Source organism: Fibrobacter sp. UWB2, from assembly GCF_002210425.1.
GTDB lineage: Bacteria > Fibrobacterota > Fibrobacteria > Fibrobacterales > Fibrobacteraceae > Fibrobacter > Fibrobacter elongatus.
This window is the reverse complement of record NZ_MWQK01000002.1, coordinates 1-115,343: the sequence shown is the minus strand read 5'-3', so window position 1 is coordinate 115,343 and position 115,343 is coordinate 1. Positions and strand designations below refer to the sequence as shown.

Annotated in this window: 96 protein-coding genes, 2 tRNA genes, 1 other RNA gene and 2 pseudogenes (1 of these 101 running past the window's edge); 37 read left to right on the top strand and 64 right to left on the bottom strand. The window is 49.5% G+C overall.

The genetic code is table 11. The features are described 5' to 3' along the window. A protein-coding gene (gene ychF, locus B7982_RS03865) for a redox-regulated ATPase YchF (protein WP_088659629.1) crosses the window boundary here: on the top strand, positions 1-861 show its 3' portion. 237 nt of this gene lie to the left of the window's left edge; only the last 861 of its 1,098 coding nucleotides appear in the window; the start codon falls outside the window, past its left edge; its stop codon occupies positions 859-861. A gap of 119 nt (positions 862-980) precedes the next feature. Here ychF and B7982_RS03860 read toward each other — a convergent pair whose 3' ends face one another. The 3 genes from B7982_RS03860 to uvrA form a co-directional block, all read right to left on the bottom strand. Next, complete coding sequence (locus tag B7982_RS03860) at positions 981-1,571, bottom strand: hypothetical protein (protein WP_088659628.1); 591 nt, start codon at positions 1,569-1,571, stop codon at positions 981-983. After that, positions 1,564-4,005: an SUMF1/EgtB/PvdO family nonheme iron enzyme gene (locus B7982_RS03855; protein ID WP_088659627.1), complete on the bottom strand. Its 2,442-nt coding sequence runs from the start codon at positions 4,003-4,005 to the stop codon at positions 1,564-1,566. The genes B7982_RS03860 and B7982_RS03855 overlap by 8 nt, the downstream gene beginning before the upstream one ends. 69 nt (positions 4,006-4,074) lie before the next feature. After that, on the bottom strand, positions 4,075-9,366 hold the full coding sequence (uvrA, locus tag B7982_RS03850) for an excinuclease ABC subunit UvrA (RefSeq protein WP_088659626.1): 5,292 nt from the start codon (positions 9,364-9,366) through the stop codon (positions 4,075-4,077). 170 nt (positions 9,367-9,536) lie between these two features. Between uvrA and B7982_RS03845 the strand changes: the two genes are divergently transcribed. From B7982_RS03845 to B7982_RS03760, 18 genes and pseudogenes are all read left to right on the top strand, one after another. Further along, a tRNA-Asp gene (locus B7982_RS03845) sits at positions 9,537-9,612 on the top strand. A gap of 151 nt (positions 9,613-9,763) precedes the next feature. Continuing rightward, positions 9,764-11,488 carry a SpoIIE family protein phosphatase gene (locus B7982_RS03840; RefSeq protein WP_158212956.1) on the top strand — a complete coding sequence of 575 codons (1,725 nt, stop codon included), beginning with the start codon at positions 9,764-9,766 and terminating at the stop codon, positions 11,486-11,488. 89 nt (positions 11,489-11,577) lie between these two features. Continuing rightward, positions 11,578-12,780 carry a hypothetical protein gene (locus tag B7982_RS03835; protein WP_088659624.1) on the top strand — a complete coding sequence of 401 codons (1,203 nt, stop codon included), beginning with the start codon at positions 11,578-11,580 and terminating at the stop codon, positions 12,778-12,780. 14 nt (positions 12,781-12,794) lie between these two features. Next, positions 12,795-13,982: a hypothetical protein gene (locus tag B7982_RS03830; protein WP_088659623.1), complete on the top strand. Its 1,188-nt coding sequence runs from the start codon at positions 12,795-12,797 to the stop codon at positions 13,980-13,982. A gap of 119 nt (positions 13,983-14,101) precedes the next feature. Continuing rightward, positions 14,102-14,695, top strand: coding sequence for a TetR/AcrR family transcriptional regulator (locus B7982_RS03825; RefSeq protein WP_088659622.1), 594 nt, complete (start codon positions 14,102-14,104; stop codon positions 14,693-14,695). Beyond that, positions 14,682-15,203 carry a GNAT family N-acetyltransferase gene (locus B7982_RS03820; RefSeq protein WP_088659621.1) on the top strand — a complete coding sequence of 174 codons (522 nt, stop codon included), beginning with the start codon at positions 14,682-14,684 and terminating at the stop codon, positions 15,201-15,203. Before B7982_RS03825 ends, B7982_RS03820 begins: the two co-directional genes overlap by 14 nt. Positions 15,204-15,234: 31 nt before the next feature. Beyond that, complete coding sequence (locus tag B7982_RS03815; RefSeq protein WP_088659620.1) at positions 15,235-15,858, top strand: CatA-like O-acetyltransferase, family 2; 624 nt, start codon at positions 15,235-15,237, stop codon at positions 15,856-15,858. Between the two features lie 77 nt (positions 15,859-15,935). Next, entirely contained in the window at positions 15,936-17,132 is a 1,197-nt protein-coding gene (locus B7982_RS03810) for an NAD(P)H-dependent oxidoreductase (protein ID WP_088659619.1), read from the top strand. 17 nt (positions 17,133-17,149) lie between these two features. Continuing rightward, complete coding sequence (locus tag B7982_RS03805) at positions 17,150-17,515, top strand: ACT domain-containing protein (RefSeq protein ID WP_088629849.1); 366 nt, start codon at positions 17,150-17,152, stop codon at positions 17,513-17,515. A 107-nt stretch (positions 17,516-17,622) separates the two neighbouring features. Next, the gene (locus B7982_RS03800; protein ID WP_088659618.1) at positions 17,623-18,957 is read left to right on the top strand and encodes a glycosyltransferase family 2 protein; all 1,335 of its coding nucleotides are present in this window, start codon (positions 17,623-17,625) and stop codon (positions 18,955-18,957) included. A gap of 38 nt (positions 18,958-18,995) precedes the next feature. Next, a complete protein-coding gene (locus B7982_RS03795; RefSeq protein ID WP_144065913.1) occupies positions 18,996-19,739 on the top strand; it encodes a hypothetical protein in 744 nt (247 codons plus the stop codon). Between the two features lie 11 nt (positions 19,740-19,750). Next, positions 19,751-20,356 (top strand): hypothetical protein, encoded by a 606-nt coding sequence (locus B7982_RS03790; RefSeq protein WP_088659616.1) that lies wholly within the window; start codon positions 19,751-19,753, stop codon positions 20,354-20,356. Between the two features lie 33 nt (positions 20,357-20,389). Then, positions 20,390-20,467, top strand: a pseudogene (locus B7982_RS15205) (nitroreductase); the annotation flags it as partial. Positions 20,468-20,826: 359 nt separating this feature from the next. Then, positions 20,827-21,219, top strand: a complete 393-nt coding sequence (locus tag B7982_RS03780; protein ID WP_088659615.1) for a VOC family protein — start codon at positions 20,827-20,829, stop codon at positions 21,217-21,219. Positions 21,220-21,236: 17 nt separating this feature from the next. After that, positions 21,237-21,824 carry a zinc ribbon domain-containing protein gene (locus tag B7982_RS03775; RefSeq protein ID WP_088659614.1) on the top strand — a complete coding sequence of 196 codons (588 nt, stop codon included), beginning with the start codon at positions 21,237-21,239 and terminating at the stop codon, positions 21,822-21,824. Between the two features lie 251 nt (positions 21,825-22,075). Beyond that, a complete protein-coding gene (locus B7982_RS03770) occupies positions 22,076-23,659 on the top strand; it encodes a dicarboxylate/amino acid:cation symporter (RefSeq protein WP_088659613.1) in 1,584 nt (527 codons plus the stop codon). Positions 23,660-23,742: 83 nt separating this feature from the next. Then, positions 23,743-24,501 carry a hypothetical protein gene (locus tag B7982_RS03765; protein WP_088659612.1) on the top strand — a complete coding sequence of 253 codons (759 nt, stop codon included), beginning with the start codon at positions 23,743-23,745 and terminating at the stop codon, positions 24,499-24,501. Between the two features lie 64 nt (positions 24,502-24,565). Then, positions 24,566-24,638 (top strand) — tRNA-Ala (locus B7982_RS03760). Positions 24,639-24,695: 57 nt separating this feature from the next. Here B7982_RS03760 and B7982_RS03755 read toward each other — a convergent pair. The 7 genes from B7982_RS03755 to B7982_RS03725 all read right to left on the bottom strand — a co-directional run bounded on the left by B7982_RS03755 (position 24,696) and on the right by B7982_RS03725 (position 30,916). Next, complete coding sequence (locus B7982_RS03755) at positions 24,696-25,943, bottom strand: hypothetical protein (protein ID WP_088659611.1); 1,248 nt, start codon at positions 25,941-25,943, stop codon at positions 24,696-24,698. Next, positions 25,944-26,444 carry a hypothetical protein gene (locus tag B7982_RS03750; RefSeq protein WP_233138354.1) on the bottom strand — a complete coding sequence of 167 codons (501 nt, stop codon included), beginning with the start codon at positions 26,442-26,444 and terminating at the stop codon, positions 25,944-25,946. It lies immediately after the preceding gene. 44 nt (positions 26,445-26,488) lie between these two features. Further along, positions 26,489-27,943 carry a sigma-54-dependent Fis family transcriptional regulator gene (locus B7982_RS03745; RefSeq protein WP_085491958.1) on the bottom strand — a complete coding sequence of 485 codons (1,455 nt, stop codon included), beginning with the start codon at positions 27,941-27,943 and terminating at the stop codon, positions 26,489-26,491. A 26-nt stretch (positions 27,944-27,969) separates the two neighbouring features. After that, positions 27,970-29,136, bottom strand: coding sequence for a protein kinase (locus B7982_RS03740; RefSeq protein WP_088659609.1), 1,167 nt, complete (start codon positions 29,134-29,136; stop codon positions 27,970-27,972). A gap of 11 nt (positions 29,137-29,147) precedes the next feature. Further along, positions 29,148-29,822 (bottom strand): lipopolysaccharide assembly protein LapB, encoded by a 675-nt coding sequence (locus tag B7982_RS03735; protein ID WP_233138353.1) that lies wholly within the window; start codon positions 29,820-29,822, stop codon positions 29,148-29,150. 185 nt (positions 29,823-30,007) lie between these two features. Then, positions 30,008-30,439 carry a DUF3332 family protein gene (locus tag B7982_RS03730; RefSeq protein ID WP_088659607.1) on the bottom strand — a complete coding sequence of 144 codons (432 nt, stop codon included), beginning with the start codon at positions 30,437-30,439 and terminating at the stop codon, positions 30,008-30,010. A gap of 99 nt (positions 30,440-30,538) precedes the next feature. Then, positions 30,539-30,916, bottom strand: a complete 378-nt coding sequence (locus B7982_RS03725; RefSeq protein ID WP_088659606.1) for an NUDIX domain-containing protein — start codon at positions 30,914-30,916, stop codon at positions 30,539-30,541. A 123-nt stretch (positions 30,917-31,039) separates the two neighbouring features. On the opposite strand from B7982_RS03725, the gene B7982_RS03720 reads away from it, so the two are divergent. From B7982_RS03720 to argF, 4 genes are all read left to right on the top strand, one after another. Continuing rightward, the gene (locus B7982_RS03720; protein WP_088659605.1) at positions 31,040-32,593 is read left to right on the top strand and encodes a sugar ABC transporter substrate-binding protein; all 1,554 of its coding nucleotides are present in this window, start codon (positions 31,040-31,042) and stop codon (positions 32,591-32,593) included. 48 nt (positions 32,594-32,641) lie between these two features. Next, on the top strand, positions 32,642-34,333 hold the full coding sequence (locus B7982_RS03715; protein WP_088659604.1) for a sensor domain-containing diguanylate cyclase: 1,692 nt from the start codon (positions 32,642-32,644) through the stop codon (positions 34,331-34,333). Positions 34,334-34,362: 29 nt separating this feature from the next. Further along, positions 34,363-35,397, top strand: a complete 1,035-nt coding sequence (gene dusA, locus B7982_RS03710; RefSeq protein ID WP_088659603.1) for a tRNA dihydrouridine(20/20a) synthase DusA — start codon at positions 34,363-34,365, stop codon at positions 35,395-35,397. A 549-nt stretch (positions 35,398-35,946) separates the two neighbouring features. Then, entirely contained in the window at positions 35,947-36,906 is a 960-nt protein-coding gene (gene argF, locus B7982_RS03705) for an ornithine carbamoyltransferase (protein ID WP_088659602.1), read from the top strand. 91 nt (positions 36,907-36,997) lie between these two features. Here the strand turns inward: argF and B7982_RS03700 are convergent, their stop codons facing one another. Continuing rightward, complete coding sequence (locus B7982_RS03700; RefSeq protein ID WP_088659601.1) at positions 36,998-37,915, bottom strand: hypothetical protein; 918 nt, start codon at positions 37,913-37,915, stop codon at positions 36,998-37,000. Between the two features lie 274 nt (positions 37,916-38,189). On the opposite strand from B7982_RS03700, the gene bioB reads away from it, so the two are divergent. Continuing rightward, positions 38,190-39,164: a biotin synthase BioB gene (gene bioB / locus B7982_RS03695; protein ID WP_088659600.1), complete on the top strand. Its 975-nt coding sequence runs from the start codon at positions 38,190-38,192 to the stop codon at positions 39,162-39,164. Between the two features lie 67 nt (positions 39,165-39,231). On the opposite strand, the gene B7982_RS03690 is transcribed toward bioB, so the two are convergent. From B7982_RS03690 to B7982_RS03680, 3 genes are read right to left on the bottom strand one after another with little or no spacing between them, the layout of a single operon-like run. Further along, positions 39,232-40,650 (bottom strand): lanthionine synthetase LanC family protein, encoded by a 1,419-nt coding sequence (locus B7982_RS03690; RefSeq protein WP_088659599.1) that lies wholly within the window; start codon positions 40,648-40,650, stop codon positions 39,232-39,234. Then, positions 40,650-41,663, bottom strand: a complete 1,014-nt coding sequence (locus tag B7982_RS03685) for a PLP-dependent cysteine synthase family protein (protein WP_014545402.1) — start codon at positions 41,661-41,663, stop codon at positions 40,650-40,652. The genes B7982_RS03690 and B7982_RS03685 overlap by 1 nt, the downstream gene beginning before the upstream one ends. Positions 41,664-41,716: 53 nt before the next feature. Further along, positions 41,717-42,511, bottom strand: a complete 795-nt coding sequence (locus B7982_RS03680; RefSeq protein ID WP_085491967.1) for an SDR family NAD(P)-dependent oxidoreductase — start codon at positions 42,509-42,511, stop codon at positions 41,717-41,719. Between the two features lie 471 nt (positions 42,512-42,982). On the opposite strand from B7982_RS03680, the gene B7982_RS03675 reads away from it, so the two are divergent. Genes B7982_RS03675 through rph form a run of 3 tightly spaced genes read left to right on the top strand, consistent with a single transcriptional unit; the run spans position 42,983 to position 45,435 of the window. Then, positions 42,983-43,807 (top strand): C40 family peptidase, encoded by an 825-nt coding sequence (locus B7982_RS03675; RefSeq protein WP_088659598.1) that lies wholly within the window; start codon positions 42,983-42,985, stop codon positions 43,805-43,807. Positions 43,808-43,824: 17 nt separating this feature from the next. Next, the gene (locus B7982_RS03670; RefSeq protein WP_073425143.1) at positions 43,825-44,697 is read left to right on the top strand and encodes a prephenate dehydratase; all 873 of its coding nucleotides are present in this window, start codon (positions 43,825-43,827) and stop codon (positions 44,695-44,697) included. 12 nt (positions 44,698-44,709) lie between these two features. Next, complete coding sequence (gene rph / locus B7982_RS03665) at positions 44,710-45,435, top strand: ribonuclease PH (protein WP_088659597.1); 726 nt, start codon at positions 44,710-44,712, stop codon at positions 45,433-45,435. Between the two features lie 94 nt (positions 45,436-45,529). On the opposite strand, the gene B7982_RS03660 is transcribed toward rph, so the two are convergent. From B7982_RS03660 to B7982_RS03635, 6 genes are all read right to left on the bottom strand, one after another. Then, entirely contained in the window at positions 45,530-47,065 is a 1,536-nt protein-coding gene (locus B7982_RS03660; protein WP_088659596.1) for a hypothetical protein, read from the bottom strand. Positions 47,066-47,157: 92 nt separating this feature from the next. Beyond that, a complete protein-coding gene (locus B7982_RS03655) occupies positions 47,158-49,467 on the bottom strand; it encodes a hypothetical protein (RefSeq protein ID WP_198953201.1) in 2,310 nt (769 codons plus the stop codon). Positions 49,468-49,493: 26 nt separating this feature from the next. Beyond that, positions 49,494-50,903 carry a hypothetical protein gene (locus tag B7982_RS03650; RefSeq protein ID WP_088659595.1) on the bottom strand — a complete coding sequence of 470 codons (1,410 nt, stop codon included), beginning with the start codon at positions 50,901-50,903 and terminating at the stop codon, positions 49,494-49,496. Beyond that, the gene (locus B7982_RS03645; protein WP_088659594.1) at positions 50,884-51,723 is read right to left on the bottom strand and encodes a TIGR02147 family protein; all 840 of its coding nucleotides are present in this window, start codon (positions 51,721-51,723) and stop codon (positions 50,884-50,886) included. The genes B7982_RS03650 and B7982_RS03645 overlap by 20 nt, the downstream gene beginning before the upstream one ends. A 242-nt stretch (positions 51,724-51,965) precedes the next feature. Then, positions 51,966-52,580 carry an imidazole glycerol phosphate synthase subunit HisH gene (gene hisH, locus B7982_RS03640; RefSeq protein WP_073425150.1) on the bottom strand — a complete coding sequence of 205 codons (615 nt, stop codon included), beginning with the start codon at positions 52,578-52,580 and terminating at the stop codon, positions 51,966-51,968. A gap of 86 nt (positions 52,581-52,666) precedes the next feature. Further along, a complete protein-coding gene (locus B7982_RS03635) occupies positions 52,667-53,539 on the bottom strand; it encodes a DUF3078 domain-containing protein (RefSeq protein ID WP_088659593.1) in 873 nt (290 codons plus the stop codon). A 117-nt stretch (positions 53,540-53,656) separates the two neighbouring features. Here B7982_RS03635 and B7982_RS03630 point away from each other — a divergent pair, with 117 nt between their 5' ends. Then, positions 53,657-54,175 carry a hypothetical protein gene (locus B7982_RS03630; RefSeq protein WP_088659592.1) on the top strand — a complete coding sequence of 173 codons (519 nt, stop codon included), beginning with the start codon at positions 53,657-53,659 and terminating at the stop codon, positions 54,173-54,175. 73 nt (positions 54,176-54,248) lie between these two features. On the opposite strand, the gene B7982_RS03625 is transcribed toward B7982_RS03630, so the two are convergent. Then, the gene (locus tag B7982_RS03625) at positions 54,249-54,953 is read right to left on the bottom strand and encodes a fibrobacter succinogenes major paralogous domain-containing protein (protein ID WP_088659591.1); all 705 of its coding nucleotides are present in this window, start codon (positions 54,951-54,953) and stop codon (positions 54,249-54,251) included. An 86-nt stretch (positions 54,954-55,039) separates the two neighbouring features. Next, entirely contained in the window at positions 55,040-56,308 is a 1,269-nt protein-coding gene (locus B7982_RS03620; protein WP_072827569.1) for an argininosuccinate synthase, read from the bottom strand. A 166-nt stretch (positions 56,309-56,474) separates the two neighbouring features. Between B7982_RS03620 and B7982_RS03615 the strand changes: the two genes are divergently transcribed. Both B7982_RS03615 and B7982_RS03610 read left to right on the top strand, forming a co-directional pair. Continuing rightward, entirely contained in the window at positions 56,475-57,491 is a 1,017-nt protein-coding gene (locus B7982_RS03615) for an MlaD family protein (RefSeq protein WP_088659590.1), read from the top strand. Next, the gene (locus B7982_RS03610; protein WP_088659589.1) at positions 57,492-59,585 is read left to right on the top strand and encodes an ATP-dependent DNA helicase RecG; all 2,094 of its coding nucleotides are present in this window, start codon (positions 57,492-57,494) and stop codon (positions 59,583-59,585) included. A gap of 3 nt (positions 59,586-59,588) precedes the next feature. Here B7982_RS03610 and B7982_RS03605 read toward each other — a convergent pair whose 3' ends face one another. Both B7982_RS03605 and B7982_RS03600 read right to left on the bottom strand, forming a co-directional pair. Further along, on the bottom strand, positions 59,589-59,945 hold the full coding sequence (locus B7982_RS03605) for a hypothetical protein (protein ID WP_088659588.1): 357 nt from the start codon (positions 59,943-59,945) through the stop codon (positions 59,589-59,591). 33 nt (positions 59,946-59,978) lie between these two features. Next, positions 59,979-61,742, bottom strand: a complete 1,764-nt coding sequence (locus B7982_RS03600; RefSeq protein ID WP_233138352.1) for a hypothetical protein — start codon at positions 61,740-61,742, stop codon at positions 59,979-59,981. 121 nt (positions 61,743-61,863) lie between these two features. Between B7982_RS03600 and rnpB the strand changes: the two genes are divergently transcribed. Next, positions 61,864-62,242: RNase P RNA component class A (gene rnpB, locus B7982_RS03595), an RNA gene on the top strand. 37 nt (positions 62,243-62,279) lie between these two features. Here the strand turns inward: rnpB and B7982_RS03590 are convergent. The 24 genes and pseudogenes from B7982_RS03590 to B7982_RS03475 form a co-directional block, all read right to left on the bottom strand. Beyond that, positions 62,280-62,813 carry a hypothetical protein gene (locus B7982_RS03590; protein WP_088659586.1) on the bottom strand — a complete coding sequence of 178 codons (534 nt, stop codon included), beginning with the start codon at positions 62,811-62,813 and terminating at the stop codon, positions 62,280-62,282. A gap of 28 nt (positions 62,814-62,841) precedes the next feature. Next, positions 62,842-63,486: an ABC transporter permease gene (locus B7982_RS03585; protein ID WP_088659585.1), complete on the bottom strand. Its 645-nt coding sequence runs from the start codon at positions 63,484-63,486 to the stop codon at positions 62,842-62,844. A 3-nt stretch (positions 63,487-63,489) separates the two neighbouring features. Then, positions 63,490-64,038, bottom strand: a complete 549-nt coding sequence (locus tag B7982_RS03580; protein ID WP_144065912.1) for a hypothetical protein — start codon at positions 64,036-64,038, stop codon at positions 63,490-63,492. A 117-nt stretch (positions 64,039-64,155) separates the two neighbouring features. Beyond that, the gene (locus B7982_RS03575) at positions 64,156-65,865 is read right to left on the bottom strand and encodes a Na/Pi cotransporter family protein (protein WP_088659583.1); all 1,710 of its coding nucleotides are present in this window, start codon (positions 65,863-65,865) and stop codon (positions 64,156-64,158) included. Continuing rightward, the gene (locus B7982_RS03570; protein ID WP_073423375.1) at positions 65,862-67,250 is read right to left on the bottom strand and encodes an ATP-binding protein; all 1,389 of its coding nucleotides are present in this window, start codon (positions 67,248-67,250) and stop codon (positions 65,862-65,864) included. The genes B7982_RS03575 and B7982_RS03570 overlap by 4 nt, the downstream gene beginning before the upstream one ends. After that, positions 67,247-67,921 (bottom strand): winged helix-turn-helix domain-containing protein, encoded by a 675-nt coding sequence (locus B7982_RS03565; protein ID WP_072827532.1) that lies wholly within the window; start codon positions 67,919-67,921, stop codon positions 67,247-67,249. The genes B7982_RS03570 and B7982_RS03565 overlap by 4 nt, the downstream gene beginning before the upstream one ends. Before the next feature lie 220 nt (positions 67,922-68,141). Beyond that, complete coding sequence (locus B7982_RS03560) at positions 68,142-69,848, bottom strand: Na/Pi cotransporter family protein (RefSeq protein ID WP_073423376.1); 1,707 nt, start codon at positions 69,846-69,848, stop codon at positions 68,142-68,144. Positions 69,849-70,145: 297 nt separating this feature from the next. Further along, positions 70,146-73,841 carry a peptidase A26 gene (locus B7982_RS03555; protein WP_088659582.1) on the bottom strand — a complete coding sequence of 1,232 codons (3,696 nt, stop codon included), beginning with the start codon at positions 73,839-73,841 and terminating at the stop codon, positions 70,146-70,148. 113 nt (positions 73,842-73,954) lie between these two features. Next, positions 73,955-74,440, bottom strand: coding sequence for a 2-C-methyl-D-erythritol 2,4-cyclodiphosphate synthase (ispF, locus tag B7982_RS03550; protein WP_088659581.1), 486 nt, complete (start codon positions 74,438-74,440; stop codon positions 73,955-73,957). A 105-nt stretch (positions 74,441-74,545) separates the two neighbouring features. After that, positions 74,546-75,115, bottom strand: a complete 570-nt coding sequence (locus B7982_RS03545) for a hypothetical protein (RefSeq protein WP_088659580.1) — start codon at positions 75,113-75,115, stop codon at positions 74,546-74,548. A gap of 7 nt (positions 75,116-75,122) precedes the next feature. Next, positions 75,123-75,902: a hypothetical protein gene (locus B7982_RS03540; protein ID WP_233138349.1), complete on the bottom strand. Its 780-nt coding sequence runs from the start codon at positions 75,900-75,902 to the stop codon at positions 75,123-75,125. A gap of 176 nt (positions 75,903-76,078) precedes the next feature. After that, positions 76,079-77,563: an NADH-quinone oxidoreductase subunit N gene (locus B7982_RS03535; RefSeq protein ID WP_088659578.1), complete on the bottom strand. Its 1,485-nt coding sequence runs from the start codon at positions 77,561-77,563 to the stop codon at positions 76,079-76,081. Next, the gene (locus B7982_RS03530; protein ID WP_088659577.1) at positions 77,553-79,193 is read right to left on the bottom strand and encodes a NuoM family protein; all 1,641 of its coding nucleotides are present in this window, start codon (positions 79,191-79,193) and stop codon (positions 77,553-77,555) included. Before B7982_RS03530 ends, B7982_RS03535 begins: the two co-directional genes overlap by 11 nt. Then, positions 79,193-81,136: an NADH-quinone oxidoreductase subunit L gene (nuoL, locus tag B7982_RS03525; RefSeq protein ID WP_088659576.1), complete on the bottom strand. Its 1,944-nt coding sequence runs from the start codon at positions 81,134-81,136 to the stop codon at positions 79,193-79,195. Before nuoL ends, B7982_RS03530 begins: the two co-directional genes overlap by 1 nt. Before the next feature lie 6 nt (positions 81,137-81,142). After that, a complete protein-coding gene (nuoK, locus tag B7982_RS03520) occupies positions 81,143-81,457 on the bottom strand; it encodes an NADH-quinone oxidoreductase subunit NuoK (RefSeq protein WP_085490964.1) in 315 nt (104 codons plus the stop codon). Next, entirely contained in the window at positions 81,457-81,999 is a 543-nt protein-coding gene (locus B7982_RS03515) for an NADH-quinone oxidoreductase subunit J (protein WP_014546782.1), read from the bottom strand. Before B7982_RS03515 ends, nuoK begins: the two co-directional genes overlap by 1 nt. Further along, positions 81,999-82,565 (bottom strand): NADH-quinone oxidoreductase subunit I, encoded by a 567-nt coding sequence (locus B7982_RS03510; protein WP_015732213.1) that lies wholly within the window; start codon positions 82,563-82,565, stop codon positions 81,999-82,001. Before B7982_RS03510 ends, B7982_RS03515 begins: the two co-directional genes overlap by 1 nt. Beyond that, positions 82,565-83,920: a complex I subunit 1 family protein gene (locus tag B7982_RS03505; RefSeq protein ID WP_073423384.1), complete on the bottom strand. Its 1,356-nt coding sequence runs from the start codon at positions 83,918-83,920 to the stop codon at positions 82,565-82,567. The genes B7982_RS03510 and B7982_RS03505 overlap by 1 nt, the downstream gene beginning before the upstream one ends. Beyond that, positions 83,920-85,509, bottom strand: a complete 1,590-nt coding sequence (locus B7982_RS03500) for a 2Fe-2S iron-sulfur cluster-binding protein (protein WP_088659575.1) — start codon at positions 85,507-85,509, stop codon at positions 83,920-83,922. Before B7982_RS03500 ends, B7982_RS03505 begins: the two co-directional genes overlap by 1 nt. A gap of 4 nt (positions 85,510-85,513) precedes the next feature. Continuing rightward, positions 85,514-86,821 (bottom strand): NADH-quinone oxidoreductase subunit NuoF, encoded by a 1,308-nt coding sequence (gene nuoF, locus B7982_RS03495; RefSeq protein WP_073423386.1) that lies wholly within the window; start codon positions 86,819-86,821, stop codon positions 85,514-85,516. Between the two features lie 2 nt (positions 86,822-86,823). Next, the gene (locus B7982_RS03490; RefSeq protein ID WP_014546777.1) at positions 86,824-87,885 is read right to left on the bottom strand and encodes an NAD(P)H-dependent oxidoreductase subunit E; all 1,062 of its coding nucleotides are present in this window, start codon (positions 87,883-87,885) and stop codon (positions 86,824-86,826) included. Further along, complete coding sequence (locus B7982_RS03485; protein WP_085490968.1) at positions 87,882-89,075, bottom strand: NADH-quinone oxidoreductase subunit D; 1,194 nt, start codon at positions 89,073-89,075, stop codon at positions 87,882-87,884. Before B7982_RS03485 ends, B7982_RS03490 begins: the two co-directional genes overlap by 4 nt. Then, the gene (locus B7982_RS03480) at positions 89,072-89,674 is read right to left on the bottom strand and encodes an NADH-quinone oxidoreductase subunit C (protein ID WP_088659574.1); all 603 of its coding nucleotides are present in this window, start codon (positions 89,672-89,674) and stop codon (positions 89,072-89,074) included. The genes B7982_RS03485 and B7982_RS03480 overlap by 4 nt, the downstream gene beginning before the upstream one ends. Before the next feature lie 139 nt (positions 89,675-89,813). Further along, positions 89,814-90,314 (bottom strand): annotated as a pseudogene (locus B7982_RS03475) (NADH-quinone oxidoreductase subunit B); the annotation flags it as partial. A 228-nt stretch (positions 90,315-90,542) separates the two neighbouring features. Between B7982_RS03475 and B7982_RS03470 the strand changes: the two are divergent. The 4 genes from B7982_RS03470 (at position 90,543) to B7982_RS03455 (ending at position 94,352) form a co-directional block, all read left to right on the top strand. After that, the gene (locus B7982_RS03470) at positions 90,543-91,382 is read left to right on the top strand and encodes a TIGR02147 family protein (RefSeq protein ID WP_088660001.1); all 840 of its coding nucleotides are present in this window, start codon (positions 90,543-90,545) and stop codon (positions 91,380-91,382) included. Next, positions 91,379-92,848, top strand: a complete 1,470-nt coding sequence (locus tag B7982_RS03465; RefSeq protein ID WP_088659572.1) for a carboxypeptidase-like regulatory domain-containing protein — start codon at positions 91,379-91,381, stop codon at positions 92,846-92,848. The genes B7982_RS03470 and B7982_RS03465 overlap by 4 nt, the downstream gene beginning before the upstream one ends. A 132-nt stretch (positions 92,849-92,980) precedes the next feature. After that, the gene (locus tag B7982_RS03460) at positions 92,981-93,175 is read left to right on the top strand and encodes a 4Fe-4S binding protein (RefSeq protein ID WP_014546771.1); all 195 of its coding nucleotides are present in this window, start codon (positions 92,981-92,983) and stop codon (positions 93,173-93,175) included. Further along, the gene (locus B7982_RS03455; protein WP_088659571.1) at positions 93,165-94,352 is read left to right on the top strand and encodes an NAD(P)/FAD-dependent oxidoreductase; all 1,188 of its coding nucleotides are present in this window, start codon (positions 93,165-93,167) and stop codon (positions 94,350-94,352) included. Before B7982_RS03460 ends, B7982_RS03455 begins: the two co-directional genes overlap by 11 nt. Positions 94,353-94,568: 216 nt before the next feature. On the opposite strand, the gene B7982_RS03450 is transcribed toward B7982_RS03455, so the two are convergent. From B7982_RS03450 to B7982_RS03440, 3 genes are all read right to left on the bottom strand, one after another. Next, positions 94,569-95,633, bottom strand: a complete 1,065-nt coding sequence (locus B7982_RS03450) for a branched-chain amino acid aminotransferase (RefSeq protein WP_255396744.1) — start codon at positions 95,631-95,633, stop codon at positions 94,569-94,571. Between the two features lie 148 nt (positions 95,634-95,781). Further along, positions 95,782-95,940, bottom strand: coding sequence for a hypothetical protein (locus B7982_RS15005; RefSeq protein ID WP_173848030.1), 159 nt, complete (start codon positions 95,938-95,940; stop codon positions 95,782-95,784). A 180-nt stretch (positions 95,941-96,120) separates the two neighbouring features. Beyond that, positions 96,121-96,963, bottom strand: a complete 843-nt coding sequence (locus tag B7982_RS03440; protein ID WP_088659568.1) for a fibrobacter succinogenes major paralogous domain-containing protein — start codon at positions 96,961-96,963, stop codon at positions 96,121-96,123. Between the two features lie 170 nt (positions 96,964-97,133). On the opposite strand from B7982_RS03440, the gene B7982_RS03435 reads away from it, so the two are divergent. Beyond that, positions 97,134-99,518 carry an HD domain-containing phosphohydrolase gene (locus B7982_RS03435; protein WP_088659567.1) on the top strand — a complete coding sequence of 795 codons (2,385 nt, stop codon included), beginning with the start codon at positions 97,134-97,136 and terminating at the stop codon, positions 99,516-99,518. Between the two features lie 50 nt (positions 99,519-99,568). Here the strand turns inward: B7982_RS03435 and B7982_RS03430 are convergent, their stop codons facing one another. From B7982_RS03430 to B7982_RS03405, 6 genes are all read right to left on the bottom strand, one after another. After that, entirely contained in the window at positions 99,569-100,858 is a 1,290-nt protein-coding gene (locus B7982_RS03430) for a citrate synthase (protein ID WP_085492011.1), read from the bottom strand. Positions 100,859-100,889: 31 nt separating this feature from the next. Next, on the bottom strand, positions 100,890-102,185 hold the full coding sequence (locus B7982_RS03425; RefSeq protein WP_088659566.1) for an aminotransferase class I/II-fold pyridoxal phosphate-dependent enzyme: 1,296 nt from the start codon (positions 102,183-102,185) through the stop codon (positions 100,890-100,892). Positions 102,186-102,362: 177 nt separating this feature from the next. Next, positions 102,363-104,249, bottom strand: a complete 1,887-nt coding sequence (locus tag B7982_RS03420; protein WP_088659565.1) for an HD-GYP domain-containing protein — start codon at positions 104,247-104,249, stop codon at positions 102,363-102,365. Positions 104,250-104,399: 150 nt separating this feature from the next. Next, entirely contained in the window at positions 104,400-105,353 is a 954-nt protein-coding gene (locus tag B7982_RS03415; RefSeq protein WP_088659564.1) for a hypothetical protein, read from the bottom strand. Between the two features lie 18 nt (positions 105,354-105,371). After that, positions 105,372-106,199 (bottom strand): TIGR02147 family protein, encoded by an 828-nt coding sequence (locus tag B7982_RS03410; protein ID WP_014545434.1) that lies wholly within the window; start codon positions 106,197-106,199, stop codon positions 105,372-105,374. A gap of 156 nt (positions 106,200-106,355) precedes the next feature. Beyond that, a complete protein-coding gene (locus B7982_RS03405) occupies positions 106,356-107,450 on the bottom strand; it encodes a tRNA-dihydrouridine synthase (protein ID WP_233138348.1) in 1,095 nt (364 codons plus the stop codon). A 189-nt stretch (positions 107,451-107,639) separates the two neighbouring features. On the opposite strand from B7982_RS03405, the gene B7982_RS03400 reads away from it, so the two are divergent. Beyond that, a complete protein-coding gene (locus B7982_RS03400; RefSeq protein ID WP_014545436.1) occupies positions 107,640-108,014 on the top strand; it encodes an HU family DNA-binding protein in 375 nt (124 codons plus the stop codon). A gap of 116 nt (positions 108,015-108,130) precedes the next feature. Here the strand turns inward: B7982_RS03400 and B7982_RS03395 are convergent, their stop codons facing one another. The 7 genes from B7982_RS03395 to B7982_RS03365 all read right to left on the bottom strand — a co-directional run bounded on the left by B7982_RS03395 (position 108,131) and on the right by B7982_RS03365 (position 115,109). Further along, positions 108,131-108,835, bottom strand: coding sequence for a pseudouridine synthase (locus B7982_RS03395; protein WP_088659562.1), 705 nt, complete (start codon positions 108,833-108,835; stop codon positions 108,131-108,133). Continuing rightward, positions 108,835-109,827 (bottom strand): hypothetical protein, encoded by a 993-nt coding sequence (locus B7982_RS03390; RefSeq protein ID WP_088659561.1) that lies wholly within the window; start codon positions 109,825-109,827, stop codon positions 108,835-108,837. Before B7982_RS03390 ends, B7982_RS03395 begins: the two co-directional genes overlap by 1 nt. Next, complete coding sequence (locus B7982_RS03385) at positions 109,827-110,405, bottom strand: phospholipid-binding protein MlaC (RefSeq protein WP_088659560.1); 579 nt, start codon at positions 110,403-110,405, stop codon at positions 109,827-109,829. The genes B7982_RS03390 and B7982_RS03385 overlap by 1 nt, the downstream gene beginning before the upstream one ends. Positions 110,406-110,423: 18 nt before the next feature. Continuing rightward, a complete protein-coding gene (locus B7982_RS03380) occupies positions 110,424-111,812 on the bottom strand; it encodes a TolC family protein (protein ID WP_233138347.1) in 1,389 nt (462 codons plus the stop codon). A gap of 71 nt (positions 111,813-111,883) precedes the next feature. Beyond that, complete coding sequence (locus tag B7982_RS03375; protein WP_088659559.1) at positions 111,884-112,573, bottom strand: lytic transglycosylase domain-containing protein; 690 nt, start codon at positions 112,571-112,573, stop codon at positions 111,884-111,886. After that, positions 112,560-113,249: a hypothetical protein gene (locus B7982_RS03370; protein ID WP_088659558.1), complete on the bottom strand. Its 690-nt coding sequence runs from the start codon at positions 113,247-113,249 to the stop codon at positions 112,560-112,562. Before B7982_RS03370 ends, B7982_RS03375 begins: the two co-directional genes overlap by 14 nt. A 3-nt stretch (positions 113,250-113,252) precedes the next feature. Beyond that, positions 113,253-115,109, bottom strand: a complete 1,857-nt coding sequence (locus B7982_RS03365; RefSeq protein WP_088659557.1) for a glycoside hydrolase — start codon at positions 115,107-115,109, stop codon at positions 113,253-113,255. Positions 115,110-115,343 lie beyond the last annotated feature (234 nt).

The following is a 115,343-nucleotide window of genomic DNA, read 5'->3' as shown; positions in this document are numbered from 1 at the left end:
GCTTCCAAGGGCGAAGGTCTCGGCAACCAGTTCCTCACCCACATCCGCGAATGCGAAGCCATCATGGAAGTGGTACGCTGCTTTGACGACGAAAACATCATCCACGTGAACGGTTCTGTGGACCCGATCCGCGACGTCGAAGTGATTGAAACAGAACTCATCCTCAAGGACTTGGACACTGTCGAAAAGCGCCTCGCTACCGAAGCTAAGAGTGCTCGTACCGGCAACGCCGAAGCCAAGGCTCGTCTCGCCGCTTGCGAACTTTTGAAGACGACGATGGAAGAAGGCCGCGCCGCCCGCACCGTGATGCACGACAGCGAAGAAATGGAAGGCATCGTCAAGGACCTCGGACTCCTTACAGCAAAGCCGCTCTTCTACTGCGCAAACGTCAAAGAAGACGACATCCTCACCGGTAACACTTATGTGGACCAGCTCAAGGAATACGCCTCCAAGCACGGTCACGACGTCATCGTCATCAGCGGTAAGATCGAAGAAGAACTTTCCGCCATGGAACCGGCCGACAAGGCTGACTTCTTGAAGGAACTCGGCATGACGGAATCCGGACTCGATTCCGTTGTCCGCAAGGGTTACGAAATCCTCGGTCTCCGCACGTTCTTCACCGCTGGCGAAAAGGAATGCCGCGCATGGACGTTCCACGCAGGCTTCAAGGCCCCGCAGTGCGCAGGCGTCATCCACACGGACTTCGAACGTGGCTTTATCCGCGCCGAAACTTTGAGCTACGCCGACTTCCTCAAGCACGGTAGCTGGAACGCCGCCAAGGAAGCGGGTCTCGTCCGTACGGAAGGCAAGGAATACCTCGTACAGGATGGCGACATCATGTACTTCTTGTTCAACGTGTAATGGCGCCAGCGGCGCAGTAGGCAGGACTGCTATAGGAAAGTCTTACTGCTTAATGTTATAGAAAAGGTCGCGAACACTCGCGACCTTTCTTATTGAAATCATTAGATCCTTCGTTTCACTCAGGATGACGCTTTAGCTTTCTTCCGTTCGCGGCGGGCCACCACTATCGGGCGCACAAGCGTCGCGAGATTCATTGCCGTCCCGATTAAAATCAGGAAGCTAGCGCAGTATAGCCCAATGCCACCTTCAACTTTCAATAACGGGATTCCAAGAGTCCCCCCGATGTGCGAAAGTTTCATCAACAGCGACCATAGCGAAATCATGGACAAGAGCCCCATTACCGTTGATGCTAGCGGCACAATCCACGAGAACACCGCCGCCAAAACAACCGCCGCAATAATCCCATACAAGTGAGGAACAGCTTCCATTTTCGGGAAGTTCGGCATCTGCGTCTTGAAGTGGTCCTGAATTTTCGGATTTTCCTTGAGCATGCGACGCATCTGGGTACTTGCAGTTTCCGAGAGAGACTTGTCCAGGTCGACACCCGAGGCAATCTCGTAAATCGTCATCTGTGCAATCGGCTTGCTATCGTCCTTGGCCGAGCACGAGACATTCGCAAGCGGCATCAGCAAAGCAAGCAACACAAGCAAATACGGGATTGCCGTGAGCTTCTTGAATAAACGCATTTCCTTATGAGAATTATTACTCATTATTCTTACCTTGAATGATTCTTTCGAGTGGGAACACGCAACGGAAACCGATGAAGTCAGACCAATAGCGCGGATCTTCGTCATCGCGGTATGTCATGTTCAACTTCTTTTCTTTGTCCTTCCAGGAACCGCCCTTCAGGACTTTGCCTGTGCCCCAGAAGGAACCGGTCGGGTTGGAGCTTTCAATAGAGAACGTAATGGCAAAGTAATTGTCACGGGTCCATTCGGCAACGTTACCCGACATGTCGTAAAGTCCCCAGGCGTTCGGAGTCTTGGTCGCCACGTCATGCGGACCATAGGCGGAATCCTTTTTGCCCCTCTTAAAGGAGTTTTCGGCAAAGATAGCGTACTTGCCAACGCTCATCACATCGTCTGCTGTCCAGAGGACACCATCGTTGCTACCGGCGCGGCCCGCAAATTCCCACTGGGCTTCGGTAGGCAAATCACCACCAAGGACCTTGCAAGCGTACTGCGCATTTTCCCACGTGATGTTCTGGACCGGCTTGTTCGCCCCCTTAAATGCAGACTTGTCCGGAATACGCTTCGTGGAATCCAAAAGACCCATGATCTTGTGGAAAAATTCCTGCGTCACTTCGGTCGTGTGGATTGCAAACGGCGACATGGAAACCACCTTGCCACGATAGCGGAACGAGCCAGAATCTACAACGGCAACCGTTCCACGAGTAGCGTGTTCAACAACGTTAAACACAGGTTCAGCCTTGACCGTATCCGGAGCAGCTGAAGAAGAACTCGGAGCCACAGACGAAGAGGACTCAGGCCCTCTCTTTAACCATTCTTCCACTTCCTTTTCAACGAGAATATGCTTTGGCAACTTAAATTCACCCTTACCAAAGTAGAGTGAATCGCCCACGCGGAAGCCAAGCTTTTCATAGCGGTACTGGTAACGGCCCACGAGGTCGCCTTCCTTGAACACCCACACCGGCTTGTTGTTCACGAGGAACAAAGTCGTCACGAGTCCAGAATTTCCTGCAGCAAGCTTTTCCACAAGAGTATCCATGGAATAGCCATCAACGACTCCCTTCCATGCGACATCTACGCGTTCACGGTCAGCACCGAAGCGGAGATTCAGAGAATCAATCTTTGCAGAATCAACAACTTTCTTGATGGTATCGGCAGGAGACTTACTCGAATCAATGACGATGGTCGTGTCCGGAGCCTTCATAATCTTTTCAATCGCAACAGGCATCATGTTAATCTGGAGCGGAAGCGCCTGGAGGCTATCAAACTTTGCATGGAAAGCCTTGTACAAGTTGCTGACAACACCAAGCTTCTTTTGACGCCAGAGGTTCTGCGCCTCGGTGCGTTTGAGATTGTAGTGAGCCACGTAACCGCGATAGACCTTACCCGAATCCACGAGTCCAAGAGAATCCGCAGGCTTGATGGCCGGATAGAATTTCGAGAATTCCGTCGTATCCACGCGCTTAAAGTTCTTATCGACATCAGCGGAGAACGCATCGTAAAGCGCTTCGGTTTCTTCAAGCGTTTTCAGGGCCTGCACCTGTTCAATCGTCACAGACGGGACAGCCGGAGAGGTCGTCTTAGATTCGGTAACGATAGCCGGAGCTTCACTTGAACTAGAAACACCAGCATCAAAGTCAGGAATTGCAATAACCGAATTCGAATCACGGACTGCCACGCTAGAACTCGAAGCTACAGCAGAGTCCGTGGAAGCCGCAGAGCTAGAGCTAACCGCATTGGAATCAACAGAGACAGCTGCGCTTGTATCCGGAGCCGGGAATTTCACATCGAACGTGAGGACTTCGCCAGCCTTGAGGTTTCCGATATCGGCATACGGGAGCTGGTCAGGAGCGTTAAACGAAAACACATAGGTTCCGCTATCCACAGGGTAAAGAGCCCTGGTCCCCGGTTTCATTTTCGCATTGAGCGAGACAATTTCCAGATTTTTCTCGTCAGAATTAATTTGCACCATTCCCGGGTGTGCACTTTCATTCAGGACCTGCCACTTGCCATTCTTCATGAACAAGAGCTTAGTGACACGGGGAGAGTAAATATATTCGGCATCGAAGTAAATGTCCGCTTCGTCCTGGAAAGCCTTGTATTGGCGAGAAGCGTAAAGGCGGAGCCCAAGCACTTCACGGGCGCTCAAGTGATTTTCCTTGAGGTTAAAGGCATGAAGGTTCTTGTATTCTTCCGGTTTGGCATCGCCACAGAACCAAAGGTATTCCTTTGCGGACGCTTTATGGCGGAGGTAGAGCTGGTTTGCCTGCAACGGGAAAACAGGGGCCTGCGAAATGGCAACCGACTTATCCAACACGATTGCAAAGTTGGTCGCACGCTCTAAAACATTACCGACTTTAAAATTTTCCGAAGTCAATTTAAAGTTACGATCCTCATCGGCCATTGTTAATGCCGGGACCAGCAACAAAAGCGGAAGCCATCGGTAAAAAGTCATAAGCTCTCCTGTCTTATTTAGGAACCTTCTTTTTTAGAAAAATAATTTCTTATAAGAAAAGTAGTTCCATTATTTTGACGAATTAGCCCCCATTTCGAGCAAGTAACCGCCTTTTGCACCGCCCACAGGACCCAATTCGGCCTTCCAGTCGGCCAAACGGATAATATCGGGGTGGTGTTCAATGACAATGACCGTATCGCCACGTGCCGAGAGCCTGCGCAAGAGGTTCCAAAGAATCTGGATATCCTTGAGATGGAGGCCCGTTGTCGGTTCGTCAAGCAGGTAGACCATTTCCGTCGCCGGACGGCGGCAGAGTTCCGCGGCAAGCTTCAATCGTTGGGATTCACCGCCCGAAAGCGTCGTGACCGGCTGACCGAGTTTCACGTACGGGAGGCCTACATCGCGGAGGCATTCGAGCTTCGGCAAAATCTTCGGTTGATCCTTGAAGAACTCGCAAGCTTCAACCACACGCATGTCAAGCACGTCGGCAATGTTCTTGCCCTTGAACGTGACCGTAAGCGTTTCCTGGTTGTAGCGCTTGCCACCGCAGACTTCGCAAGTTTCCCAGATGTCAGAAAGGAAGTGCATCTCGACAGCGACGGCACCACGGCCTTCGCAAGCGGGGCAACGGCCACGCGCAAGGTTGTAACTGAAACGGCCGTAATCAAAGCCCTTCATCTTGGACTGTTCGAGTTTGGCAAACAGTTTGCGGATATCGTCAAACACGCCAGTAAAGCTCGCCGGCGTACTGCGCGGCGTTCCCGAAATCGGACTCTGGTCGACAAGCAAAACCTCGCCGCTCTGCTTTTTGCGACCACGCGCTTGGAACTGCTTTTTGAGCGCCGGGAAAATTTCATCGACAACGAGAGAACTCTTGCCCGAACCCGAAACGCCACAGACAACGCTCACAGCCTTCTTGGGGAACTTTACAGACAAGTTCTTAAGGTTATTTGCCTTGAGGTTCTTGAATTCATAGAATTCCGTATCGTCCGTAATACGCACGGGTTCCAGCTGGTTTGCCACCGGAGTTGAATACGTGAGGAACTTGACCGTTTCGCTACGCGGGAACTGTTGCAACGCATACGGTTTTGCAAGTTCTGCAGGAGAGCCTTCGGCAACGACTTCACCACCGAAATCGCCTGCACCAGGGCCCATATCGATAATGTGGTCTGCGGCCTGCATCATCTTAAGATCGTGTTCCACAACCACGAGCGTATTGCCAAGGTCACGCAAGCGGTAAAGCGTGTCCAAAAGTTTTGCAGTATCGCTTTCGTGGAGGCCGACGGTCGGTTCGTCCAGCACGTACAAGACGCCTTCAAGACCGCTGCCGATTTGGCTTGCCAAGCGGATGCGCTGGGATTCACCGCCCGAAAGCGTATCGCCCGCACGGTCAAGGCCAATGTAACCAAGACCCACGCTAATCAAGAAGTCCAAACGCCCAATGATTTCGCGGAGGAGCGGCGCTGCAATCGTCTTTTTGCTTTCGGCAGTCACGGAAGTCGCATTTTCTTCGTTTGCGAAATCGACTTTTGCAAACCAGTCACGAGCTTCGGCAATGCTCATGTGATGCACATCCATGATGTTCTTGCCCAAGATGCGCACCGCAAGATATTCAGGCTTCAAGCGTTCGCCGTGGCAATCCGGACATTCTTCGCCGTCCTTGAAGTGACCAAGGCCAAGGCAAGTTTCGCAAGCGCCCCAATGCGTATTGAAACTGAAATGCTTCGGGTTGAGCGCAGAATCCATGTACCAACCACATTCCGGGCAACCCGGCTTTTCACTAGCCGAGAGGCGTTCTTCGCCATCGCAATCCACATAGAGGATTCCGTTACCGTCGCGGTAGCCGCGTTCAAACGCTTCGACGAGACGAGCACGATTTTCTTCCTTGACCACTACAGAATCGACCACGGCGAGCAACTGTTTTTCGCGAATGGGGATTTTTGGCAACGGAAGTTCCACGAGCTTTTTACCGAGATATGCCTTGCGGTAACCCTTCTCCGTCAAAATCTTGGACAACTTAATTTCGTCCTTGATTTCGAACGGAGCAAGAACCGTCACCATTTTGTTGATGTCTCGGTCAAAAGCAAACTGCATCAAGTCGCCAGCGGCATAAGAGCTGATTGGCTTTCCGCAATGCAAACAATGAGCCGTACCCACGCGAGCCCACAAAATGCGGAAGTAGTCGTAAATCTCGGTGAGCGTCGCGACCGTACTGCGCGGGCTCTTGCTTGCGCTCTTTTGGTCAATCGCAATCGCAGGCGCCAAACCCGAAATGGAATCAATGCTACCGCGGTCGGGGCGACCCAAGAATCGACGAGCGTAAGTGCTGAGGGTTTCCACAAAGCGGCGCTGGCCTTCGCTAAAGAGCGTATGGAACGCAAGGCTCGACTTGCCCGAGCCCGAAACACCCGTAATCACGGTGAGCTTGTGGCGCGGAATCGTCACATCGATGTTCTTGAGATTGTGCTTGCGAGCGCCATGCACTTCGATATCGAGCGAGTAATCTTCGCCCTTTTCATCTGTGCGTTCAAAATGCTTGTTTTCGCCATGCTTTTTCGCCAAGACCGGAGCCAAGTAACGCCCCGTCTCCGACTTTTTGCACTTGGCAATTTGTTCGGGAGTTCCCGTCGCGATAATGCGACCGCCATTCACGCCCGCATCCGGACCAAGGTCAATAATCCAGTCCGCGCACTTGATCACATCGAGGTTGTGTTCAATCACCACGACGCTGTTGCCGAGACTACGCAAGCGATTCAAGCATTCGAGCAATCGACGGATATCTTCAAAATGCAAACCGGTTGTCGGTTCGTCGAGCAAGTAAAGCGTCTTGCCCGTACCCGGGCGACGCAATTCCGATGCAATCTTCACACGTTGCGCTTCGCCACCGCTCAAAGTCGTCGAAGGCTGACCGAGCGTCAAATAGCCAAGGCCTACTTCGCAAAGGAGCTTGAGCGGTTCTGCAATTTTCGGGATGTCCTTGAAAAATTCAGCAGCTTCGCTGATGCTCATATCGAGAACTTCAGAAATATTCTTGCCCTTGAAATAAACTTCACGAGTCGCTTCGTTAAAGCGCTTGCCGTCGCACACATCGCAAGTGACTTGTACACTCGGCAAAATATGCATGTCGATGACCTTCACGCCCGCACCTTCGCAAGCATCACAGCGGCCACCCTTCACATTAAAGCTAAAGCGGCTCTTCGTGTACCCGCGCACCTTGCTTTCTTCCATACCGGCAAACAAGTCGCGAATGTCATCCCAGATTTTCGTATAAGTTGCAGGGTTACTGCGCGGGGTGCGTCCAATCGGCGTCTGGTCAATTTCAATGACCTTGTCGATGTTTTCGAGACCTTCCAAATGGTCAAACTTGCCAACCGGTTCTTCGGAATTGTAGAACACACGAGCCAGTTCGCGGCGCAAAATTTGGTTGATGAGCGTGCTCTTGCCCGAGCCCGAAACACCCGTGACTACGGTAAACGCACCGCCGAGCGGAATTTCCACATCGACATTCTTAAGGTTGTTTTCGCAAGCACCGCAAATCTTAAGCTTCGGCGTCCTCGCATCAATCTTCAAACGCTGCGACGGAATTTCAATCGACTTGCGACCGCTCAAATACGCGCCCGTAAGTGACGACTTGTTCTTTTCGAGTTCGTCGACCGTGCCTGCCGCCAAAATGCGACCGCCTTCGACACCCGCGCCAGGGCCCACGTCAATCACGCAATCCGCATGACGCATCGTATCCTCATCGTGTTCCACGATGAGAAGGCTGTTGCCTTGGGCTCGCAAGCGCTCGAGCATCTCGAGCAACTTATCGTTGTCACGTGGGTGCAGTCCAATACTCGGTTCATCAAGCACGTAAAGCACGCCCTGGAGCCCCGCCCCCACGGCACTTGCGAGCCTGATACGCTGCGCCTCACCGCCCGAAAGCGTCGAAGCCTTGCGGCTAATGTCCAAATAGCCAAGGCCCACCGCCTTCAAGAATCCAAGGCGCCCACGAATTTCCTTGAGCACTTCGCGACCGATGCGCTGTTCCTTCGGACTCAGCTTGAGCTTGTCAAAAAACTCGACGGACTTTTCGACGGACCATTCCGTCATCTCGCAAATGTTATGACCGTGGAAATCGACAGCCGCCGCAATGCGGTTGATTCGCGTTCCGTGACATTCCGGACAAACGCCAATCTGCATATACTTTCGGAAGTGGTAAATATGCCACATGTCCCAAAGTTCCTGCATAATCGTCACCACACCGCGTTCACTCCCGCTCGGAGTCCCGTAAAGCACGGCATCCTGCTGTGCCTTCTTGAGCTTGTTCCACGGCGTATCGAGCGAAAAGTGCATTTCGTTCGCAATCGTGCGCAAATTGCGCCAGCCAAAATCGCTAAAGATGATGCAGCCGTCATCCTTCTTTTGCGGAGCAAGGCACCCCTCTTTCAAAGACAAATTCGGATTCGGCACAATCAAGTTAATGTCAAATTCGCAACTTTCGCCAAGGCCCTTGCAGGCGGGGCATTGCCCCTTCGGGTCGTTAAAGCTAAAGAATCGCGGTTCGAGTTCTGGGATAGAAATCCCGCACTTGGGGCAAGCGAGCTGCGTACCCTGCAAGCGGTATTCTTCCTTCGCGGCACCATCCGCGCCCGCCTCTTGCGATGTCAGCAAGAACGATACAAGCTTTCCGTCCGTGAGCTTCAAGGCACCTTCAATCGCCTCGCGCAAACGGCTCATGTTCTTGCGTTCGAGCGTCAAGCGGTCAATCACCACTTCAATCGTGTGCTTCTCGTAACGCACCAACTGCGGCACGTCTTCGAGCCTGTAAATCGTCCCATCTACGCGCACGCGGACAAAGCCATTTTCCTTAAGCTCCGCAAGTTCCTTGCGGTATTCGCCCTTGCGCTCCTGCACAATCGGCGCCATCACCAAAATCTTTTTATTCTCGTCGCTCGCGTACAAGTTATCGACAATCTGGTCGACCGACTGCGCCTGAATCACCTTGCCGCACTTGGGGCAATGCGGAACGCCGAGGCGAGCAAACATCAAGCGGTAATGGTCCAAAATCTCGACCACCGTACCCACCGTACTGCGCGGGTTACGGTTCACCGTCTTTTGGTCAATCGAAATCGTCGGCGAAATTCCGCGAACGCTTTCCACATCCGGGTGCTTCATGCGCCCAATAAACTGGCGTGCATACGCCGAAAGCGACTCCACAAAACGGCGCTGCCCTTCCTGGAACACCGTATCAAAGGCAAGGCTCGACTTGCCCGAGCCCGAAACGCCAGTCACCACGACAATCGAGTCGCGGGGAATCGTCAAATCGACATGGCGGAGGTTGTGTTCATGAGCATCGCGGATTTCAATAGATTTCGTCATGACCGCAAATATAGGAAAAGACCGCCAAATTGTCTAAAAAATAGTGAACATTTGGATAGAAAACTATTCTACATTAAAACTAAATTCACTTTTTTTGCAAAAAAGCCTTGACTGAATCAAAACAAGTTTTTAAATATGGCACACTGATTGAGAAATCAATCAGACCACCTGGGGTGGTAGCTCAATTTTGGTTAGAGCACCGGCCTGTCACGCCGGAGGTTGCGAGTTCAAGCCTCGTCTATCCCGCGAAAAAGCACTTCTCTCTGAGAAGTGCTTTTCGTTTTTTAGCCATTTTCCACCCTCCACAACCATTTTATCCCATAGTCGCAATTGGAGGAACGCTTTTTTACTCCTTCCACAAAAAATGTTTATATTAAAAATCAAGAAGGAGTTTTTTATGAAGAACATTCATAAATACATACTTATCGTTTTAATCTGCGGGCTTATTTTCTTTATTCTCGGCTACCCCTGTCGAGAATTTTTCAGGATTTCAGAAACGACCGAAGTCCGCATTGTGGCAGCCCTCCCCCTGCTTTTCGGTATTTCATTTGGATTTGCAGGCGTCCTCGGCTGCGCGATTGCAAACCTCATCGCCGACATCATGTCCGGCTATGACGCGATTATCTTCATCCCAGGATTTTTCGTCCAGATTATTTACGGTTACGTGCCCGCAGTTATTTGGAACAAGCTCCGCAAAAACGACAAGAACAAGTTCAAGCTCGACAAGATTTACAAGAACGTGCAGTACATGCTCATCGTCATCCTAGATTCGCTTGCGGCAGCGTTCATGGTCGTAAGCGTCATCAAACTAAAATTTGACGAACACTATTTTTCGATGCTCTCGGCAAACATTTTCTTCAATCAATTTGTCACGATGGTGATTATAGGGTTTCCGTATCTAATCTGCGCCTCGCTCATTTGCCAGCGAAAAATGCGCAAAAAGCAAAAAAAATCCACAAAGTTCATCTTTTCTTTTTCGCTCAACGAAAAATTCATTTTGTTTTTCCTCGCCACAAGCATCATCATTTCAGTAGCATTTGGAATTACAAGCTACCCAAGCATTGCACTTAAATACGGCGAGAACAATCTTTACCTCTGGAATTACGTTTACTTTTACATCGGCACATTGCTGAACATCGGCATCTGGGTTTCACTCGGGTTCCTCTACTACATGGAACGCACCGTCACAAAGCCTATCGAAAGCATGAGCGAAATCGCAAAGACTTTTGGGCAGAACAAGGATATTTACGAAAGAATCCACAATACGCTGCAAAAATGCCACCAGTACATCTACTTCACCTCCGAAGTCGGGAAACTCGCCCGTTCATACGAAGAAATGGCAACGGAGCTCGACGAATACGTGAAGCACTTGACCGAAGCCACGGCAAAGCAGCAGAAGGTCCATACGGAGCTTTCCATTGCAACGACTATCCAGCGAGCATCGCTATCGAAGCCCGTAGATGTGGATGGTTTCGACAACTACGCTATGATGCGCCCCGCCCTCGAAGTTGGCGGTGACTTTTACGACAACCTCATGATTGACGATGACCATTTAGCTCTCGTAATTGCAGACGTCTCGGGCAAGGGCGTCCCTGCAGCACTCTTTATGATGGTCTCCAAGATTGTACTGAGGCACAACCTGCAACACGGCCTCTCGCCTGCCGAAGCGCTCAGCCGAGCGAACGACGAGCTCGCCGAGCACAACGTGCACGACATGTTTGTCACATGCCTTTGCGGTGTGCTGAACATCAAGACGGGCCACCTCGTCTATGCCAATGCGGGCCACGAGAAGCCCTTCATCAAGCATGAGAACGGAGAATTCGAGGTCGCCACCCTCAAAAGCGGATTTGTCCTCGCCGGTATGGAAGGCTACAGGTACAAGGAATTCGAAGTGCAGCTTAAGCCGGGCGACACGATTTTCACCTACACCGACGGCGTCCCCGAAGCCACAAACGAAAAAGACGAAGAATTCGGCATGGAACGCCTCCAGAAGGTCCTGAACGAGTCCAAAAACGACTCGATCCGCCTTCTGTGTCGCAAAGTCCGCATGGCGGTCAAGGAATTTGCCGGGAACGCACCGCAGTTCGACGACATCACGATGCTAGCCTTCAAGATGAAATAGATCACATATTCCAATTTGGACCAGCCAAATCTTACTTATTTGGTATATTTTAAGTTATTTTTTTATTACATACAAGGAGAAAGTAACTTATGAATACCATTAAGCTTACCGCAATGGCATTTGGGCTTGCTGCCGCAAACGCTTTTGCACAATCAGCAACTGAAGTTCAGCCTACAACCGAAGCCCCAAAGGCCGCCGAAGACAAGGGCGTTGAATTCAACATTTCCGGAAGAGCCGAAGTCGATGCTTACGCCGACGCCATGACCGGCGACGACCAAAAGTTTTACCACGATTACAAAACGCAATTAAACCTCATTTTCCAGGCCAAGTTCAACGACAACTGGTCCGCACAGGTGGAGATTGAAGGGAAGGCAAGCAACGAAGAACCTTATCTCCATTACAAAGGTGCCTACGTTCAGTACAAAAGAGGCGACAACTTCGCACTTAAGTTTGGTGACTTAGCCTTCACCGAAGGTGCCTTCAGCTACTATTACTTCAACGATTCCACTATTTATGCCGCAGGCATGAGAGAACACGAAATCCGCGGTGTCGAACTCGACTACAAGGGTTTGCAGTTCGGCTTAGGTTTCGGCCGAGGCAAAAACAACGACAGAACCTGCTATAGTTCGGAAACATTTGATTGTTCGTTGTATGGCAATAGCTACGACATCCATTTGGCCTACCAGTTCGACATTGCAGGCCAAACCTTCCGACCGTTCATCAACTATAAAAGTTGGCAAGAGAAGGACGCCAACACGCTCCACGCAGGCTTGCATACAGACCTCATATTTGGACCTCTCGACATCCATGCAGTCTACGGCTTGCACGCTGACCGTCTGAAAAAGTCCTTCCCGAACGCTACGCACGCCTTCTTAGGCGAGCCGACTTTGAACCTCGGCCGAGTGATCGTTAAAGCGGGTGCATTCTTCGCCATCATCGATGACGACCACCCAACAATCCATGAAACCTACTACGACTACGAAATTCCTGAATACAAGTTCGCCTTCGGCGAATTCGATTTCAAGGTGAATGACGCCTTTACCGCAGGTTTCGTTGGCGAATGGCATACCAATACGCTCGACGATACAAAAGAGCTCGGCACCGTAACAATTGGCCCCCGCTTCTACTTCAACCCGTTCAAGAAACTTGAAGTGACCGCCTACGCCTTTGCAGACATCCCTGTTGGTGACGACTGGGAAAAAGAAGACCACTACAAATGGGTAAGCACCTACGACTACGGTAGCAAAGACATCATGTTTGAATTCGGTCTCGAAACCGTATTCAAGTTCTAAGATAGGAGGCAACCATGAGAACTATTAAACTTACCGCATTGGCATTTGGCCTTGCTGCCGCAAACGTTTTGGCTCAGAACGCAACCGAAAATGACGATCCGAAATTAAAGGTTTCCGGCATGGCCGAATTTGACGCTTACGCCAACGCAAGCACTGGCGATAATCAAAAGATTTACCATTCCTACAAATCAAAAGTAGATGTCGATTTCCAGGCGCAGTTCAATGAAAATTGGTCTGCTCAGGTCGGGATTGAAGGCTACAACGATGATGAAGCCCCTTCAATTAAATACAGGGATGCTTTCGTCCAGTATAAAAAAGGCAATTTTGCAGTCAAATTGGGCGACTTGGCGTTCTCAGAAGGTAAATTCACCTATTACAACTTCAACGACTCGACGGTTAATGCCGCAGGCATGAGAGAAAAACAAGTCCGCGGTATCGAACTCGATTATTACGGATTGCAGTTCGGTATCGGCTTCGGCCGTGGTGATTGGAATGATATACCGTACTACAGCACAGATACATACGATGATGACGAGGAATGGGATGACTATTACTATCCCAAAAGCTACGACATCCACTTAGCCTACCAGTTCGATATAGCAGGCCAAACATTCCGTCCGTTCATCCACTACAAAAGCTGGCAAAAGGGAAACGCCAATGAACTCCATACAGGCTTAAACGCAGACCTTGCATTCGGTCCTCTCGGTGTTCACGCTGTTTATGGCTTGCACGCAGACCGCCTGAAAAAATCGTTCCCGAACGCCACGCATGCATTCTTGGCCGAACCGACCTTGGATCTCGGTCGAGTGATCGTCAAAGCTGGCGCATTCTTCGCCATCATTGACGACAATTCCGAGCACGCGACGATTCATTACGGCAATGAGTTTAGCTACGAAATCCCTGAATACAAATTCGCCTACGGCGAAGTCGATTTCAAGGCAAACGATGCATTTACCGCAGGCCTCGTTGGCGAATGGCACACAAATACAATCGACAACACAAAGGAACTCGGCTCGTTTGAAATCGGCCCCCGTTTCTACTTCAACCCGTTCAAAAACCTTGAAGTGACCGGATTCGCCAAAGCCATCATCCCTGTTGGCGATGACTGGAAAAAGGAAGAACATTACATATGGATTTCCTTAGGGGACTATGACGACGACGTCTTGTTCAGCCTCGGTCTCGAAACTGTATTCAGATTCTAGTCGGCTCCCTTTAGACTAGGAAAATCCTCAGCCTTCGGGCTGAGGATTTTTTCGTACTTGACAGGCTAATAAATATTAGCTATTTTGGCTAATGAATGTTAGCTGACTGTAGAGGTGTCATGTCCACAAAAGAAAAAATTCTCGAAACCGCATTAACGCTATTTGCCAAAAACGGGTACGACGGCACAAGCGTGGAGCAAATCGCCCAGGATGTCGGCATCAAGGCGCCGTCGCTTTACAAGCATTTCAAAGGCAAAGAAGACATTCTGAATTCGCTAATCGACATCGCCGAAGCGCGTTACGAGGAATCGTTTGGCTCCGCGAAAAAAGTCGGCACAATCCCCGAAAACATCGACGGATTCATCGACGAAACAATGAAGAAAGTGCGCTTTACAATGACCGACCCGATTATCAAAAAGATGCGCATTTTCTTAGTGCAGGAACAGTTCCGCAGCGAGCGCCTCGCCGAAATCACGACAAGGCATCAGGTGGATGGACTTCTGCAAATGTACCAGAAGATTCTCGAAACGCTGATGAACGCAGGCGTGATTGTGAAGGATGACCCGGAAATGCTTGCGACAGAGATTACTGCGCCCGTCGCACTCTGGATTTCTAAAGTCGACCGCCAGCCGAAATGCGAAAAAGAAGCTCTCAAATTCATCGAGAAGCACTTACAACATTTTTTCAAGACATACGCAAATGGAAACAGATAGATTTTTACTGCGCCCGTGGCGCGAATGTGATGCCGAAGCTTTGTTCAAATACGCTAGCGATCCAGATGTGGGTCCACGCGCCGGCTGGGAACCGCACAAATCCGTAGAAGAAAGCCAGCAAATCATCCGCACAATTTTCGGCGGTGATCACATGTGGGCCATCGATCTGAAAGAGACGGGAGAACCCATCGGCTGTATCGGTTACCTGCTCAAAGGCGAAAGCAACATCGACATCGGCGAGAACGAGGCCGAAGCCGGTTATTGGATTGCAAAGCCTTACTGGAACAAAGGTATTTGTACAGAAGCTTTAAAACTGATGATAGACTATTGCTTCAACGAAAAACACATTGACGTTCTCTGGAGCGACTTTTTCATCGACAATCCCGCCTCCGGACGCGTGATGGAAAAATGCGGGTTCCGCGAAACTGGAGAAATGCGCTACTGCGAAAATCTTTATGGCGGCAGCAAGCGCCCCGTGAAAGTGATGAAACTCCGTCGAAACGGATAAAGTCATCGGCGAACATATTTAAAGGCAAAAAATGGCAAAAGAAATCGATCCGAAAAGCACAACAAGAGCGAAGGCGTTTGAGTTTTGGATGCAAGCTCCGAATCCGATGGTGACATTTTTCAAATCGTTGAATGTCACAAGACTCGTGAAGGTTAGCAAGAAGCATGGTTTGAAGTTCAATATGCTTATGGATTACTGCATCGGCAAAGCTGCGGCAGGCGTTAAGGAATTTTACATGCTCCCGGTCAACGGCAAGCTCATGCAATACGATTCGATTGCGGTGAATACAATCGTAAAAAACGACGAAGGCGAAGTCAGCTCTTGCGACATCCCGTATTCCGAAGATTTAGCGACGTTCAATCGTGACTACCTCAAGTACACAAAAATTGTGGCGGAAAGTTGTGGGGATTGGGACTTGTCCGAAAACAGCATGGTCATTGGCACATCGGCTATTATCGATACGGAAATTGACGGCGCGGTCGGCATGAATTCCGGCATTTTCAACAACCCGTTTATGATTTGGGGACGTTACAGGAAACGTCTTTTCCGCTATGAATTGCCAGTTTCGTTCCAATTCCACCACACGCAAATGGACGGAGCTCACGCCGGGAAATTCCTAGCGAACTTGCAAAAAGCAATTGAGGAACTTCGATAAAATTCGGTAACACTTTTAAAGACCTTAAGTGTTATATATAAAAAGGAGATTCTCGCCGTCGCGAGAACAACATTAAAATGACTTTAGTTTTAAATACATTGGAATCGGGCGATTGCTCGGAACAGATTAAAGCATTGTTTGCGAACAAAAATGAAGAGATAGAAATCATCAACACTGCTGATTTAAAAATTATGCATTGCATGGGCTGCAACAACTGCTGGCTGAAAACTCCCGGCATTTGCAGCATCAAAGACGATTACGAAATCATTCTCAAAAAGTTGGTCGCAGCCGAAAATCTTTGGGTTGTAGCAGACACAAAATTTGGCTTTATCGACTACCGCGGCAAGCGAGTCTTGGATCGCATCGTCCCGATGCTAAACATGTACATTGAAATCCGCGACGGCTGGGAACGCCACCAGTTGCGTTATCATCCGCTGAATTTCGGCTTCATTTACAAGGGCTACGGGAACCGCGAACTGCTCGAAGAGTGGAGCATGCGAGTCGCCAGAAATTTGGCAGGGCGTTCGCTCGGCGTAATCTCGCTAGACAAGGATGAGGCTTGCGAAAACGCCGCAGTTCCTTCTGCAAAATGCGTCGCGCCCACTTCTGCCGAACACGTCGTTATCATCAACGGAAGCCCACGCGTCAAAAAGAACAGCAACACAAATAAGATTATCCAAGCTTTTGCCGAAGGACTCGAAAAAGCGGGAATCACGCACAAGCTTTATTCACTCTCGAACCATGCCGAATGGGACGAAGCCCGCGAAGCATTCATGACGAATGACAACATCATCATTGCCGTGCCGCTCTTTGTAGAATGTTTGCCGAGTTTGTTGCTCGAATTTTTAAGTACACTCCCCACGGAACGCAAGCAACCAGCAAAACTCTCGTTCATTCTCCACGGCGGTTTTGACGAAGGTCACCAGTTGCGACTCGGTGAAAAATTCTTGCAGTCGCTCCCGGCTCAGCTCGGATGCACCAGCGGTGGCGTCCTCGTGAAAGGCGGCAGTTTCTTGCTACGCAATCGCGAAAACAGCTACATCAAAAAGATGACCGACAAGATGCTCGCCTCTTACACAGCCATGGGACTCTCTTTTGCGCAAAACGGCAATTTCATGACGCCCGAAGCAAAGAAATTTACAGGCTTCGAAAAGAATCCAAAGATAGGAATCCTGCTATTTAACCTCATTTTCAAGCGCATTGTCAAGAAGAACTTCGAGCGAATCGCACAAGAATGGGGCTGCACGGAACCGCTAGACCGCAAACCATATTAAAACAAAGAATCAACTTAATGAAACTAAAAAAATTGGAATACAAACTAACCGTCTGTAAAGTAGCGGACATTAAAGATATTGATACGGGCAAGGATTTCTATTTCATTGGAAAAACCGACGAAGAAATATCCCTCGTATGCAAAACAGATGATACTCCCCCAAATACAACTGAACGAGATGATGGATGGCGAGGTTTCCGCATTCAGGGAGTACTTGATTTTTCTCTTATAGGCATTCTTTCAAAGTTGTCAGCTATTCTTGCTGAAAATGACATCGGAATTTTTGCGATATCCACTTTCAATACGGATTATATTCTTGTGAAAGCGGAGAATTTTGAGAAGGCGCTGAAAGTCTTGTCTGATGCGGGATATGACGTGGTGTGATATTTCAAAAAAACTACGGAAGGGACTTGACAAAAATTTCAGAATGGATAAGTAGAACTTTTTTGTTGTTAATGGAATGTTGACAAGAACCGTGCTTTTAAGAGCCATTGAATCCTGTCGAATCACCAAAAGCCCTTTTAAAGTCCTTTTTGTTTAAAATTTTAAACATCAGGCGGTGCTTCAACATTAAAGTTCTACATAGCCATTATTTCTATGACATTATAGAAGTTTCTAAGACGTCGACAAACAGCGTCATTTATGGGGGCTCCAATACCATTATTTCGCGTAAGGCGCTTGAGGCCATCGGCAGATTTTATACAAAGTCTATTACCGAGGATTTTGCGACGGGTATGCTGATTGAATCGGCTGGCTTTGTGAGCCTTGGCCTTTCGGAGCCGCTTGCTTCGGGTATTGCGCCGTCTTCGTTCAGGGAACATGTGCAGCAGCGTACCCGTTGGGGCTGCGGAGTCATTGCGACTGCAAAGCAACTCAAATTCTTGCGTAACCGTAAGCTGGATATGTCGCAAAAGCTGAGTTACCTGAGTTCTGTCTTGTACTGGTTCTCTCCGATTAAGAATTTAATTTATCTGCTGTCTCCCTTGATGTTTGCAGTATTCTGCATTCCGATTTTTAAGTGTACCTTGGTGGACCTTGCCCTTTTCTGGCTCCCTATGCACTTGATGACCATGTGGGCGCTCCGGATAACGAGCCGGGGCAAGATATCGGCTCGTTGGAGTGGTATCTACGAGACGTCTGTCATGCCGTTCCTGCTGATTCCTGTGATTAAAGAAACCTTGGGCATAACGCTTTCGACCTTCAAGGTCACCAAGAAAGAGGCTCCTAGTAAAAAGCAGATGATTGATAAGCGCAGCCTGGCTCCGTTCGTGATTCTGCTGGCTTTGACCGTTGCCGGAATTGTCCGAATGTCGTACATGATGGTCGCCCTAGAATATATCGGAATTCTGGCCGTACTTTTCTGGCTGATTCGCAACGCCTATTACCTGGTGATGTGCCTGTTCCTTGGCATGGGCCGCGATACGGATGGTGAGAATGTCAAGATGCTTGCTGCCGAAATGATTACGGTGACAAAAAAAGATGGCCGCCAAATCGAGGGCATTACCACGAAACTCCTGGAGCATGGCGTAGATGTTTACATGGATGAACTCGATGTTCTTTATCTGGGAGAACCGATACAGCTGTCGATATTGAAAAACAAGTATGACTTGCGGGTTAATGGGACTGTGGTCTCTGTCCATAATTCCTGTAATTCGGACATTCCGAGTGTTTATACGGTCGAAATTCTTGATTTTAACGGACAAAAGGACGAATATGTCCAGATGCTGTATGACCGTAAGCCTACATTGCCGCAGCGTTTGCGTCTAGGCGAGGGGCTCTTTTATAGTCTCTGGAATAACTTTGCTCGCAGGATCGTCATAAAGTAATACCTTTTTGAAAAAATTGAAGTATATTTATTAAAGGTATGCGTTTATTTGTAATTCTTGCTTCTTTTTGGGTTGTCCTGCTGTTGGGAGGATGCGGTTTCTCGTTAGGAGGAGCGGATCCTCCTCCTACCGTGTATCACTATAAAGAAATTCTACACCATACATCTATAGAATGGCATGTCCACATAACGGTCGATGATGACTCGCTGCAGTCTAAATCCATTAACTTTTTTCAGATGTATCCGGAATATTATAACCAGCTCGAAGGCTTGTATTTTGGCAATTTTTTTAATCTTTCGCGAGATGATTCTGTTCATGCCAGGGATGGCTTTCAAAACATCTACCAGGGTGATGCCGAATATTTGAACAAATACATGAATGAGTACGTGGAAGAAAAAAAGAGGTTTGAAACGCTTCCGGATTCTAACGGCCATATTGTCTTTTCGCTTTTCGATATCGACAGTGTAGAAAAGAAGTATGATATTGATGCATCTCCCTTCTTGAAGTTCCTAGAACATCCTTATGAGATGAGAGGCGATTCGGTAGATATTTTTGTTCCTGCCGGTATCAATAGTCTTTCTTATGGGATGTGTATGGGAACATACGGATACACGACTTGTGATTATACCTTTGAAGATGATTCCGACCATATCCTTTCTACGGATGTTGCTTCGGTATGGAGCGGGTGGGGCACGATTACCGTTGGCAGTTCCCTAAAAAATCAAAGTTCCCTTAAAACAGATAATTTTTATATCGAATTAAAATACAACTTGAAATATTAAGATGGGGCTAGATGGAACGTTTGAATAAATGGTGGGCTTTGCTTGTTTTGGCGGTACTTGTCGGCTGTTCATTGAAACAGGAAGACTATAGCGATTATTGCCCGATTGCTGTCAAGCTTATTCCGCTTGAAATGGAAATTAGCTATAAATGTGCGCCTAATAAAAAATGCAATCAATATCCGGCCCGTCTAGAAATAGGCCGTGTCAGCCGGTATCTTGATATTGATTGCTGGGGTGGAATTTATAAATACACATTTGTCTCTGGCGATATTCAGGAAGAGGCGACGAACGACTACAGGCATCCCTATTACGAGCTGCAGCCTGATTCAAGCAATACGATTCATTTTGCACTGATTGATGCATATGGAGATCAAAAAAAGTATGAAATTAAATTGACGGACTATATTCCCAAATACAGTGTTACCGGTGATACTCTTGAAATCGATGCCACAGAAGGAATCAAGTATTATTACAAAAGCCATTCGGAATGGGGCTTTGGTCCGTCGCTTAAGTTAGAAATATCGGATGATATAATGCCGTTCTTTGATTTTGTCTATGCGGAGCGAATGGCGAATGAAGATTCGCTGACGTTCACGGGAACGGTCTATTGGCGATAATTGGTTGAACCTTGATTTTGTTAAATTAGAACCATGAATACTTTAGAAGCTATCAAGACCCGTCGCAGTACGCGCAAATTCAAGGCGCAGCCTGTGGAATTAGAAAAGTTGCAGACCGTTGTCGAGGCGGGTCGTTTCGGACCCACCGGCGGTAATGCGCAGACCTCTTGGCTTTATCCAGACGCCGCAAAGTTTCTATACGCCCGATGTCTTTCAACATAATCTTTATGCCGAAACCAAGGTTCCTAATGAGCAGGATTATTTCGGATAAGTAGAACTTTTTTGTTGTTAATGGAATGTTGACAAGAACCGTGCTTTTAAGAGCCATTGAATCCTGTCGAATCACCAAAAGCCCTTTTAAAGTCCTTTTTGTTTAAAATTTTAAACATCAGGCGGTGTTTCAACATTAAAGTTCTACATAGCCTTCAGAATAGTATACATTTGTGCATATAGTATAAGGAGGTTTTGCGATGAAATTAGAGGGCTTTGGAATTTTTGTCGATAACATGGCGACGATGGTCCGCTTTTATAGAGATGTCTTGGGTTTTGAAATCAAGGAAGACGAAAATACGACTAACGTTTTTCTAGAAAAGGACGGCACTTTGTTCTTGCTGTTCCGAAAATCCGATTTTGAAAAAATGACAAGCCAAAAGTTCGCTTACTGTAAAGGCGTCAACGGGCATTTTGAAATTGCATTAGGCGTCGCGAACTACGCCGAAGTAGATAAGGCGTACGCCAAAGTCACTGCTGCAGGTGCAAAAGGCGTCATGCCGCCGACTACGGAACCGTGGGGGCAACGTACCTGCTACATCGCCGACCCCGAAGGCAATTTGGTAGAAATCGGGTCTTTCGTCAAGGATTAACAAATAAAGGAGAACCTATGGAATTAAAATTTTGTCAGAGCTGCGGCATGCCGCTCACACCAGAAATCCTCGGCACAAACGCCGATGGCAGCAAGAACGACGAATACTGCATCTACTGCTACAAAGACGGAGCATTCACCGGCGACTTCAACATGGAACAGATGGTAGAATTCTGCTCGCAGTTCGTTGACGAATTCAACAAGAATACCGGTAAAAATCTCACCCGCGAAGAGTACAAGGCAGAACTCCGCAAGTATTTCCCGACTCTCAAGCGTTGGAAATCAAGCGACGCAGAGCTCCCGCATGCAAACTCCCCCATCAAGCAAAAGCTGATTGAAGAAGTCAACGCGCTTAACATCAAGGACATGCCGAAAATCGACAACCTCTTCGTTCTGCAAGGCTCGTTCATCAATCAGGAATACAAAATAAACGACAACAGCGTCAAGCTATTGGACGATAACGCAAGCTACTGGGGCAACCAGGTCGAAAAGCAAAATGCTGAAGGCCGTTGCTACGGAATCGCCTGCGACGAGCGCTACATTCTCGTGAGCGAATACGGCAAGAACGGTGCCGATGCCGAAATCGTTGTGTTCAAAAGACGATAACGGATAACATTTATCGGAAGCTATTTATCATCTTGTTTGGGAGGTGTTGAATTATCTCGTTCTCTTTTGATTTTCAGCATCTCATCACACAAAAGACTATTAATAAAATAGCGAAAAAGATCTTTGCTTTCATTTTAAATTTTTTCTCCAACTTTTCATCACCATTAAACATAATACCAAATTCATTAATCGTATAGCAACTCTCTTTTTATAAAAACTATATATTACGTTTATAGAAAAGAGGTGGAGCAATGATACTTTTCAAAGAAAACGCGTACCTAACAGACGAGCAAATCCAGAACTGGATTGAGGAGGCTGAAAACGCCTACAACCAGGCCGCCAAGAAAAGAGCCGTCAACACAACTGCATTCAGACTTTCACTAGAAGAAATTCTCTTACGTTTTCGCGAGCTGTACGGAACAGGATGCCGTTGCCGTCTATGCGGCACCAAGAGTTTCGGGAACATCCGTTTCGAAGTTTCACAGAAAGGCCCCTATCAGAACCCGCTTGACATCGATCAAGATAACGACTTGTCCTACGACATTCTCGTTCGTCTGAACATGCGTCCAAATTACGAGTACAAGAACGGTATCAACAAGGTTTCCATTCCCGTTCCGCTCAAGCCCCGTAAAAATGCACTCCTCATAAGCATTTTCATTTCCGTACTTCTAGCCCTGTTAACCTGGATTTCTTCTTCGTTTATGCCCGAAACAGTGCGTAACGAATACCTGGTTCCGGCCATAGCCAATTCATTTACTAAACTTTCTGCCGTTTTTTCGGAACTAGCGACGCCATTGGTGTTTTTCGCCGTTATTTCCGGGATCTGCGGCATCGGAGGTGTTTCCACATTCGGTAAACTAGGCGGAAGCCTCCTCAAGCGCATGACGGGAACTTACTTTATCGCCATGATAGCGATGGTTGTCGTGGGGCTAGCCATAGGGCTTACTCCAACCCACGCAGTAAGCGAAGGCAGCAACATTTTCTCCGATCTACTGAAACTTGTACTCGACATCATCCCAAGCAACCTCGTTACGCCATTCGCAACCGACAACGATATGCAGGTGATTGTTATCGCAACTTTTATCGGTATCGTTTTGCTCCTGTTGGGCGATAAAGTCCGAACCTTCCGAAAATTTTGTGATGAAGCCGGAAACATCATCAACAAAATGATGGCATTTGTCTGCAAGACACTCCCCTTATTTGTTTATCTCGGTGTTACAAACCTACTTCTGAGCAACATGCTCAGCCAGGTTTATCTAGTATCGCGAATCTTTGTCATTTCGCTTGTCGGTGCCGCAATTACCATCGGCATCACCATCGCCCGCACCCTATACGTTACCAAGCAACCTTTCTCGAAACTTTTCTCGGCCCAATTGCCATCGCTATTGATAAACCTGACGACCAGTTCGCAGATGTCCGCCATGCCAGAATCAATGAAATGCTGCAAAGAAAAATGGGGCATCGACCAAAAGTTTACCGATTTCGGTCTGCCACTCGGCGTTGTTTTCTACATGCCAAACGGGGCTATTATGCTTGGCGCGATTGTTTGGGTCCTCACGGATATTTCTCTTGGGGCCGTTGATATTCTCGTACTCTTCAAGCTTGTTCTCGTCTCGGTCATTATAGCCATTGCAGCCCCTCCCATTCCGGGGTCTGCATTCGCCGTCTTGCCGATTCTTTTTTCGGCCTGCGGAACAGACTTGTCGATGATGCCGCTAGCAGTGATTATCGGTTCAACCGTTGGCTACCTGCTACCCGCCATGAATGGTTTCTGTTTGCAGCTTGAACTTTTGATGACCGCCCAAAAAGCAAACCTAATTCATAAAGAACTCTAAAAAATTGTGGTTTTTCGAACAATGTTTTTGTACTTTATCGCAAAACCGATAAAGTACAAGTTCTTTCATATAAGGAGGATTTTATGTTTAAGAAACTTGCAATTGCAGCAGCCCTAGCCGCTAGCACATCATTTGCCGCCTGGGACTTATACCCTGTTCTTGATCAACACAAAGGCGAAGTTGGCACCGCAGTAGGTTATACAACGGATAAATACTCAAGCTCTCTTACTGGAACCATAGGCGCCCGCTATTCTGTTATTCAAAATCTAGAACTCGCCCTCGTGCTTCCCTATCGTTTTTTCACACATTATGATGGGCATGACATGAACGCAGATGGTCTCGGAGCACTGACGTTCATGGCACGCTACCAAATCACACCCACCATTAACGTTTTTACCGATGTAGGTTTCCCCACTGCAGATGAATCCTACTATGCCAAGGACGTATGGTCCGTCGCAGCCGGTGCACAGTACTCCAACTCCATCAACTCATTCATCAGATTTGGTTCTGAAATCGGCATTGCAACATACTTTATAGGCTCAGCAGACATAACCTCAATGTTCCTAAACGCCAGTACAGAATTTGAATTCAATGTCACACCGCAATTTACCCCTTATGTCGGCGCAAACATTGATGTCTTTCTCGGCTATTTCGCTGATGACGGTTACAGATACAATAGCGCCGGAGGGGGCGATATCGATGCCAGAATCTATGTCGGGGCAAAATACGCCTTTAACGATATGTTCGAAGTTGGAGCCTACGCAGGTATCTGGTTCGGCAATGGATCCTACAAAGACAACACAGAAAAGGACCTCGGAGCATACGGGAGCTTCAAATTCTAGAGCCATTCACTTGCCAAACAACCTTACTTTAGCTATATTCAGCCCGCTATCAAGCAAAAAAGCTGGGGATATAGCTCAGTTGGTAGAGCGACAGGTTCGCAATCTGTAGGTCATGGGTTCGACTCCCACTATCTCCACGTAAAAGAGGCAAGCTTACGCTTGCCTCCTTTTTTTACTCCATTTCACCAAATTTTCTAGATGTCCCATTTCACGCCAAGCTTGAGCTGCGTGAGGACCGTACTTTCGCGATACAATCCCTTGTAGAAATTGGGCAAATCCATATGTTTATAATTGCGTTCCAGTCCTAAGTAGTAGACCATCTTCCAATACTTCCACGAAACCGAGGCACCCCAAGTGCCGTTAAACTTCTTGATTTTTTCGTAATCGGAATCAGGACCTCCGACGGCAAAGCCGTAAAACAAGTTCATTTTTGCTTCAACGGTAATGCGGTTCTTAAACTTGTACGAAATTCTAGAACGGAATACCGGGCCAAACCATTTGCCCATCGTCTGGCGGTAGACAATACTTTCGACCGATGGTTCCGCAGGGGGATTCGCCACATACGCTTCATATTCATCATCGGCCATATAAGCGATACTGTCATTCAAATACTGCCAATATTCATTATAAGTGCTAACCGCTTGTTTATATGTCGCATAGGATTGCATAAACGTTTTGTAGTCAAACGCAGAATCGGCTTCGAACTTTGCGCCCACATAGACCGTTCCGTTCAGGCCTTCGGGAGCAGTCCTATGCCACGAGGCGTACGCCGCAAACGACATCGGGCCGGAAGTCTGGTAATAAGCCCAGGCGACAGCTCCAATGCGCTGTTTTTCAAAACGGTACAAGTCCTTTTCGAACCACACATAAAAATCCGATGAAAGTTCCTTGCCCTCGATGTTAAAATCGTAACCCGCATCCAGGAGCATACCACGCCCCATCAACGTGTATTCCAGCCCAAGAACCAGGTTCCAGTCATTCGTATCCAAGAGCGACATTTCATCGTTATTCAAGAAGTAGTCACCCAGCACCGAAGCGGCAAACGTATGCGACCAAGTTGCGGTCGTATAGTCAAAATACGGATTCACATTCAAGAAGAGGTCCCCGCCTTTTTCGGCATCTTCCAGACCTGTTTCCTTGTAGTGCATCCCGTAAAGTCCAAGTTCACCAGCGATATGGAATTCCCACGGATTCGACGCATTGTCTAAGCTAGACGCGTCGTCATCTTCGACCCCCATAGCCGACTTGTAATCGCGGATAATCCCCTGGATTTCTTCGGTGTACTCGCCAGGCAACGCCACCGCTTCTTCAAAGGCCTTAAGAGCGGCAGGAATATCTCCAGCCTCTTCCGCCTTCATCGCGCGGTAATACGCCTCCTCCTGCGTCTCGGCAAAGAGCGCAGTCGCAAGCACAAGCATTATCAAACCAAACCAGCGAACCATCTATTTTTTCGGGAAATTTCCCTTCTCCCAATCACGCTGATTATGCTTTTCCCAGGGATTGCGTTCAATCGGGCGCGGGACAAACGGACGCATCGGTTCCATGCGACCAGGCCACGGATTCATACCGCCCTGCGGTTCCTTCGGTTGTTCTTTTTCTTCGATTTTCTTTTCGCGAACAAACTCGTCCTTCGGCTTTACCGCATCCTTTTCGGCAACAGGCGGCAATTCCGCAACAGCGGGCTTTGCAAGTTCATTGCGCAACTCTTTCTTTTCGGCCACCGAATTGGTCCTCAAATCCTTGAGAATCTGTTCACGGGCAAGGCGGCGTTCTTCACGCATTTTCTGCCAGTCCACATTTTCCTTTTCGGACATTTTCGGAACTTTGTCCAAAGTTTCACGAGCCTCGACTGGCGTCGGGACGCTTGCTTCCGGGCGAGAATCAATTTCGCCTGCCATGGCCGTTGCCGCCATCACAGCGGATGCCATTACAATCTTCTTCATGGTGAGTCTCCTTAAATTGAGCTTCAGCATTTTACAAAACATCCCTATACCTTAAAGTCTTCTTTTTTCAAGCCCAGGCGTTCCATGATTTCGCGCAACACCTTGCGGTCAATGCCAAGAATCGTAGAAGCGAGCGTGAGGTTCGCATTCGTATCCTTGAGGGCGCGAGAGATGACTTCGCGTTCGACCGCTTCGCGGGCTTCCTTGAGCGTGCGCGGCGATTCCTTCGCCTGCACCTGCATATCATCAAGCCCTAAATCCTTGGGCTGAATCACGCCATGCACGGCCTGCACCAAACCTTTCTGCACGCGGTTTTCGAGTTCGCGCACGTTACCCGGCCAGTGGTAACCGAGCAGCGCCTTTTCGGCGTTACGGCTCAAGTGGAATTTTCCACGGCCATATTCTGCACCATAGCGCTGGATAAAATTCTCCGCCAAGAGCACCACATCCTGGCCGCGATCGCGCAGCGGCGGGAGTTCAAGCGGCAGCACCTGAATACGGAAATACAAATCTTCGCGGAAGCGTTTTTCGCGCACGGCCTCTTCCAAGTCCACATGCGTTGCACTGATTACGCGCACGTTCACCGGAATTTCACGATTGTCGCCCACTCGCGTGATGTGCTTTTCTTGCAACACGCGCAAAAGCTTTACCTGCATGTTGAGCGGGAGCTCGCCGATTTCATCGAGGAAAATCGTACCGCCATCGGCTTCTTCAAAAAAGCCCTTCTTGTTTTCAATCGCACCCGTGAACGACCCCTTGGCATGCCCGAACATGAGCGATTCCATCAAGTGCTCCGGAATGGCACCGCAGTTCACCGCAATGAACGGTTTTTCGGCACGCGGGCTATGCTTGTGGATGTAACGCGCCATCACTTCCTTGCCCGTTCCCGTCTCGCCACGGATAATCACCGGAAGCGGGAGCGGAGAAAGCTTGTCGGCCATCGCAATCACATCGACCATCGCCTTCGAAGAATACACAATTCCATCCTTGCGGACAACATTCTTAAGCGTATCGAGCGATTCCTTATCGCGCAAACGGTCGTAAGCGGCAAACGCAAACTTTTCGCAGACCGCCACAAACGAATCAAACAAAGCGCTGTCTTCGTCGGTGAACGGCTCCTTACGGGCGGCACGCTGCAAATAGAGATACCCCGCCTCGGATTCCGGCGTTCTAAACGGAGACACCATAATGCTCGTGAGCTGGTTTTGCACAATGGACTTGGACAAGTCCGCCGATTCGTCATCGAGCTGGTTCCACACCACGGCACGCTTTTCGTTTTTTGCAAGTCGAACCGCCGAAATCGAAATCGAAACCTTCTCCGGATTCGAGAAATGAAGCGGTTCTTCGCCACCAATATCCAACACAGCGGCATCGGCATGCAAAACGCCTTTTGCCACTTCGAGAATTTTCGGGAAAAGAGCCTCCGGCTGTTCTTCATCTAAAAGAGTCTTGACCACATCAAGCATCTTTTCTGTGGCGAGCATGGATTCCGATTTCATAACAAAGCCCTTTTGCGTTTGCGCTGCTATTCGGCAGAGGGCACCGGGAGCTCCATGAGCAAGCTATCCACCTTCAAATCCGGGACTTTCTCGCTTTCTACAGACGGCTCAATGTTCCTCGACCGCTTTAACAGCCGGTCCCCTGTTGCATCGATACCGAAACGCATAGTTCCACTCGTAAGCAACAGCACTATCAAGAGTAATATAAGTCCAAAAACGCCCAAAACGGCCCATTTTAGCCATTTATTTTTCTTGCAAACGACAAACGGGAGACCCTTTTCAAGCCCATCTGGAACTTTTTGCCCCGCATTCTTTTCGCTTTCCGGGCGATTAATGGATTGGATATATTGGGTAACGCAGCCCGCAAGCGCAACCTCACCATGCGACACTTTATCAAGTGCAATTTCCAAGATTTCATCAAGCTCGTCAAAGTCTTCGACGCGTTCCGAGACATCCGCGCACAAGAGCCCCGACCAAAGCGGTTCTAGCGCCGAGAGCTGTTGAGCGCCTTCGGACGTTTCAAAGGCGCCCGTCGCATAAAGCTTTTCCGAGATGTTCAAGTCCTGCACGCTTGCCATCTGCTCGGCAAACTGCTCGTAGCCATCCGCAGTGATCAAGTCCTCGCCCGCAATCCAGCGGTACAGCAAAAGCCCAAGGCTGAACAAGTCGCTTTTTTCATCCGCAATCTTGCCCTGGAAGCGTTCCGGCGCCGCATACGCAAGAGCGCCCGGCCCGACAATGCCACAATCAATCAACACCGTTTGGAGTCCCAGGTCGGCATTTCCGCCGTTTCTATCCACAGCAAATATCACGTTTGCAGGGCTCAAGTCGCCATGCGACACACCCTGTTTGTGCAAAGCAGCAAGCGTCGATGCCACTTGCCGAAGCGCTACAAGCGCAACCGCCACCGGCATCCGCCCAAGCGTTTCCGAAGATTCGCCATCTATATAATCATAAATCAGGTAAGGCGTTCCATCGCGATTGCCCCATTCTTCAATGCGGTACAGCCCCGGCTCACGCACTTTATGCGAGCGTTCAACAACGCTTTCGTCAAACGAGAATCCGTCGTTATACCACTTGAGCACATACGGCGCACCACCCACATTCAAAAGGTAAATGGAAGCTTCGCCGCCTTGGTGTAGCAAGGCGCCTCCGGTCACGGAGTCGAGTAGCGATGTCCCTGATTTTTTCATGGCCCGCCCGCTCACAGTTTACCTGAATAGACCATCGCCTTGAGCGAGTCTTCGGCAATGCGCGTCCACTTGGCAAGCACCGCATCCTGTGGCAGCGCCTCGCGCCCCATCGACCAGATGTCCCAAGCGGATTCATAGTCGTGAGCGTTCCAGTAAAGGTTTCCGAGGTTCACGTACGCCGAAGCAAATTTCGGCTCCTTAGTCACGATGTACGCATAAATTTTCTTGGCGCCATCGACATCGCCCTGCCCGGCAAGGATCAAAGCCTTCAAGTTGTAGCTAAAGTAATTTTCCGGGTCCAGTTGGACGGACTGGTCCAAAAGGTGCAGAACCTTCGCCTGTGCATTTTCGGCAAGCATCGCGCGAGCAAGGTAAAAAAGCGCGGTCGAGTACATGGGCTTAGACTTTTCGCTAGAATCGACCACGGATAAAATCTTGAATTCACGGACCGTGCGTTCCCAGAACGCAAGCGTGCTTTCCTTTAAGCTTTCCCGGTCCTCGGCAATGGCATAATACGCAATCGCAAGCCCATAGCGGGCATCCCGATTCGCCGGTTCAACGTCGAGCACCTTCGAAAAATTCGTCACGGCGCGGTCATAATCGCCAATGCGGAGCGCCTCATCGCCACGAGCGAGGTCACTTCCGTTGCATGCGCAAAGCACCGTCGCAACAAAAATTGCGAACAAGGCTCCAATAGCGCTACGCAAACGATTATGGACAACCCGTTTTAACATGGTAATAAGTATATATAAAATTTATGGCGAAAGACAATCGACCAAAGACGAAAGATTGTTGTAAATCTGTCAAGACCAAACAAAAAACGCCCTCCGGGATTTCCAGAGAGCGTCCAAAGACTAAATCGATAAATTGATTACTTTTCGATTTCGTACTGAGCAACGACTTCGCCGTTAGCGTCAAGAGCACGGACGACGTTTTCATCGCGCTGGAGAGTGAGGTTGGCAACTTCACCACTTGCAGCGGTGTACTGCACAGAGAGAGTACCATCTTCGTTCTTCACAGCAGCAACGGAGTTGCCCTGAGCATCCTTTTCGTAGTAGGAGTCGCCAGCGGCAAACGGATTGGAACCCGTCCAGAATTCGATGGTGTTGACGAAGAAGAAGTCAACAAAGCCAAAGCAAATAAAGTAAGCCGGAGTTGCAAGGAAGTGCACCAAGGACTTAGCCCACTTGTTGGAAATCTTGCCAATGGCACCATGGAGCCACTTGGTAGAGCCATAGCTACCATAGCAGCCGGAGAGGACGATCATACCTGCGCAAGCAAGGGCGAGGATACCTTTTTTCATGTTTACAAACTCCTTATATTTAAGTGTTTTTGTTTTGTCAAAAATATAAGAAAGAACACTAGCAATTGCTAGAGGAAGAACGCTGTGTGTATCATAAATTTACAATCCATGATTCACTTCAGTGAGTAAGGTCACATGGGGTGTTAACACCCGGAGGCGCTTCAAATCCTTCGGTTTTACCCATCTAAAATCGTCGTACCCATATATATGGACAAAATTCTTGCAAAGCTCAACATCATACGCCAAAATCCGGCATCCTTCACCATAGTCGAAATCCACCGCTCCCAAAGGCTTCATTTTCTGCGGAAAATCCGTCAAACGCTCAAAAAACGCCCTTTCTAGCGCATCTTCAGCCATTTCGCCATCTTCCAAAATTTCGGTCGGGAGTTCCCAAAATCCCGGAAAAAGCGTTCCGGCACCCCGTTTGCACATCAAAACACGCCCTTTTCGGCGGACAATCCCGCAAACAGCCAGCATTTTAACCCCTCCTGAGATATCTATCACAACTTTTTGCTTGCATTTCTTTTATTTTTTTAATAAATCTACAAATATCATACAAAGATGATACAATCTATGTTTTGGAAATTTAGGAGGTGAATCATGAATGCGATAACTAAAGTGACTAGTATTATTACAGCTATTGCAGTTTCATCCATTTTTGCAGCCAAGGCACCCGTAGCTAAACCCGCCGCCAAAAAGCAGGAAGCTCTGACCGTCTGGATTATGCCAAACGGCGCATCGCCACAAGAAAAACTTGAACAGAGATTAAACCTCTTTACCAAGAAAACAGGAATCAAGACAAAAGTCACCGTTCTGGACTGGGGTGTAGCCTGGAACCGCATCACGACGGCACTTGCCACCGGCATAGACGCACCAGACGTATTACAGCTCGGCACAACATGGGTCCCGTACTTTGCTTCCCGCGGCGAAATCAAGGCATTAAACGAATGGCTTCCGCAAATCGACTCTAGCAGGTTTGTCCCGGTCAGCTGGAACACGACTCATATCGACTCCGACACGACCATCTATTCCGTTCCGTGGTTCATCGATATCCGCCCAATTTTGGCCAACAAACGCATTCTCAAGAAGAACGACATCAATCCTGACGATGTCTCTACATTTGATGGATTCGTTAAAGCCATCCGCAAGGTGAACAACAGCCACGAAATGCTCGACGACGGCACCAAGGTCCGCGCATTTGCATTCCCGGGAAAGAACGACTGGAATATCCCGCACAACTTCGCCCCGTGGGTCTGGAGCAACGGCGGTAACTTCATCGAAAAAGACAATAGCGGTAAATGGAAGGCAGCCATCCTTACGCCAAAGACCATTTACGGTATCGCAAAGTACCTGAGCTTTGTGCTCGATACTCTTGTAAGCACCGAAGCCTTGCAGATGAACACGGCTCAAATCGTGCAACACTTTAACGCAGGCGAACTCGCCTTCATCGTGAACACGTCCGAAGTCATTATGCAGACCCGTTTCGATGGCGCCAAGGGCGGTCTTAACAACACGAAAATCGGTAAAGACAGCGTGATGGCACTCCCCATCCCGACAGGCACGGAAGGTTCTGTCAGCTTTATCGGCGGAAGTAACCTCGCCATCCCGACAGGCAACAAAAAGCAAGAATCTTTGGATCTTTTACTTTATCTCACCAACGATGAAAACTTGGATGCATATACAAAGCAAATAGGCATGCTCCCCGCATCGAAGAAGGTTCTTGCCAACTGGTCCAAGGACGACGACTACAAGACGCTCGTTCCTATGCTCGGCACAGGGCGTGCCTACACAGCCATTCCAGAATGGGGCGATATTGAACAGATCCTCGGATCCATGTTCAGCGCCATTTGGGACCATCTCGAAATCCCGGCGCTTTACTCTGAAGAAAAGATTTATGAAATCCTCGCGAATTATTCAAACGACATAAACAAGCACCTGAACCACCCGATTTCCGGAGACCTCACATTCGCAGAATTCCGCGAAACCTGGCACAAGGCCCTGGGCATCAAGGACGGAAACCAGAACAAGGGTATCGAAGAAAAAACAAAGCCGACCGAAGAAAACGATTCCGGTTTCAGCCGTACCCCGTGGATTTTCGCCATCGCCGTGCTCCTCGGGTTCATTTTTGCGTTCACCCGTAGGAAAAAACACTAACCAGTTGCAAATTCGTTAGTTATATTTCAAAAAAAGACGCAAAGAACTATGGGTTTAAAATTTTCCAATCTCACAAACAGCATCATCATCAAGAGTTTACTGCTCTTGATTGTCTCAATGCTTGTCATCGTGATGATTGGAACTTACGTTTTCACCCAGAGGCAAATGAAGACCACGCTTAAACTGAGTTACGATACCAACGAAACCCAGTTACAGCAACTCGCAAACACGGTCAACAACGAAATGGAGCAGTTTGCAAGTCGTCTGACTTTGTTGGCAAAGACTTCCGAAATTCAAAGCATGGACAAGCTCATTGCGGCCGGTTACCTCAAAAGCTTCAACATATCGTCGCTATTCATTTCGGGCGAATCCATATCGCTCTTTGACCGTAGCTACAATCTTGTCTGCAACAACTCCATGCTAGGCACAACCAAGATAACCTACCCTATCGAGTTCAATAGAATTTCTCCTCACAGGCCGACCATTTCTCCATGGTTCCGCGATGCCGACGGCACTCCCAAGCGAGCCTTTGGCGTTGTCGTTTCGGACAGAGCCATGGGTGATGGAAGACTGGTATCAAACTTTTCGATTCGCCGACTCTGGAAATACTTTTCGGAATACAAAGTCGGGCAAAACGGCATTCTCATCGCATGCAATGGCCAAGGCGAAATCCTTTACCACCCGGATATGAGAACTTGGCTTGACGGAGTCCACAAGATTACGGAACTCGGACTTGGCGACATGAACATCAAGCAGGATAGCGATAATTCCATTCGTTTCGTAAAGCTGGACAATGGAAAATCCTACCTCATCAACAGGACTTTCAACCCGACTTACGACCTTGGTCTTATCGCCTTACAGCCTAAGACAGAAATTGATGCAATGGTTTCGTCGGTTCACCATGTCAGCCAAATCATTTTGTTCAGTTCGATTATCGCCATCTTGCTCGTGTCTCTTTGGCAAATCCTGATTGTCTGTAAGCCGCTGAACAACTTGATTGACCACATTTCACAGATTACCGAAGGAAACCTCAACATCGAGGAATTCAAGGCAAAGAGCAGCCAGGACGAAATCGGCAGACTCGCCAAGGTCTTTAACCAGATGCACGAGACCATCAAGCGGCAGATTCAGGAATTGAACGCGCACAGGGAACTTCTCGAAAAAGAAGTCAAGGAACGCACCTACGAGCTCGAACAAGCTAACAAGAAACTCGACTTGATTTCGAGAACCGATGAACTCACGCAGTTGCCGAACCGCCGCGACATGCACAGGACTATTGAAAAGGAAGTCGACCGTGCAAACCGATTCAGAAAGGCATTCAGCATCATCTTTATCGACATCGACCATTTCAAGGACGTGAACGACACGTACGGACATGCCGCAGGCGATGCCGTGCTCAAGTCAGTCGCAAGCACCATCCGCAGTCTGCTCCGCAAGTACGATGTGCTCGCCCGCTACGGCGGTGAAGAATTCCTGACGCTCCTCCCCGAAACGGAACTGAAAGACGCAGCCCACGTTGCCGAACGATTCCGCAAGCAGATTGAAAACCAGACGATATTCTTTGGTGGCAAGGAAATCAAGGTGACAATTACTTTGGGTGTAGCCCAGTTCGATAGCGGTCAGGGCGCCGAAAAGTGCATCCAGCTCGCAGACAAGGCTCTTTACGAAGGCAAGGAACACGGCAGAAACAAGGTCATCCTCTGGACGGACGACAAGCCCGTGGAAAATGCGCAAACGTAACACTTCGCAAAATTTCTATTTTTGCGTTCATGAACATCGACTTCAACCGTAGACTTTCCATCGCTCCGATGCTTGACTGCACGGACCGCCACGAACGTTATTTTTTGCGTTTGCTTTCTAAGCACATTTTGCTTTACAGCGAGATGGTCGTCTCTACGGGACTTTTGCATTGCGAGAACAAGGACTTGTTCCTCGGGCACGAACCGTTTGAACACCCGGCTGTATTGCAGCTCGGCGGTAGCAATCCGGCGGACCTTGCCGCCGCCTCAAAGCTTGTGGAAGCGGCAGGCTTTAGCGAAGTCAACTTGAATTGCGGTTGCCCATCGGACCGTGTGCAGAACGGGAACTTTGGCGCGTGCCTCATGAAAGAGAAAAACGTCGTCGCTGATTGTTTCAAGGCGATGCAGGACGCCGTTTCGATTCCGGTTTCTATCAAGTGTCGCATTGGGGTCGATGACCTAGACAGCTGGGAATTTTTCACAGACTTTATCCAGACCGTGCGTGATGCAGGCTGCAAAATTTTCATTGTGCATGCACGTAAGGCGTGGCTCAAGGGACTCTCGCCTAAGGAGAACCGCGAAGTACCACCGCTCCATTACGAGTTCGTCCACCGCCTTAAGGCAGAAATGCCGGAGCTGAACTTGAGCATCAACGGCGGCATCAAGACGCTCGACCAGATTGAAGAACAGCTGAAGGATTTGGATGGTGTGATGGTCGGTCGTGAAGCGTACGAGAATCCGTGGTTTTTGCACGATGCCGATGCAAGAATTTTCGGGGATGTCCGCCCCGAAAGTAACGACCCGGCAGAAATCATTGCCGGAAACGCCCGCCCCGCCACGCGAAAGGCGCTTTTGGAAGCGTACCTCCCCTACGTCGAGAAGCAGACTGCCGAAGGCTGCCCCGCAACGATTCTTGTAAAGCACCTCTACGGGCTTTTTGCAGGACTCCCGGGCGCCCGCAAATTCCGCGCCACGCTCAGCAACGAGAGCCCCCGCGCCCACCTTTACGGAGGTGCCGCCGCCCTCATCCGAAAAGCGATGGAACTCGTTTCAGAAGAGTCGTAATAATTACCGTTATTACCGCTAATAGCGAGACTATCAACTAATTTTAGTCTTATAAAAAACGTCGAGAGAATAAAGCGTCGGCCAAGGATGGGGAGGGTGCAGGGAGGGGCCCGTGCGGCCTTCGCAACTCCGAGCTGGGGCCCCGCCCGCATGACGTACATTATTACATTTTCAATGCTTTTTAAAGCCTTAAGTTTAGTGTTAAAACTTAAGAATCACCCCTTGACAAGCGGATAAAATTTTTCTCTATTTGGTGGCGTATTTTTAAGTTTAACCTTTAACGGAGATACAACATGCCTTGCGGAAAGAAAAGAAAGCGCAGGAAGATTGCGACTCACAAGCGTAAGAAGCGCCGTCGTCGTGACCGTCACAAAAAGAAACTTCGCTAATATCCGTTAGCATTTTCTTGTGATTTCCTGTAAAAGACGGAGTGTAAAAGCTCCGTTTTTTCGTTTTTCATTTAGAAAAGTGACCAATTTTAGCGACAAAAAGACATCTGTTGATTCACAAATCAAACGATAAATAGGGACAACCCCCAAAGGAAACCAAATGATAGATCGCAACAAACACTTCCTCCGCCTCATGGACTGGAGTGAAGAAAAAGTTCTCGAAACCATCGAGATTGCCTCGCGTCTCAAGGCTGAAGTTCACGCTGGTAAGGTCTCTGACCGACTCCACGGCCAGAACATCGCCATGTTCTTCGAAAAACCGTCGCTGCGAACTATTACGACTTTCCAGGTGGGCATGAACCAGCTCGGCGGCCACGCCGTGCTCCTCTCCCCGGATTCTATTGGTCTCGGCAAGCGCGAAAGCGTCAAGGATGTCGCCCGCTGCCTCAGCCGCTGGGTCAACGCCATTGTGGTCCGTTGCTTCAAGCAGCAGCTCGTTGAAGAACTCGCTGAATACGGTTCCATTCCGGTTGTGAACGCTTTGACAGATGACTATCATCCATGCCAGGCAATCGCTTTTGCCCAGATGATCAACGAAAACCTCGGCGGATTCAAGAACGCCGATGGCAAGCCGAAGACAGTCGCCTTCATCGGTGACGGCAACAACGTTGCGAACTCCTTCCTCGCCCTCGCCGCAAAGGTCGGCATGAACTTCACGCTCGCCTGCCCGAAGGGCTTTGAACAGCCCGCCAAAGTTGTCGAAGAAGCGGAGGCCGGCTTGAAGAAGCACGGTTGCCAGTACCGCGTTTTCCACGATCCGAAGGAAGCTGTCAAAGACGCCGACATCCTCTATAGCGACGTTTGGGTTTCTATGGGTCAGGAAGGCGAAAAGGCTACAAAGCAGAGCCACTTCTTGCCGTTCCAGATCAACGACGAACTCTTGAAGCACGCTCCGGCACATTGCAAGGTCAGCCACTGCTTGCCGGCTCACCGCGGCGAAGAAATCACAGACTCTGTGATGGACAATCTCGACGTGAACATGAGCTTTGAAGAAGCAGAGAATAGACTTCACGCACACAAGGCTGTGCTCTGGCAGGTCATGGAACCTTTTTCCCGATAAGCTTATTCTCGGGAAAAAAAGATTGAATTTAATAACAGAAAAGCTCGGTAAATTACCGAGCTTTTCTTGTATGCAATAAATTTCAATTAGTTCAGCGGTTCGGCGGATACTTGCCCGTCCGCGTGATTTCATCGCAGTATTCTTGCATTTCCGGAGCAAGAGTCTCTACAGGGTTCTCCGAAGATTTCTTTGTTTCAACAGTTTTTATAAGGTATTCTTGGCAAGTCACCTTACGCGTTTCACCACTAGTAGAAAATTCTATTTCATTCGCCTTAGCGTTGTCACAGGCTTTTTCGATTTCGCGTTTCGAAATACTCTCTTCAAAAGTAACAAAGTTTTTTTCAGTAAGAACGCCGTCATTATACTTTGCCTCATAAGCGACGTTAATAGAATCAGGTACTTGAATCACAAGGCTTATAGCAGTTTCATCAGACTGCATAAAGCAATTTGCATTTTTCACAGGAACTTCAACGTCTGACAATTTTGCATTAAATTCTTCGCAGGTATTTTTCGCCGATTGAACAAGAGCGTCTATACTCATCGCGGGGACAATCTCTTTAATCGTCATCGTACGATAGCCACACTCCACCGTTGCATTTTTATGTTCAACGGCAGCTTCTTCCTTATTCTTTTCGCACAACGATTGTATGTAATCCATCGCCACTGAGTTTGCATAAGTACTATAATATTCAATCTCTTGCGTAGCACCTTTTATCGTTGCCGTAACCGTAGTCACAACATCAAGCTCCTTAAATGTTTCGACGATGGACGTTTCTGAAAGCTTTTCATACGTACACCCCACCTTACCCGCTTCAAGAGCATTCCTAGTCTGACCCGTGCTATCATTTTCAACATTTCCCCCTTTTAAAGAATCCGAGGGCGACGAATTCGAAGGCGACACGTCCGAATTAGACTCTGCATCAAGTTTAGGCGATGTTGTATTACCAGAATCGCAAGCCGTAAATACAAGTGTCGCGATTGCCACAGACAGAAATACTTTTTTTATCATATAGACCTTTAGTTTTACAAACCCTTATCTTCACTGCCGAAGCATAGGGATTTCTCAAAATATACACTAATTTCATACAAAAGACAAGAAACTTTACAAGGAAGAAGTTTTCAAACGACACTTGATTTGAAGCGTTTTTCAGAACCGCAAAAAGATAAATGCGTAAAGCGAATGCAGTAGCGAAGTAGAAATTGAAGTCAAAATGGCGGTCTACCACGCAAGCAGGTATTTTTCTATATTTGGCTCCGAAAAAAGTATCAAACTGGAGTGAGAAATGTCTTTCGTTCAAGAACTGAAAAATAAAGTTTTAAATGAAGGTTATGAGATTACACGCGAAGAGGCTATCAAACTTTTAAGTGAAGACCCCGACGAACTCACGAAAGCCGCTGACGAAATCCGCGAAAAATTCCACGGCAACGACTTTGATTTTTGTTCCATCGTGAACGCCCGCAGCGGTCGCTGCTCCGAAAACTGCAAGTACTGCGCCCAGAGCAGTTATTACCACACCGGCGCTCCCGAATACAAGTTGCTCAGCGCCGACGAGATTGTCGCCGACGCCAAGAAGAAAGAAGCGGCAGGTATCCCGCGTTACTCCATCGTGACTTCGGGCCGTACGCTCTCGAACCGCGACGTGGAGCAGATTAGCGAAGCGCTCCGCCGCCTGAAAAAAGAGACGAAGCTTTCGATTTGCCTTTCGGCAGGACTCTTGAACAGGGAACAGTTCGACAAGCTCAAGGAAGCAGGCCTCACCCGCTTCCACAACAACCTGGAAACATACCGTCGTCACTTCCCGGACGTTTGCACGACGCACACCTACGACGATAAGATTGGAGCACTCCAGAACGCTCTTGCAGCAGGCCTCGAAATTTGCAGTGGCGGCATCATGGGCCTTGGCGAAACGATGGAAGACCGAATCGACATGTGCCTGGATTTGCGTAAACTCGGCGTCAAGTCCACTCCGGTAAATGTGCTGAACGCGATTCCCGGAACGCCGTACGAAAAGCTCCCGAAGCTCACGAACGACGAGTTCTGCCGCATTGTGGCGATTTACCGATTCATCAACCCGAAGGCGTTCATCCGTCTTGCGGGCGGTCGCGGCGTTTTGGGCGACGACGGCAAGCGAGCTTTCAAGAGCGGCGCAAATGCCGCCATCACGGACGACATGCTCACCACCGCTGGCGTAAACAGCTGCAAAGATTTTGAGCTTGTGAAAGGTCTCGGATTCAAGCCGCACGGATTTATCGGCTAAAAATAAAAAAGCGTTTTTGCAGATTCCCTTTTCTGCAAAAACGCTTCCGGATTCTATGTTTTAAATTCTAAGCAGCTTTTACCGGATTCAAGAAGAGATATTCTACCGTTTCCGTTTTTATCTTTATGCCCTTTTCGTGAGCGTAGAGATAAAGCAGTGCTGTACCGACACCAGCCGCGCCATCGTAAAGCCCCGTGTAGGTTTCTACGAAACCCGGCAATTTGCGAGTCCAAGCCGCAAACCAGCGACGTCCCTTGTCATCGTTCCAAGAATCACCGAGAAGCTTGTCTGCAGTGAGCTTCGCCTGTTCGATGTAGGATTCATCATTCAGTACTTCTGCCGTCTTCACGAAATGAGCGAGAACGCCAGGGGCTCCGCAGCAAAGGCAATAACTATTCCAATAACCCGGAGTATGCTTGAGTGGAGCGCCGGTCTTGAGGATTCCCTTAGTGAGCAAGTCCACCCATTCCAAGTTTTCTTTGTTCTGAGTCACATCAAAAAGTTTGCGGAACAAAAGTGTTGTACCCACGGGACCATGGCAAGTCGAAAGGTAATAGAAGTCATGGAAACGCCCCTTTTCCGGATTGTAGAGATACGGAATCAAAGCTCCATTTTCATCGCCCTCAACGATTGCCGAGAGAAACTTGACAACTTCATTCGCCTTGTCGAGATAAGCCTTTTCCTTAGTCTCTTCGTACAAGAGAACATTCAAGAAAGCGGATCCAGCAGCACCATGGCTAAAGTTAGGGAACACAGATTCCTTGGATTTCCAGCCAACAAGCGTCAAGTCCACGTTCTTGTAGTAAATGCCGCCCTCCTTGGCATGGACAATTCTCGTGTCTGTAAAAGCGACAACTTTTTTGGCCGCTTCTAGATACTTCTTGTCTTTAGTCTTACGATAGACGTAAAGGAAGAAAAACGCGTAAGATCCATCGGCCATCAGGTCGGCTTCGGTACTCCAGTGGAGCGTTTTGCCATCATCAACACCCGCAGCGATGGAATCGTCAGCTGTGCGGATCAGGAATTCGCGGTAACGCGGATCGCCCGTATGTTCGTAAAGCTGTTCCACGAAAATTGCCTGCCCCGCCGGTGACGCATAGACACTCGTTCCCCAGCCCTTGACCGGCCAGACACCGCCGTCGTTTCCGTTCAACACATTATCAAAGAACTGTTTGCCTTCGTACGTGTTGAGGATGTATTCTGCGGCATCCTTTGCCTCTTGCAAATACACTTCGTCCTGAGTGACATCGTAAAGTTGCAAGAAGAATTGGCCAATGCCAGCCGAGCCGGCATAAAGGCCCTTAGGCGTAATCATCAGGTCGCCCTTGTACTCATTTCCCGGTTCCGGGCTTGCTTTCCAGTACTTGCCATGCGGCGTGACGACCTCGTTTGTCTTGAGATACTTGACAATCTGCAAAACCGCTTCGAGATAATTTCCATTTTTGGAGACACTAAAATCTAGATTCTGAACAAAGTTTAATTTCATTACACAGCCTCACTTTTCTTCTTTCTCTTGTACAAATCCGTGGAGAGATACTTGTAACCGTTATCGGCGTAAATCACCACAATGTTCTTGCCAGCCGCTTCGGGGCGTTTTGCGATTTGGATTGCAGCAGTGAGAGCTGCAGCCGCCGAAGTTCCAAGGAAGAGACCATCAGTCTTTGCGGTTTCCTGAGCGGTCTCGTAAGCTTCTTCGGCCTTGATGTCAATGATTTCATCAAATTCAAAACCGTTATTGCGGTTGTCCTTGATAATCGTCGGCACCAAAGATTCATCAACACGGCCAAGCGGGAGCGTACCATCGACAATGTGTCCCGTAAAATCAGGATTGTCCGGTCGAGAAGTCGGAGCCGCCTGCACGCCAATGATTTTCACGTTGGGATTCTTTTCGCGAAGGTAGCGGCCCGTACCTACGATAGTACCCGCAGTGCCGCCCATGGCAACAAAGTAATCCACATGGCCATCCGTATCGTTCCAAATTTCAGGACCTGTTGTCTGGTAATGATATTCCTGGTTGGCGTTGTTCAGAGTCTGGCCCGTGTAATACTGGCCCTTTTCCTTGGCAAGGCGTTCCATACCCGCAATCAGATCATCGAGCACAAGGCCCTTCTTTTCAAAGTCGGCCACTTCCTTAATGTCATAGAAAGATTGCAAATCGAGACCGTAGCCTTCAAAAATCTGAACACGTTCAATCGTCGTACCGGGTTCAAGATAAGGGACATATTCGTAACCAAGAGCGTGACCAATACCCGCAAGCGCAATACCTGTATTTCCACTCGTCACGTCAATCAACGTATCACCTTTTTTGATAGCGCCCTTCTTTTCGCCATCACGGATAAGGGCAAGAGCAAGGCGGTCTTTCACAGAGCCAGTCGGATTCAAGAATTCGAGTTTACCGATAATGTGCGCTTTGAGGCCGTACTTAGATTCGTAATTAGTCAGTTCAACAAGGGGAGTGTTACCAACGAGTTCAGCAATAGACTTATGAATTTTAGACATGTTTGAGAATCCTTTTTTGTTAAAATTTTAATTTGTTAATGGATTAGATTATTTTATTCAGCATCACCGTAAATATTGACCTTGTTGTCTTCCTTGGTGGCGGTATAACCAGCATCTACAGGGAGCTTGATGCCTGTAATTGCAGAAGCCTGATCGCTCGTGAGGAAAAATACCGCATTTGCAATTTCTTCAGGTTCAATCCAACGGTTTAAAATGCTACGGTCTTCAGCGGCCTTACGGAGCTTCGGATCCGAATAGTCGTGTTTAATAGCCATTTCGGTCTTGGTAAAACCCGGAGCAACAGAGTTCACGCGAATGCCATAGCGCCCTAGATGGAAAGCTGCTGCACGCGTAAGCCCATCGACCGCGGTCTTTGAAATGCCATAAGCAAACGGAGTCCATTCTGCAAAGGAGGCGACAAACGAAGAAACGTTCACAATAGCTCCCTTGATGCCCTTTTCAATAAAGACGCGACCTACATGCTGAATCAAATAGAGACTACCCCAAAGGTTCACATTTTCGGCCTGTTTGATTTCTTCCGGGTCAAAGCTAAGCACGTTTTTGCGATGGCCAACAATGCCTGCGTCATTGAACAAGGCATCAATGCGTCCGTACTTCTTAACGACTTGAGCAACGACTTCTTGACCTTGTTTGTAATTAGCGACATCCAGCTCATATGCGGTCACATCAGCACCTTGAGCGGTGAGCTTCGCTACTTCGCCATCGAGCTGTTCTTTTTTGATATCCGTTGCGGCAACAGCCCAACCTTCCTTGACATACTTCTTGACAGCGGCAAGGCCAATTCCCTGTGCGGCACCTGTAATAACGATAACTTTCTTTTCACTCATTCTGAAATTCCTTTTTTGGTTTTTGCGGATACACCGGTAAAAGCGGTTTCATTCGAAACCTTGACACATGTTATCCTGATTTATTGTGATTCCTTTGACTTCTTTTCTATAACCGTTGAAGCCCAAAGGACAACTGGCTTCTGGTTAGTTTATTTTCAGAATGCCTTCCGGCATTCGACAGTCGCTACACATATATGCTCCTTCGAAAGCCAAGGTGAAGTGAAAGACCTTTTCAATTCCCTATCGTTCTTGTATGTTATAAAATTAGAATATACCTTCTGCAATGTCAAGGCATAGAGATATACTATTTTATCATAGGTAGTTATAAGATATAGATATAACCATAAATACCAGATTATTGAAGGGAACGCGCACACAAATGCTATCCTAGACTATGATATTTATTACACATTCCGTCAAAACACCTTTAAAATCTGTTCTTGAAAGGTGTAATTAATTAAATTTCCATCGATGGCTTTCAAAAGTCGCATTTTTACGGGAATTCTAGTGGTATGCAGTTTGGTGTTACTTGCCAACTGCGCTTTTCCCGTACGCCCAGGATACGACAGAAAGAGCGGTACCTACAAGCGATACAGGGTGGCCACCACAACTCCTGAACCCGTTGATACCACCGCCGTAGACCCGCAAGAAGAACTTGTGCAAGAAGAAAGACTTGCTATTGCGTCAACAACAAGCACAAACTCGCTTACTTCCTCCGCTGAAAAAAGCGCAAACACAAAAGACTCTACGGCGCACTTGTCTAAAACACAAAGCAAGACTGATTCGACGGTAGTTCGGAAAGACTCAATCGTAAAAATTGATTCCACAAAAAAAGATTCCGTCAAAAAAGAACCCGCCTCAAAGACATCAACCGCAACAAAAACTGAAACCGCCAAAAAAACTACAAAACAGGCGAAACCCACATCAAAGCCTACAAACCTTGAAAAGTACGCCAAGGAATGGCTTGGTGCCAAATACGTTTATGGCGCCGCCAGCAAAAAGAAGACGGACTGTTCCGGCTATGTGATGCAAGTCTACAAAGGCTTTTACAACATTGCACTAGACCATAACGCACAACGTATTTATGACGATGGTCGCGGCTATTCCATCAAGCGGACAAAACTGCAAGAAGGCGATCTCGTGTTTTTCGGGAACTTCTGGAAAATCAGCCACGTCGGCATTTACTTAAAGGGGAACCGTTTCATTCACGCCAGCACGAGTAAGGGCGTGGTGATTACCTCCATGGACGATAACTATTGGTCATCCAAATACAAGGGCGCAAGACGATTTAAGTAATTACTATCTTTTTTCACATGAAAAAGATAGCATTCCAGGGCCGTCGCGGGGCCTATAGCGAAAGTGCCGCCTACCACCTGTTCGGAAACGATATCGAAGTCGTGCCGATGGACACGTTCGAACAAATTTTCCAGGGCATTGAAACAGGTGTCGTTGACGGAGGCGCCATCCCTATAGAAAACTCGACCGCGGGTTCCATTTACGACAACTACGACTTGCTTTACAAGTGGCGCCATCCGATTGTCGCCGAAGTCAAGTTGCAGATTGAACATACGCTCTGCGCATTGCCGGGCACAAAGCTCGAAGACCTTACCGAAGTCCTGAGCCACCCGCAGGGACTCGCCCAGTGCAGCCGCTTTTTCGGACAGCACCCGAACATCAAGAGTACCGCTTTTTACGATACCGCAGGCAGCGCCGAAGAAATCGCGAAGCGCGGCGACAAACACATCGGTGCAATCGCAAGCGCATATGCCGCCAAGTTCTACGGTCTTGACATTCTAAAGCAAGGGCTCGAAAATTTGCCGGGCGTGAACTTCACGCGCTTTTACGCGATTCAGAAAACCGCAATTGAATTGCCGGACTTCAAGGCCAACGAAACAGGCAAGCCGCCCATCAAGACGACGCTTCTGTTGATGTTGAGCGATTCCAGCAAGTCTGGCGCTTTGTACGAAGCGCTAGGTTGCTTTGCCAAGCGCAAGTTGAACCTCACGCGTATCGAGAGCCGTCCGCATCCGGACCGCCCGTGGGAATACATTTTCCACCTTTCGTTCGAAGGCAATCCGAAGGATCCGAATGTCGTTGAAGCGCTCAAGGAATTGCAGCAGTACACCGACTTCATTTATCGCCTCGGAAGCTTCCGCGAAGGAACAACGGAAAAGTTGAGTTATTAAAGGAAACGCAAAATGGCATACGAACGTACTGATAGAAAACCTGAAGAATTTCGCAATCTCAAGATGACCACGGGCTTTATCTCTAGCGCCGATGGTTCTGTGCTCATTGAAATGGGACGCACACGCGTCATCTGCAACGCAACGCTCCTCCCGAAAGTTCCGGACTGGCTTGCCGGTCGCGGCACGGGCTGGATCACGGCCGAATACAGCTTGCTCCCGCAGAGCACGGGCAAGCGCGTAGAACGCGAGCGCAAGGGCGCGAGCGGTCGCACGCAGGAAATCCAGCGCTTGGTGGGCCGTTCGCTGCGCGGTGCAGCCGATCTCGCCGCACTCGGCGAGAACGCCATCGTCGTGGACTGCGATGTGATTGAAGCCGATGGCGGCACGCGAACGGCCAGCATTATCGGTGGCTTTGTCGCACTCGCGATTGCCGTGAAGAAAATCAAGGAACGCCTCGGCATCACGCAACAAATCTTGAAGCACGGCATTACCGCAATCTCTGTGGGCGTCGTGAGCGGCAAGCCGCTTTGCGACCTCTGCTATGTCGAAGATTCTGCCGCCGACGTCGACATGAATGTCGTGATGCAGGATGCAAAGAACTTCATCGAAGTGCAGGGCACGGGCGAACACGCCAGCTTTGACCGTAACATGCTCAACACGCTCCTCGACCTCGGCGAAAACGCCTGCAAGGAAATCTACAAGAAGCAGATGGAATTGATTGGCGGCGAACTGCCGTAAAGGAGATGCCCTCCCGGAACGGAGTCCGGGATGACAAAGTGGCGGGCATGACAAATTGCAAAAAAACGGACGTGCTCTTGCACGCCCGTTTTTGCTACTTGGAAGTGATTTCACGCGTTTCAAAAGAGCACGCGCCATTAGTGGAATATTTCCCAATACCTGCCAAATTAAATCTGCATTGTTCTTGATCTACAGTGCCCTTTATAGCAAACTGGATAGCACCAACAGCTCGCCCCATATCAGGGTCATTTGGCGCAATTTCATTCCAAGTAAAGCACTTTTCGACAAGCCCACTGGACTTTGGCAAAGCGACCTTAGGAGAGTTCTCGTAAGGAACATCTTTTACAACAAAGTTCAAGTAAGCATCCTTTTCGGAATAGTAAGTGACGCAAACACCGCCCCAGTCTTGAATATCTTCGAAAACGTAATCGCCATCATTAAAGCCCGCAATATTAAACGAGACCCCGCCAACAGCGTATTCAGCCCCTTCCAGAGTAAAATCCATCGTCCCACAAAAACCGAGACAATCCTCAATAAGGCCACCATACACTTCATATCCAAACTCCCCTGACAGTTCCACCGGGAATTCAATATGAGCATAAGCGTCACCAGGAGACGCCTCAAAATGTTCCAACCAGCCCGCGTACCTGTCACGGTCATTATAGCCTGTTTTCACATGGGTTCCGTCAACCCCTTTCCACAGACAAGTCAAGGAATCATCGTCAGGAAAATCCACATTGACGCCATCATTAGGAAATTCCCAATCAAACGAAAATTCGTCCGGTTTATAAGTACTGATTCCCCTAATATTGAAAGTTTTCTTATCGTCGTCACCTTGGCTTTTAACCTCAAACATAATAGACAGGATTTCCTTTGCGGCCTCTTCTCCCGTATAAACCTGGCGATTGATTGAATATTCGGAATATTTCCATTTAGTTATATCAAAACGGCTCCATTCTGCACATACAGTTTTAGGCTCGTCAATCCAATACAAATTACGAAGTGTGGGTTCAGAACCACCATGCGTCGTTCTTTCTAGAAAGCCCTCAGGATATGCCATGAACGGCCATATTTCACTATTGGAATCAATTCCATCAACATTAACTTTCAAATGGACATACATCCAATAATCAGATTCATACGTGATACAGATACCACCCCAAGACGAGACATCCGCCGTAGCGCCGTCCCTGGCTAGTTGGATTTCAAAACCAGCCCAAGGTCTATACACTGAAGTATCGGGTTCAAGCGATCCGCATAAGCCATCACAATGTTTAAAAACAGAGGCCAAAGGAGTCGATGATTTTTCGAGTTCGACAGGGAAAACAATCTTCGATTTACCCTGTTGACCAAACAAGGTATCGCCAAAGGTTCGCCAAAAGCCCGTGCTATCGTCACCCGTTTTGACCTTGTAATCTACGGCAGGGTCCCACAAGTTATAGCGGCGAGCCTTTACCGCACCACTCGAAGAAGACTCGACTACGACACCGTCACTCAAAAGAGCATCTACAGACGAGCTACTCCCTTCTGCGATAGGCTCAGCAATCGGAATCGAAGGATTGTCATCGGAACAGGCGGCAACGACAAAGAACAAAATCGAAATCACGCCCCCAAGAATGTTCCTAAACACAACGCGCTCCTTTTATTTTATCTATAGATAGTAATATATAATATTTCTTTTAAAAGAGAAACCCGCTCGGTGGCGGGTATGACAAAATCCAATTATTCAGTGACGAAATGTTCTTCTATAGGGCACTTTAAACTGTAATCATATTCCGCGTAAGTTGCATACTTGCCGAGCCCGTGAATATTGAATTTTTTCCGGGTTCCTTTTTCCCCATAAACCACAAAGTTCACGGTCGTGAGATTCTTGGGGTCAACAAGTTTTCCATCATCTGACTTAAATTCGTCCCACGTTAAGCAACTCGTTACCGCTTCAGAACTCTTGGGAAGCGTCGCCTTAGGCAACTTGGGTATTTGACTAATATCATGAACACCAGTGCTATTCATCACGACATCAATATCAGCTTCACTAGCATAAGTCACGCAAATGCCGCCCCAAGATTTTTTCACATCGCCGCTAAGCAAAGTGCCATCATCGTGATCAAATCCGGCTACATAGAATCCGAGTCCCGCAAAATAATCATCCTTGAATTCGGCAGTTCCACAAACGCCATCGTACAAACCTGTACGTTTAGCACCTCCACAGGAATCAGGGAATTCAACGCCACCATTATCAAATTTTTCGTGGTTTATCAATTCCTGTTCATTCAAAGGCTGCGTAAAGTTAGACTTATGTTCATCGCTAGCATCTTCAATTTTATACCAACGGCCAACTTTTTCATTCAAGGTACCACCAAACCCCGTAAAAACACTGCCAACGAAATTCCACAGATCCGTGAGCAATATGCACTGTTCTTCAACATAAAGTTTATGGTGCTTGGTTGTATCGACACTTGAACTGCTACGGATCCACGCCGAAGACGAGCTTTTCGGGGTGATAACAGGCGTTTCAAAAGAGCACGCGCCATTAACGGAATATTTCCCTATACCTGCCAAATTAAATCTGAATTTTTCATAATCTACAGTACCCTTTACAGCAAACTGGATAGCACCTACCGCACGCCCCATATTGGGATCATTCGGTGCGATTTCATTCCAGGTAAAGCACCTTTCGACAAGTTCATTGGACTTCGGCAATGCGACCTTAGGAGAATTCTCGTAAGGAACATCTTTTACAACAAAGTTCAGGTAAGCATCCTTTTCGGAAAAATAAGTGACACAAACACCGCCCCAGTCTTGAACATCTTCAAAAACATAATCATCATCAGTAGAGCCAGCAATGTTAAAGGTGATTCCACCAACAGCGTATTCAGACCCATCCAAATAAAAGTCCATTGTTCCACAAAAACCGGAACACTCCCAAATAACGCTTTCATACTTATAAGGTCCAAACTCCATCGACGGATACGCAGGGTATTCAATATGAGCATAAGAGTTAGCAGGAGACTCATCAAAAGGCACCAGCATACCCGCGTATTCATCACGATCATTATAGCCCGTATTCACATGGGTATCGCCCAAGCCCCCTTTCCACAAACAAGTCAATGTATCATCGACAGGGAATCTCTCGTAAAATTTTTCATCCGGATACTTCCAGCCTTGTGTGGCATTACTTGGATCATAAGTACTAATACCCTTAATATTAAACACCTTATTTTCGTCATCACCACGGCTTTGAATTACAAACATGATAGACTGAATTTCTTTAGCCGCCTCATCCCCAGTATAAACTTTGCTAATCTGCGAAGAGCCACTATTTTTCGCCCAAGAGCTAACATCAAAACTGCTCCATTTCATGCATTCAGTTTGAACTTCGTTTGTACTGAACAAATTGAAAAGCGTAGGCGCAGGAGATTCCCCAATAGTCGTTTCACTTAAATAATTAGCGGGATACGCTTCAAAAGGCTTCGTTAAGCTATTAGAATCAAACCCATCAACTTGAACCTTTAAATAAATGCTTATCAAATAATCAGATTCGTAAGTGACACAGACACCTCCCCAAGACGTGACATCAGCCGTAGCGCCGTCCTTGGCAAGCGGGATTTCAACACCCGCCCAGGGACCGATCATTAAGTAATCGGGTTCAATCGACCCACAAAGGCCATCGCAATGTTTAAAGACAGAAGAAAGCGGCGTCGACGAATTTTCAAGTTCGACCGGGAAAATAATCTTCGATTCACCCTGAAGACCAAACAAGTTATCGCCAAAGGTTCGCCAAAAGCCCGTGCTATCGTCACCCGTATTGACCTTGTAGTCTACAGCAGGGTCCCACAAGTTATAGCGAGCCGTTTTTACAGCACCAGTCGAAGAAGACTCGATTACGCCACCGTCGCTCGAAAGAGCATCTACAGACGAGCTACTTCCATCTGCAATAGGCTCGACTAACGAAACCGAAGGATTGTCATCGGAACAGGCAGCAACGACAAACAACAACGCAGAAAGCGCAATTCCCAGGATTTTACGAAACATCACAAGCCCCACTCTGTTGCAAAAGACTAGAACGAAGTCACCTTCGACAAATCAATCGAGCAAGCATTTTTAACGGATTGCGTACTAACAGCGATGATGTTGAACTTCGCCTGCGTCTTTTCAGACGAGCGCCATTCAAACTTGATGGCTTCGGCCCTTCTTGTCAAGCCGTTTTCATCACCCATCTCGCTCCAAGAAACACAATTTTCAACAGGCTCTGTAGACATCGGCAAGACAGCGCCGATTTCACTTGTCGAATCAGCCACCAAGACCTTCATATCGATTTCGGACACGTAAGTCACACAGAGACCTTCCCAAGAAGTGATATCACCAGCCTTCGGATAATAGACACCCGTTTCTTCATCGATACCGACAATCTGAAGTCCAACCCCAGCATATCCGGCATCATTGAGACCACCGTTGTCAAAGGAGGCCGTTGCAGAAATGCCGCCCGATGCACCCGCGACTGCGGCGATCCATTCCGAAGAGCTCATGTATTTATCCGGGGAACCTGACTTCCATGCAAAGCTAGACGATCCGCCCACAGGTTCATCGGTATAGGTGAACCAAAAGCCGCCACCAAAGCCAGTATTTGCAAGTTCGTTCAGGTCATCGGCGGTACCGTTCCAAAGGCAACCAGTCGTTTCAACCTTCGGATTATCGACGATTTCAACGGAATCCAGGTTCTCGACGCCATGCTTGTACGAGCTCACGCCGTGAATGTTGAAGAATCCCGATTCCTTCGCCTTGCCAAAGAACTTGAAGATGAGTGTTGTCGCCTTTTTCGAAGCTTCGCTACCGGAATTGGTATCCTTGGAATCCGGCTTGAATTCTTCCCACTTTGCACAACGTGCTGCCGCAGAGCCCTTTAGCGTCTTGTCAAAGATGATAGACGGCAAATCAACTGAAGATACCTTAGCCGAGCCATCCTTATAGCCAAGCAAGCCCTTCATAGAAAGTTCAGATTCGTAAGAGATGCAAAGGCCATCCCATTCCGAAATATCGATGGTAGAATCCTTTTCGGCAAGGGCGATGCCCACGCCTGCGCTCGGCGCCGTAGAGCCTTCACCAAGCTCAACCGTTCCGCAAAGGCCACTGCAATAAGAAACCACCGACTCCATGTATTCTGGAGAATCAACATTCTCGTCGGAAACCGGGAACTTGATCGAAGAAGAGCCACCCTCTTCTTCATCGTCAACGCTATACCAGAAGCCGGCATTGTTACCCACATTCACGCGGGCAGCACCACTTGCGCCATTCCACAAGTCAAACTTGTAGCTGATGCTTCCGCTGCTCTCGGGCGAGGAGATAGAAGAACTGCTGAGTTCGGCAATCGGGTTACCATCTTCGGTAATCCCGGCTGTGTTTGGCTCGGTACATGCGACAACGCCAAACAAAAATGCGCCTGTCGAAATATTAACGAGTTTCCTTACCATCACACTTATCCCCTTTCCACGTCAGTGGAAATAACTGTAAATTCAACCTGTAGACCCTTTCGGTGCCGCGGCTATTCAAGGCAATTTGGGCAACCCTTTTACGGCAAGTATCGAGTTCCAGCAAAATCAGTTTGTAATCGTCTTCTGAAATGCCCATGGTGAGCCCAGTAAAATTGCGCTCCGACGCAGAGAAACGATTGATAGCTTCATCGGCAAAATTTGCCATTTCGTGATGCATGGCTCGCAAGGCCACAGACACCGCCGCAGAAGAACCTTTCAGGTGCTTATCGGCCTGTTCGTATGTATCGCCGTTCTTTTTCAAAAGCCCTGCACGGACCATAAAATCGAGCGATTCACGGACTTCCGCAGCTGACACACCATGGCAGCAACGCCTTGCGATATCGCCCGGAGTGGCCCCTTGCATCACCGGCGCAAGCTCTCTCACCACCGGATGGACCCACGATTCGAAATACCGGAACGCATCGCCATCAACGACCTTTACTTTGTTGTTGGAGGCAAGCTCCAGCATGGCTTCGTAAGCGATTTTGCGTTCCTGATCGGTCTTGGCATGGCAATATGTCACCATCGTCTTGAAATACTCAAGCTCGAAGCCCGCCAAATTCATTGCGGCACCCACCTTTTCGGCCCCTTGGGGAGAAAGGCGAGTTTTACCCTCACACACCAGTTTAAGATAAGTCGGAGACGTAAAGCCCGAAGCGCGGGTATATTCACGCCACGAGAACGACGAGACGCGTTTGCGCTCGTTGTAATAATCCTGCATATACATGCGGTAATCTTCGTATTCCGTTACCGGCTTCATAGCACTAAATATAAATTATTTCATCGTACAAAGCAATACTCTATGATACTCTAGTGCTAAATACAAGCTAATTTTAAGCAAATTTCGCAAAATTTACAAAAAATGCAAATTTCATGATACTAGAAGGTAAGCCGTTAGTTTTCGGTCATTAATCGTTAGTTATTGATTTATCGAGACTTACAGGCAAAACAAAAAAGGCGGGCGAAAAGCCCGCTTCTTAACAGTCTGTTTTCTAAAGCCTACTAAATATTCCAGTCGCAGAAGTTTTTGAGCATGGCAAGGCCGACCTCGCCGCTCTTTTCCTGATGGAACTGGCTTGCAATTAAGTTGTCCTTGCCCAGGAGTCCCGTGAAAGTCTGCGTGCCGTAAGTCGTCTCGGCAAAGGAATATTCCGCCGGGACCTGCGGGTAGTAGGAATGCACGTAGTAAAAGTCGCAACCGCTGCGGATACCCTTCATAATCGGGTGTTCGCGAGTGAAGTTCACCTGGTTCCAGCCCATGTGCGGGATCTTGAGGCCCGGTTCGTCCTTGAAGCGCACCGCGCGCCCAGGAATGAGTCCAAGCGTCTTGACGCCACCATCTTCTTCGCTTTCTTCGAGAATAATCTGGCAGCCGATGCAGATGCCAAGCACCGGGTTCCCCGCTTTAACCACGGCCTTGATGGCCTCGCCAATGCCGGTTTTAGTCAAGGTTTCCATGGCAGATGCGGCAGCGCCCACGCCCGGGAAAATCAAGCGTGTCGCCTTTGCGATTTCATCGGGATCGCGACTCACCTTGGCGTCTGCGCCAATGAACTTGAGCGCATTCATCACAGATGTCAGGTTGCCCGCATTGTAATCCACAACAGTAATAGCCATAAAAACCTCATTAACTTTTATATGTGCAAAGATAGAAAAAGAACCGCCGAAGCGGTTCCCTTAAAAAGTTTGGATTTGATTCTAGATTAGAACCAGCGCCAGGTCACACCGACGAGGATCACGTTCTTGTGCTGAGAATCCTTGTCCAAGTCCTTGTCGTAAGCGATATCGTAGCTGACCTGGAATTCGAACAGCGGAGAGAGCGACAGAGCAAGGAGGTTTTCCCACTTGCCATCGATTTCATCGACGCCCTTGAAGTTCACGAATGCCCAAAGACGGCTCTTGAAGGTTACGATTTCAGAGAAGGAATACTTGAATTCAGTGATGCTTTCGAGACCCGGTTCATCCTTGAACTTTTCGTGTCTCTTGGTGTCCGGATCGTCTGCATAGTTGTAGTCCGGAGAGATGGTCATGCGGTTTGCAAAAGCAAGACGGGTAGAGAAGTTGTCGTTCGGGAAGTAACCGACACCGGCCATCTGAGTCACATAACCCGGAGCCATGAAGTGGGAAACGGTCGTCTTGATTTCGTTGCCATCTTCGTCTTCGCTATAGTCATAGCCTCTGGTAAACTGGGATTCGAAACGGGCACCGACGTAAGGCTTGACCTTTTCGGAAGCGTTAAAGTCAGCCATGGTTTCGAAGAAAATCTTATCGGAAGACTTGCGCTTGCCGACACCGTCAATCCAGGTGTAACCAAGAGCAAGGTTCAACTTGTTGCGCCAATCCACGACCTTCCAGTGGTTCTTAAGGTCGGCATCGTAGCTGAAGAGCCATGTGTAAGAGGACGTACCGTCTTCGAACTTCCAGTTGCTGAACTGCATACGGGTGAACTTTACGGCTGCGACTACATCAGCAGTCATATTTTCAGGAAGCCAAGCTTCGAACATGCCCCCTTCGGCAAATGCTGTCGATGCAGAAATGAGTGTGGCGCAAGCGATTGCGAATAATGACTTTTTCATATTCCTTCCTTGTTTATGGTCCTTCTTTCCCATAGACCTTTTTGTTTGGCTTAAAGATAACATTTTTTTAAGCGAAAAACGGGACCGCCCTGATTTTCGATTACTATTATTACAGGCATGTTACTCAAGCGCCTCGTTATAGCCGTATTCCTATTTTTCTGCACAGAGAACGCCCTCGCCAAGGATGATTCCGTGAAATCGCCATGGACATTTGAGGCGGGACTTTCTGCGGGGCGCCCTACCCCGATTATGCTGAACGCGGGAGTCGGTTACAAGAACATCTTTTTTAAGTTAATGAGTGGCGCCATGTACTTTGGAACCGACGATTACTGGGTCGGGTACCACGGCGGTTTTGCATGGAGATTTTTCCGCGAGTTGCCGTTCACGCTCGATCTCGGATTAGGGGTCGGATACGCATTCGCCAAGGCGCCGAACAAAATCCACAAGGCACTCAACAGGGCAAACAAAAGGCTCATCGTGCGCCCCTACAATTACAAGGAATCACTTGACATTTCGCCCGAAATACGAGCAAGCATCTACGGGGTGTTTACGAACATTTCCATTCCGGTGCACTGCTTTATGAAGCACGACGAACCGACAGTGCTTTGGCAAATCGGGTACGCGTACGGGTTCTGATTAGACGAGAGAATTCTGAGATGTCCGAAATGTCTCTACATTAATTTATCACAAGCAATTATTTATCAATCGTTTAGTCTTTGACGCAACGAACTGAAAAAGCCATGAACTTGGGACGATAGTCCACATCCGCATTGTCATTCCTATAGATCAAGCGCATGGCATACGCATACTCGTCACTCTTCTCTGTAGAGATCCAAAAAGTTGCTTCGTTGCCCACATAGGTATAATCACCCCCACCATCCCTGTAGCCGACAGGCAAAGCCGAGAACGCGTAATCATCCGAGCCGTTGCCGCTAGCTTTGGCAAAGTTCCAGCCACTTGTTGATTTAAGCATCTTGCCCGCAACAGAGTCGCCGCCAACAGCAGCGAACAATGTTTCAAACTCCGCTTTTGTCGGCAAGTGCCAGCCATTCGGACAAACACCACGCACCGGGGACATCGCCGAACATTCCGATTTATAGCCGCACCCCTTGCCGTTCGAACTCCACTCGCCCGCGCTGTCCATCGCCGCAGCCCATGTGTACAGGCGACCGTACTTGGTGCAGTTGGAGGAATCGTCATTGAAACAGAATGATTTTTCCGTTTCAATGTTCAAGTTCTGAGCCATCCACGTCTGTTTTCCGATAACGACAGTCTTATAGGTTTGACCGTCGCGGGGGTCCGTCAAAGTCGATAAAGACTCCTTCCCCGAAGGGCTAGTTACAGAACTATCATCGCCGCAGGCGGCAAGGAAAAGCGAAATACAAACAGAAGCACAAAAAACAAATTTATTCATACTACGAATATACAAAAAATCCCGGCTCGGATGAGTCGGGAAAAAGGCGACCCCGCAACAAGTGCGGGGTGACATAGTCAAGAAAATTACTTCTTGAGGCTCGGAACGCCACCGAAGTCGACGTTCGTCTTCTTGCCGAGCAAGAGAGCGCGAGTCTTGAGCGGGAGGCCGTAGCAACGGATGAAGCCAGTAGCGTCCTTCTGGTCGTACATGTCAACGTCCGTGAAACCACCGAGGCCCATGTCGTACAAGCTGTACGGGCTCTTGATGCCTGCCGGGATGATGTTGCCCTTGTAAAGCTTGAGGGTCACATCACCAGTCACAACCTTGTTCACTTCATTGAAGAAGGCGTCCATAGCCTGGCGGAGCGGAGTGAACCACTGGCCATTGTAGACAAGGTTTGCATAGGTCATAGACATCTTCTGGGCTTCGAACAAAGTTTCCTTGTCGAGCACGAGCTGCTGCAAGCATTCGTGAGCCTTGTAAAGGAGCGTGCCACCCGGAGTTTCATAAACACCGCGGCTCTTGAGGCCGACGAGGCGGTTTTCAACGATGTCGAGGAGACCGCAAGCGTTCTTGCCACCGATTTCGTTCAAGAATTCGAGAAGTTCAACAGCGCCCATCTTCTTGCCATTGATAGCAACCGGATTGCCCTTTTCGAAGGAGATCGTCACGTGATCGGCCTTGTTCGGAGCCTTTTCATACGTGTTGGTGTGCTTGAGGAATTCGTACTTGTGTTCCTGTTCCGGGAATTCCAAGACACCACCTTCGTGAGAGAGGTGCCAGAGGTTGCCGTCTTCGGAGTAGATCTTCTTCTTGCTGATGCCGTTGAGCGGAATCTTGTGTGCAGCGGCGTAGTCGATAGCGTCTTCGCGGCTGTGGAATGTCCAACGCGGGTCCTTCCACGGAGCGATGACTTCGAGCTTCGGGTTCAAGGCAGCGTAGGTGAGTTCGAAACGAACCTGGTCGTTACCCTTACCGGTAGCACCGTGAGCAACAGCGTAAGCGCCTTCCTTTTCGGCGATCTTGACCTGGTACTTAGCGATGAGCGGACGAGCAAAGGACGTACCGAGGAGGTAAGTGCCTTCGTACTTTGCACCGGCGCGAACGGTCGGCCAAACGTATTCTTCAAGGAATTCCTTCTTGAGGTCGAGAACATAGCACTTGGAAGCACCGGTCTTGAGAGCCTTTTCTTCGAGAGCCTTTGCGTTCGGGAAGTCATTCTGGCCGAGGTCGGCTGCGAATGCAATCACTTCGACGTCGTAGGTTTCCTTGAGCCAAGGAATGATGATGGAGGTGTCAAGTCCACCGCTGTAAGCGAGGACGACTTTCTTCTTGGATTCTGTTTTAGCCATTTTGAATGTCCTTATGGAAAATTTTAGACGTTGTAAATATAGAATAGACAAGTGGCGAGAGAACAGAGGAACGAAAAATTTTTATTAAAAAAAGCATCCCCATTTTACTTGCAACAACAACGGCTTCAGCAAAGCATTCAACTCTATTTTTTCTATTTTCAAAAACATGAAACTTTCGGATAGAGCGCTTGGTTATATTTCTTTCATTGTATTCGCCTGCATTTTTGGCGGCATCGCTTTTGGTATGTGGGCAGCCCACCAGAACGTGCACCAAACGGCAATTGTCGATTTTACTGAACTCGGCTCCCTGCAACCCGAAGACCCCGTCGTTTTGCGAGGCTACCGCGTCGGCACCATCGGTAGCGTCACCTGGCTCAAGGACCGTTCCCGCGTCGTCATCCACTTTACCGAACCGCTCAAGCTCCGCGAAGGGACGCAATTCAACAACGTGAACTATGCGCTCATGGGGCAACGCCGTCTCGAAATCATCCCGTCAAAGACGGGAACCCTCATGCCCGAAAACCACGTGTTCCAAGGGCATTTTGAACCAGGCATTGCAGAAACGCTCCGACTCGTTGAGAATGTAAACGAACAGCTCGAAGCCGTACAGAAGACGATTATGCTACTCGCTCAGGGAGATTCTTCGCACAAGTCCGCACCGGAAATCTACGAAGAAGCGATGCATTCCATCGAGGATATTTTCGCTCACACCGAAAAGACGGTCAGCACACTCGGTCCCAAGATGAACAAGCTCTTCAAGCAAATGAATTCTTCGACCAAGGCGATTTCCAAGACCGCTCTCCAGGCTGATACCGCCATCAAGACTGTAACGGCCGCCGCCAACGAAAAAATTTCGCTCGTCGACTCAGTCGTCCTTTCGCTTACGGAAAACGCAAAGAAGACTAACGACGTTATCACGAGCATCGAAAAGGGAATCGACTCCGAGACGCTTTTGCAATCCAAGGAACTTGTCGAAAACATCAACGAAATTATTGCAAGCCTCAACAAGGCCGTGCAAACCATCGACACGAAGAATTTTGGATTCAAGGATAAAGACGGCAATCCGATCAAGCTGATTACCTGGAAGAACATGAACATCGTTGGCGACAACGCCCGCGACAAAGCTCGCAAGCGATTGGAAGAAGCCAAGGCACAACAAGAACAAAAGAAAGCAGGCAAGTAAATGGATTTGTCGAGCCTGCCCGGACTTGGCCCCAAGAGACTTGAAAAGCTGAACAAGTCCGGTTTAAGTACCATAGCCGATCTTTTATACAACATTCCGCGCACCTATCTCGACCAGACAAAGGTTTCAAAGATTGCGGAACTGCACGACGGTGACCGCGCGGTCGTCATCGGAATTATCACAAGGGCAGGGATTGTCAAAGGGCGCATGTCGCGCTTTATGGCAGTCCTCACGGATGGCACCGCCGAGATTTCGCTTTTATTTTTCCGCGGCACAAGATTCATCGCAAACCGCGTGAAGCCTGGAACGCGCTGGCTTGTTTCGGGGACGGTCGGGTCGTACCGCGGGCTGCAACTGGTGCACCCGGACATGCAGCCGTTCGACGAGGGCGAAGCGTTTAACGGACAAATTCTCCCTGTCTACCCGATTAGCGAAGTTTGCCGCGAAGCCAAAATGGAACAGCGGTTCTTCCGCAATTTGTACAAAACGATTTTCAACTTTCCGGGACTCACACTCCCGAACGCGTGCCCGCGCGAGCTCACGGACTATTTGCATTTTGCGCCCGTGATGGACAACCTCCGTGCGCTCCACATGCCGAAAGATTTTGATTCCATTTACAAGGCGAAGCGCGAGCTCAAGATTTTGGAGCTTTTGCCGTTTTGCCTGCGAATGGTGAAGCGCCGCGAAAATCAAAAGATTCGCGGGCATGAACGCCAGATTGATTTGGGGAACGTGATGGCGGCGAAAGCGCGCCTCCCGTTCCAGCTGACCGCAGGTCAGGACGCGGCGCTGAATACAATCATTGACGGTCTCAATGGCAAAAAGCAGTTCCACGCACTGTTGCAGGGCGACGTGGGCTGCGGAAAGACCGTCGTCGCCATGCTCGCCATTATGGCGGTCTGCGGAGCAGGCGAACAGTGCGCTTTGATGGTCCCGACAGATATTCTCGCCCGCCAGCATTTCAAGTCGCTCAAGCCGTTCTTTGATGCGGCAGGCATCCGCGTACATCTGCTTGTTGGGGCAACTCCCGCCGCCGAAAAGAAAGTGATTCTCGGGGAACTCCAGATGGGGCTTTGTAACGTCGTCATCGGAACGCACGCACTCTTTAGCAAGGACGTTTTCTTTGCAAAGCTCGGGCTCGTGATTATCGACGAACAGCACCGTTTCGGCGTGAGCCAGCGCGAAGCGCTGCTCGCCAAAGGCGACTACCCCGACATGCTCGTCATGAGCGCTACGCCGATTCCGCGAAGCCTCGCGATGACGCTATATGGCGATTTGAAAGTCATCAGCATCAAGGAAAAGCCGGCAGGACGCAAGCCCATCAAGACGCGCCTCGTGAACGCCGCAAAGCGCGAATCGATGAAGCAGTTTATTTGCAAGGAAGCCGCCGGCGGAAATCTCTGCTACTGGATAGCAAGCCGCGTAAACGCCGATGGTTCAGACAATGCCGACGAGAGTAGCGCCCGCAGTGTCGATGACATCGTGAACGAAATGCGTTCCTTTATCGCCGCCTTCGGCCACACTGATGTGAACCTAGCAAAGCTCAAAGTCGCAGGCGTCCACGGTCAAATGGACGACACGCAAAGAGACGAAATCATCAAGCAGTTTGCCGCAGGCGAAATCCAGATTCTAGTCGCAACAACCGTTATCGAAGTCGGCGTGAACGTCCCTGCCGCAAATCTCATGGTCATCGACCAGCCAGACCGATTCGGCCTGGCGCAGCTCCACCAGCTGCGCGGCCGCGTAGGCCGCGGCAATCAAGAAGCTTGGTGTTTCTTGATGATTCCCGAAGGCGAAGCCGCCGAAACAAGCATGGAACGCCTCTCGCAATTCGCCGCCACCGAAGACGGCTTTGAAATTGCAGAGCTAGACTTGAAAACACGCGGCGCCGGAAACCTCGAAGGCAACGAACAAAGCGGTGCCTGGGTGTTCCGCTGGTTCGACTGGATTCACGACCAGGAGCTCATTTCGCAAACGCTCGAACGCGCAGAACACATATTAAAAGACAGTTCCGCATTCAACGAAACCGCCAAAGAAAAGATTCAGACCTGGTACAACGAGAAGCCCTCGGCAAACGAGGACGGCGTCCATTAAAAATTAGAGCAAACGCGTCATCGTGCCCAAAACAAGGGCAATCAAGACAACGTTCAAGAAGAACATGGCGCGGCGCACAATCAAAAAGAATATAGACTGCCAATGAAAAATGTGGTCGGTTGGATTGATGAGTTCTTTCGCCGCCAAGAACACGTTGATACCGCCCGTCATCACAAGCATCAATGCTCCCGGGAAATAGCCCTCGTTCCAAACGAGAACCGTAAGCCACGCACCAGCAATCATGGCGATGATGCCGATGATAATTTCGACACGCATAAAAATGCGTTTGACTTCGCGAGCACGCTTCCGACGATTTTCGCGGGCTACTTCGTCTTGATTCTTTTCTTCATCCGTCGCCATGTTCAATCACCTTCAAAAAGTTTATCTACAAAATTACAATGTGTACGATGTCGTCACAGAGTAATGAGGTTTGCCTTTAAGCACACCGTTCAGCGGGAAACTCACATCAATCTTATTGATCAAGCGAGTGATAGACTTTGTCTGAGCCAAGCGGATGCCAAAGCCCGCCACATAAATCAAATCCTTACGCCTAATATCCTTGATCGTCGGTGCCGTTTCGCCAACACTACCAAAAGCAACCACAACAGGCGCTAATGTCAAGATTTCAAAATCAGGGAACCAACGCTGTTCTAAATTGCCATAAACGCGAGCTTGCCCGGCGTAAAAACCGGTCGGGAATCCGAAGCCATCAGAATCGCCAAGCGTCAACTGGTAGCCTAGTTTAGCGTCATCATACAAATCCACAAGTCCCGACAAAGCCGTAGAAAAACGCATACTCGGATGGAAAATGTACTCGCCATTCAAACGTCCATAAAAATCACGACGCTTCCCATGATCCAAATAAAAATACATATACGACTTCAAGGTCAAATGGTGATTTAAATGGCCAAGATAAAGGTCCGTCCAGAAATCCAAACGGATGTCGTTATTGTCGGAGCCAAGCTGTTCGTAATTTTTTGAAATCTGAGCCTTGACGGAGAATCCCTTATCAATATCTTCAGTCCACCTGACGTTGTGGAAATTCTTGATTTTTTCGTAACGCAAGTTAGAGTACATGATATAAAAACCAAGGCGGGAATCCTTGCGTTCCTGAGCCCATTCATTGACGGCGCTTGCGGAATCAACGGCATACACGTCGTCACCATACATGAACGCATAAGGCAATACTCGACCTTCATTTGCAGTTTCACGCAAGTAATCATAGGTCGCGCCCAAGTAGATTTTGCGTTGCGTTCCACCAAACGAGCGGCTGAACCGGAAACTCAAGGAATCGGTAATAAAATCCTCAATGGCCATCACCTTCACAGATTTTTTCCCATTGTAACGAGATAAGGAATTGAGGTATTTATCCGTTGCAATCGAATCGATTTGGCGGTCGCTCTTTTTCTTATTGACCGAATCCTTACGGGCAATTTCTAATTGCTTGAGGAATGCCTTATTTTGCGTATAGTCATAAATTTTTGCGCCCGTCGGAAGTTCGCCGCGACCATAATAAAAGATATTACGCTTGTTCTTCAAGCCCTCAAGTGTGTATGCCCACTGGTTCAAGCTACGGCTGAGGAACGGCACATACATTTTCCAGCTCGCAAGGTAACCATCCGTATTGTAGCTGTACAAAAGGTCTAAATGGTTGTAGCGGAAAAGGAAATGTGGGTCACCGTATTCCACCTGCCACATATCGCGGAATTGATCATGTCCAAAGTAAAAACCAAGCTTTTGACCAAGGCCAAGGAAATTACTTTCTTGAACGCCGACACCCCAAACAAGGTTATCATAGCTCCATTCATTCCCCGAAAAACCTAAAGCAAAAGGAATCGTAAGCGTCCAGTTATCGCTCGTCTGGACCGTCACAACTTTTTTGCCATCTTCCCCAGCAACAGAAATGCTGGCATCAGAAAGGAATTTCTGATCACGCAAAAAACGTTCCGATTCCAAAAGCAAGTTCAAGTTGACTAGGTCGCCTTTGTCAAAAAGCAGAAGCTTACTCACCGTCGATTCGCGGGTTTCGATATGCACCCAGTTCAGAATGTCATACGCCCACCGGTCGTACTTCGTATGCGCCTTGGAATCGTCAAAGGCATCGCCAATATTGTAGCGGATTTCGTCAACGCGGAAAACGGCATTAGAATCAACCACATCGGCAAAGGATGTGGCCGCAAAACTCAACAAACAAAATATCAATTTTTTCACGGAGATAATATACTAATTTAAAGTTTAGAATCTTGCACGTTTCAGATGCATTTTCTACATTTTGCCACGAGTGGCGGATGGCCGCCGGCTGCGAGCAATCAAGGCTGGAGGAAAGTCCGGGCACCGCAGGGCAAGATGCTGGATAACGTCCAGGCGCGGTAACGCGACAGAAAGTGCAGCAGAGAATAGACCGCCCGCAGCAATGCGGGTAAGGGTGAAACGGCGAGGTAAGAGCTCACCGCGCTCCTGGTGACAGGAGTGGCATGGTAAACCTCATCCGGTGCAAGACCAAGCAGGATTCCGTTCGAAAGAACCTGGTGCGGCCCGTGCCAGCTGGATATCCGGGTAGGTCGCTTGAGGCGGTCGGTAACGATTCGTCCAGAGAGATGGTCATCGCTCCGATGGCAACATTGGAGTACAGAACCCGGCTTACAACTACTCTACTATGAAGGCTCTCGCTAACTGCGGGAGCCTTCACCATTTTTAATCTTCTTCGTCTCGATGGTCGTAAACGCCGTTATCCCAATCTTCCCGGTATTCTCTGCAGCGTTCTATGAAATGATCTTCCATCGTCGTAAATTCTTCGATATAGCGGCTTGCATTTTCCGCCGTGACGACCATGAAAAATACCCCATGTCCACAATAGAAATCGGTGATGTTTCTCTTTTTGTCGTTCTTGACATCACGTTCGTATTCCAGGCACATTTCCGATTTCTGGAACGGATTTAAGTTGTAATAAGATTCTTCGTAATACTGCGTGCCAACATCCGTCGTAGCGTCATAACTGCGCTTTTCGACATGTCCCATGTAATTGGGAATGTTCACTTTAATCTGAGCCCAACCCTCACCCGATGTCACCTCGCAATAGAAATTCGAGTCACCATTCTTTGGGAAACTGCCACTTCTTTCAGAAGCTTGCTGGTTCGAATCTGCAGAAGCATTCGATGCAGAATCTTCACATGCGGTCAAAGCAAATGCAAGCGCAGCTGCGCCCATAGCGAGCCAAAACCTTTTCATTCCATTTCTCCTTTCTTAAAAAATTCTCTTACAAACTTACAAATTTTTTCATGCCGGCGAAAGTGACTGCTACGCTTATGACTACAGATAAAGCCCAAAATACTAGCGGAACAAACAAATTACTCAGAAAAGTTTCGTGGCCAAGTTGTACAAGCAAAAGAAGCGGAATAATGAAAAAGAGCGTCATGTGGGTCGCCGCACGGACAGTTTTTACGCGAAGCGAAACCATCAGAGAAAATGCGGTCGTCAAAAGCACCGCCGAAAGCGCCCCAAGCATAGAAGCCACCGCAGCAGTCGCCGTAATTTCGGAATGTGAGAACCAGTAGCCAAGCTGAGCCAAAAGCGCAAACACCAGCGGAAACGGGAGAATAGCCAAAAGCTTACCCCAAAAGAGCTTCGCAGGAGCAATCGGAGAAAGCTGCAAAAGCTCCAGAGAATTGCGCTCGCGCTCGCCTGCAAAAGAATCACCCGCCAAGGGAGCGCCCATCGGAGCCATCAGGCAACCGAGCAAAAGCATCATGTAGCTTTCCATGCCCTGCATAATCTCGCCACCGTAACGCGATACCGCAATCGCCTGGCTCGCCGCGAGAATCACCGGCGGGATGATGAACGGAATCCAGAAACGCGGATCCCTAAAGATCAAACGAAGTTCGTGTTTAAAAACATGGAGCATGGGTTAATTTGGACCGCCATCAGGTTGAATATGCCAAAAATAGATATTACAAACCTTATTTTTGCAAAAATGAATCTCATAACCCTGCCAATCATGCCAATCATTGGGGTCATTAGGTTCCATCGGACCCAACCGTTTCCATTTTTCCCACTTCCAGACGGAATCACTTTCCCACTTAAAGTCAAGATTTTTCTTTAAGACCTCATCTTTCGTCATCCCCAACCGGATGCCATTGCTAAAAGAGATGCGAACAGAACATGTTTTAAGTCCACGCGTTTTGCCCTTAAAAACACGCACGCCGTCCACGTAATTCCAGCCACCCATCGGTCCGGATTGATATTCCACAATTTCATTATCCTGTTTGCAACGAACAAAATCATCGCACGACTCACAACTCGTCGAATCTGTAGAATTGTATCGCATTTTTTCGCAGCCCTTGCAAATCACATCGTCCAACCGCAAAGACTTGGCATCGATAACACTCTCGTCAATATCACGTGCCCACAGCACGGACGAGGCAACAAGTAAAAGAATCCATAAAACGCGAATCATAATGTAGTTCCAAAAAGTTTTCTTTTTATAAAATAGATTTATTCCAAACAAAAAGGGACTCTTTCGAGTCCCATTTTTTATTCTTGGTCGCGCGCATTCCCTGCGGCTCCATTCCGATTACTTTCCGAGCAATCTGTGGTTCACGTGCGCTTCGACGACGTTCACCACGTAGTCCCCCAGCTTTTCGCAGTCGTTCACCACATCCATGTAATGCACGCCAATCTGGTAGCTGTAGCGCTGCGCATTGATATCTTCGATATTCAAGTCCTTGAGCATCTTGCGGTAATCGTTGATTTCAAATTCAAGCGTCATCGTATTCGAAGCCTTCGTATGCGGCTTGTCCTCGATAACATCCACCATCTGCACCAGCGCCTGATCGCAAAGTTTCATCATGTTTTCTATGCGGCTGTACTGTTCCTCGGTAAAATCTTCCTCAAGATGGAACTTGCGGTTGATGGCGCGAGCCATGTTGTAGCAAGCATCGCCGATACTTTCGATTTCAGAAATTTCCTTCTGCATGCACTGCAACATCGTCTTACTTTCGATACTCAAGCGACCGCCGCTGACCTTGTTCAAGTATTCACCAATTTCAATTTCAAATCTGTCGCTGATACCTTCGTACTTTTCGATGCGGGCGAACAGCTTTACAAAGTCCTCTTCATTTTTCATCTTGAGGAGGTCCGGCAAGAAGCGGAACATTTCAAGGGTGCGTTCTGCAAAAACGTTAATTTCCTTGCGGGCTTCAAAGAGCGAAAGTTCGGCCGTACTCATAAGGCCGCCACTGATAAACTTGATGCGGAAATCTTCGCCATCGTCCTTGTCCTTGATAATCTTGCAGATGAGCTTTTCCATCGGCTTGATGAACCAAATCAAAAGGAGCACGTTGCAAAGGTTGAATGCCGTATGGAATCCGGAAAGCGCATACGTCACACGAACGCTCGCCTGGGCGATTTCTTCTTGAGTTTGCGGCACAAATGTCGGATCGAAGCCAACCACATGGCAAACCATATTCACGAACGGGTTAAATACAATGAGAATCCACACCACGCCGAACACGTTAAAGAGCATGTGAGCCAAAGCCGCGCGCCTAGCCTGCGTACTTGCCGAAAGAGCCGCCAAGTTCGAAGTCACCGTCGTACCGATGTTTTCACCCATCACAAGTGCAATGCCCTGGTAAATCGGGAGCACGCCGCTACTGCAAAGGATAAGCGTAATGGCCATGATGGCTGCCGAAGACTGCACGCACATCGTGAGGATGCCGCCGAGCAAGAGGAACAAAAGCGTACTGAAAATGCCCCAGCCACCCGTCGAGGCAAAGAAGTCGATAATCGTCTGGTTGTGCGACAAATCCATCGCCACGGCGTTTTCGCGGAGCGTCGTAAGGCCGAGGAACATAAAAGCAAAACCGAAAACAAATTCACCAAAGCTCTTCACGCTATTTTTGCGGACATACGTGAGCACGATTCCAAGCCCAAAGAACGGCCAAACAACGCTGCTCATGTTGAACTGGAATCCGAAAATCGACATGATCCACGCGGTCGCTGTCGTACCGATGTTTGCGCCCATAATCACGGGGATAGCCTGTTTCAGCGTCAAGAGTCCCGCGTTCACAAAGCTCACGGTCATCACAGTCGTTGCCGTCGAAGACTGCACGGCGGCGGTCACGAACGTACCGGTCAAAAGTCCGCCCACGCGATGCTTTGTCATAGTCCCAAGAACAGTACGGAGGTGTCCACCGGTAAGTTTCTGCAAGCCTTCACTCATCGTCTTCATGCCGAACATGAGGAGAGCAAGGCAACCTATCATTTTTAAAATAGCGAGTATCATACGACCTTAGTTGTTTTAGAAGATTTAAAATCAATTCTGACTTCGGTGCCGAATCCGACAGTCGATTTCAGATGTATTGCAGCATGATGGACTTCGGCAATGTGCTTGACAATGGAGAGTCCAAGGCCCGTGCCGCCAGTTTCCTTGGAACGGCTCTTGTCCACGCGGTAGAACCGTTCGAATATGCGGGACTGGCATTCTTCAGGAATTCCAATGCCCGTATCTTTCACGACAATGGCGTTTTCTTCAACGACGACAACGACCTTTCCGCCTTGTTCCGTGTAGCGGATGGAGTTGTCCACCAAGTTGAAAATCATTTCGAAAAGCAATTTCGAATTTCCTGTAATTTCGGAATTGCGGTTGCCGTCAAGCGAAAGCTGGATATTTTTCTTGTTCGCATTCAGCATCAAGCCTTCGATACAGCTCTGAGCCAGATTCCAAAGGTTGATTTCTTCGTTGAGGTCCAAAGGTTCGCTTTCACGGTCATTGAGCTTGGAAAGTGTAATGATATCGTTGGCAATCGACTGGAGGCGTTTCGCTTCCTTGTGAATCTTGCCTGCAAAAATCTTGACGTCTTCGGGTTTCGCCATGCCGCTTTCAATCAGTTCCGCATAGCCCGAAATGGAGGTCAGCGGAGTCTTCAGTTCGTGCGAAGCGTTCGCAGTAAACTCATCCTTCAAGTGCGAGATTTTCTGCTTTTCGTTCGAAAGCTGCTCAATCGTCAATTGCAATTCGAGATCCTGCTTGCGGATAGTATTGACGAGCGGCTCAATTTCCTTGTACACGTTCTCGATATTCATCCATTCGGGAGTGCCTAACTGGTCCACGAGCTTCCGAAGCGGGCTGATAAACGCACGGCTAAGCCCAATCGCAATCAGAATCGCCGCCGCGACAACCGCCGCAAACAAGGCAATCAGGTAAGGCATCGTCTTTGAATAGGCTTGCTGCAAATTCGCCTGACGCATCCCCAAGCGCAAGACATTGCCGTCTTTCAGTCGCTTTGCAAAATAAAACGCCTTGGCCTGCAAGGTAGAAGAATAGCGGAGGTCTTCGCCAAAGCCCTTTTCCATCGCATCGAATACTTCTTCGCGATTGTAATGGTTTTCCATTTCGGCGGCTTTCGCATCGCTATCGTAAATGATTTTACCGGTCGAATCGATCAACGTGATTCGCAAGTCGGCACTAGCAAACCGTGCCAAATTTTGTGGTTTGCTTTCGAGCGATTCGTCAATGTAGGCAGTTTCGATCAACCGCAGGTTTTCACGCAAGTGGACCTTGAGCTGGTCCGCCATTTCGTCTTCGAAGACTCGCACCGTAAAAAATACAGCCAAGAGGGCGGCAATGACACCCATATAAATCAAGCTGTATCGTATACGGTCTTTCATTGCGCTTTATACCCGACGTTACGTATAGTTTGAATGATTGACCCTTGCTCGCCCAGTTTTTGTCGGAGCGTCTTAATGTGCATATCGACGGTCCGCGTGTCCATCTTGAAATCGATACCCCAGATTTTTTCCAAAATCTGTTGCCTTGAATAGACAACCCCCGGGTGCGACAAGAGCAATTTCAGAAGTTCGTATTCCTTGTACGTCAATTCCACATTGTCGCCGCCAGCCACCACGGTGTGTTTTGCCTCATCGAGCGTAACGCCATCCAGCGAAATAACTTTCGATTCTTCGGCTTCAAGATTTATACTCGATCGACGGAGCAACGCCTTGACACGCGAAACAAACTCCAAAATGCCAAAGGGTTTTGCAATATAGTCATCGGCCCCCAAATCAAGGCCCTTGACCTTGTCCAGCTCGGAGCCCTTGGCCGTCAGCATGATGACCGGGACGTTCCTAGTGCTTTCCTGAGCACGGAGACGCTTTAAAATGCTAAGACCGTCTTCGCCGGGGAGCATAATGTCCAAAATGAACAAATCCGGAACGCAGACTTTGACCTCTTCATCCAGCTTTTTAGCACAATCGAATGCACTAACTTCAAAGCCACTGCTCCTAAGTGCATAGGCTTCCATTTCGCGGATTTCAAGATCGTCTTCTACAATGTATATCATACCTAAAATATACGATTTTAGCAAATATCAAGATAAAAAGTCCATCGAAGGAATGCAATGGCAAAAGCAAAGACTTCGCAAAGGTTTTATTTGCACTTTACACAGATTTTACAAACGGAAGACGCCCAGTCGAGGCCGGACATGACAACGAAAAAGCCGGCACTAAGGCCGGCATGATAATCATCTTCGTCATCCTCACGAAGGTGAGGACCTAGCGCAATTACACAGAGAGTCTTCTGTTGGCGTGGGCTTCGACCACGTTCACAATGTAGTCGCCCAGCTTTTCGCAGTCGTTCACGATATCCATGTAATGAACTCCAATCTGGTAGCTGTACTTCTGCGATTCAATATCCGCCACGTTCTTTTCCTTGAGGAGCTTGCGGTAATCGTTGATTTCGTTCTCGAAATTCAGCGTGCGGTTCACATCGATTTGCGGGACATCGTTCAAAACGCCGATCATGTGCGTCATAGCGTTGTCGCAGAGTTGCATCAAATGCTTGATGTGTTCGAGCTGGTCTTGCGTAAATTCGCCCTTGCACCTGAACTTGCGATTGATAGCACGAGCCATGTTGTAGCAAGCGTCGCCCATGCTCTCGATTTCAGAAATTTCCTTAAGCATGCACTGCAAAGCGGTCTTACTTTCCGGGCTCAAGCGGCCCTCGCCCACCTTGTTCAGGTAATCGCCAATTTCGATTTCCATGTTGTCGCTGATGCCTTCGTACTTTTCGATGCGGGCGAAGAGCTTCACAAAATCGTTCTCGTTCTTCATGGCCAAAAGGTCCGGCACAAAGTGGAACATCTTCTGCGTACGCACGGCAAACAAGCTGATTTCCTTGCGGGCTTCGAGGAGCGAAAGTTCAGGCGTACCCATCAAGCCAGAGCTAATGAAGTGCAAGCGGGAGTCTTCTTCTTCATCGGAATTCTTCGGCTTGATCACGCGGCACACGAACTTTTCGATGTACTTGATGAACCAAATCTGGAGGAACGTGTTAGAGACGTTGAATGCGGAGTGGAACGTGGCGAGCACCACGGAAATCTTCGCGAGGTTAGCGGCATAGCCTTCGTCGCCCGGACGGATGCCAAGATCAAAGCCGACCACATGGCAAACGGCGCCGAGGAACCACTTGAGCACAATCACCACCCAAATCACACCGATAACGTTAATCGTGAAGTGAGCGAGAGCGGCACGGCGGGCCTGCGTATTGGCCGAGAGTGCCACAATGTTTGCCGTAATCGTCGTACCGATGTTTTCGCCAAGCACAAGCATAATGCCCTGGTCAATATGCAAAACGCCGGTTGAGCAAAGAATCATCGTAATGGCCATGATAGCAGCGGAAGACTGCACGCAAAGCGTAAGCACCGTACCCATCACAAGGAAGAACAGCGAATTGAAGAAGTTCGGATCGCTAAAGCGGGCAAAGAAAGCACTGATTGAAGCGCTTGCCGCCGGGTCCTGCACCACAGCAAAGCCAGTTTCCTTAAGTGTCGTAAGGCCCAAAAAGAGGAATCCAACACCGAACAGGAAATCGCCCACAACGCGTTTCTTGTTCATGTACACAAGGATAATGCCGATGAAAAACGCCGGGTAGACAAAGTTTGCGATGTTGAACGAGAATCCAAGGCTCATGATCCATGCAGTCACGGTCGTACCGATGTGGGCACCGAGAATAATCGAAATCGCCTGCATGAGCGTTAAAAGCCCCGCATTTACAAAAGAGACCGTCATCAACGTGGTGGCGGTCGAACTCTGCACAGAGGCAGTCACAAACATACCGGTGAGCATACCCGTAAAACGGTTCGTGGTCATCGTGCCGAGAACATGTCTCAGCTGCGGACCAGCCATTTTCTGCAAGGCTTCGCTCATCGACTTCATGCCGAACATGAGGAGAGCCAAGCAACCCAACATTTTAAGAGCCATCCAGGCCATATAGTTTTATTCCTATGTTGCGCCACTACCGGATCATCGTCGCTGCCGTTCAGCTAGTTCGGACTCATGGCGGTGAATTGTTATTTGTAAAACAAATGTAAAGTATATAAAGACGATGTAAAATATAGAAAAAGCAATGTAAAATTCGCGGTCAAAAAACAAGAGAGCCCCGGTCGTGTTGAACCGGGGACAACAAGCAATGAGCGGCGGAACCGCAGTTATTAGTTGTTAGTTGGTAGAACTTAGAGCTTAGAAGGTGTAAAACACCCTCCAGAGCGACAAAGTCTTTTTCCTCTACTAATGCACGCTCACAACATGCACAAGCGAGCCGCTGCGGACGATGTAGCGCCCTGCCCTCGGGACCGCGATATTCACCGACGGACCATGCGCACGGACGGACTTCACCAAGCGCCCCTGCATATCCATCACGAGCACCGGTCGATTTCCAGAAAGCCCCGAAAGCGCAATGTTACGAGCAACCACCTGAACACTTAACGGAGCAGCCTTCGCCATCACCGGAGATTTCGGAGTCGCCACGGGACCTTCACCACTTCCCGACCCCTGATTATCCGTAGAATCGGCAAAAATCACGTTTTCCTGGAAAACGATTTGATCAACAAAACTCGTATCAAAGTAGTCCTCCACCACGTTCACCTTACAAGCCGTGGTCGTATCGTGCGCAAGCTTCGGCAAGCAATCACCCAAAATCCACGTCAAGCCACCGGTCTCCAAATCCATAGAAGCCGATTTCAGTTCATCAAAGGTCTTGGCTTCGACATTCCTATAAACCTTAGAAGTATCATCCAGGGCGATTTTCACAATCGCAGGAGCATCCACCAAGCCCTTGCCATAATAATTGCGTTCTATATAAGTAAATCCCTGCCAGTCATGAACAAGCGCACCAACACCATTACCCGTCAACGTATCGGTATAGCTATAGCTACTGTACAGTTGGCCGTGTTCGACCGATGCGAGCACGCCACCAGTCCATTTCTTGGACGACGGACCTTCATTCTTCACAACACCCCTATTGTAGATTCCATGGAATATGCCAAACTTTCCATAGCCCGCAATACCGCCCGCATATGAGCTGTCTTTTGCCGTCTTGACATACACGGGGCCATAGTTAAAGCTCTCCAAAAAGTTTGCACCCGGAGTCGGCTTTTCCAAGCCCCTAACAGGCAACCCTTCGTACCATCCAACAAGGCCACCCGCATAGGCGACAGTGCCACCCAAGATATGCACGCGGCCCCAGTTCCCGAGCCTATCCAATGTCGTAGAAGAATCGATTCTACCCGCGATACCGCCCGCATAGACCTTAGCAGAGGCAGACGATGCTTCAACAAGCCCCGTATTCAAGGCATCCATAACCTGCAAGCGGAAAGAATAGCCGACAATGCCACCCGCCGCTACGGAATATTCGCCAGAACCGAGAATCGCCCCAGTGTTCGATGCATTCTTGACAATCCCATTATTAAAGTAAGAATAACCCACAATGCCACCGGCCAAGCGCCCCGAGACCTTGCCCGAATTGGACGCCCCCACAATAAATCCATTGCTTTCACCCGCAATGCCACCCGCCTTATCCGAGGCGTAAACCGGAGTATTATCGTTTGCCACCTCCAACATCGTGCCGTAACTGTTAGCGACAATACCACCCGCAACGTCACCGCCGCGAACAAGGCTATTCCTGATTTTCACATTGCGAATAGCGCTATTCTTTTTTAACGAAATTGCGACTCCAGCAGCAGACATTCCATAATCATTTGCAAAACGGCTGTTTGCAATCGTCATATTATCAATAACGGCACCCTCGGCCAAGCAATAGAACATTGCTCTAGACATGTTCAACCCGTAAACGGTATGGCCTTGTCCGTCAAACATCATGTTAATGCAAAGTCCGCTCGTATCAATAGACATCTTGCGCATAGATAGGTGCGTAGAATCCTCACCCATCACAATATCGTTTGCAAGTTTGACCTTGAACATTTTGTATCCAAAGGACGAGCCCATTTCCAACAAAGTCGCAAGTTCATCAGCAGTCTTTATAGTGTAAACAGCAGTATCATTCACGATTTCTGCAGACGGAAGCGCATACGTTTGCAGATCAAAGAAAAGTGAATCATTTTTATACAAACTATCAAAAGTCAATACCGGGTATCCACCACGGCGCACCCACAATTTGCGGTCGGCCACTTTGCCATTTTGGGTGTTCAACATCGCAAGTATTTCATCGTTTTGCAATACGGAAGTAGCTCTTCCACAATCCGGATCATCCGCCGTTTCGAAATAGTTTTTTCCAAACGATTTTACATCGGCAAGAGTCTTGTCAAAATAAGTATTGCTTGGAACTGCGGCCTCAAGCGAATAGCCAACAACACCACCCACAGTGTCACCCGCGATTTCCGGTGTAGCACTATAAGCATTAGAAATAGAGGCAGTCGGATAACGGTTCAAGCCCACGATACCGCCCACATAGCTACCACCATAAACAAGCTTGCCCTTTGCCAAAAGTTTTCCGCGATTGTAAACATCGCTGAAAACAATGGCATCACCATAGCCCAGGAGACCGCCCACATTCAAAGCCTCGGATACACTCGAGGTATCCGCAACAACGCCAGTCACACTACCATAATTAAACGACTGCACAAATTTCGGATCATCTACAACATAACCTTCCATCCGCCCTGCAAGTCCACCGACATGAGTGCGGAACGTACCTCCGCCATAGACATTGCCACGGTTCTTAAGCTTTGCAAAACCGCTATATACATTCATATTGGCCAAACCGGTGACACCGCCCACAGACGTTTTCGTCAATTTGCCAAAGCCATGAGCAACAACGGAACCTCGATTAAGGGCATTAGTAATGCTCGACCGGTCCGCATTTCCAACAACACCGCCAACCATGAAGTCGCCATTTTCAATCCTGTTATCAAAAACAGCAAGCACATTCCCTTCATTCAACAAGTCACGATTTTCACCGGAGTACTTTCTAGGCAAAGAATGTTGCCCTGCAATTCCGCCCACATAAGAAGCCGCGGCCCAAGTAGATTTCGCCGTATCCGAAGCAAATGTAACCTTTGATGAAACTTCTCCATAATTTTGAAGATTTTCGATATTTCCATCAACTTCGCCAGCAATGCCACCTACATACGCCCATTGAGCCAAAGACTCCATTTCGATTTTTCCGCGATTGACGCAATTTCCAATGGCAGTGCCAAAGTCCACTGTAGAATACGCCACAATGCCACCAAGATGTTCAATCATTTGCTCTTTTACATTTGGATTTTCAACCGTATAAACTCGAGCAGAATTTGAGCAACCATGAATTTTACCCGCAGAAAAACCGGCAATACCACCAACATAATAGCTACCGCCAACGGAGCCGCCTATAACATGGCTATTAAGGATAAGTGCATGTTTACCATCGGACCCATACGGGCTTGATACGTTAGCAGCAATGCCTGCAGCATCATAAGCGCTACGGACATCCGTAGCAATAACGTTCACACTCCAAATGGATCCATCCAAAATATCCGCAATTGATGCCGCACGAGTCACGGAATCGCTACCAAAAGAACCATGCACCACGCTGACATCGTGAACAGAACCTGCGCTCATGCCCACTTCGCGAAACAAAGCATTTTCGGCATTCAAGCCGTAAATGGAATGTCCGCGTCCATCAAAATCACCCGTAAACATTGACTGCTCTTTATTACGGACCCAGCGTTTTTCACAAAGCTTTGATGTATCTGCCCCGAATACGACATCATTTTTCAAGTAAGCCTTGAGGGACTCATCTCCGGCCTTACCCACTAGCACAGAATCCAAGAAGCCAATCAGTTCCTCCGGAGACGTGATTTCATAAAAGTTTTGTCCATCCTTTTCAACGACTTTCGGCACTTTCGCCGAGCCATCCCACGCCGCCAAAGAAACCTGAGCGCAAGTAGCCACCATAATAGCTACCGCAGCATAAAACTTTTTGGACATAAACACTCCTTCCAAATTACCTACAAGCTATAATATACAAAATATATTACGGACAAAAAAAGCCCGACCGGGATTAAAACCCAGCCGGGAATATAACCGTGCCGCGAGTTCAATTAAATAGAGCGCACCATCACAACGGCCTGGCTTGCGATACCTTCGCCGCGACCCGTGAAGCCAAGCTTTTCGGTCGTCGTGCCTTTGATACCAATCTGTTTCACATCAAGGCCAAGCACGCGGGCAATATTTGCCTTCATTTGTTCCTTGTGCGGATTCACCTTCGGGCGTTCGCACATCACAATGCTATCGATGTTGATGATTTCGTAGCCAGCCTTCTTGACTTCTTCTCCGACCTTGCGCAAAAGTTCCAAGCTGTCAGCGCCCTTGAATGCCGGGTCCGTATCCGGGAAGTACGTGCCGATGTCGCCGAGGCCTGCAGCGCCGAGCAAAGCATCGCTAATGGCATGCAAAAGCACGTCAGCATCGCTGTGGCCGAGCAAGCCCTTTTCGTACGGGATGTCCACGCCGCCGATAATGCACTTGCGGCCTTCCACCAGCTTGTGAACATCAAAACCAATACCAGAACGATAAATTTTGTCCATAATAATTCCTTTTTCATGCCCGCAGGCATTAATAAGATCAACTTTTTTATTTTGTCATGCCCGCCTCTGAGCGGGCATCTCCATTTCATCTAAATAATAAAAATTTTATTCAGCCGATATGCCGTAGACCCTCTTCATCGCCTTCACAACTTCAGGAAAATCACGCTCGCAGACAATGAATGTTTTTCGATATTGACTGTTTTGAAAAACAATTGTGTTGTAACCATCAAATACACTAATTTTCATTTCAGGCCGATTCGCCTTATCGAAAGAAAAAGCCATCTCATCATAACATGTACATAACACAAACCTATCCTTGTAGCATTTGACTTTATGGACAACTTTTGCTAAAAAACGCGCATTTAAGAATATAAAAGGGGCACCTATCACAAAGAATAGTGATAACACCAAACAGAACATATCATCTGTGCGAAATAGGAAAAGACCAAGACAAAGACTCAGAATCGAACCAACGTGCTGGCGCGCAATTTCAAAAGCGCCATCATGGTCTCTCTTAGACTCAAACGTGACGCATTCGTCCTCTTTTTCCGAAGACTCCTCCATGGGCGAAACATTGCCAGCCGATTTCGGTTCTTCAACCGGTTTCGGAGCCCCGCACCACGGGCAGCAAGGCTCGTAATAATCGAACTTTTCACCACACTTTGAACAAACCATATTTAGTTCATTTTTCTTTCAAATTCAACTTCAATGGAAAAAATTCAGAGCACCTTGTATCTTCCGGTTCTGTTACATTCCATTTCAATTTTCCATCAACTATAGAAGGTGTTATCGTCCATATTGATTGATGAGGACATCCAAAATTGAGTTTATAAGATATCTTCAATCCTGCATTCAAATCTATAAAATCAAAATATTTAAAATGTGATGCATAACCAATCTGTTCAAAACTTCCTATTTGATGTTCCTTATCAAAAAACAACCCTTGTTTTTCCAAATAATCGTCAACACCAGCATTCAAAACCGTTACGACCCGTGTTTTTAAATCATTACTTATGGTTTCAGACATATTAAAAAAATATCCCCCAAAAACCACGTAAGTCAAATTTAAAACAAGCCCTAGAATAGCTACTACTTTCATCCATAAGCCACCCCTATACTTCTTGCCATTTATTTTATTTTCATAATGGCCGTTCCCAATTGTCCACGCATCTATAAAAACAAGCACAGTCACAATAAAAATCATTATTCCTGCAATCAAGTCCAAGCCATACATAGGTTTCCCTAAGAACATTACAAAGGGAACTGCAAGAGGAATGATAAAGCAAGAAATAATGGTCATAGACAAATAGAGCAAACCTCTTAGGGTTCTGCCACTAACAAAACAGTGAATTCCCAATTCACCCATAATTTCACAAAGCCAAAAAATCAGAGTCCCTTTAAACGTCTCTTTGTTCTTTTCAACACTTTTCGGAGTTGTCATATTAGAAATTTCCTTTTTCAAGAACAAAATACAAAAAAAACATCCCGGCATTCACGCCGAGATGTTTTTCATTTCTGTAATGGAGATTCCCGCTCGGAGGCGGGAATGACATGCAAGGGTATCAAGCGAGAGGCCACTTGTGAACTCGCATTTGATACTCGCAGCGATCAAACCTCGAAGAGGAATGACAAGTTTTACTAGCCGATCAAAGCAAGAGCCGGGCGAGCGCTAATCACGAGGAGTGCGATAGCGGACACGGCAACAGCAAAGCGGAGCAAGTAAACGTATGCGTAGTTCGACTTGCAGCAGATATGGTCACCACCGCAGCACTTGTCGTCCTTTGCCGGGGCAAAGAGCACATAGGCAATGCGGAGGTAGTAAACTGCAGCCACCAAGGAGAGGCCAAAGCCGATAGCGGCAAGCCAGCCGAGGTCAGCATTGAAGGCTTCGGTGAACAGCGTGAACTTGGCGAGGAAACCAGCAACCGGCGGAAGGCCAGCAAGAGAAGCAAGGCACACGGCAACGCCAAGAGCCACAAACGGACGGCGGCGACCTGCACCCTGGAGGTCTTCGAGATTTTCCTTGCAATCATCCTTGCCCGACATGTAGGCAATACCCGTCAAGGCGCCCGCAGAGGCAATCGCATAAGTGATGAGGAAGTAGAACATCGGGCCCATCTGGATTTCGCCCTTGCCGAGGTAATTCGGGACCAAGAGACCAATCACGATAAAGCCAGCGTTCATCACAGCAGAGAATGCCAAGATGCGACGCACAGACTTTTGAGCAAGGCCACTAAATGCACCTATCACCATGGAGAGGAGAGCAACCACCAAGACCACGTAGAAGAGCGGCTTGGACGGATTTGCGACAGTCACCTTTTCGGCGAGGTTCCACACCGCTTCGGCACCGGAGCGCGTCACGAGAACGCTTACCCAGACCGTACCGAGAGCGGCAAGAGCACCGACCTTCACGACAGCGGCCATAAAGCCCGTCACGGCAACAGAGGCGCCCGTATAGACATCAGCCACCCAGAAGTGGAGCGGAGCAGCGCCAGCCTTGAAGAGGAGGCCAGCAATCACAAAGAGCATACCGACGCTGTAGATTGCCATACGGCCTTCGAGCACGTGACCGCAGAAATGCGTCGAACCCGTTGCACCGTAAATGAGCGAAACACCGTAGAGGAAGATAGCGCTGAAAACAGCACCCGAAACAAAGTACTTGAACACGCCTTCGTTTGCATTCACGTCCTTACGACGGATGCCCACGAGAGCGTAAATCGGGAAGCTCGTGAGTTCCATTGCAATGAACAAGGCAACAAAGTCGATAGCCTGAGTCATGAGCATGGCACCGCTAGTAGCAAGCATCATGAGGCCATAAGCTTCACCGCCCTTGAACTGTTCTCGGCCAAGAGTCCACTGGAGGCCCGAAATGCCGAGGAAACCGCAGAGGAGGATTGCAGCGCAAAGCACGCGGCGAACTGGGTCCATCGCGTAAAGGTTCAAGAGAGCTTCGGTCTTTGCGTAGTACAAAGCGGCAACGCCAAGAGCAATGAAGAAAGCAGCCACCCAAGGAAGAACCTTGTGCTTGTTTTCGTCGCGCAAGAACGGTTCAGCAGCGAGAGCCACCATGCCGCCCAAGACCACGAAGATTACCGGCAAGAGAAAAACAAGATTACTTAGCATCGGAAGCCTCCTTCACAGATTTTTCAGATTTTGCATCAGCGGAAGCGTCGCCCTTCATCTGAGCGATGATCGAAGCGCGTTCGTCATCCTTGAAGCCGGCTGCGGCAAGCGTCGAATCCAACTGGTGGATTTCTTCGGCAGTCATCGGAGCTTCGCCGTTATTGAGAGCAGCGCTGTTCAGCACCTGGACTGCAGCCGGATCTTCGGTCGTTTCAACTTCGTTGAGGGTATCCGTCACGTATGCCGGGTGGAAACCGAACACGAGGAGGAGCAAGAGCATCACGGCGATGCTAACGCCTTCGAGCGGCATCGTGCGACGGCCTTCTTCGTATTCACGAGCCTGCTTACCGAAGATGACCTTCTGGATGAAGCGGAGCATATATGCAGCGGAGAGAATCAAGGTGAAACCTGCCACGAGAGCCGGAAGCGGACCCATGTCCCACAAAGCGAGGAGCACGGAGAATTCACCGACAAAGCCTGCCGTACCAGGAACAGCGAGAGCCATCACGCCGGCAAAGCCAAAGAGTGTCGAGAACACCGGATTCTTGGAAGAAAGACCGCCAAGCTGATCAAGTTCGCGCGTACCCGCCATGCGTTCTGCAATACCCATGAGGTAGAACTGAGCGCCAGCCGAAATGCCGTGAGCGACGAGCAACACGAGCACAGCCGGAAGCATAGCTTCGGAGAGGCTGAACACGCCAGCCACAGCGAGACCCAAGTGGCCCATGGAGCTGAAAGCAAGGAGTTTCTTGCCATCCGTTGCGCGGAGAGCCATGAGAGCGCCGTAAACTGCCGTGAAGAGGCCAAGCCACATCATGCAGGAGACTGCGTTCATCGAAAGCGGGAAAATCGGGAGGATCCAGACGATAAAGCCAAACACGCCAGCCTTACTCATTGCACCCGTGAGGATTGCAGAGAGCGGAGCCGGAGCTTCAGCGTAAGTGATCGCCTGCCAGCCGTGGAACGGGAAAATCGGAGTTTTCACGAGGAATGCCAAGAGGAAGCACACGAGAAGCACGTTCTGGGTTCCTTCCGGGAGGCCCTGGACAGCAACGGCGAGCGAGATGAGCGTCGAGTTATCGGCGATCGTCAAGATGTACCAGAGAGCGACCATCATCGGAGCAGAACCGACCAACGTGTAAATCGCAAACGTCATCGCAGCCTTCATTCTGTCCTTGCCACCGAAACCAGCGATGAGAACCGCAGCCGGAATCACCATGGCTTCGAAGAAGAAGAAGAAGAGCACTGCATCAGCTGCAAGGAAGGTGCCGTTCATGGCGCCCATCAAGGAGAAGATGCCGATAGCGAAGTTGCGATAGCTTCTGCAAGTAATTGCACGTGCAGAAATCAAAGCCACGAGAGAAAGGCCGCTGGAGAGGAACACCATCCAGGAGGCAAGTCCGTGACTTGTGAGGTAGTAGTAGACAGGTCCCTTGCAACCAGGAATCTGGAACCATTCAATAGCTTCCGTCGAAACGCTACCGCCTGCAATCAAGGCGACAGACATGGCGGTAAAGCCGATGCCCATCAGAATGGCAAGGCGGGAAGAAGACTTGGAGTCTTCCTTGGACGTCATCACCATGAGAATGGCGGCAACGAACGGGGCGAGGACAAGGAGATGTAACAGCATTAGAGAGTACCTCCAGTCAAAATAACAATAGCCAACAACGCCACCAGCCCAAGAATGCTAAGGGCAATCTGGAGGCGAACCTTGCGCACCTGGAACGAGGCGGCGCCGTCACCGAGAATCGTTGCGATTGCACCAATCGTCCACTGGGCAGCCGCGAGAATCTTGTCGACAACGACATCGCAAATCCATGCAAGCACGTTAACCGGGATGATGCCCACGTACTTGTGGATGGAATCGAACAGGAACGTCCACGTAGCCTTGCCACCTTCAGGAGCGGAGCTACCCTTAGCAGCCGGGATACGGGCATTGGCGTAAATCTTGTAAGCGATGAACATACCGAGAAGGGCAGCCACCGTACCGAGAGCGGCAAAGACCACCGGGTTCACATGGGCTACCACAGCCGGAGTGTTGTAAGCCTGTGCGGCGCCAACGACCGGAGCGAGCGTTTCAGCAAAGAACTTGATGCCGATGGAATCAGCCCAGAGGTAACCGGCAAACACGGCACCGAAAGCGAGAATCACCATCGGGATGAGCATGACAGCCGGAGCTTCGTGGATGTGTTCTTCACTTTCCTTAGAACCGCGGTAGCTACCGAAGAACGTAAGGATAATGAGGCGACCCATGTAGACAGCGGTAATCACAGCGGTAATGAGGCCCACGACGTAAACAGCCTGGCCCATCGTGCCACTCATGAAAATCTTTTCGAGAATCAGGTCCTTGGACCAGAAACCGGAGAAGCCCGGGAAGCCGACAATCGCGAGGAATGCAAAGATCATCACGCAGGCAGTCACCGGAGTCTTCTTCAAAAGGCCACCCATCTTGCGCATGTCCTGTTCGCCCGAGAGAGCGTGAATCACGGCACCAGCGCCAAGGAAGAGCGCCGCCTTGAAGAAGGCGTGCGTAAACACGTGGAAGATAGAAGCGTCAAAGGCGCAAACACCAGAAGCCATGAACATGTAACCGAGCTGGCTAATGGTAGAGTAAGCAAGAACCTTCTTGATGTCGTTCTGGAAAAGACCTGCAACTGCAGCCCAGAAAGCAGTGAGCATACCGACCACCACGATAATGTCGAGTACGACCGGGAGGAGGGCAAACATGCTGCCAAGACGGGCGAGCAAATAGACACCAGAAGTCACCATCGTTGCGGCATGGATCAATGCAGAAACCGGAGTCGGACCCGCCATAGCATCCGGAAGCCAGGTGAGAAGCGGAATCTGAGCGGACTTACCCGTGCAACCGATGAAGAAGAGGATGCCAGCCACGGAGAGAACCGGGATGACCAATTCAACGTGGTTACCGCTGATGACCATGCTGATGAAGTTCGAAAGCACATCGTAGTTGAGGATAGCAGAGCCACCGATCGTCACGAGGCAGAGCATACCGAGCAAGAAGCCGATATCGCCCACGCGGTTCACGATGAAAGCCTTGTTTGCGGCATGGCAATTCTTGATATCCTTGTTCCAGAAACCGATAAGGAGGTAGGAGCAGAGCCCCACGCCTTCCCAACCGAGGAACGTGAGGAGCAAGTTGTCCGAGAGCACAAGCACGATCATGCTGAACAAGAAGAGGTTGATGTAGGCGAAGTAACGGGCAAAGCCGCGGTCGCCGTGCATGTAACCGATCGAGTAGAGAGCGATGAGAGAGCCGATGCCTGTCACGAACAGGAGCATGATGCGGGAAAGACCATCGAACAGGAATCCGATATCCACACGGAACATCGGGATGTCAATCCAGTTGCAGAGCGTTTCACGGATGCCGCCATCCGGCATATTGAGCGAAAGGAGAGCAACACCTGCAAAGGAAAGCGCCGGGAAGAGGACTGCGAGCGTTCCAACGAAACCTTCAGCAGGTCCCTTCTTGCTGCCCGCAGAAATAACGGCGATAGCACCGAGGATAATGCATCCCAACAACGGGAAGAGAGGTATCAAACCAAGAGAAATCATTGCTTATTACCCCTTCATGTTAGAATACGTGTCGGCGTCAACGCTTTCACGGTTGCGGAAAATGAGAATGACCATAGCAAGACCGACGCAAGCTTCAGCTGCAGCGACTGCAATGGAGAACAGCGGAACCACCTGGCCCACAATGCTTGCCTCCGCAGGGAGCGTCTTTGCAAAGCCCACGAAGGAAAGGTTCACGGCGTTCAGGGCAAGTTCAACGCCCATCAGCACAAAGAACACATTGCGGCGAGAGACCGCGACCATGAGGCCGATGGCGAAAATGACCAGGGCCAAGATCTGAACATATATAGCTTGGAGTTCCATTAGTGTTTATCCTCCGTTTTTTCGGATTCCACAGAACCAAGGCGCTTCTTGGCGAGAAGCACTGCGGCACCCATGGCAGAAAGCAGAAGCACACCGAGGACTTCGAAAAGTACGAAGTAACCTGGGCCGCTCTGAGCTACATCAAAGAGAGTCTTGGAAGTGATTGCCACAGAACCGCGAACCGTTGCAGCATCGAATGCGATCGGAGCGCGGACGAGGGCAAAGCCCACGAGACCGGCAAGCACGATGACGGCGGGAATCACAAAGAGCGAAACCTTGTCAAACATCGGCGTGTGGGAGTCACGGGCGCCATTCAAGACCATGATTACGAACGTGAGGAGCATCATGATTGCACCTGCATAGACCATAATCTGCACGACGCCGAGGAACGGGCTTCCGAGAAGGCCGTAGATACCGGCAAGGGACACCATCGAGGCGACCAGCGAGAGGGCGCCATAAAGCGGGTGTCTAGAGAGGAGCACGCAAACGGCACTGCCGACTGCGATTACTGCGAGGACAATGAAATAAATCAATGCAAGCATTATTTGACCTCCATGCCCCAGACCTTGCGGGCCTCGGCATTCTTTGTACCGCCCGGAGCCATCTGGCTCTGTTCGTCATTCGGGTAATCCTTCGGATCCCAGTTGGTGAGATCGTAAAGGTGTGCCACGAAGTCTTCGCGGGAACGGTGTTCGAAAATGATTTGCTTCGTATCCATGCGGAGGGCATCGACCGGGCAAGCTTCTGCGCAAAGACCGCAGAACACGCAAGTCAAGTGGTCGATGTCAAAGCGCATCACGCGCTTTTCGATACGCGGGTCATCGCTCTGCGTTGCTTCAATGAAGATGCAGTGGGCAGGGCAAGCCGCAGCGCACATGCCGCAGGCGACACAGCGAGGCGTACCATCCGGGCGAAGCATCAAGCGGTGCTTGGCACGGTAGGTATTGCGGATTTCGGGCTGACCTTCCGGATAAGAAATCGTCGGAAGTTCTTCATAGCGGAACAAGCCACGAGCCGCATGCTTAAGGGTTGTCCACAGACCGCGAATCGCCTCGAAAATGTAAAGGCGTTCGATGACGGTCATCGGTTTTTGCTTAATAACGCGCATTAGTTACCCCCTAAAAGTTTTGCAATGACCGCAGTCACCACGAGGTTGATGAGGGCGATATTCAAGATAATCTTCCAGCCGAGGTGCATCACGTGGTCATAGCGGAAGCGCGGGAGCGTCCAGCGGACCCAAATCCAGACCCAGCAGAAGATGAGGCTCTTTGCCACAAGAACGAGCAAGTGGATGAGTGCCGTACCGACTGCGGTTGCAAAGCTACCGACAGCGAGGCCATTCACCACGAAGTTTTCAGGATTGTAGAAGAACCAGGCGGCAACACCGAGAGCGATGAATGCTGCGGTTGCGACCCAAGCCACAATCTTGTAAAGCTTGTATTCCTTGAGTATTTCAAAGCGGTTTGTAAGATTCGTTGCCTTGAGCTTGCGGGAATAGCGGTAAATCATGTGGAGGAAAGCGAGAGCGATGAAAGCGAGCACGCCACAGAGAATGGCAAGGGAGCCACCCATGTGTTCCTGCATCGTTTCGGTCGTCACGAACGGAACTGCATAACCGCCAAGGAACAGCGTCGCAATGAGGAAGCTGTTGATGCAGATGTGCGAGTATTCGCCCATGTAGAAGAGACCGAACTGCATAGCGCCATATTCCGTATGGTAACCGGCAACGAGTTCAGGTTCACCTTCAGCGACGTCGAACGGAGCACGGCCCGTTTCAGCAATGCTAGCAATGAGGAAGCAGAAGAATGCGACCGGCTGGGCGACGATGCCCCACACGTGATTTTCCTGCCACTGCACAATGTCCGTGAGGTTGAAAGAACCGGCGAGGAGCAAAATGCCCATAAGCGAAAGTCCGAGGCAGACTTCGTAGCTGATGGTCATCGAGCTCGTACGGAGAGCGCCCAAGAAGCTGTACTTGGACTTGGAAGCCCAACCAGCGAGCATGGCACCGTAAGCCGAGATCGAGGAGAAACCGAAGAGCAAGAGCACGCCCACATCGGAATCAATGATGGAACCTGCAATGCGCACCGTTTCGCCACCCCAGTCAAAGATCATCGGTCCAAACCACGGGATCACGCACGGAGAGAGGAACACGATAGCGAACGGGATTGCCGGAGCTACATAGTAAAGGAGCTTGTTCACGCCAGCAGGTGCAAACATTTCCTTGAAGAAGAGCTTCGTACCGTCGCACATGTTCTGCACGTAACCGAGCAAACGAATCTTGCCGAAGTACGGGATCTTGATGTAGGAGCGGTTCGGGCCCTGACGGTCTTGCATGAAGCCCGCGCCACGACGTTCCATCGGGATTAAAAGGAGGATGTAAAGGACAGGTACGAAGCAGAAAGCGAACTTCGCAATCGTAATTGCCCATTCAATCCAGGTTTTGGATTCAATAATATCCATTATGCGTTACCTCCCAGGAGCTTTCCTGTGCTCTTGATGGCATCATAGGTAATGTCGGCGAAAGCCGGCACGTATTCACGAGCCTTCTTGAAAGCTTCGCAAGCCGAATTGAACTTGTTGCCAGCCAAAGCGGAAATCACTTCGTAAGCCGGGAGAAGCTTTTCGTCCGGGCAAGTCGGAGCAGCAGAGAGCTTCTGCAAGATGTTGAGGCTGTTGACCATCGTACCCTGGACTTCGCTCCAGTGGCGGATACCGAAAGCAACCTTCGCCTTCTTGGCGGTAGCGTCATCGAAAGCAGAAAGAGCGATGCGGTTCGAAATCTTATCGAGAGCCTTAGCTGCAGCAGCGTCTTCGCCGTAGAGGTCAGCGTTCACCGTGATGAGGTTGCTGAATTCGCCTGCGCGCTTGAGGAGTTCTGCAACATCTGCAAAACCCATGAGCTGCATGCCTGCGCGGTTTGCCACCGGGTCACCGCTCTTGGCGATACCGTCCGGAGCGTTAACCTTGAGGAGGGAACCACCGAAGAGTTCAGCGCGGTCACCGAGAGCTTCCTTAAGCATCTTGAGAGCAGCGAGGTCTTCGTTCGTGCAAGCGCCACCAGCAACGAGGGCGACCTTACCGCCAACCAGCTGGAGTGCAGAAGCGTCGATTGCCGGCAAGCGGTTCTTGTCGAACTGCTGGAACGCAAGACGGCTCGTATTGGAGAGCCAGCTGCGGTTCACTTCCGGGTTGCAACGCGGCATCACGCGGTAGATGCGGCCATCGGCGTAGTCAAGCCAGATGTTTGCACCGAGGGAATCGTCCATCGAAATCGTCGGCGTGTGGGCAAGGAGCCAAACGCGCTTCTGGAAGCGGAAGTACTTTGCCGTCATGGCGCCCGTCGGGCATACATCCGTAACGCAGAGGTCGTATTCATGGTCGAGCTTTTCGCCCGGGAAGGTAGTAATGTAAGTATGGTCGGCACGGCCAGCAAGCTGGAGCTGTTCGTCCTTCGCGATGCTACGCATAAAGCGTACGCAACGGTCGCACTGCACGCAACGTTCTTCGTCGAGCAAAATGCGCGGACCGATGTCCACATGCTTACCGCCACGGAGCTGTCCCTTCGCATCAATGAACTGATGTTCCGGATTGCCATGGTAATTCTTGCCGTATTCCGGACGGAGGCGGCCTTCGTTCTGGCCTGCTTCCATGTAGTTTTCCTGCAAGGTGCATTCACCGGCCTTGTCGCAAATCGGGCAATCGAGCGGGTGGTTCACCAGCATGAATTCCTGTGTGGCCTTGCGGGCGTTTTTCACGCGGGCGCTGGATGCCGGGGTATAAATCTTCATCCCCGGAGTCACAGGAGTATAGCACGAAATCACGAGCATACGACCACGCGGGCCTTCCTGCTCTACCAGGCACTGACGGCAGTTACCCGACACCGGCAAATACGGATGATAACATACGTGAGGAGTTTCAATCCCGACAGCCTTCAAAGCTTCGAGGAGGTTGGTATCGCCAGGAACCATCACGGCACGATCATCCACGAAGATTTCCACCTTCGGGCTTGCTTCGGTCGGGAGTTTCGGCATATTGTAGTAGTTACTCATATTATTACCAGAAAATTCCAGGACGACTTGTTTCTTGAATACGCGGTTTTGCGTGTTCGGGGTTCTTAGCGATATATTCGTCAAAGTCCGCACGGAACTTTGCAGTGTAGCTCGAAACCGGGCCACCCAAAGAAATGGAGAGCGGGCAAATCGTCACGCCACCAAATCCGCTAGAAAGGCTCTGCATGAGTTCCACATCGCCATCGTGACCGTTGCCGGCCACCATCTGGTTCAAGATGCGGTGCAAGAGGCCTGTACCTTCACGGCACGGCGTGCACTGGCCGCAAGATTCATGGCTGTAGAAGTTGCCGAGGCAATTCAAGAGGTCTGCCATGTTGTGCGTATCGTTAATCACGATCATAGCGCCAGAACCGAACATCGTCTTCATCGAGGCAAGGCATTCGTAGTCCATCGTGGCGACAGCAGCTTCTTCTGCCGTAAGCGGAGCGCAAGAGGAACCGCCCGGGAGCACAGCCTTGAGCTTGCCACCCACAACGCCACCGGCGTAATCGTTAATCATAGTCATCATCGGAGTGCCAAGAGGAGCTTCGTACACGCCCGGATTTTTGACGTCACCGGAAATGCAGAACACCTTCGTACCACCGGCGCGCGGCGTACCCATCTTGGCGTAGTCGCTCGGGTCGTGGCTCAAAATCCACGGGAGGGACATGATGGTTTCGACGTTGTTCACGCAGGTCGGGGACTTCCAGGCACCGCAAACTGCCGGGAACGGCGGCTTCAAGCGCGGCTGGCCCTTCTGGCCTTCAAGAGAGTTAATAAGAGCAGTTTCTTCACCGCAAATGTAGGCGCCAGCACCGCGATGCACAAAGATATCAAAGCTGAACTTCGTGCCGCAAATGTTTTCGCCGAGGTAGCCAGCAGCGTAAGCCTGGTTCAAAGCCTTGTTCAAGGCTTCGATGCACGGGAGGAATTCGCCACGGCAGTAGATGTAGGCTGCGCGAGAGCCAAGAGCCCAAGCTGCAATGATAAGGCCTTCGATCAAGCGGTGCGGATCTTCGAGCATGAGGAAGTGGTCCTTAAAGGTACCGCCTTCGCCTTCATCAGCGTTTACGACAATGTAAACCGGCTTGCCCGTACCACGCGGCACAAAGCTCCACTTCATGCCAGTCGGGAAGCCTGCACCACCGCGTCCGCGGAGGTTAGAACGTTGCACGTAATCGATGAGCTCAAACTGGCTCATGTTGAACAAGCGTTCAGAAATGTTGGAGTAGCCACCCAGCTTCTTATAGACTTCGATGTCCTGGGCGCCCTTGCCAAAGTTCTGCGTACAAACTTTTACACATTCAGCCATAATTAAACCGCCTTTTGTTCCGGTGCGGGCTTCTGCTTAGTCACAGCAACAGCCGAGGGTTTAGCAACACGTTCACCGGAGGTCGCAATCATACGGTATTCGTCGCCGACCTTTCCGTTCGGGTCCACAAAAGCCTTGTCCTTCACACCCGGCTCGCCCACGGCAACCCAGTCATTGCCGTTCTTCTTTTCGACGACAATCTTCGTGAATTCCGGAGCGCCCTTCCAAGTGAGGGTAGCGCCCGTTTCGTCAGCTTCAGACTTGACATTCAAAACCGGAGAAGGCGGAGCATAGTCAGCTACCTGCGGCTTTGCAATAGCACCCGGAGCGCCCGGATGACCGCAATGGCCCTTCACCGTACCGCCGAGCACATCGTGCTTCGGGATGTTGTCTTCATGAGCATAGCACCACTTGAGGATGCGGTCGATGCTGTCGGTCGTAAGCTTTGTACCCGGCTTCATCGTGAGCACGTCGCCATCAGCGTCTGTAGCGAAGTCGTCGTTCACGAGCATCATCGGGCCGTTGCCGCAAGAACCGAGGCATTCCACCTGGAGGATCGTAAAGAGACCATCCGGAGTCGTTTCGCCCGTCTTGATGTTCAAAGCATGTTCCACATAAGCGATTAAACTCGGAGCGCCCTTGATGGTGCAGCTGATGTTACGGCAGAACTGCAAGAGGAACTTGCCCTTCGGAGCGTGGTTGTACATTGTGTAGAACGTAGCAACGCCAAGAGCATGAGCCGGAGCGCAACCGCAAACGTTAGCAGCCCAGCGGATTCCTTCGCGCGGAACCCAGCCAAACACGCCCTGCACAAGCCAGAGCACTTCGAGAAGTGCTGCCTGACCGACCGGATAGCGGCTGAGCAAATCAGCGCAGCGTTCCTTGATTTCAGGCGTATTGAGCTTGGCGAGCACTTCAGCCGTAGGCGGCTGCGGCACAGGCTTGTTCACATAGCCAAACTTCTGGCCCGGATCCGGCAAAGCATCAATCGGCTGCGCCGGACGGTCGAACTTCAAATGATTGTTCGAGACAAATTGGACAGCGCCAGTAATATGTTCTCTCATCGGTCAAGTTCTCCAGCAATAATGTTGAGACCCGAAAGCACGGCCATGGAGTCAGCCAAGAGACCGCCTTCGACGAGTTCATGGAATGCAGCAAACTGCGTAAGGCAAGGCGGACGCACCTTGATGCGGTACGGATGGCCAGAGCCGTCAGAAATAATCGTGAAGCCAAGTTCACCGTTAGCGCATTCGGAACCGCAGTAGTATTCGCCTTCCGGAACGCGGATGCCTTCGTAAACGCTCTTGAAGCGACCGATAAGGCCTTCCATGTCCTGATAAGCGAGCTTGTGAGCCGGCACGCGGATACGCGGATCGACGATATCGACCGGGCCCGGAGCGAGGCGCTTCAAAGCCTGGCGCACAATCTTCACGGATTCTTCAATTTCAGCCAAACGAACCTGCAGACGGTCGTTGCAGTCGCCCTGAGTGCCGACCACGACTTCCCAGTCATAGGTTTCGTAATCGTAATACGGTTCATCCTTGCGGAGGTCAGAGGCAACACCGGAAGCGCGGAGGCACGGACCGGTCCAGCCGTAGCTGATAGCCTTTTCGGCAGAGATCTTGCCGATGCCCACCGTACGGTCGAGGAAGATGCGGTTTCTGTCCAAGCAGGCGTGCAAGTCCTTCAAAGCCTTTTCAGTAGAATTGAGGGCTGCGAGAACGTCCTGTTCAAAACCTTCGTAGCTATCGCGGTAGAGACCGCCAATGCGAGCAAAGCTGTTCGTAAGACGTGCACCCGTGAGCTTTTCCCAGATGCACATGATTTCTTCACGCGGGTTGAAGGCGTACATGAACGGAGTCGTACCGCCCAAGTCCTGGAACGCAGCAGCAACGCACACAAAGTGGTCGTTGATACGGGAAAGTTCGTTCACAATCACGCGGAGCACCTTGCAGCGTTCCGGGATTTCGACCTGGAACATGTTTTCGACTGCACGGCAGAACGCAATGTTGTTCATGATAGCAGAGCAGTAGTTCAAGCGGTCCGTGTACGGGACGACTTGCTGCCAAGTGCCGCGTTCGACCATCTTTTCGAACCCGCGGTGCAGGTAGCCGATTTCTTCGACAGATGCCACGATGGTTTCACCATCCATAGCGGTCAAGAAGCGCAAGCAACCGTGAGTTGCCGGGTGGCTAGGCCCAACGTTCAAGGGCATCAAATTCAGCTTTTCGCCATTCGGATCTAATACGATCATGCCTTGATACTCCCTTCCAAAAATTCATTGTCGTTCGTTTCCACTTCCTTAGAGCGCTGGATGACCTTGTAGCCAAGTTCTTCGAGACGCTTTTCGAGTTCCGGAAGCAGGTAGTCGTTTGTCGAAAGCCACTGGCGCTTCTGGGCAGGGTAATCCTTGCGGAGCGGATGGCCAACAAATTCAACGTGGTTCAACAAGCGGCGGAGGTCCGGATGACCTTCAAAAATCACACCGAACTGGTCATAGACTTCGCGTTCGTACCAGTTGGCATTGGCATAGAGGTCGCTAATCGTCGGGACCTTGAGGTTTTCTTCGGACACCAGCACCTTAAGACGGATGCGAGCACCCGGATTCTTCATGCTCTTGAAAGCATAAGAGACCGCAAAGCGAGGGCCTTCGTGATTCGGGTAAGTCAAGTAGTCGATACCGGCAATGTCCACGAGCATATCGAACTTGATGCCGGATTCTTCCTTGAGGAACTGGACAGCGTTATGCAGATAGGGAGCAGCAACGACAGCCGTGATGCCCCACTTGTCGAGCGGTTCGCGCTTGACGTCAAACTTTCCTTCAAGGGCGGCGAAGATTTCTTCAACAGTCATTCTTCTACTCCTTCCAGAACTGGGCTTTCTTTACAAGATTTTCTTGTTTTTCTTTCATGAAGTCCTTGATGTCCACGACCTTTTCGTGAATAGCAGTCTTGGCTTCGCACTTCGCTTCGGCAGTCTTCACCTTGATCATTTCAAGCTGTTCCTTGACGCTTTCGGCGCGCTGCTTCATGAAGGATTCGTCTTTGACCTTCTTCTGCAAGTCAAACATGGCATCGAAGAAGGCTTCCGGACGCGGAGGGCAACCACCGATATACACATCCACCGGGATAATGTGGTCGATACCGGGCACCGTGCAGTAGCAGTCATAGAAACCGCCAGAGCTTGCGCATGCACCCATGGCAATGACCCAACGAGGTTCAGCCATCTGTTCGTAGATGCGCTTTAAGATCGGAGCCTGCTTATAAGTAATCGTACCTGCAACAAGCAGCACATCGGACTGACGCGGCGTAAAACGCACGTATTCAGAACCGATACGTGAAAGGTCGTAACGACCCACTTCCGTACTCATGAATTCAATTGCACAACAAGCCGTACCGTAAGGGAACGGCCACAAGGAATTGGAGCGCCCCCAGTTGACCAAAAAGTCAAGCGAGGACGTAATGATATTCGGCTTTTCTGCCTCATTACCCATAGGAGTTACCTCATAAAATTCGCGCCTAAAGATAGAAACTTTCGTGACCGAACGCACAAAAAACGTAAAGCCAACACGCGGGAAAATCGCCAATCCACGCCCATTTTTCAAATGCAATAAAAAAGTAAGAAGCAGGCGGTCTTAAGCGAGAAGGAGGAAAATCACATTTTAATGTTATTTCTCAAAAAATGTTCTCACCTTAGTTCTCATAAATATTATATTATCCTCGTGGAAAATTATATCGACATTTACCAGTTTACGCACTTCCGCAAGTACTTGGAAGAATACCAGGCGGCCAGAGTCCAGTCCGACCCGGAATTCACCCGTACCGGAATCTGCAATATGCTCGGACTCCCCAAGACACGTAGCTACTTTGCCGATGTTCTCAGAGGGAAAAAGGTCAGCCCCCGCATGACAGCCAAGTTTATCGAAGTCCTCGGCCTCAACAAGAAGGCCGCGAAGTACTTCGAGACCATGGTGAAGCTCGACCAGGCAAAAACCGAGACGGCCCGTAGCGCCGCCATGGAAGAGCTCCTGCACCTGCACCCGAATCCGCAGCATATCCTCGATTCGAACACCTACGAATACTATAACCATTGGTACCATAGCGCAATGTTTGCTATTCTTGATGCTATGGACGTTACAGATGACTTGACACCGGTGCAAAAGAGAATCTTCCCGAAAATTCCACTCGGAAAGATTAAGGACTCGTTATCCCTTTTGGAAAAGCTGGGCCTCGCCCGCAAGAACGAAGCCGGTTTCTGGAAGCCGACCAAGGAATCCATCTCCAGCGGTCCGTACAACAACGCAGAACTCATCAAGCAGTACCAGCTGCAATGTTTTGAACTTTCGAAGCAGGCGCTCATCACGCGCCCCAAGATGCCGACCGTCATGAGCACGCTCACCTTCAGCATCTCGAACAACGCCTACAAGAAACTTGAATCCGAACTCCAGGAATTCAAGGCTAAGGCAAGACGCATCATCAGCGAGGACAACGAAAAGGCAAACGGTGTTTACCAGATGAACTTGCACTTGTTCTCTAACCTCGATCCGGAGGTTAAGGCATGATGAATTTTAAGATTTTAAATACAGCAGGGATTTTTGCCCTCGCATCGATTTTCTCCGCCTGCACCGACGAGAACCACGCCGGCGTGCTCACGGAAACTGAATCCGGCACGACCATCGCAAGCATCGAAGGTACCGTCAAGAACGAAAGCGGATACCCGGTCGCAAGCGCCAAGGTGAACCTCATCTCGGCAACGCACATTGCAGCCCGCATGGCCCCCATCAAGACCGCCACGACAGACGACGACGGCAAGTACACGATGGATAGCGTCACCGCAGGCGACTATGCCTTGCAGATTAGCAACACGGACCACACGCAGTCCGGCTACCAGACCATTACCGTCGAAGAAGGCACCACCGACTTGCAGACGCAATCCGTCCCCGAAGTAAAGCTCGAAGAAAACGCAAGCCTCGAACTCAAGCTCAGCGCCTACGAGCTCGACTTGGGCGACACGCTCTGCATCACGGGCACGCTCAACTGCATCGCCGTACAGAACAAGGATATCGAAGCCGGAACCGTCATCCTCGACGAAATTCCGCCCATGGAATTCACGAAGATTACGCTCATCAAGACTTCGGACGAAGACACGGACTCCATCACGCAAGACGTCCTGTGGGATTTCGCTCCGGGCAAAAAGCTCGAAGTTTCGGAAATTCGCATTCCGGTCATCGTCTCGCAAGACGCCTTGAGCACCGCAAAATACTGGATCGACAAGACAGAACTCGATTCCATGATTGTCCCCGTCACTTTCAAGACGAGCATCACGAATCCCGTCCTTCTTAGCGACGACGGCGACACGCTTGCACTCTACAAGTTCGAAAACGACCCGAGCAACTCGAAGTACCTGACCGTCATCCCAAGCATCGATGTCGGAACATACACGTTCTCGGTGGTCCCAAGCGAAACGGCCATCCAGCCGGTGCAAATCTACAAGGCTTTCAGCGAAACGACTCCCGGCATGAACATCATCCAAAACGAAAGCTGGAAGGCGTTCGGCAGCATTCTTGGAATCAGTTTCTGGATAACGAAGGACAGCTTGTCTAGCGCAGCCGATTCCATCTACGTGGATACCCGTCAAGAAGAAAGCGATGTTGCCTTCAGCATAAAAGTCGGACGTGAACCGAACCAGCTCTGCGCCGAAATTTATAAAAGAACGTCTGAAGGCGAAGACGATACCGAAAACCATTACACCTTGAAGGATTCGTCTTGTCAAGAAGTTCTGGACGGAGAACGTCACCACTATTCGATATTCATCCAGTCTCATCATATCGTTATCGCCATAGATGGCAGGGTCACCGACACAAAGGACTTCAGCGATCAGTTCCAGTCCATTCCTCCAATTACATTGGGGAATCATAAGCTCGAAGACTTCGTCATCTATTCGCTCGGAGAAGACGTCACGCAAAGCAGCGACAGCTGGAACAAACTGCACGCCTGGCTCTCCGCCTACTACGCACTGCAGAAGTAATCATCGTCATCCTGAGCGTAGCGGAAGGACCCAGTAACTTTTTCATTGCGTCATCCCGGCCCTTGTGCCGGGATCACCTTTTTTCTGCGCAGCCCACTGTCGACTAATAACTATTTTTATATATTCCCTCCTATGAAAGTTCTCGTTCACAACAGAGGTGTTTGCCTGGAATGCGCCGGCTGCGTCGGCGTGTGCCCCAAGATGGCGCTAGACATGTATGGTCTAGATTTGCAAATCGATCAGGAAAAATGTATCAAATGCGGTCTCTGCACAAGAGCATGCCCCGCAGGCGCCCTCAAAATCCAGGAGTTGAACGATGTTCTGTAATAACGAATATGATGTCGTCGTCATTGGCGCAGGCCCCGGCGGAAGCGTTGCCGCGAGGAATCTTTCCCGTGCAGGCCACAAGGTTCTCCTTCTCGAAAAGCGCGAGAAGATCGGCTACCCTGTACGCTGCGGCGAAGCGAGCACCAAGCTTTCGGACTTACAGACTTACGGTCCGATTGACGAAGACTGCATCGAAACGATAATCAACGGACTTTATATTTACGGTCCGAACGGCGTAAACATCGACCTCGCGCAAAAAGGCACGGGCATCATGCTCAACCGCGAAAAATTCGACCCGTGGCTCGCCCACCTCGCCGCAAATGACGGTGTAGAAGTCGTCACCCGCGCCCGTGCAGAATTTGTCGGAGATGTTGAAAGCGGGACACGCCTCGTGCGCGTGAAACTCGGCGAAAGCGCCGGAGAAACGACCGAAGAAGTCCGCGCCAAAATGGTCATTGCCGCAGACGGCGTGGAAAGCCGCATCGGACGCCAAGTCGGTCTCGACTGCCTTCAGAAACCAGCATTTACCTGCACCGGCGTCGATATACAAGTGCAAGGCATCCTCACCAAGCCGGACTACCTCACGTTCTGGCAAGGTCATGACTTTATCAACGACGGCTACATCTGGAGTTTCCCGAAAGTCAAATCCAACGTCACAAACTTCGGCGCAGGATTCCTGATTTCGAACAATCACGGTTCAAACGTCTTGGACATCACGATGGAATGGCTGTACAAGCTCTTCCCGGGAGCGCAAATCAATCACGTTGTCGGAGGCGTCATTCCCGTCTCGAGCGTTCTGAAAGATTACACGCTGGACCGCTTTGCCCTCGTTGGCGACGCCGCCCATCACACGAACCCGCTTACAGGTGGCGGCATCGCGGCCGCCATGCGCGCCGGACGGTTCTGTGCCCAGACCGTCCACGAGGGCTTCGAATGCGGTAACTTGAGCAAGGAATTCCTCAAGACATACGAAAAGCGCTGCTACGATTACTTTGGTCGCATGCACGACTTTGAATACAAGTTCCGCCGTTTCCTCTTGAACGTCAACAAGGACGAACAAACAGAACTCTACAAGGTTCTCCAGAACTTCGCAAAGCACGGCTGCAAAAAGCGCGCCTTCTTGCAAACGCCTGTTTCCTCTGCGAAAATGCTTTACAAGTTCCTCACGTTCAAGTAGCCCGCGCACTTTCCTCGCGCTCGCACACATTTCGCGCAATTCGCGCACTTGCCACGCGCTTGTCATGCCCCGCACCGATGTCTTTGACTACTTGCAGCTATGCTGCTTAGTAGTCATGATCCGCGTATGGGGAGGGCATCTCCTTTTTTTAAACAAAAAAATCCCGCAGCACTCGCCACGGGATTCTCGAAATTTAACTCGATGAAGTTCGTCTAATTACAGATCGACAACTTCAGTCCATCCGAACGGGTCATCAATTTCACCGAACTGGATAGCCGTGTAAGTTTCGAACAACTTTCTGCAAACCGGACCCGGATTCACGCCGTCACCGTAAGTGAATGCCTTGCCTGCAACCGGATCCACAATCTTCTTGATCGGGGTGATCACGGCAGCCGTACCGCATTCAGCCGTTTCGCTGAATTCAGCAAGTTCTTCGAACGGAACCTGGCGACGTTCCACCTTGTAGCCAAGGTGTTCAGCCAACTGCTGCAAGCTCTTGTTCGTAATAGACGGCAAGATGGATTCAGACTTCGGGGTCACGTAAGTGTTGCCCTTGATGCCGAAGAAGTTTGCCGGACCGCATTCGTCGATATACTTCTTTTCCTTAGCATCGAGATAAATCGTGCTGGAGTAACCGAGCTTCTTGGCTTCAGCGAGGGACTGGAGGCTAGCAGCGTAGTTACCGCCGACCTTCACCGTACCCGTACCCTGCGGAGCAGCGCGGTCGTAGTTGCGGCTGATCATCATGTCCACCGGCTTGAACCCATCCTTGAAGTACGGACCCACCGGAGTCACAAACATCATGAGCAAATATTCATCAGCCGGCTTCACACCCACTTCCGGGCTCATACCAATCAGGAGCGGACGGATGTAGAGCGTTGCGCCATAACCATAAGGCGGAACAAAGCGCTTGTTCAATTTCACCACAGTGTGGACCATTTCGCGGAAAAGTTCAACCGGCGGAACAGCCATCAAAATACGGTTGGCCGTATTCTGCATACGCTTAGCATTTTCTTCGACGCGGAAAATACGGACCTTGCCATCCTTGCCCGTGTAAGCCTTGAGGCCTTCAAAACCTTCCTGGCCGTAATGCAAGCAAGTAGCGGCCATATGGATGCTGATGTCCTTGGAAGAAGATACTTCAATCTTGCCCCATTCACCATTGCGGTAGTAGCAGCGGACATTGTAATCGGTATCGTAATAACCGAAGGGGAGCGTCTTCCAATCGACAGTATTCAAATCAACTTGCATAGTATTAACCTTTTTTGCAAATGTGCATATTTAAAGGTATCATTCGGTACCGCTTGAAAAATACAATTATAAACGCCCTTTTGGCATCCCTTGTTCAAAAATTTTGCAAAAAAATGCCCCCTATAATAAAGGGGGAAGCCTCCCCCTGATTGCAGCCCCGGCCCCGCCGGGTCTTCCATCACCCCTTCGAGCGGGCTTCAGGCGCCAGCCCGCAACGCCCGGCTTCAAGCTCCCGCTCCAAAGCATCAAACAAATCTTGCTGACGAATCACTTTTCCCTTTGCAATATCCGCTTCACTCTGAGCCAAAAGCGTTAAAAGCAATAAAGCATTTTGCATACAACCTCATCAAACAATATCAATTACAAAAATAGTCTCCTGCAAAATCAAAAACAAGAGACCATATATTGCATAACCATAACTTGCAAAATCGCCATTTTTGCAACCATTCCCCTCCGCAGGCGCTCGCCTTACAAGTCATTCCGGGTTTACCCCGGAAACCCCACTTCATACTAAAGACTACTCGTCTTTTACGCAACGAATAGAGAGTCCATAGACCTTGTAATCATAATACAGAGACACAGCGTCGTCGTAGTCGGCCATGCTCAAGAGGTACGCGTTGTAAATATTGGCCTCAGAAGAACTCCAGAAATGCGTGTATTCGCCCTCGTTGCAGTAATTTCCACCGGAGAACCTGTCGCCAGCAGACAACGCAGCAAAGGAATAGGAGTCCGAACCATTCCCGCCAAAGACGCGAAGCCAGTATTTCCAACCGCTATTGGACTTGAGCTTTTTGGCCGCTGCTGATTTTCCACCAACTGCGGTAACTAACGCATTCCATTCCGTTGTATCGGGCAGGTGCCAGCCTTTAGGGCAAACACCACGCACCGGATAAGTCGGCGAACACAAAGGACCATAGCCACACCCTTTGCCATTCATGGAGAATTTTCCTAAGCTATCCATCGCTGCACTCCACAAGTAAAGGCGCCCATATTTCTCACAATAACTCACACTATCTTTATAACAGAAACTACTAGAATCTAATTCAGAAGTAGGATGTAAATAGGCGTAGTTCAGGTTCTCTGCCATCCAAGTCTGAGTGCCTATTTTTACCGTTTTGTAGGTTTGGCCGTCACGTTCATCGGTCATAGTCCCCTTAACTACAGTTGAGGGGTCAACATACTCCACAAGAATACTGCTACTCGATGACGATTTCGCCTTCGAACTGCTCGAACCATCGCAGTCCTCGCAAACAGACGAAGAAGAATCCTCATCGGAATCAGTCGCAGAACTACCGTTGTCGCCGCAAGCAAACAACACCGCCGCCACAAAACCAATCGTCAAAATTTTTTTCAAAAACATTAAAATCACTCCTACTAAACGTGACAAATATACACAAATTAAACTTTTCGGCCCTCTTTTTTGCCATTTTGAGCCCCAAATTTCAACATTTCCTTAGCCACATCCGGGCTAGAAATGATATATTATCTAAGTCGAATTACGCTTTGGCGTAACAGGAAGGGGAACCCGAAATGAAAAACAGGATTTTTGCATTTAACGATGCAGCTACGTTTGAAAAAGAACTGGCCCAGTTTAGCGACTGGTGCAAAGAAAACGGTTCGCCAACGGTATGCTTCCAGATTCATTCCGAAGAACTGGATCCAGAAAAGCTAAAACCCGTTTGGGCAACCCTGGAGCACGTCTTCCCCAACACGCCGTGGTTCGGAAACTCCACTAGCGGAAACATCGTAGACTGCGAAAAAGCAAGCGAAATTTCCGTTTCCGCCATCATTTTCGAAAAGCCGACGACAAAGATCCAGATTTTGCAGTACGACTTTTCCAACAAATCCATCAGCGACATCGCCCACGAAATCGTGGAAGAAGCCAAGCAGAACCCCTGGGTAAAAGCGGTTGAAATCTACCACTGCATTTCGCCGTTTTCGACAACGAATCTTTGCGAAGGGCTCGACGCCTTGGCCCCGAACATCCAGATTTTTGGCGGCATCGTCTGCTCCCCCGACATCACGAGCCCGAATTCCTGCGTATTTTCATCCGTGGGCGGTCACACCACATCAGGCCTTTTAGTGGTGTTCTACGGCGGTCCGGAATTTTATGTAGAATCCCGCAAAATCAGCGGATGGAAGCCCATCGGCCGCAACTTCCACGTCACCCGCTCCAAAGGCAACGTCCTTTACGAATTGAGCAGCCTCCCCGCCTACGAAGTTTACAACAAGTACCTGAACATCAAAAACGACAACAACTTTTTCTACAACGCGCTCGAATTCCCGATGCTCTACGAGCACAACGGAATTTCCATCGTGCGTGCAGCAGGAGCAAGCAACCCCGACGGCTCTCTCACCATGTCTTCGGATATCGACGAAGGCTCAATGGTCCGCCTCTCGTATGGTGAGCCGCAACTGATTCTCGAAAAAATCAAAACCGAAAGCGAAAACGCCGAACTGTTCGCCCCCGAAGTCATGCACATATTCTCCTGTGCGGCTCGAAAGGCATTTTGGTCCAAGCACAAACCGACATACGAAATTACAGCGTTCAAGGGGCTCGCCTCCAGCACGGGATTTTTCTCGCACGGTGAATTCTTGCGCGAAAAGGGATTTTTAAACCAACATAACATCACGCTCGTCATTGCATCAATGCGCGAAGGCGCCATTACAAAACGGGGACACGCCAAAGGCGTCATAATTCCGGATGAAAAATCCACCCGTTTGCCACTCGCCGCCCGCATGGCCACATTCATTCGCGAAACGTCGTTTGAACTGGAACAGATCAACAGCAGGTTACGTGTCATGAACGAGCACCTGCAAGATGTCGCCACGACGGACAGCCTGACAGGACTCGAAAACAGGCTCGCATTCGATGCACTTCTAGAAACAATCAACCAGGAAGACTCCCAAGAAAATTCTTGGACCATGTTCTTGATGGACGTGAACGGCCTCAAATACGCAAACGACACCTTCGGCCACCAGGCCGGTGACGAATTGATCAAGGCCGCCGCCCAAGCCATCAAAAACACCTACGGCACCAACGGCAACTGCTTTAGAATCGGTGGCGACGAATTTGCCGTCATCACACGAGCGCCACTAGATTCGCACTATCCGATGTATTCCATACTGCAAAAGAACATCAACGAATACAATAAAAAGGCACTTTACCATCTATCGATAGCTGTAGGCGCAAGCCGCCTGCGCAGCGATTCCGGAATTCGCAAGTCCATCAGCGACTGGAAAATGGAAGCCGACTTGAACATGTATCGCGACAAGGTGCGTTACCACAAGCCGGTCGAAAACGACGAAAACCAGAACCTCAAGGACTTGATTTCCTGCCTGATTTCAGTCGAAGAAGCTAAAGATTCCTATACGGCTCACCATTCTGAACGCGTAAAAGCCTACTCTGAATTGATAGCACGCTCTCTAGGCCTTTCAGAAAGTTCAATATCGCTGATTACTCACGCGGCACACCTGCATGATATCGGCAAAATCGGCATTCGAGACAACGTTCTTACAAAACCGGGAAAACTTACCGACGAAGAATTCGAAATCATCAAGCAGCACCCGGTCATTGGCGCAAAGATTCTAATGCAGTCGAACTACACGCACGAAATGGTGCAAATAGTGTTGCACCACCATGAACGCTACGACGGCCGTGGCTACCCCGAAGGCCTCAAAGGCGAAGACATCCCCATAGGCGCTCGCGTGATTGCCATCGCAGACTCCATTGACGCCATGACGAGCAAACGAGTTTACCGCGACGCCATGTCTTTGGACTACTGCCGTGAAGAAATCGAAAAAAATCTAGGCAAGATGTACGACCCTGCCATCGGCAAAGTCGTATTGGAACACTGGAACGAAATGGTCGATTCCCTGTTGTCCATGCGGAGCGGCCGTCCGAAAGTGATTTAAATAGCAAAAGGCTCTCGGTCAATCCCGAGAGCCTTTTTTCAAATTATCGCTTATCGTTTGTCGCGATCAATCCAAGCGCGTTCCGTCTTGCCAGTGTAAATCTGACGCGGACGGTTAATCTTGCTCTGCGGATCGTCGTGCATTTCCTTCCAGTGGGCAATCCAGCCCGGCAAGCGGCCAATCGCGAACATCACCGTAAGCATGTTCGTCGGAATGCCCATAGCGCGGTAGAGAATGCCAGAGTAGAAGTCCACATTCGGGTACAGCTTACGTTCGACAAAGTAATCGTCCTTGAGGGCGGCTTCTTCGAGCTTGATAGCCACATCCAAAAGCGGATCGTGCACATGTTCGCGTTCGAACACCTGGTACATGAGCTTCTTCAAGACTTTTGCGCGCGGGTCATAGCTCTTATAGACGCGGTGACCAAAGCCAGAAAGACGGAACGGATCGTTCTTGTCCTTGGCCTTCGCCATCACCTGTTCAATCGTCATGCCGCTCTGCTGAATGCGGAGGAGCGTTTCGAGCACGGCCTGGTTCGCACCACCATGGAGCGGACCCCACAAGGCGCAAATGCCGGCGCAGATACTTGCGTAAAGGTTAGCCTGAGAGCTGCCCACCATGCGAACGGTAGAAGTGGAGCAATTCTGTTCGTGGTCCGCATGGACAATGAGGAGCGTGTTGAGCGCCTTTTCCATGATCGGATCCGGGTGGTACGGGCGAGCCTTACTGCTGAACATCATGTTGAGGAAGTTACTGCAGTAGCTGCGTTCCGCTTCCGGGTACACGAACGGTTCACCGATACTTGCCTTGTAGGCAAACGCGGCAATCGTGCGAATCTTGGAAATGAGACCAGCGGTCGTGAGTTCAAATGCACTTGCGATGTTTTCGTCGTCGTAAAAGCGCGGCGTGAAAAGGCCAACAGCGTTCACCACGGACGAGAGAATACCCATCGGGTGGGCTCCCGGCGGCATTTCGCGGAAGAAGTGCAGCAAGTTCTCGTGCAACAAGGCATTTTCGGTCAAGAGCGTGCGGAAATGGCTCAACTGTTCCTGATTCGGGAGTTCACCGTAAATCAAGAGCCATGCGGTTTCCGGGAATGTTGCCTTTTCAGCGAGATCCTCGATGGAATAACCGCGATAGCGCAAAATTCCCTTTTCGCCATTGACGTATGTGATGGCACTCTTGGTACTACCGGTATTGAGGTAACCATAGTCCAGCGTGACCAATCCAGTATCCTTGCGGAGTTTGCTTACATCAAGACCATGTTCGTTTTCAGTACCAGTTACAACGGGAAGTTCGTACTTCTTTCCGTCGTAATTCAGTATTGCTGTATCGGACATAAATCCTCCGTTTTGCGCGGCATCGCCGCAGTTAGGCTTTCATCGCTACAACGCAATTATAGATATTTTCGAAGAGCTTGCCGAGCTTATCGGTCGGAACTGCGCTGAATGCAACGCGGATAAGGCCCGAGAGCATAATCGTACCCGTGCTGTAATCCTTGATGAGCTTCTGGCGGAGTTCTTCGGCGTCAACGCCCTTCGGCTTGATGCACATAAAGTAACCGCTGTTGCACGGCATCGGTTCAAAGGCGTCCTTGTATTCCGGATGAGAAGCGAGAACTTCCTTGATGATGTCGTAACGCTTCTTGAGCGTTGCATACTTTTCAGCCTTCTGCTGAGCGTATTCGGCGCTCTGGTAAGCAGCGAGCAAAATCTTCTGGCTGATGGACGGAGCATTAGAGATGTTTCCACGGACCGTACCGGCAGCCTTGTCTTCGAGAGCCTTGAGCTGAGCTTCGGTAGCACCCTTGAAACCGAAGGACATAAAGCCAACGCGGAAGCCCCAAACGTAGTCTTCCTTGGTCGGGCCGTCGAGCTTCACAGCGAGGAGGTTTTCGTGAGCGTCCACGAGCTTCACGAAGAGGGATTCCTTTGTCACGCCTTCTTCGTAGACGAGACCAAAGTAAGCGTCGTCGAGGAGTGCGACAACCTTGTTACCGGCAGCAGCGCATTCCGTGAGGATCTTTGCGATTTCGACAGCTTCCTTTTCGGTTGCGGTGTAACCCGTCGGGTTGTTCGGGAAGTTGAGGAGAACGACCTTCTTGTCGGACTTGCTTGCAGCAAGGGCAGCCTTCAAAGCTTCCGTGTCAAAGCCACCGTTCTTGAAGGTGTTAAAAGTCTTGATCTTTGCGCCACGGGCGTTTTCGAACACGAGTTCGTAGTTGTCCCAGTAGAGGTCCGGGATGATGACTTCGTCGTCCTTGTCGAGGAACATGTAACCGGCGCAGCTGATGGCATGCGTCAAAGCAGCCGTCACGACCGGGTTGCTGAAGTTCTTGGATGCAAGCGTCGGGTTCTTCTTCACAACCTGGGCCTTCCATTCCTTGCGGAGGTCCGGATTACCGAAGCTCGGAGCATAGAGGAAGGACTGTTTCGGGAGGTTCAGAGACTTGAGAACGCAATCCAAAACGAGCGGAGAGCCGTCATCTTCGAGAGCTGTACCGATTGTCGCATTGATGTCGGAGCCCTTGGCTTCGGCACCCTGGCCAAGAATACCCTTGCGCGGGAAGAAAATGGCCTTGCCCTGTTCAGAGAGCATGTCAAGAATGCAGCAACCGTTAGCGGAGAGTTCTGCATTCAAAGCTTGAGCGAGAGGATTGTAGTTCATTCTCAATGTCCTGTTTTGAAATTTCCGCGGGGCAATTTAGAAAAATTGCAAGCCCCCCGCAAGATTAAAAGGACATCAAAAAAGCGATTTGTAACCAATCGCTTTTACAAGGTTTTACAGGGATTGTAACAAATACTAAAATACGTCATCCCGAGCGAAGTCGAGGGATCCAAGATTTCAATCTTCGAACTTGGTTTTCATGATTTGTTCGACGGTTTCGCGGTTTTTCACGAAAGCATCGACCACTTCCGGGTCAAAGTGCGTACCACTTTCCTCGGTAATAATGCGGACAGCCTCGTCCACCGAGAAAGCCTTCTTGTACGGACGTTCCGAAACAAGCGCGTCATACACATCCGCAACCGCCATAATGCGTGCCGAAAGCGGAATATCCTTTCCTTTCAAGCGTTCCGGATAGCCTCGCGAGCCATCCCACCATTCGTGGTGGCTATAGGCAATTTCCTTTGCCATCTTGAGGTAAGCCGTCTCGCCCAGGTTCTTAGATGCACGCACGAGCATATCGCGGCCATAGACCGTGTGCTTTTTCATTTCAGCAAATTCTTCGTCCGTCAGCTTGCCCGGCTTATTCAAAATCACGTCAGAAATGTTAATCTTGCCGATATCGTGGAGCGGAGCCGCCACCGCAATCGTCGAAACAAACGCATCGTCAATTTCGGGTTCCTTGCCGCGATCCTTCAATTCTCGAGCAATGAGTTCGGCATAAGCCGCCGTACGGCGCACATGTCCACCCGTCGTCTCGTCGCGGTTTTCCACCATATCGCCAAGCACCGTAATGATGTTCGTCTGGAGAGCCGCAATCGAGGCCGCCTGATACTCGGACTTGTTGATGTACAAATCAATTTCTTCGACCGCCTTGATAATCGCCGAATGCAGATTCTCAATTTCATTGCCCGTCACCACTTCAAGGCCCTTGATTTGCTCAATCGACGTCCGCCGCCCAACGCTACTATCGTAGGCAAAATGGTCCATTTCAAGCGTCATTTCGTGAATCGGGTAAACCACTCTGCGGTTAGCAATCAAGATAGCCGTAAACACGATTGCGAGCAAAAGTCCAAACAGCGTCGAGAAAATCTTCGTGCAGAACAGCACCACGCTAATGCGAATCGCAGCGAGACTGAACTTGGTACAGACCGGATTCGGGGCCTCAGTACAGACAATCGAGACATCCCACTTGCCCGTCTCATGCATGCCCGGCGTAATCGTCAAAATGCGCGGATGCTTACCCTTGAGGTCATGAATGTACTCGTGAAGCGTCGCCGAATCCGCATTCTGGATAGCGTCCGACACAAGCCTGTTCACCGATTCCGCCAAAAGCGTTGTCTCATGGATTTCCGCTTCGGAATACGTCTTGTAAGCGACCGCCGTAGCAACCACCGCAAGTGCAAAGCTCGACACGAACAAGAGCGCCGTCACCTGGGCCTTAAGCGTATGGATTTCGTTCTTGGAACGGTAATGGTCTTCGTGCGAGCGGCCCGAAACAGAATCAAACGCCTTGACAAACCAGCGCGGCGTCAAGCGAATCAGCACATAAGCCACAATAATCGAAATGGACTTATCCGGAATTTCCGTGCAGAAGTCCGCCAAAATCTGAGACAAGAGAACAGGCAGGCCGCTTTCATGAAGCGCCGTTGCAATCGGCGTCACCACATTTTCGGCAATCTTAAAGTCAAACAGGAAGTACGAAAGCACCGAGCACGGGATGCTCAAAATCATCAACATTCCAAGCAGCATCGGCAAACGTGTAATCTTATGGAACGCACCACGCCTTGCCGCAATCCCCGCGCACACAGCAATCATCACATTAATCGTGCCGTAGTAGAACGTCGAAGAATCAACAAAACCGCCAATGAAGTTCGTCAAGAACCCGACAATCGCGCCAGGGCTAAACCCGCCAATCACCGCCACGACAATCGTACCCACGCTATCCAGGTACAGCGGCAATTCAAAATGAATGGCTAAATCGGCAAGCAGTCGGTTGATGACTATACCAATGACAATCAGGATAATAATCTGAACGAGCTTATGGGCAGAAACAAAAGTTTTCACATCCTGTATATAGAATATTTTTTGAACATTTGCAAAAAAAAAGAGTGATTTATTTAACAATTCTAATTGGATTTTTGTGTAAAAAAATTTCAGCGACCCCGAAGAGCCGCTGAAACCTTTTCCTCCTCTAACGTATTATTTATAATCTGACTACGGCTTTGTCACCACCAACTGTGGGAGGGGACCCCAAACATGACTTACACCAAGTTTATAAGTTCCTTCTGGCAAGCCAAACAAAACCACATACCCGTTTTTGTAATCTTCTTCGTAAGCCTTATAACAGGGGAAATATCCACTCGCACAAATCCCCGTTTCTCTAAGGCCTTTCGTCATCGCCTCATTCCATTCTTCAATATAGGGCTTATCGCTTTCCGGAGTATTTTCATCGACAGTCGCAAAAAGGGAGTCCAAATACACTTTTGCCGAGTACACAGGTTCTACAACTATTTTTCCCAAATCCGCAACAGCTATATCATCAACAGATTCAACAGTGGCTGCAGCAAAATTCAAACTGACCAACGCACCGAAGTTGGAATCCGCAGAAAGCGCACGCAACTGAATTTCGTGATATCTGGGGACATAAGCATATTTGGGGTTCTTCGTTTCATTTTGATAATAGGTCTGGAAGTTTACACTATCTATATAAAAGTATCCATCCTTATCCGTAACATGCTGGCAACTTTTATCATCAAAGGAACAATCTTTTTCATAAACAATCGCCCCCACAACAGGAGCCCCAGCATCATCGACCACTTGCGCTCTTGTTTTTATAAATAGATGAATATCATTATAGCTTTTGCAAGTAATACGGGCCATAACAATAGTCGTTTCCGTAACAGCACTATCAATCTCAGTCACGTCATCCGATTCTACATCAACAGCACTCTTGGCAAGCACATGGCAACCATCTCCGCCTTCGTCAATAATCTTGCGGATATAAGTCGTATCCAGTTCGGCAATAGGCATTCCCGACCGAATCACGGGCTTTCCCGTCTGCGTTTCGCTGTACGACGATGCCACATTGTTCTCACCACAAGCGGCAAGCAATCCAAGGCCAAGCATTGCAAGCGCAGCGCCCAACTTTGTAATTTTATTTGTAATCATAGTTATTCCTCCTCGTTTTTATTTTTTTAAATTCGTGAACAAGTGAATATTCAACTGGTGTACCCCAGTCGCCTCTTTCTTGTCTTGCGTAATAATCTTGCGCACCTTGGCTTTCAGGTTCTGAATTTCCAAGGCAATTTCTTTATACGCATCGTCCGAAACGCTGAACGTAAACGTTCCCATGTCCGACGGATTGTCATCATCGGCAAGCAACGCCTGCTTCGAAAGCTCAAAACACTGCAACTGGTATTGACGCACCAAGTCGTTATTGTTGTAAGCCCCACTGCTCACCGAATCGCGCGAGCTTTTCCAGAAGCCGTCTTCGTTCTTGCGTACAAAGCCAATGCGTTCCAGCAATTCGAGCGAACGCTTCAAAGTCCCCACGGAGACCTTCGGGAAAATGCGCTTTTGAATCGGCTCAAGATCATCCGAAACATCCATCACATCTAACGCCGTAAACAACACGCTATTATACCAGTGGTTGTAATACTCGTAGGCATCTTCGTTCAAGATGTGGTGCGGATCCGGATGCTGCTTGATGAGCTCATCAAAAAACGCATTGCGTTCCGTTGTCGTTTTCGCTTGGTCGAAATTCACCATCGTTTCAAAGTACTTGGCTTCTTTTTTGTTGAGTCCAAGAACTTCCACGAACTTGGGAATCATGCGCCCAGTAAGCTTTTTTCCTTTGACAATATCGTTGTAGTAACTACGAGTCTTTGGGAGACCAAGTAAAGCGCAAGCTCCCGCCCTGGTAAATTCAGGATCGGTCTGCACGCGAGCGGCCTGGTATTCATCCAAGTACTTGCGGAAATGAGTAAACTGGAATATGTCAATAAACTTGTCCATACTCCAAATGTACTCAATTTTTGACTCAAAGTCAATAGGTTAACGTAAATTTTTGAGATTTTTTTTGAGTACTTACTAAATTGCACTTTGTCATGCTCGCCACGAATCCTGTCATGCCTGCCACCGAGCAGGCATCCCCCTCTCGTACCTAAGCTATTATCTTCCTTTGAACTGGTCACCAAACTTTAGTTCGGTTTCTTTGGCGCCGTTGAGGTTCACGAGGCGTTCCGGCTCAAAGACCATTTCACGGGCAATCCCATCCTTGAGTTTTTCAACGCATTCGAGCATTTCTGCTGCCGATTGGCACGTCAAAAGCGCCTGCCGCACCGACATCGCGACGTTATCGCTCTCTTGGATCCTATCGCCTTCGGCTCCAGGATGACAATATTTCTCGTCTAACACAAACCCCTTGCACAGTCTCGCGGCAAGCTGCTTCATGCGACCCATCGCATTCATTTCAGTCGCCCCATCCTCAATCTTAAACTTGTAATAGAGCGGGAACACATCCAGCGCTTCTTGCGCGGTAATCACATGCTTTTCGCGACCTTCCCACGCATCTGCAATCTGCCCGAAAATCCACGGGTTATGCATCGCCCCGCGCCCAATGCTCACGCCCGAAACGCCATAAGTATTGATGCGTTCGCGTGCGCATTCGACGCTATTCACATCGCCATTGCCAATCACGGGAATCTTCGCCGCTGCGGCGACTTTGCCAATCCAGTCCCAGTTCGCGAGGCCGTTATAGCCCTGCAAACGCGTGCGACCATGAACCGTAAGCATTTCAACGCCCTCGCCCTCGGCAATTTTGAGCGTTTCCATCACGTTGATGCTATCATCGTCCCAGCCAATACGGCACTTAAGCGTAAGCGGAATCTCCGGTGTCTTTGCGTCCAAAACCGCCTTCACGTCATGCAGAATCTCTTGCAAACGGGGCAAGTCCCGCAAAAGTCCAGAACCGCTCCCCTTGCCCGCCACCTTCGGCGCCGGACACCCAGCGTTCACTTCGATGAATTCCGGATGGTAACGCTCGGCAATCTTGCCGGCTGCCGCCGCCATACGGTCCGGGAAACGCCCAAAAATCTGCACACCAAACGGGCGCTCTTCCGGGAAAAACTTCAATTGTTTGTGACCATCCGGGTTGAACACGGCATCGCCATCCGTCGGAACAAACTCCGACACCAAAAGTCCCATGCGGTCGCCCGAAAGCACCCGGCAAAGCCTCCTGAACGGAGCATCAGTCACTCCATCCATCGGACTCAAGATAGTATTGGGGAAAATCTCCTTGTTTCGGAGATTAAAACGGACCTTTTTAGGCAAATTATCAATCTTCAACATTTAAGTCACAACTATTCACAAATATTCCGCAATGTGAACCCGAAAAAGATATTTAATTTCGCTTTAACCATCACTCTAAGTCTATGTTAAACTTATATTTAGTGCGTGGCTAATATAACTAAACAATCTCTTATTCAGGAAATCGCCAAATCCACCGGATTTGTGCGCAATGATATTAAAATTGTTGTCGAACAGTTCCTCGACCTCCTCGGCGAGAAGCTTATCGAAGGCAATACAATTGAAATTCGCGGTTTCGGCACGTTCGCCTGCAAGCCCCGCAAGGCTCGCCCGGCACGCAACCCCCGCACTGGCGAAACAGTCCTCATCGACGAACGCTTGGTCCCGACTTTCAAGTTCAGCAACGACATTAAGGACAAGATTAATTCGCTCGAAGGCATCCTCGGCGAAGCATCTGTACAGCCGGAACTCGAAACTGAAAACGAAATCGTGCACGTCGGTAGCGACGACGATTCCATCTAAACGAACGTTGAACCTATTAACTCAGGCTACGCAAACGCCTGATACGAAAGAGCCGGCTTGAATGCCGGCTTTTCTTTTTCTTTGTCATGCCCGCCACTGAGCGGGCATCTCCTTTATTACGACAGTGCAGCGACTTCTTCTTCGGTGAGGAATCGCCAACCGCCCTCGCCCAAAGTGCGATCCAGAACAACCGGTCCAATTGCGATGCGTTCAAGCGTTTCGACGTGATTGCCGACTGCAGCGAACATGCGGCGAACCTGATGGTACAGTCCCTCGCCAATCGAGATGTCCACCGCATCTCCGTTCACTTCAATCTCGCGAGCCAGCACCGGACGTCTTTCGTCCTTGAGCATCACGCCCGCCAAGAGTTCCGCCTTCTGCGCATCTGTAAACGGACGTGCAAGCGTCACGCGATACTTTTTCCAGAGTCCCTTCTTCGGGCTTTCGACCTTGTGGATAAAGTCACCCTGATTCGAGAGTAACAAGAGTCCCGAAGAATCCGCATCCAAGCGTCCGACGGACTGGATACCCATCGCCGTAAAGCGTTCCGGCAGTAAATCGTACACAGGCTTGTGGTCACGGGCATTGTGGCTGCATTCCACATCCGTCGGCTTGTAAAGCATCACGTACAACTTCTCGACCGTCGGCGCTTCTTCGCCATTCACCGTGATGAACTCCGGACGTGTCTTGAATTCCATGAACGGGTCATCGAGAACCTTGCCATTCAGTTCCACAAGGCCCATGCGCACTAATCCACGCGCATCCTTGCGGCTGCCAAAGCCCATCGAAGCAAGCAAGCGTTCCAAAGTCAAAACAGCCATCAGTCCTCCAAAATAAATTCAAGAATCCGCCTACGGATAAAACCGAGTTGCGGAAGTTCATTTGTTTTAATCACATGTGCACGACGGCGCCAAAAGCTAAACGCCAAAATTCCAGCCAGCACAAGCGTTTCCAAAGTAAAGCAAAAAATGCGGAGCAACGTAATGCTCAAGTGGACCGAACCAACTGTGCGGAGTTCCTTTTCGTTACACCAGTCCATTCTCAAGTCCCAATCGCCAACGTACGGGTACGCCTTCAAGAATCCGTTCGCCGCCGCGATATAGCCCATGGTCTGGTAATCCGAGCGGATTCCTTCGACAAAGCAATCTCTAAAGCGCACACGGAACAGCGAAAGCACAGCCTTCAAAATTTTCAGAATGTACTTGAAAGCCCTAGCATCAAAATCCGGCGTCAAAATGATGGTCCAAAATTCACGGTCCGAAAGCTTGCGCTTTTCCTTCTTCGGCTTTTTATCTTCGGCGGGCGTCTCGTTTTTTTCGGAATCGCGATTCTCGGATTCCGCGGCTTTTGCTTCAGACGAAACTTCAACAACCGGCGAAGACTTTACTTCCACAGGATGCGCACTCTCGTTGCTTGCGCTAGACTTTACTGAATCCCCTTCGCTTTGTTTCGAGGATGATGGAGGCAGCGATTCGCACTTTGCACTTTCATCAATTCCGACTTTCATCGGTTCCGTCTTGGGAGTTTCTGCAGGCTTTTTCGCAACAGCTTCAACCATCGGCGGCGCATCTTGCGTCACACTTTTAGGCGCATCTTGCGGCTCCAGCTTTTCACTATCCACCGCAAGTTCCTTACTGCCTGCATTTTCTTTCCACTTCTTCTCGTACTCGTAAACCTTCTTCTTGAAAAAAAAGAAAAGCGCCCGCACACCGCGCTCCCCGGCCTCGAAATCAATTCGAAACGCAAACGGGAAAAGCAGTAGCACAAGCGCTACAACGAGAATTACACAAAGGAGCCAGGAAAGAAAGCCCATTACTTTTCGGCTTCGTCAGCCTTCTTGCTGATAATGTCGATCAATTCGGCAAAGCTCTTGTCTTTCAAGATTTTGCTGAACTGTTCCTTGTAGTTGCGAGCCGTAGAAAGGTCATCGATGACCAAGTCCCAAGCCTTCCACTTGCCATTCACAAGCGTCATCTTGTATTCGAGCACCGATTCCTTACCCTTGTTCCACAAATGAGCAATCACGCGAGCGTCGTCCGAGCCCTTCATCTTGGCCGGTTCATAAATCGTAGAATCGGCGCGATAAAGTTCCAAGCGGTTTGCACTGGAATTGCGAACCATGCGCTGGAATTCCGTCACAAACTTCTGCTGAGAAGCTTCGTCCTGAGCCTTCCAGTCACTAGCGGCCAAGGACTTCTTGGCCAAGAGAGCAAAGTCAAAGGAATCATTCAAAAGGTTCTTGACGCGTTCCGTTTCCTTGGCGGTACGCTTGGACTTCTTGATGATATTCTGCAGTTCAACGTCCTTGCTCTTCACAACAGACACCGGATCTTCGGCAGCAAAAGACAAGAGCGAAGCACAGGCAATAGCGATCAAAATTTTCTTAAACATCTTAGAATCTCCTCTTTTTTACTTAAAATACGTTTTATAGTCGCTAAGAGACAACCCCATCTTTGCCACTAATCCGGCAAATTCGACGTTATATCGGCAAACTGCGAAATAATAATCTTTTTGCATGGTTATATTCTGCGTATAGGCCGATACAAGAGCGCTAGTTTGGGACTTATCGAGGTCGTATTTCATGGCGGCATCTTTCAAAAGCGATTCTGTTGCACGCAAACTTTCACGCAAAGCGTCAAGTTTCCCCTTGGCGGCCACCACCTGATAATACTGTTCAACAGCCTTGGCCACAAGTCCTTCCGAGGCGTAGTTTTCCTTCAGCTTAAGACCGCGATATTCCGTTCTCGCCTGGCGGAAATCTTCCCAGCTCTTCCAGAAGTTCAAACGGTACCTCAAGCCAATACCGAAAACCCCCGAAATCTTGTTCACGGCATCTTGGGCAAAAGCGTTTTTCTGGACCACGTTACGGTTACCGGCCCAACTCTTCACGTATTCAAACTGCCCCATGACAAAGAATTCTGGAGCAAGCTTCGCCTCTGCCAGATCCATCTGGAATCGACGTGCACGCAACCCCGCTTCGAGCTGTTTCAGTTCAGGATTGTGCTTGATGGTGAACTCGCGAACCTGATCTTCCGTCGGCATCGGTTCCGGTCTCATCGCAAGGATTGTATCTTCGGCGGCAAAAGTTTCGCCTTCCTGCAAGCCAAGCGCAAAACGAATCGCCAGCTGCACACGCTTCATGCCAAGGTCAGCCTCGATGACGCCTTCCTTGACTGTATGCATTTTAGCCTTCAAGTTCAAAAGGTCCGTCTGCGAAACCGTCGGTTCATCTTCGTCCAAAGCCTCTTCGAGCTGGTCGTATGCCTTGTCCACCTGCTTCTGGGCATCGGCAGCAATGCGCTTCATTTCAAGAGCAAGGAGATAGTTGTAATAGTAGCTCTGGAGTTCAACTTCTTTCTTGAGCGTCGAGTTTTCGATTTCAAAAGTTTTTTGCTGCAAATCGGCTTCCAAAGCCCGCTTGCCCGTACGGTACTGGCCCAAATTTAACGGTTGGATAAACTTGGCTTCGACACCCCAGAAAGGTCCCATTCTAGAGAAATCGTACTTTTCGGCTTTTTCGATTCCCAGGGTATCCCCGGAATCATTGAAATAGTAATCGTTGTATTCCTTGAGACCCGGAGCAGGCCCCACCATCATCGACACATAAAATGTCGGCAAAATGACTTCGGACTTGAGCGACTTGATCTTATTTTTCTTGGCCTCGGTGCCGTAACGCAGTTCTTCCATCTGCGGGTCACTCGCAAGCCCCTGTTCCACAAAGCGCAAACAGTCATAACGGACTTCGCCCGCCAAGGCGATCCCCGTCATTGCAAGAATAAAAAACAAATTCTTAATCACAGCTAGAATTTAGAAAAAAGAATAAATGGCCTATGGTTCCAAGTTTATTTTTCGTTCAAATACAATACTATTTAGTAGGAACAGTGCGCCACTAAATCCTTGTATCGCCTCACAACACCTTCATAGTAAGAAGTCGGGAGCGGAGCATTCTTTTCAAGGAGCTTATCGACAGCGGTATGGCCAAGATTGTACGCCACTAGCGCCTCCCTCAAATTGCCATACTTTCCAATCAGGCGAATCAGGTAAGCCGAGCCCACAACCACGTTCACTTCCGGGCGCATCAAGTCGTCTTCGCTTTCTATAACAAGACCAAACCGGCGGCCAATTTTTTTAGCGGTTTCCAATTTTATCTGCATCAAACCAAGCGCACCCGAAAATTTACCCGTCTGGAAACGTCCACGGGCAAGCGGGTTTCCACGGCTTTCCTGCACGACAACAGCAAGGACAATCAGCGGATCCAGCGAATACGACTGCGAAATCTGCCACAGATTTTCAGCCAACATGCGGAAACTCACCTCGGAAACGCGGTCGCCAAGCATGTACGTGAGCGCCTTTTCGATTTTTACGTAATCGAGCGTCCACTTGCCCACCACCTCCAAATGTTCCATATCGTTATGGAGAATGCGTTCCTTATAGGCAAGCTTTTCAAGTTTGACGCTGTTGGAATACCATTCGCTCGCAAAGAAAAACAAAACCGCAAAGCCAATGATAAACAGGACGCTTACGCTCATCGCGGAGAGACGAACGCTACTTTTTTTCACGACGAGTCTTCTCCAAGTATTCCAAATAAGTAACCCAGTCCTGGATGGCGCCAAAGGAACTCAGCAAAGTCGTGTCCTGCACAACGCCCAGCTTACGCATCGGGCCAATCGCCGATTCCAGGCGGTCAATTTCGCGGATGTAACGCGCCTTCTGGCTTTCGAGCGCCGTAATCTGCGCCTGCTTATCAGAAATTTCACGTCCCTGCCCCACGACAATAACAAATAACGTAACGGCCCAACCAATCAGGAACAAGGCAACAGAAATCGCAAAACCAGGAGATAAGCTAATCGCCTTTTTCTCGTAATGCAATCCGACCAGGTGCACCTGCTTCGAAAGCCCAGACTTGCGGTATTCCTCGCGATTCTTATAAATTTCAAAGATATTGCGATAGCGGTCAAAATAAGCGTGCAGTTCCTCGCTATCAAACAACAAAATAAGGGAAGCCTTCTGCTGCTTGACCAAATTCAGAATTTCAAGGAACAAGCCGCGGTAAGCTTCCGTCGTGAATCGAGCGTTCTGGAGATTCACAAAGAAAAACACGCCCGGGCCACGCACAAGCATTTCAAGTTTTTCACGGACAGCCGAAAGCTGGTATTCGCCAAGAATTCCGTACAGCGAAATCTCGACTTCTTCGCCGCGATCTTCAACCTGAATGTCAATCAAGTCCGCACGCACAGATTACCTCTTCGTCACCGACACGGAAATCTTGAACGCCTTGCGGTCAAGCACGTTGAACGGAGCATTCCAGAACGGGAACACGCGAATGCCCTGGAACGCTTGCGGAGCTGCGGTTGAAGTCGCTCCAAAAATAGAGCCGATAAAGATAGACGTCGGTCGGTCAAAAGCCATGCGGAACACGCAACCGGCCTTTTCATCGCGAATTTCAAGCGACTGGCCATCCGGGTACAAAAGTGGCTCCACCATATTCCACTTGACATTCTTGCCGTCAATCCAGACTTTGTTGACATCGCCATGCGACAAAAGCCCGAGCTCGAGAATCGTCCCGAAATAGCCCTTCGTGTTCACATACGCAAGATTGTCAATCGCATACGAAACGGTAAACTTGGCAGCGTCACCCTGGAACGTAAAGACTTTCTTTATTTTGAACAAAGCCTTGCGCTCTTCATTGTCAAAGCCCTGTTCCTCGTCTAACATAATCTCAGTGCCAACGTCCGAACGCAGAATCCGATAGTCATACGGGTCTGCAAGCAAGTGCTTGCGGTCGTAGAGCATCTGCTCCAGCTTGACCGGAGTAAAGTCCACATTCGGCACAAGGCAATCCAAGAAGGCAAACGAAGGTTCGCCGTCATCGCGCCAAGAGTTCACGAGATTCATCTTTGCACCCTTGTAATTCCACGCACGGAGCGCCCCGCCAATGCGGTAGTCGAGCAAGTAAGATGATTCCGGGTTTTCACAAAAGAGAACTTTTTTGCCACGGAGCAAAAAGTCGCACACATCCACGCGAAGCCCAGAGAATCCAGTAAGGTCATCGAGAACTTGCGATGCCGAAAGCAACATGCGATTCGAGCGTTTGCGCACCATCATGGAACGCATGCCCGAGCGGTTGTGCATATCCCTAAAATAAAGCGGAGCCATCGCCGGCAAAAGCGCATGGCAGAATTCGAGCCACTTCTTGCCCGAAAGCACACTGCGAGCTCTCCTGTACAAATTCAGGAAAGACTTGTGGTGCATATTGATTTCTGGACGGCGAATCAAAAGTTCTCGACAAGTGCGTGCTGTCGAAGGCAGCCCTAGCCTGCGGCCCGCCGAAACAAGGAAGCTAATCGTACCGCAAGTTTCGAGCTGATCTACCGCAAAACCAACGGTTCTAGTCTGAACCTCATTCATCTCGACAAAGTCTACAAAACGCCCGAAGAATTCAATAATCTCGGTAGGTTCCGACGGAATATCCAAAAGCGCAATAGCAGACTTTCCATCACGGCAATACTGTTCCGCTACCGAGCGCCAAGAAAGATTGTCTTCGGCAATTGCCTTCGAAAGAACCTCGGACACGGGGACAATGCGGATAAGCGCACCACGGTCTTCAAGCGTAAACCAGCCAGATACAGGTGTCGAGCGTCCAAGCGCATCTTGCACAGCCGCTTCCGTCACTAGCGCATAATCAAAACGGGAACGCTCCAGAACATCGGCCATGCCCGGCTCCCACACCAGCGAGGAATTGAAATATCCCTGCGGTTCTGCGCCAAGCACCTTCTTCAAGTAGTCGCGATGCAACTCCAGCTGCATCGTCTGCAAATCTTCTGGGAAAAGCGGAAGCATCGGATCGTAATAGCCACCGCCTAAAAATTCGAGAACCCCATTGCGAATCGCATTCTGAATTTTACCGAACATCAACGGCTTTGCCACATTATAAAGCGCCTCAATCACAGGCCCATCCAAGAAGATGGAGCACTTTACCTGTTCCGAATTCAGAAGAACATTCAATCCTTCGAGCAAGTTACGCGCGACCGCCTCAAGGTTTTCATACGAGGTCGATGGCGACATCTGCAATACAAAGGATATTCTAGGATTCATGTGACAAAGAATAGCAATTTTAGATACAGGTTATGAGTTATTAGTTACTAGAGATTGCTTAAACAAAGATGTTTTTCGATTATTTTTAGAACAAAATAAATAAGACAACCGTCCCCGCAAGATTCGTGGGCGGGACAAAACAAGAAAGGGCCCCTCGAGGATTTCCTCAAGGGGCCCGTGAATCCAGCGGCGACCTACTCTCCCGGGCCCGGGGGCCAGGTACCATCGGCGATC

Excerpts from the sequence above, each read along its gene's own strand:
- B7982_RS03510 (WP_015732213.1), bottom strand. The coding sequence starts at position 82,565 with ATGCGCGTTATTAAGCAAAAACCGATGACCGTCATCGAACGCCTTTAC.
- B7982_RS03500 (WP_088659575.1), bottom strand. The coding sequence starts at position 85,509 with ATGAGTAACTACTACAATATGCCGAAACTCCCGACCGAAGCAAGCCCG.
- B7982_RS03555 (WP_088659582.1), bottom strand. The coding sequence starts at position 73,841 with ATGTCCAAAAAGTTTTATGCTGCGGTAGCTATTATGGTGGCTACTTGC.
- ispF (WP_088659581.1), bottom strand. The coding sequence starts at position 74,440 with ATGGACAAAATTTATCGTTCTGGTATTGGTTTTGATGTTCACAAGCTG.
- B7982_RS03860 (WP_088659628.1), bottom strand. The coding sequence starts at position 1,571 with ATGAGTAATAATTCTCATAAGGAAATGCGTTTATTCAAGAAGCTCACG.
- rph (WP_088659597.1), top strand. The coding sequence starts at position 44,710 with ATGGCATACGAACGTACTGATAGAAAACCTGAAGAATTTCGCAATCTC.
- nuoK (WP_085490964.1), bottom strand. The coding sequence starts at position 81,457 with ATGGAACTCCAAGCTATATATGTTCAGATCTTGGCCCTGGTCATTTTC.
- B7982_RS15005 (WP_173848030.1), bottom strand. The coding sequence starts at position 95,940 with ATGCAAAATGCTTTATTGCTTTTAACGCTTTTGGCTCAGAGTGAAGCG.
- B7982_RS03530 (WP_088659577.1), bottom strand. The coding sequence starts at position 79,193 with ATGCTGTTACATCTCCTTGTCCTCGCCCCGTTCGTTGCCGCCATTCTC.
- B7982_RS03720 (WP_088659605.1), top strand. The coding sequence starts at position 31,040 with ATGAATGCGATAACTAAAGTGACTAGTATTATTACAGCTATTGCAGTT.
- B7982_RS03680 (WP_085491967.1), bottom strand. The coding sequence starts at position 42,511 with ATGAGTGAAAAGAAAGTTATCGTTATTACAGGTGCCGCACAGGGAATT.
- B7982_RS03750 (WP_233138354.1), bottom strand. The coding sequence starts at position 26,444 with ATGAAGAAGATTGTAATGGCATCCGCTGTGATGGCGGCAACGGCCATG.
- B7982_RS03575 (WP_088659583.1), bottom strand. The coding sequence starts at position 65,865 with ATGATACTCGCTATTTTAAAAATGATAGGTTGCCTTGCTCTCCTCATG.
- B7982_RS03535 (WP_088659578.1), bottom strand. The coding sequence starts at position 77,563 with ATGCTAAGTAATCTTGTTTTTCTCTTGCCGGTAATCTTCGTGGTCTTG.
- B7982_RS03480 (WP_088659574.1), bottom strand. The coding sequence starts at position 89,674 with ATGACTGTTGAAGAAATCTTCGCCGCCCTTGAAGGAAAGTTTGACGTC.
- B7982_RS03565 (WP_072827532.1), bottom strand. The coding sequence starts at position 67,921 with ATGATATACATTGTAGAAGACGATCTTGAAATCCGCGAAATGGAAGCC.
- B7982_RS03610 (WP_088659589.1), top strand. The coding sequence starts at position 57,492 with ATGGATTTGTCGAGCCTGCCCGGACTTGGCCCCAAGAGACTTGAAAAG.
- B7982_RS03585 (WP_088659585.1), bottom strand. The coding sequence starts at position 63,486 with ATGCTCCATGTTTTTAAACACGAACTTCGTTTGATCTTTAGGGATCCG.
- B7982_RS03515 (WP_014546782.1), bottom strand. The coding sequence starts at position 81,999 with ATGCTTGCATTGATTTATTTCATTGTCCTCGCAGTAATCGCAGTCGGC.
- B7982_RS03780 (WP_088659615.1), top strand. The coding sequence starts at position 20,827 with ATGAAATTAGAGGGCTTTGGAATTTTTGTCGATAACATGGCGACGATG.
- nuoL (WP_088659576.1), bottom strand. The coding sequence starts at position 81,136 with ATGATTTCTCTTGGTTTGATACCTCTCTTCCCGTTGTTGGGATGCATT.
- B7982_RS03790 (WP_088659616.1), top strand. The coding sequence starts at position 19,751 with ATGGAACGTTTGAATAAATGGTGGGCTTTGCTTGTTTTGGCGGTACTT.
- B7982_RS03630 (WP_088659592.1), top strand. The coding sequence starts at position 53,657 with ATGTTACTCAAGCGCCTCGTTATAGCCGTATTCCTATTTTTCTGCACA.
- B7982_RS03675 (WP_088659598.1), top strand. The coding sequence starts at position 42,983 with ATGGCTTTCAAAAGTCGCATTTTTACGGGAATTCTAGTGGTATGCAGT.
- B7982_RS03620 (WP_072827569.1), bottom strand. The coding sequence starts at position 56,308 with ATGGCTAAAACAGAATCCAAGAAGAAAGTCGTCCTCGCTTACAGCGGT.
- B7982_RS03805 (WP_088629849.1), top strand. The coding sequence starts at position 17,150 with ATGAAACTAAAAAAATTGGAATACAAACTAACCGTCTGTAAAGTAGCG.
- B7982_RS03770 (WP_088659613.1), top strand. The coding sequence starts at position 22,076 with ATGATACTTTTCAAAGAAAACGCGTACCTAACAGACGAGCAAATCCAG.
- B7982_RS03715 (WP_088659604.1), top strand. The coding sequence starts at position 32,642 with ATGGGTTTAAAATTTTCCAATCTCACAAACAGCATCATCATCAAGAGT.
- B7982_RS03615 (WP_088659590.1), top strand. The coding sequence starts at position 56,475 with ATGAAACTTTCGGATAGAGCGCTTGGTTATATTTCTTTCATTGTATTC.
- B7982_RS03690 (WP_088659599.1), bottom strand. The coding sequence starts at position 40,650 with ATGAAATTAAACTTTGTTCAGAATCTAGATTTTAGTGTCTCCAAAAAT.
- dusA (WP_088659603.1), top strand. The coding sequence starts at position 34,363 with ATGAACATCGACTTCAACCGTAGACTTTCCATCGCTCCGATGCTTGAC.
- B7982_RS03685 (WP_014545402.1), bottom strand. The coding sequence starts at position 41,663 with ATGTCTAAAATTCATAAGTCTATTGCTGAACTCGTTGGTAACACTCCC.
- B7982_RS03700 (WP_088659601.1), bottom strand. The coding sequence starts at position 37,915 with ATGATAAAAAAAGTATTTCTGTCTGTGGCAATCGCGACACTTGTATTT.
- B7982_RS03385 (WP_088659560.1), bottom strand. The coding sequence starts at position 110,405 with ATGTTTAAGAAAATTTTGATCGCTATTGCCTGTGCTTCGCTCTTGTCT.
- B7982_RS03855 (WP_088659627.1), bottom strand. The coding sequence starts at position 4,005 with ATGACTTTTTACCGATGGCTTCCGCTTTTGTTGCTGGTCCCGGCATTA.
- hisH (WP_073425150.1), bottom strand. The coding sequence starts at position 52,580 with ATGGCTATTACTGTTGTGGATTACAATGCGGGCAACCTGACATCTGTG.
- B7982_RS03740 (WP_088659609.1), bottom strand. The coding sequence starts at position 29,136 with ATGAAAAAATCAGGGACATCGCTACTCGACTCCGTGACCGGAGGCGCC.
- B7982_RS03490 (WP_014546777.1), bottom strand. The coding sequence starts at position 87,885 with ATGAGAGAACATATTACTGGCGCTGTCCAATTTGTCTCGAACAATCAT.
- B7982_RS03570 (WP_073423375.1), bottom strand. The coding sequence starts at position 67,250 with ATGAAAGACCGTATACGATACAGCTTGATTTATATGGGTGTCATTGCC.
- B7982_RS03730 (WP_088659607.1), bottom strand. The coding sequence starts at position 30,439 with ATGAAAAAAGGTATCCTCGCCCTTGCTTGCGCAGGTATGATCGTCCTC.
- B7982_RS03840 (WP_158212956.1), top strand. The coding sequence starts at position 9,764 with ATGAAGAACATTCATAAATACATACTTATCGTTTTAATCTGCGGGCTT.
- B7982_RS03755 (WP_088659611.1), bottom strand. The coding sequence starts at position 25,943 with ATGGTTCGCTGGTTTGGTTTGATAATGCTTGTGCTTGCGACTGCGCTC.
- B7982_RS03825 (WP_088659622.1), top strand. The coding sequence starts at position 14,102 with ATGTCCACAAAAGAAAAAATTCTCGAAACCGCATTAACGCTATTTGCC.
- B7982_RS03650 (WP_088659595.1), bottom strand. The coding sequence starts at position 50,903 with ATGGTAAGGAAACTCGTTAATATTTCGACAGGCGCATTTTTGTTTGGC.
- B7982_RS03405 (WP_233138348.1), bottom strand. The coding sequence starts at position 107,450 with ATGGATGGAGTGACTGATGCTCCGTTCAGGAGGCTTTGCCGGGTGCTT.
- B7982_RS03765 (WP_088659612.1), top strand. The coding sequence starts at position 23,743 with ATGTTTAAGAAACTTGCAATTGCAGCAGCCCTAGCCGCTAGCACATCA.
- bioB (WP_088659600.1), top strand. The coding sequence starts at position 38,190 with ATGTCTTTCGTTCAAGAACTGAAAAATAAAGTTTTAAATGAAGGTTAT.
- B7982_RS03485 (WP_085490968.1), bottom strand. The coding sequence starts at position 89,075 with ATGATCGTATTAGATCCGAATGGCGAAAAGCTGAATTTGATGCCCTTG.
- B7982_RS03830 (WP_088659623.1), top strand. The coding sequence starts at position 12,795 with ATGAGAACTATTAAACTTACCGCATTGGCATTTGGCCTTGCTGCCGCA.
- B7982_RS03390 (WP_088659561.1), bottom strand. The coding sequence starts at position 109,827 with ATGGGCTTTCTTTCCTGGCTCCTTTGTGTAATTCTCGTTGTAGCGCTT.
- B7982_RS03465 (WP_088659572.1), top strand. The coding sequence starts at position 91,379 with ATGATGAATTTTAAGATTTTAAATACAGCAGGGATTTTTGCCCTCGCA.
- B7982_RS03365 (WP_088659557.1), bottom strand. The coding sequence starts at position 115,109 with ATGAATCCTAGAATATCCTTTGTATTGCAGATGTCGCCATCGACCTCG.
- B7982_RS03655 (WP_198953201.1), bottom strand. The coding sequence starts at position 49,467 with ATGTTTCGTAAAATCCTGGGAATTGCGCTTTCTGCGTTGTTGTTTGTC.
- B7982_RS03435 (WP_088659567.1), top strand. The coding sequence starts at position 97,134 with ATGAAAAACAGGATTTTTGCATTTAACGATGCAGCTACGTTTGAAAAA.
- B7982_RS03820 (WP_088659621.1), top strand. The coding sequence starts at position 14,682 with ATGGAAACAGATAGATTTTTACTGCGCCCGTGGCGCGAATGTGATGCC.
- B7982_RS03810 (WP_088659619.1), top strand. The coding sequence starts at position 15,936 with ATGACTTTAGTTTTAAATACATTGGAATCGGGCGATTGCTCGGAACAG.
- B7982_RS03440 (WP_088659568.1), bottom strand. The coding sequence starts at position 96,963 with ATGTTTTTGAAAAAAATTTTGACGATTGGTTTTGTGGCGGCGGTGTTG.
- B7982_RS03795 (WP_144065913.1), top strand. The coding sequence starts at position 18,996 with ATGCGTTTATTTGTAATTCTTGCTTCTTTTTGGGTTGTCCTGCTGTTG.
- nuoF (WP_073423386.1), bottom strand. The coding sequence starts at position 86,821 with ATGGCTGAATGTGTAAAAGTTTGTACGCAGAACTTTGGCAAGGGCGCC.
- B7982_RS03545 (WP_088659580.1), bottom strand. The coding sequence starts at position 75,115 with ATGGTTTGTTCAAAGTGTGGTGAAAAGTTCGATTATTACGAGCCTTGC.
- B7982_RS03835 (WP_088659624.1), top strand. The coding sequence starts at position 11,578 with ATGAATACCATTAAGCTTACCGCAATGGCATTTGGGCTTGCTGCCGCA.
- B7982_RS03455 (WP_088659571.1), top strand. The coding sequence starts at position 93,165 with ATGTTCTGTAATAACGAATATGATGTCGTCGTCATTGGCGCAGGCCCC.
- B7982_RS03425 (WP_088659566.1), bottom strand. The coding sequence starts at position 102,185 with ATGAACTACAATCCTCTCGCTCAAGCTTTGAATGCAGAACTCTCCGCT.
- B7982_RS03815 (WP_088659620.1), top strand. The coding sequence starts at position 15,235 with ATGGCAAAAGAAATCGATCCGAAAAGCACAACAAGAGCGAAGGCGTTT.
- B7982_RS03725 (WP_088659606.1), bottom strand. The coding sequence starts at position 30,916 with ATGCTGGCTGTTTGCGGGATTGTCCGCCGAAAAGGGCGTGTTTTGATG.
- uvrA (WP_088659626.1), bottom strand. The coding sequence starts at position 9,366 with ATGACGAAATCTATTGAAATCCGCGATGCTCATGAACACAACCTCCGC.
- B7982_RS03745 (WP_085491958.1), bottom strand. The coding sequence starts at position 27,943 with ATGAAATCGGAATCCATGCTCGCCACAGAAAAGATGCTTGATGTGGTC.
- B7982_RS03775 (WP_088659614.1), top strand. The coding sequence starts at position 21,237 with ATGGAATTAAAATTTTGTCAGAGCTGCGGCATGCCGCTCACACCAGAA.
- B7982_RS03625 (WP_088659591.1), bottom strand. The coding sequence starts at position 54,953 with ATGAATAAATTTGTTTTTTGTGCTTCTGTTTGTATTTCGCTTTTCCTT.
- B7982_RS03590 (WP_088659586.1), bottom strand. The coding sequence starts at position 62,813 with ATGAAAAGGTTTTGGCTCGCTATGGGCGCAGCTGCGCTTGCATTTGCT.
- B7982_RS03670 (WP_073425143.1), top strand. The coding sequence starts at position 43,825 with ATGAAAAAGATAGCATTCCAGGGCCGTCGCGGGGCCTATAGCGAAAGT.
- B7982_RS03645 (WP_088659594.1), bottom strand. The coding sequence starts at position 51,723 with ATGAAGCCGGTAACGGAATACGAAGATTACCGCATGTATATGCAGGAT.
- B7982_RS03505 (WP_073423384.1), bottom strand. The coding sequence starts at position 83,920 with ATGGATATTATTGAATCCAAAACCTGGATTGAATGGGCAATTACGATT.
- B7982_RS03560 (WP_073423376.1), bottom strand. The coding sequence starts at position 69,848 with ATGGCCTGGATGGCTCTTAAAATGTTGGGTTGCTTGGCTCTCCTCATG.
- B7982_RS03415 (WP_088659564.1), bottom strand. The coding sequence starts at position 105,353 with ATGATTACAAATAAAATTACAAAGTTGGGCGCTGCGCTTGCAATGCTT.
- B7982_RS03395 (WP_088659562.1), bottom strand. The coding sequence starts at position 108,835 with ATGGCTGTTTTGACTTTGGAACGCTTGCTTGCTTCGATGGGCTTTGGC.
- argF (WP_088659602.1), top strand. The coding sequence starts at position 35,947 with ATGATAGATCGCAACAAACACTTCCTCCGCCTCATGGACTGGAGTGAA.
- B7982_RS03410 (WP_014545434.1), bottom strand. The coding sequence starts at position 106,199 with ATGGACAAGTTTATTGACATATTCCAGTTTACTCATTTCCGCAAGTAC.
- B7982_RS03460 (WP_014546771.1), top strand. The coding sequence starts at position 92,981 with ATGAAAGTTCTCGTTCACAACAGAGGTGTTTGCCTGGAATGCGCCGGC.
- B7982_RS03605 (WP_088659588.1), bottom strand. The coding sequence starts at position 59,945 with ATGGCGACGGATGAAGAAAAGAATCAAGACGAAGTAGCCCGCGAAAAT.
- B7982_RS03430 (WP_085492011.1), bottom strand. The coding sequence starts at position 100,858 with ATGTCCGATACAGCAATACTGAATTACGACGGAAAGAAGTACGAACTT.
- B7982_RS03635 (WP_088659593.1), bottom strand. The coding sequence starts at position 53,539 with ATGAAAAAGTCATTATTCGCAATCGCTTGCGCCACACTCATTTCTGCA.
- B7982_RS03580 (WP_144065912.1), bottom strand. The coding sequence starts at position 64,038 with ATGATTCGCGTTTTATGGATTCTTTTACTTGTTGCCTCGTCCGTGCTG.